This is a genomic window from Terrabacter lapilli, from assembly GCF_039531305.1.
Taxonomy (GTDB): domain Bacteria; phylum Actinomycetota; class Actinomycetes; order Actinomycetales; family Dermatophilaceae; genus Terrabacter; species Terrabacter lapilli.
Window position 1 is genome coordinate 221,451 of the sequence record NZ_BAAAPU010000011.1, and the last position, 113,803, is coordinate 335,253.

General features: G+C 70.5%; 104 protein-coding genes (1 of these 104 running past the window's edge). 53 read left to right on the forward strand and 51 right to left on the reverse strand.

Annotated features, from left to right (window positions below; genetic code table 11):
• Positions 1–4 precede the first annotated feature (4 nt).
• On the reverse strand, positions 5–2,440 hold the full coding sequence (locus ABD241_RS18600; RefSeq protein ID WP_344066265.1) for a transglycosylase domain-containing protein: 2,436 nt from the start codon (positions 2,438–2,440) through the stop codon (positions 5–7).
• Positions 2,441–2,727: 287 nt separating this feature from the next.
• Between ABD241_RS18600 and ABD241_RS18605 the strand changes: the two genes are divergently transcribed.
• Positions 2,728–3,027, forward strand: a complete 300-nt coding sequence (locus tag ABD241_RS18605) for a WhiB family transcriptional regulator (protein WP_425580828.1) — start codon at positions 2,728–2,730, stop codon at positions 3,025–3,027.
• Positions 3,028–3,147: 120 nt separating this feature from the next.
• Here ABD241_RS18605 and bagB read toward each other — a convergent pair whose 3' ends face one another.
• The 5 genes from bagB to ABD241_RS18630 form a co-directional block, all read right to left on the reverse strand.
• Positions 3,148–4,323: an ArsA family ATPase gene (gene bagB, locus ABD241_RS18610; protein ID WP_344066268.1), complete on the reverse strand. Its 1,176-nt coding sequence runs from the start codon at positions 4,321–4,323 to the stop codon at positions 3,148–3,150.
• Positions 4,320–5,360 (reverse strand): ATPase BagA, encoded by a 1,041-nt coding sequence (bagA, locus tag ABD241_RS18615; RefSeq protein ID WP_344066271.1) that lies wholly within the window; start codon positions 5,358–5,360, stop codon positions 4,320–4,322. The genes bagB and bagA overlap by 4 nt, the downstream gene beginning before the upstream one ends.
• Positions 5,361–5,497: 137 nt before the next feature.
• Positions 5,498–5,938, reverse strand: a complete 441-nt coding sequence (locus tag ABD241_RS18620; protein WP_344066273.1) for a hypothetical protein — start codon at positions 5,936–5,938, stop codon at positions 5,498–5,500.
• 18 nt (positions 5,939–5,956) lie between these two features.
• Positions 5,957–6,334 carry a hypothetical protein gene (locus ABD241_RS18625; protein WP_344066276.1) on the reverse strand — a complete coding sequence of 126 codons (378 nt, stop codon included), beginning with the start codon at positions 6,332–6,334 and terminating at the stop codon, positions 5,957–5,959.
• 311 nt (positions 6,335–6,645) lie between these two features.
• Positions 6,646–7,395 carry an alpha/beta hydrolase family protein gene (locus ABD241_RS18630; protein ID WP_344066280.1) on the reverse strand — a complete coding sequence of 250 codons (750 nt, stop codon included), beginning with the start codon at positions 7,393–7,395 and terminating at the stop codon, positions 6,646–6,648.
• 82 nt (positions 7,396–7,477) lie between these two features.
• Between ABD241_RS18630 and sp36 the strand changes: the two genes are divergently transcribed.
• From sp36 to ABD241_RS18655, 5 genes are read left to right on the forward strand one after another with little or no spacing between them, the layout of a single operon-like run.
• Positions 7,478–7,633: a Sp36 family protein gene (sp36, locus tag ABD241_RS18635; protein ID WP_142179199.1), complete on the forward strand. Its 156-nt coding sequence runs from the start codon at positions 7,478–7,480 to the stop codon at positions 7,631–7,633.
• Between the two features lie 14 nt (positions 7,634–7,647).
• Positions 7,648–8,112 carry an Atu1372/SO_1960 family protein gene (locus ABD241_RS18640; RefSeq protein WP_142182177.1) on the forward strand — a complete coding sequence of 155 codons (465 nt, stop codon included), beginning with the start codon at positions 7,648–7,650 and terminating at the stop codon, positions 8,110–8,112.
• A 5-nt stretch (positions 8,113–8,117) separates the two neighbouring features.
• Positions 8,118–8,993 (forward strand): NUDIX hydrolase, encoded by an 876-nt coding sequence (locus ABD241_RS18645; protein WP_344066286.1) that lies wholly within the window; start codon positions 8,118–8,120, stop codon positions 8,991–8,993.
• 38 nt (positions 8,994–9,031) lie between these two features.
• A complete protein-coding gene (locus tag ABD241_RS18650) occupies positions 9,032–9,787 on the forward strand; it encodes an MBL fold metallo-hydrolase (protein ID WP_344066986.1) in 756 nt (251 codons plus the stop codon).
• A 3-nt stretch (positions 9,788–9,790) separates the two neighbouring features.
• Complete coding sequence (locus ABD241_RS18655; RefSeq protein WP_344066289.1) at positions 9,791–10,450, forward strand: nucleoside/nucleotide kinase family protein; 660 nt, start codon at positions 9,791–9,793, stop codon at positions 10,448–10,450.
• Between the two features lie 12 nt (positions 10,451–10,462).
• Here ABD241_RS18655 and ABD241_RS18660 read toward each other — a convergent pair whose 3' ends face one another.
• From ABD241_RS18660 to gntA, 3 genes are all read right to left on the reverse strand, one after another.
• Positions 10,463–11,140 carry a cyclic nucleotide-binding domain-containing protein gene (locus tag ABD241_RS18660; RefSeq protein WP_142182183.1) on the reverse strand — a complete coding sequence of 226 codons (678 nt, stop codon included), beginning with the start codon at positions 11,138–11,140 and terminating at the stop codon, positions 10,463–10,465.
• Positions 11,141–11,266: 126 nt separating this feature from the next.
• Positions 11,267–11,953 (reverse strand): DUF1989 domain-containing protein, encoded by a 687-nt coding sequence (locus ABD241_RS18665; protein WP_344066295.1) that lies wholly within the window; start codon positions 11,951–11,953, stop codon positions 11,267–11,269.
• The gene (gene gntA / locus ABD241_RS18670; RefSeq protein ID WP_344066298.1) at positions 11,950–12,930 is read right to left on the reverse strand and encodes a guanitoxin biosynthesis heme-dependent pre-guanitoxin N-hydroxylase GntA; all 981 of its coding nucleotides are present in this window, start codon (positions 12,928–12,930) and stop codon (positions 11,950–11,952) included. Before gntA ends, ABD241_RS18665 begins: the two co-directional genes overlap by 4 nt.
• 226 nt (positions 12,931–13,156) lie before the next feature.
• On the opposite strand from gntA, the gene nth reads away from it, so the two are divergent.
• The 4 genes from nth to ABD241_RS18690 are packed head-to-tail and all read left to right on the forward strand — an operon-like array spanning position 13,157 to position 16,562.
• Positions 13,157–13,816: an endonuclease III gene (gene nth / locus ABD241_RS18675; protein ID WP_344066989.1), complete on the forward strand. Its 660-nt coding sequence runs from the start codon at positions 13,157–13,159 to the stop codon at positions 13,814–13,816.
• Positions 13,813–14,559, forward strand: a complete 747-nt coding sequence (locus ABD241_RS18680) for an NUDIX hydrolase (RefSeq protein ID WP_344066301.1) — start codon at positions 13,813–13,815, stop codon at positions 14,557–14,559. Before nth ends, ABD241_RS18680 begins: the two co-directional genes overlap by 4 nt.
• Positions 14,556–15,758, forward strand: coding sequence for a MarP family serine protease (locus tag ABD241_RS18685; protein ID WP_344066304.1), 1,203 nt, complete (start codon positions 14,556–14,558; stop codon positions 15,756–15,758). Before ABD241_RS18680 ends, ABD241_RS18685 begins: the two co-directional genes overlap by 4 nt.
• Before the next feature lie 3 nt (positions 15,759–15,761).
• Positions 15,762–16,562 (forward strand): GNAT family N-acetyltransferase, encoded by an 801-nt coding sequence (locus ABD241_RS18690; RefSeq protein WP_344066307.1) that lies wholly within the window; start codon positions 15,762–15,764, stop codon positions 16,560–16,562.
• A gap of 80 nt (positions 16,563–16,642) precedes the next feature.
• Here ABD241_RS18690 and ABD241_RS18695 read toward each other — a convergent pair whose 3' ends face one another.
• From ABD241_RS18695 to ABD241_RS18710, 4 genes are read right to left on the reverse strand one after another with little or no spacing between them, the layout of a single operon-like run.
• Positions 16,643–17,035 carry a universal stress protein gene (locus ABD241_RS18695; RefSeq protein WP_344066310.1) on the reverse strand — a complete coding sequence of 131 codons (393 nt, stop codon included), beginning with the start codon at positions 17,033–17,035 and terminating at the stop codon, positions 16,643–16,645.
• Positions 17,032–18,603: a tripartite tricarboxylate transporter permease gene (locus tag ABD241_RS18700; RefSeq protein WP_344066313.1), complete on the reverse strand. Its 1,572-nt coding sequence runs from the start codon at positions 18,601–18,603 to the stop codon at positions 17,032–17,034. The genes ABD241_RS18695 and ABD241_RS18700 overlap by 4 nt, the downstream gene beginning before the upstream one ends.
• Positions 18,603–19,151, reverse strand: coding sequence for a tripartite tricarboxylate transporter TctB family protein (locus tag ABD241_RS18705; protein WP_344066316.1), 549 nt, complete (start codon positions 19,149–19,151; stop codon positions 18,603–18,605). The genes ABD241_RS18700 and ABD241_RS18705 overlap by 1 nt, the downstream gene beginning before the upstream one ends.
• A 2-nt stretch (positions 19,152–19,153) precedes the next feature.
• Positions 19,154–20,185 (reverse strand): Bug family tripartite tricarboxylate transporter substrate binding protein, encoded by a 1,032-nt coding sequence (locus ABD241_RS18710; RefSeq protein WP_344066319.1) that lies wholly within the window; start codon positions 20,183–20,185, stop codon positions 19,154–19,156.
• Between the two features lie 101 nt (positions 20,186–20,286).
• Here ABD241_RS18710 and ABD241_RS18715 point away from each other — a divergent pair, with 101 nt between their 5' ends.
• Entirely contained in the window at positions 20,287–22,017 is a 1,731-nt protein-coding gene (locus ABD241_RS18715) for a sensor histidine kinase (RefSeq protein ID WP_344066323.1), read from the forward strand.
• Complete coding sequence (locus tag ABD241_RS18720; protein WP_344066326.1) at positions 22,014–22,685, forward strand: response regulator; 672 nt, start codon at positions 22,014–22,016, stop codon at positions 22,683–22,685. Before ABD241_RS18715 ends, ABD241_RS18720 begins: the two co-directional genes overlap by 4 nt.
• Positions 22,686–22,795: 110 nt before the next feature.
• Here ABD241_RS18720 and ABD241_RS18725 read toward each other — a convergent pair whose 3' ends face one another.
• The 3 genes from ABD241_RS18725 to ABD241_RS18735 form a co-directional block, all read right to left on the reverse strand.
• Positions 22,796–26,740, reverse strand: a complete 3,945-nt coding sequence (locus ABD241_RS18725; RefSeq protein WP_344066329.1) for a S8 family serine peptidase — start codon at positions 26,738–26,740, stop codon at positions 22,796–22,798.
• Between the two features lie 168 nt (positions 26,741–26,908).
• Positions 26,909–27,442 (reverse strand): FMN-binding protein, encoded by a 534-nt coding sequence (locus tag ABD241_RS18730; protein WP_344066332.1) that lies wholly within the window; start codon positions 27,440–27,442, stop codon positions 26,909–26,911.
• The gene (locus ABD241_RS18735) at positions 27,439–28,905 is read right to left on the reverse strand and encodes a ferredoxin reductase family protein (RefSeq protein ID WP_344066335.1); all 1,467 of its coding nucleotides are present in this window, start codon (positions 28,903–28,905) and stop codon (positions 27,439–27,441) included. Before ABD241_RS18735 ends, ABD241_RS18730 begins: the two co-directional genes overlap by 4 nt.
• 61 nt (positions 28,906–28,966) lie before the next feature.
• Here ABD241_RS18735 and ABD241_RS18740 point away from each other — a divergent pair, with 61 nt between their 5' ends.
• Together ABD241_RS18740 and ABD241_RS18745 are read left to right on the forward strand one after the other, a co-directional pair.
• The gene (locus tag ABD241_RS18740) at positions 28,967–29,638 is read left to right on the forward strand and encodes a response regulator transcription factor (protein ID WP_344066338.1); all 672 of its coding nucleotides are present in this window, start codon (positions 28,967–28,969) and stop codon (positions 29,636–29,638) included.
• A gap of 26 nt (positions 29,639–29,664) precedes the next feature.
• Positions 29,665–30,909 (forward strand): sensor histidine kinase, encoded by a 1,245-nt coding sequence (locus tag ABD241_RS18745; protein ID WP_344066341.1) that lies wholly within the window; start codon positions 29,665–29,667, stop codon positions 30,907–30,909.
• A 73-nt stretch (positions 30,910–30,982) separates the two neighbouring features.
• Here ABD241_RS18745 and ABD241_RS18750 read toward each other — a convergent pair whose 3' ends face one another.
• Positions 30,983–36,103 (reverse strand): PxKF domain-containing protein, encoded by a 5,121-nt coding sequence (locus ABD241_RS18750; RefSeq protein ID WP_344066344.1) that lies wholly within the window; start codon positions 36,101–36,103, stop codon positions 30,983–30,985.
• 25 nt (positions 36,104–36,128) lie between these two features.
• Between ABD241_RS18750 and ABD241_RS18755 the strand changes: the two genes are divergently transcribed.
• From ABD241_RS18755 to ABD241_RS18765, 3 genes are all read left to right on the forward strand, one after another.
• Positions 36,129–36,347: a hypothetical protein gene (locus tag ABD241_RS18755; RefSeq protein ID WP_344066347.1), complete on the forward strand. Its 219-nt coding sequence runs from the start codon at positions 36,129–36,131 to the stop codon at positions 36,345–36,347.
• A gap of 21 nt (positions 36,348–36,368) precedes the next feature.
• Positions 36,369–36,719, forward strand: a complete 351-nt coding sequence (locus ABD241_RS18760) for a hypothetical protein (protein ID WP_344066350.1) — start codon at positions 36,369–36,371, stop codon at positions 36,717–36,719.
• 78 nt (positions 36,720–36,797) lie between these two features.
• Positions 36,798–37,301: a hypothetical protein gene (locus tag ABD241_RS18765; RefSeq protein WP_344066353.1), complete on the forward strand. Its 504-nt coding sequence runs from the start codon at positions 36,798–36,800 to the stop codon at positions 37,299–37,301.
• A 615-nt stretch (positions 37,302–37,916) separates the two neighbouring features.
• Here the strand turns inward: ABD241_RS18765 and ABD241_RS18770 are convergent.
• From ABD241_RS18770 to nhaA, 7 genes are all read right to left on the reverse strand, one after another.
• Positions 37,917–39,920 (reverse strand): PxKF domain-containing protein, encoded by a 2,004-nt coding sequence (locus ABD241_RS18770; protein WP_344066355.1) that lies wholly within the window; start codon positions 39,918–39,920, stop codon positions 37,917–37,919.
• Between the two features lie 125 nt (positions 39,921–40,045).
• A complete protein-coding gene (locus ABD241_RS18775; protein WP_344066358.1) occupies positions 40,046–41,311 on the reverse strand; it encodes a glycosyltransferase 87 family protein in 1,266 nt (421 codons plus the stop codon).
• Positions 41,312–41,390: 79 nt separating this feature from the next.
• Positions 41,391–42,218, reverse strand: a complete 828-nt coding sequence (locus tag ABD241_RS18780; RefSeq protein ID WP_344066361.1) for a serine hydrolase — start codon at positions 42,216–42,218, stop codon at positions 41,391–41,393.
• Between the two features lies 1 nt (position 42,219).
• Positions 42,220–43,131: an alpha/beta fold hydrolase gene (locus ABD241_RS18785; protein WP_344066364.1), complete on the reverse strand. Its 912-nt coding sequence runs from the start codon at positions 43,129–43,131 to the stop codon at positions 42,220–42,222.
• A 22-nt stretch (positions 43,132–43,153) separates the two neighbouring features.
• Complete coding sequence (locus tag ABD241_RS18790) at positions 43,154–43,678, reverse strand: phage holin family protein (protein ID WP_344066367.1); 525 nt, start codon at positions 43,676–43,678, stop codon at positions 43,154–43,156.
• Positions 43,679–43,840: 162 nt separating this feature from the next.
• Positions 43,841–45,112, reverse strand: coding sequence for a hypothetical protein (locus tag ABD241_RS18795; RefSeq protein ID WP_344066370.1), 1,272 nt, complete (start codon positions 45,110–45,112; stop codon positions 43,841–43,843).
• Between the two features lie 109 nt (positions 45,113–45,221).
• Positions 45,222–46,580, reverse strand: coding sequence for a Na+/H+ antiporter NhaA (gene nhaA / locus ABD241_RS18800; protein ID WP_344066373.1), 1,359 nt, complete (start codon positions 46,578–46,580; stop codon positions 45,222–45,224).
• Between the two features lie 227 nt (positions 46,581–46,807).
• Between nhaA and ABD241_RS18805 the strand changes: the two genes are divergently transcribed.
• From ABD241_RS18805 to ABD241_RS18815, 4 genes are all read left to right on the forward strand, one after another.
• Positions 46,808–47,056 (forward strand): hypothetical protein, encoded by a 249-nt coding sequence (locus ABD241_RS18805; RefSeq protein WP_344066376.1) that lies wholly within the window; start codon positions 46,808–46,810, stop codon positions 47,054–47,056.
• A gap of 127 nt (positions 47,057–47,183) precedes the next feature.
• The gene (locus tag ABD241_RS20715; RefSeq protein ID WP_425580829.1) at positions 47,184–48,086 is read left to right on the forward strand and encodes a glycosyltransferase; all 903 of its coding nucleotides are present in this window, start codon (positions 47,184–47,186) and stop codon (positions 48,084–48,086) included.
• Complete coding sequence (locus tag ABD241_RS18810; RefSeq protein WP_344066379.1) at positions 48,086–49,339, forward strand: polysaccharide biosynthesis protein; 1,254 nt, start codon at positions 48,086–48,088, stop codon at positions 49,337–49,339. The genes ABD241_RS20715 and ABD241_RS18810 overlap by 1 nt, the downstream gene beginning before the upstream one ends.
• Positions 49,340–49,364: 25 nt before the next feature.
• Entirely contained in the window at positions 49,365–50,450 is a 1,086-nt protein-coding gene (locus ABD241_RS18815; protein ID WP_344066382.1) for an acyltransferase family protein, read from the forward strand.
• A 64-nt stretch (positions 50,451–50,514) separates the two neighbouring features.
• Here the strand turns inward: ABD241_RS18815 and ABD241_RS18820 are convergent, their stop codons facing one another.
• Genes ABD241_RS18820 through ABD241_RS18830 form a run of 3 tightly spaced genes read right to left on the reverse strand, consistent with a single transcriptional unit; the run spans position 50,515 to position 53,637 of the window.
• Positions 50,515–51,462: a glycosyltransferase gene (locus ABD241_RS18820; protein WP_344066385.1), complete on the reverse strand. Its 948-nt coding sequence runs from the start codon at positions 51,460–51,462 to the stop codon at positions 50,515–50,517.
• A complete protein-coding gene (locus ABD241_RS18825) occupies positions 51,455–52,558 on the reverse strand; it encodes a glycosyltransferase family 2 protein (RefSeq protein ID WP_344066388.1) in 1,104 nt (367 codons plus the stop codon). Before ABD241_RS18825 ends, ABD241_RS18820 begins: the two co-directional genes overlap by 8 nt.
• A 2-nt stretch (positions 52,559–52,560) precedes the next feature.
• A complete protein-coding gene (locus ABD241_RS18830) occupies positions 52,561–53,637 on the reverse strand; it encodes a glycosyltransferase (RefSeq protein ID WP_344066391.1) in 1,077 nt (358 codons plus the stop codon).
• A 214-nt stretch (positions 53,638–53,851) separates the two neighbouring features.
• Here ABD241_RS18830 and ABD241_RS18835 point away from each other — a divergent pair, with 214 nt between their 5' ends.
• Positions 53,852–54,283, forward strand: coding sequence for a GtrA family protein (locus ABD241_RS18835; RefSeq protein ID WP_344066394.1), 432 nt, complete (start codon positions 53,852–53,854; stop codon positions 54,281–54,283).
• 64 nt (positions 54,284–54,347) lie between these two features.
• The gene (locus ABD241_RS18840; RefSeq protein ID WP_344066397.1) at positions 54,348–55,532 is read left to right on the forward strand and encodes an acyltransferase family protein; all 1,185 of its coding nucleotides are present in this window, start codon (positions 54,348–54,350) and stop codon (positions 55,530–55,532) included.
• Here the strand turns inward: ABD241_RS18840 and ABD241_RS18845 are convergent.
• Entirely contained in the window at positions 55,481–56,860 is a 1,380-nt protein-coding gene (locus ABD241_RS18845; protein WP_344066400.1) for a hypothetical protein, read from the reverse strand. The genes ABD241_RS18840 and ABD241_RS18845 overlap by 52 nt on opposite strands.
• A 222-nt stretch (positions 56,861–57,082) precedes the next feature.
• Here ABD241_RS18845 and ABD241_RS18850 point away from each other — a divergent pair, with 222 nt between their 5' ends.
• From ABD241_RS18850 to ABD241_RS18905, 12 genes are all read left to right on the forward strand, one after another.
• Complete coding sequence (locus ABD241_RS18850) at positions 57,083–57,253, forward strand: Flp family type IVb pilin (protein ID WP_344066403.1); 171 nt, start codon at positions 57,083–57,085, stop codon at positions 57,251–57,253.
• 127 nt (positions 57,254–57,380) lie between these two features.
• Positions 57,381–57,551, forward strand: coding sequence for a Flp family type IVb pilin (locus tag ABD241_RS18855; protein ID WP_344066406.1), 171 nt, complete (start codon positions 57,381–57,383; stop codon positions 57,549–57,551).
• A 79-nt stretch (positions 57,552–57,630) separates the two neighbouring features.
• Complete coding sequence (locus ABD241_RS18860; RefSeq protein ID WP_344066409.1) at positions 57,631–58,041, forward strand: TadE/TadG family type IV pilus assembly protein; 411 nt, start codon at positions 57,631–57,633, stop codon at positions 58,039–58,041.
• The gene (locus ABD241_RS18865) at positions 58,029–59,246 is read left to right on the forward strand and encodes a hypothetical protein (protein ID WP_344066413.1); all 1,218 of its coding nucleotides are present in this window, start codon (positions 58,029–58,031) and stop codon (positions 59,244–59,246) included. Before ABD241_RS18860 ends, ABD241_RS18865 begins: the two co-directional genes overlap by 13 nt.
• A gap of 43 nt (positions 59,247–59,289) precedes the next feature.
• Positions 59,290–60,087 carry a Flp pilus assembly protein CpaB gene (gene cpaB / locus ABD241_RS18870; protein WP_344066416.1) on the forward strand — a complete coding sequence of 266 codons (798 nt, stop codon included), beginning with the start codon at positions 59,290–59,292 and terminating at the stop codon, positions 60,085–60,087.
• Positions 60,084–61,256, forward strand: coding sequence for a CpaE/TadZ family protein (locus tag ABD241_RS18875; protein WP_344066419.1), 1,173 nt, complete (start codon positions 60,084–60,086; stop codon positions 61,254–61,256). The genes cpaB and ABD241_RS18875 overlap by 4 nt, the downstream gene beginning before the upstream one ends.
• A complete protein-coding gene (locus ABD241_RS18880; RefSeq protein ID WP_344066423.1) occupies positions 61,253–62,650 on the forward strand; it encodes a TadA family conjugal transfer-associated ATPase in 1,398 nt (465 codons plus the stop codon). The genes ABD241_RS18875 and ABD241_RS18880 overlap by 4 nt, the downstream gene beginning before the upstream one ends.
• Positions 62,647–64,623: a type II secretion system F family protein gene (locus ABD241_RS18885; protein ID WP_344066426.1), complete on the forward strand. Its 1,977-nt coding sequence runs from the start codon at positions 62,647–62,649 to the stop codon at positions 64,621–64,623. The genes ABD241_RS18880 and ABD241_RS18885 overlap by 4 nt, the downstream gene beginning before the upstream one ends.
• A gap of 1 nt (position 64,624) precedes the next feature.
• Positions 64,625–65,542, forward strand: a complete 918-nt coding sequence (locus ABD241_RS18890; protein WP_344066429.1) for a type II secretion system F family protein — start codon at positions 64,625–64,627, stop codon at positions 65,540–65,542.
• A gap of 101 nt (positions 65,543–65,643) precedes the next feature.
• Positions 65,644–66,981 (forward strand): hypothetical protein, encoded by a 1,338-nt coding sequence (locus ABD241_RS18895; protein ID WP_344066431.1) that lies wholly within the window; start codon positions 65,644–65,646, stop codon positions 66,979–66,981.
• 107 nt (positions 66,982–67,088) lie between these two features.
• Entirely contained in the window at positions 67,089–67,868 is a 780-nt protein-coding gene (locus ABD241_RS18900) for a glycosyltransferase 87 family protein (protein ID WP_344066434.1), read from the forward strand.
• Positions 67,869–68,037: 169 nt separating this feature from the next.
• Positions 68,038–69,516 carry a hypothetical protein gene (locus ABD241_RS18905; RefSeq protein ID WP_344066437.1) on the forward strand — a complete coding sequence of 493 codons (1,479 nt, stop codon included), beginning with the start codon at positions 68,038–68,040 and terminating at the stop codon, positions 69,514–69,516.
• Between the two features lie 173 nt (positions 69,517–69,689).
• On the opposite strand, the gene ABD241_RS18910 is transcribed toward ABD241_RS18905, so the two are convergent.
• The 6 genes from ABD241_RS18910 to ABD241_RS18935 all read right to left on the reverse strand — a co-directional run bounded on the left by ABD241_RS18910 (position 69,690) and on the right by ABD241_RS18935 (position 76,660).
• Positions 69,690–70,667, reverse strand: coding sequence for a glycosyltransferase family 87 protein (locus tag ABD241_RS18910; protein WP_344066439.1), 978 nt, complete (start codon positions 70,665–70,667; stop codon positions 69,690–69,692).
• A 327-nt stretch (positions 70,668–70,994) separates the two neighbouring features.
• On the reverse strand, positions 70,995–72,170 hold the full coding sequence (locus ABD241_RS18915) for an acyltransferase family protein (RefSeq protein WP_344066442.1): 1,176 nt from the start codon (positions 72,168–72,170) through the stop codon (positions 70,995–70,997).
• Between the two features lie 464 nt (positions 72,171–72,634).
• Positions 72,635–74,458, reverse strand: a complete 1,824-nt coding sequence (locus ABD241_RS18920; protein ID WP_344066445.1) for a DEAD/DEAH box helicase — start codon at positions 74,456–74,458, stop codon at positions 72,635–72,637.
• Between the two features lie 119 nt (positions 74,459–74,577).
• On the reverse strand, positions 74,578–75,177 hold the full coding sequence (locus ABD241_RS18925; RefSeq protein ID WP_344066448.1) for a hypothetical protein: 600 nt from the start codon (positions 75,175–75,177) through the stop codon (positions 74,578–74,580).
• Positions 75,178–75,263: 86 nt separating this feature from the next.
• A complete protein-coding gene (locus ABD241_RS18930) occupies positions 75,264–75,809 on the reverse strand; it encodes an NADPH-dependent FMN reductase (protein WP_344066451.1) in 546 nt (181 codons plus the stop codon).
• A 143-nt stretch (positions 75,810–75,952) separates the two neighbouring features.
• The gene (locus tag ABD241_RS18935) at positions 75,953–76,660 is read right to left on the reverse strand and encodes a hypothetical protein (protein WP_344066454.1); all 708 of its coding nucleotides are present in this window, start codon (positions 76,658–76,660) and stop codon (positions 75,953–75,955) included.
• A gap of 217 nt (positions 76,661–76,877) precedes the next feature.
• On the opposite strand from ABD241_RS18935, the gene ABD241_RS18940 reads away from it, so the two are divergent.
• From ABD241_RS18940 to ABD241_RS18950, 3 genes are read left to right on the forward strand one after another with little or no spacing between them, the layout of a single operon-like run.
• Entirely contained in the window at positions 76,878–78,308 is a 1,431-nt protein-coding gene (locus tag ABD241_RS18940; RefSeq protein ID WP_344066457.1) for a hypothetical protein, read from the forward strand.
• The gene (locus tag ABD241_RS18945; protein WP_344066460.1) at positions 78,266–79,045 is read left to right on the forward strand and encodes a sensor histidine kinase; all 780 of its coding nucleotides are present in this window, start codon (positions 78,266–78,268) and stop codon (positions 79,043–79,045) included. The genes ABD241_RS18940 and ABD241_RS18945 overlap by 43 nt, the downstream gene beginning before the upstream one ends.
• Positions 79,035–79,715, forward strand: a complete 681-nt coding sequence (locus ABD241_RS18950) for a response regulator (protein ID WP_344066463.1) — start codon at positions 79,035–79,037, stop codon at positions 79,713–79,715. Before ABD241_RS18945 ends, ABD241_RS18950 begins: the two co-directional genes overlap by 11 nt.
• Before the next feature lie 43 nt (positions 79,716–79,758).
• Here the strand turns inward: ABD241_RS18950 and ABD241_RS18955 are convergent, their stop codons facing one another.
• Positions 79,759–80,094, reverse strand: coding sequence for a hypothetical protein (locus ABD241_RS18955; RefSeq protein ID WP_344066467.1), 336 nt, complete (start codon positions 80,092–80,094; stop codon positions 79,759–79,761).
• Positions 80,095–80,421: 327 nt separating this feature from the next.
• On the opposite strand from ABD241_RS18955, the gene ABD241_RS18960 reads away from it, so the two are divergent.
• Entirely contained in the window at positions 80,422–81,843 is a 1,422-nt protein-coding gene (locus ABD241_RS18960) for an HNH endonuclease signature motif containing protein (RefSeq protein ID WP_344066470.1), read from the forward strand.
• Between the two features lie 209 nt (positions 81,844–82,052).
• On the opposite strand, the gene ABD241_RS18965 is transcribed toward ABD241_RS18960, so the two are convergent.
• Both ABD241_RS18965 and acs read right to left on the reverse strand, forming a co-directional pair.
• On the reverse strand, positions 82,053–82,409 hold the full coding sequence (locus ABD241_RS18965) for an META domain-containing protein (protein ID WP_344066473.1): 357 nt from the start codon (positions 82,407–82,409) through the stop codon (positions 82,053–82,055).
• A 273-nt stretch (positions 82,410–82,682) separates the two neighbouring features.
• Positions 82,683–84,671 (reverse strand): acetate--CoA ligase, encoded by a 1,989-nt coding sequence (gene acs / locus ABD241_RS18970; protein WP_344066476.1) that lies wholly within the window; start codon positions 84,669–84,671, stop codon positions 82,683–82,685.
• A 219-nt stretch (positions 84,672–84,890) separates the two neighbouring features.
• Here acs and ABD241_RS18975 point away from each other — a divergent pair, with 219 nt between their 5' ends.
• A complete protein-coding gene (locus ABD241_RS18975; protein WP_344066479.1) occupies positions 84,891–85,721 on the forward strand; it encodes a lysophospholipid acyltransferase family protein in 831 nt (276 codons plus the stop codon).
• Here ABD241_RS18975 and trpS read toward each other — a convergent pair.
• On the reverse strand, positions 85,715–86,848 hold the full coding sequence (trpS, locus tag ABD241_RS18980) for a tryptophan--tRNA ligase (RefSeq protein WP_344066482.1): 1,134 nt from the start codon (positions 86,846–86,848) through the stop codon (positions 85,715–85,717). The genes ABD241_RS18975 and trpS overlap by 7 nt on opposite strands.
• A gap of 164 nt (positions 86,849–87,012) precedes the next feature.
• A complete protein-coding gene (locus tag ABD241_RS18985; RefSeq protein WP_344066485.1) occupies positions 87,013–87,942 on the reverse strand; it encodes a hypothetical protein in 930 nt (309 codons plus the stop codon).
• A 54-nt stretch (positions 87,943–87,996) separates the two neighbouring features.
• Between ABD241_RS18985 and ABD241_RS18990 the strand changes: the two genes are divergently transcribed.
• The 8 genes from ABD241_RS18990 (at position 87,997) to ABD241_RS19025 (ending at position 94,504) form a co-directional block, all read left to right on the forward strand.
• A complete protein-coding gene (locus ABD241_RS18990; protein WP_344066488.1) occupies positions 87,997–88,917 on the forward strand; it encodes a Fic family protein in 921 nt (306 codons plus the stop codon).
• A 561-nt stretch (positions 88,918–89,478) separates the two neighbouring features.
• The gene (locus ABD241_RS18995) at positions 89,479–90,360 is read left to right on the forward strand and encodes a CpaE-like family protein (protein ID WP_344066491.1); all 882 of its coding nucleotides are present in this window, start codon (positions 89,479–89,481) and stop codon (positions 90,358–90,360) included.
• Positions 90,361–90,394: 34 nt separating this feature from the next.
• Positions 90,395–91,687, forward strand: coding sequence for a TadA family conjugal transfer-associated ATPase (locus ABD241_RS19000; protein ID WP_344066494.1), 1,293 nt, complete (start codon positions 90,395–90,397; stop codon positions 91,685–91,687).
• Positions 91,684–92,631: a type II secretion system F family protein gene (locus tag ABD241_RS19005; protein ID WP_344066497.1), complete on the forward strand. Its 948-nt coding sequence runs from the start codon at positions 91,684–91,686 to the stop codon at positions 92,629–92,631. The genes ABD241_RS19000 and ABD241_RS19005 overlap by 4 nt, the downstream gene beginning before the upstream one ends.
• On the forward strand, positions 92,628–93,341 hold the full coding sequence (locus ABD241_RS19010; RefSeq protein ID WP_344066499.1) for a type II secretion system F family protein: 714 nt from the start codon (positions 92,628–92,630) through the stop codon (positions 93,339–93,341). The genes ABD241_RS19005 and ABD241_RS19010 overlap by 4 nt, the downstream gene beginning before the upstream one ends.
• Before the next feature lie 244 nt (positions 93,342–93,585).
• Positions 93,586–93,786, forward strand: coding sequence for a DUF4244 domain-containing protein (locus ABD241_RS19015; protein WP_344066502.1), 201 nt, complete (start codon positions 93,586–93,588; stop codon positions 93,784–93,786).
• Positions 93,787–93,827: 41 nt separating this feature from the next.
• Positions 93,828–94,151, forward strand: a complete 324-nt coding sequence (locus tag ABD241_RS19020; RefSeq protein ID WP_344066505.1) for a TadE family type IV pilus minor pilin — start codon at positions 93,828–93,830, stop codon at positions 94,149–94,151.
• Positions 94,148–94,504 (forward strand): Rv3654c family TadE-like protein, encoded by a 357-nt coding sequence (locus ABD241_RS19025; protein ID WP_344066508.1) that lies wholly within the window; start codon positions 94,148–94,150, stop codon positions 94,502–94,504. The genes ABD241_RS19020 and ABD241_RS19025 overlap by 4 nt, the downstream gene beginning before the upstream one ends.
• Positions 94,505–94,547: 43 nt before the next feature.
• Here ABD241_RS19025 and ABD241_RS19030 read toward each other — a convergent pair whose 3' ends face one another.
• The 6 genes from ABD241_RS19030 to ABD241_RS19055 form a co-directional block, all read right to left on the reverse strand.
• Positions 94,548–95,012 (reverse strand): Rrf2 family transcriptional regulator, encoded by a 465-nt coding sequence (locus tag ABD241_RS19030; RefSeq protein ID WP_142182320.1) that lies wholly within the window; start codon positions 95,010–95,012, stop codon positions 94,548–94,550.
• 153 nt (positions 95,013–95,165) lie between these two features.
• Positions 95,166–96,173, reverse strand: a complete 1,008-nt coding sequence (locus ABD241_RS19035; protein WP_344066512.1) for a sulfate/molybdate ABC transporter ATP-binding protein — start codon at positions 96,171–96,173, stop codon at positions 95,166–95,168.
• Positions 96,170–96,976 carry a sulfate ABC transporter permease subunit CysW gene (cysW, locus tag ABD241_RS19040; RefSeq protein ID WP_344066515.1) on the reverse strand — a complete coding sequence of 269 codons (807 nt, stop codon included), beginning with the start codon at positions 96,974–96,976 and terminating at the stop codon, positions 96,170–96,172. Before cysW ends, ABD241_RS19035 begins: the two co-directional genes overlap by 4 nt.
• Positions 96,973–97,941 (reverse strand): sulfate ABC transporter permease subunit CysT, encoded by a 969-nt coding sequence (gene cysT, locus ABD241_RS19045; RefSeq protein ID WP_344066520.1) that lies wholly within the window; start codon positions 97,939–97,941, stop codon positions 96,973–96,975. The genes cysW and cysT overlap by 4 nt, the downstream gene beginning before the upstream one ends.
• 65 nt (positions 97,942–98,006) lie before the next feature.
• Positions 98,007–99,038, reverse strand: coding sequence for a sulfate ABC transporter substrate-binding protein (locus ABD241_RS19050; RefSeq protein WP_344066523.1), 1,032 nt, complete (start codon positions 99,036–99,038; stop codon positions 98,007–98,009).
• Positions 99,039–99,264: 226 nt separating this feature from the next.
• A complete protein-coding gene (locus tag ABD241_RS19055; RefSeq protein ID WP_344066526.1) occupies positions 99,265–101,580 on the reverse strand; it encodes a DEAD/DEAH box helicase in 2,316 nt (771 codons plus the stop codon).
• A gap of 179 nt (positions 101,581–101,759) precedes the next feature.
• On the opposite strand from ABD241_RS19055, the gene ABD241_RS19060 reads away from it, so the two are divergent.
• The 5 genes from ABD241_RS19060 (at position 101,760) to ABD241_RS19080 (ending at position 108,449) form a co-directional block, all read left to right on the forward strand.
• The gene (locus ABD241_RS19060) at positions 101,760–102,137 is read left to right on the forward strand and encodes an anti-sigma factor antagonist (RefSeq protein ID WP_344066992.1); all 378 of its coding nucleotides are present in this window, start codon (positions 101,760–101,762) and stop codon (positions 102,135–102,137) included.
• Positions 102,134–103,747, forward strand: coding sequence for a DUF7059 domain-containing protein (locus ABD241_RS19065; protein WP_344066995.1), 1,614 nt, complete (start codon positions 102,134–102,136; stop codon positions 103,745–103,747). The genes ABD241_RS19060 and ABD241_RS19065 overlap by 4 nt, the downstream gene beginning before the upstream one ends.
• 76 nt (positions 103,748–103,823) lie before the next feature.
• Positions 103,824–104,513, forward strand: a complete 690-nt coding sequence (locus ABD241_RS19070; protein WP_344066529.1) for a TetR/AcrR family transcriptional regulator — start codon at positions 103,824–103,826, stop codon at positions 104,511–104,513.
• An 85-nt stretch (positions 104,514–104,598) separates the two neighbouring features.
• On the forward strand, positions 104,599–106,329 hold the full coding sequence (locus tag ABD241_RS19075; RefSeq protein WP_344066532.1) for an ABC transporter ATP-binding protein: 1,731 nt from the start codon (positions 104,599–104,601) through the stop codon (positions 106,327–106,329).
• Positions 106,329–108,449: an ABC transporter ATP-binding protein gene (locus tag ABD241_RS19080; protein WP_344066535.1), complete on the forward strand. Its 2,121-nt coding sequence runs from the start codon at positions 106,329–106,331 to the stop codon at positions 108,447–108,449. The genes ABD241_RS19075 and ABD241_RS19080 overlap by 1 nt, the downstream gene beginning before the upstream one ends.
• A gap of 48 nt (positions 108,450–108,497) precedes the next feature.
• On the opposite strand, the gene soxR is transcribed toward ABD241_RS19080, so the two are convergent.
• The 6 genes from soxR to ABD241_RS19110 all read right to left on the reverse strand — a co-directional run.
• A complete protein-coding gene (soxR, locus tag ABD241_RS19085) occupies positions 108,498–108,929 on the reverse strand; it encodes a redox-sensitive transcriptional activator SoxR (protein WP_344066538.1) in 432 nt (143 codons plus the stop codon).
• A complete protein-coding gene (locus ABD241_RS19090; RefSeq protein WP_344066541.1) occupies positions 108,930–109,076 on the reverse strand; it encodes a hypothetical protein in 147 nt (48 codons plus the stop codon). It lies immediately after the preceding gene.
• Positions 109,077–109,248: 172 nt separating this feature from the next.
• Positions 109,249–110,208: an FHA domain-containing protein gene (locus ABD241_RS19095; protein ID WP_344066544.1), complete on the reverse strand. Its 960-nt coding sequence runs from the start codon at positions 110,206–110,208 to the stop codon at positions 109,249–109,251.
• Positions 110,205–111,494, reverse strand: coding sequence for a VWA domain-containing protein (locus ABD241_RS19100; RefSeq protein ID WP_344066547.1), 1,290 nt, complete (start codon positions 111,492–111,494; stop codon positions 110,205–110,207). Before ABD241_RS19100 ends, ABD241_RS19095 begins: the two co-directional genes overlap by 4 nt.
• Positions 111,487–112,803, reverse strand: coding sequence for a protein phosphatase 2C domain-containing protein (locus ABD241_RS19105; RefSeq protein ID WP_344066550.1), 1,317 nt, complete (start codon positions 112,801–112,803; stop codon positions 111,487–111,489). Before ABD241_RS19105 ends, ABD241_RS19100 begins: the two co-directional genes overlap by 8 nt.
• Positions 112,800–113,803: the 3' portion of a serine/threonine-protein kinase gene (locus ABD241_RS19110; RefSeq protein WP_344066553.1), read on the reverse strand. Its footprint extends 1,381 nt past the window's final position; the window shows 1,004 of its 2,385 coding nt (coding positions 1,382–2,385); its start codon lies beyond the right edge, outside the window; its stop codon occupies positions 112,800–112,802. Before ABD241_RS19110 ends, ABD241_RS19105 begins: the two co-directional genes overlap by 4 nt.

Genomic DNA, 113,803 nt, shown 5'->3' on the forward strand with positions numbered 1-113,803 from the left:
CGGGCTATGGCTTGCCGGGCTTCCCGGGCTTGCCGGGTTTGCCCTTGCCGGTCCCCGTGGTGGTCCCGGTGGTGGTGCCGCCTCCGCTCGGAGGAGGCACCGTCGTCTGCGGCTGGGGCAACGCCTGCCGTGAGCCGCCGCGGGAGGTGTAGATCGTGATGAACGTGCCGCTCGGCGCCTGGCCCCAGGGGGAGGTTCCGGCGACGAGCCCGCTCGGCACGGAGGAGCTCATCGTTCCGCCGACCGCGGCGGGGTAGCCGGCGGCCTGCAGGGTCGAGATCGCCTGCCCGACGCTCATGCCCGTGACGCCGGGAACGGTGCCCGGAGGGGTCTGGCCTCCACCGGTGGTGAACTTCGCGGACGGCTCGGGGAAGGTCACCTGGGGCAACCCCTCCGAGGCGCGGTTCATGATGGCCTTCCAGATCGGCGCCGCGATCGCCGCACCGTGCATCACGGGGTAGAACTGGCCACCGACGGTGACGTTCTTCATGACGCGCGTGATGGGGTCGTAGGGCGTGCCCACCCACACGGCGGTCACGAGCTGCGGCGTGTAGCCGACGAACCAGGACTCGTTGTTGTTGTTGGCCGTACCGGTCTTGCCGGCGGACTGGCGCTTGCCGTCGTCGAGCTGGTTCCGGACGCCGGAACCGTTGGTCATGTTGTACTCGAGGAACTTGTCCGTGGCGTGCACGACGTCGGGGTCGACGACCTGCGTGCAGGGGCTGGCCGGGAGGGCGATGTTGCGGTTGCCCTGGGTGATCTTCGTGATCGCGACCATGGGGCACTTCTTGCCGCTCGCGGCGAGGACGCCGTACGCGTGGGCGACGCCCTGCGGGGAGACGTCCGAGGCGCCGAGGATGTACTGCGGGGCGTACTTGCCGACCGGCTGGCCGTCGGACTGGTGCAGCCCGAGGCGCAGCATGGTGTCGCGCACCTTGCACCCGCCGAGCTGCTGGGCCAGTGCGACGAACGCCGTGTTGGTCGACAGGGCGGTCGCCTTCATCAGGCTGATGTTGCCGCCGGGCCAGTAGGTGTCGTTGTCGACGTCCCAGACGCCGCCCGGGCCGCATCCGCCGGGGAAGTCACCCGGCCGGTAGGCCGCCATCTGGCCGTTCCCGGCGCGCTTGGCGTTGACGCTCGCGTCGAGCTTCATGCCCGACTCCATGGCCGTCACGAGCGCGAAGGCCTTGGCCGTCGAGCCGAACTGGAAGCCGCCGGAGCCGCCGTACTTCTTGTCGAGGGCCCAGTTGATCCCGGTCTTGCCCTGGGTCTCCTTGTCGACGGTGTATGCCGTGTTCTGGGCGAACGCGAGCACCTTCCCGGTGTTGGGGTCGGCGACGTAGGCGGCGGCCCCGATCCGGGCGTCGTTGCCGATCGGCACCTTCTGGGTGATCTCGGTCTGCGCGTACTGCTGCAGCTTGGGGTCGAGGGTGGTCGTGATCGTCACGCCGCCGCGGTAGAGCAGGCGCTTGCGCTCCTCGAGCGTCTTGCCGAGCTGCGGCATCGCGAGGGCGTAGTTGACGATGAAGTCGCACCAGTAGGGGTAGGGCGAGGCGAGGCAGGTGCTCTTGGGCTGCTGGACGCGCATGTCCTGCTTCAGCGTGCGCTTCTTGGCGGCGAGCCACTGCTTGTCGGTGATGCGGCCGAGCTCGTGCATGCGGTCGAGGACGACGTTGCGCCGGGCGACCGCGCGCTGCGGGAAGTTGACCGGGTCGGTGGTGCCCGGGTTCTGGGTGAGGCCGGCCAGGAGCGCGGCCTGCGACAGGCTCAGCTGCGAGGCGTGGACACTGAAGTAGTGCATGGACGCGGCCTCGACGCCGTAGGCGCGGTCGCCGTAGTAGACGAGGTTGAGGTAGCCCTCCAGGATCTGGTCCTTGGTGAGCTTCTTCTCCAGGGTGATCGCGTACTTCAGCTCCTTGAGCTTGCGCATGTAGTCCTTCTTGACGGCCTCGGCCGCCGCCTCCTTGTTGCCGGAGTTGAGCGCGGAGTACTGGAGCGAGATCTTGACGTACTGCTGCGTGAGCGAGGAGGCGCCGGAGGTCGTGGCGCCGCTGCGGAGGTTGCCGATCGCGGCGCGCATCACACCCTGCAGGTCGACGCCGCCGTGCTCGTAGAAGCGGTGGTCCTCGATCGCGACCTGGGCCTCGCGCATGATCGGCGCGATCTTGCTCAGCGGCACGATGGTGCGGTTCTGCTCCTGCGGCGTCGCGATGACGGTGCCGTCGGCGGCCAGGATGCGGGAGGTCTGGGCCAGCGGGTCGGTCGTGAACTCGCTCGGGAGCTCGTTGAACACGTCGACGCCGCTGCGGGCGAGGGCCCCCGTGGCGCCCACTGCGGGCATCGCCAGGCCGGCGGCGAGCAGACCGAGCACCAGCGCGGACGCGAGGAACGCGCCGAGCAGGCTGATGACGCCACCGATCGAGGTCGTGCGTGAAGACATGGGCCAAGGGTAACCGCACACCATATGCCCGCTGGTTCCCCGCGCGGGGCGGATCGCCCCGGTTGCGGCCCTGTGTCCCAGTTGCGGCGCTGGGTGATCACCTCCATCCCCCCGGGGTGACTAGTCATCGCGCCATCGAAATGGTCCATAGAGGCTATGTCCGACGGAGGGTCCACGCTCCTAATGTCTCCTTTGGGTCTTGGGGGACCCGATGGCCAGGACCGGTGGGACGGTCCAGCGGCCGGCTCGGATGTCATGGGAGGCGCCGGGCGGGGAGGGGTAGTGCAATGAGTGCAGTCGTGATGGTGGACCCGTGGGTCGACGAGTGGGCCAGCCAGGCCAAGTGCTCCGGCCAGGATCCTGATGCGCTGTTCGTCAGGGGCAAGGCGCAGCACGATGCGAAGGCCGTCTGCAAGACGTGTCCGGTCCTCGCTCAGTGCCTGGCGGAGGCTCTCGACAACAGGACCGAGTTCGGTGTCTGGGGAGGGATGACCGAGCGCGAGCGCCGGGCCCTGCTGCGCAAGCGCCCCGACATCACGTCCTGGAAGTCCGCCCTCAAGGCGGGTATGGCAGCACAGGCCAAGTAGCAGCTCCAGCAGGCCGAGCAAGTCGTGTAGGTACGGAGCGGGAAGACCGGTCGAACAGACTGCCGGTCGCCGCGCCGCACCACATCACACGAGCGCGGGGTCGTGACCACCGAGGGTGTGTCACGACCCCGCGAGCGCGTTCCCGATCTCTCGCAGGCCCTCGAGGTCGTGGACGTCCCGCCCGAGGGCGGGCACCTGCACCACGGGTATGCCGGGGTGTGACCGTGAGAAGCGGTCGGCGAGCTCGCGCTGTCGCTCGCTCGTCGTCACCAGGGCGGCGTGCAGGCGCAGGAGCCCGGCCGCGTTGTCGGCCGACTTGGGGCCGTCGCCCTCCTCGAGGTGCTCGGCGGCGGCGAGGGCCCGCGACGGGGTGACCCCGCTCGCCGAGACGCGACCCATCCGGTTGACGACGAGGCCGGCGAGCGGCATGCCGTCTGCCTCGAGCCGGTCGACGAAGTAGGACGCCTCGCGCAGCGCGTCGCGCTCCGGGGCCGCCACGACGAGGAAGGCCGTGCCGCGCTCGGAGAGCAGGCGGTAGGTCTCGTCGGCGCGCTCGCGGAAGCCGCCGAACATCGTGTCGAGGGCGTTGACGAACGTCTGCACGTCGGACAGCATCTGGCCGCCGAGGATCTTCGTCATCGTGGACGTGACCAGCTGTATGCCGCCGGCGAAGACCTTGAGGCCCGCCCGGCCGCCCGCCTTGGCCGGGGCCGTGAGCAGGCGGATGAAGCGACCGTCGAGGAAGCTGCCGAGCCGGTTGGGGGCGTCGAGGAAGTCGAGCGCCGAGCGGGACGGCGGCGTGTCGACGACGATGAGGTCCCATGGCGCCTCGGGAGTGCCGGCGCTCGCCTTGAGCTGGCCGAGCTTCTCCATCGCCATGTACTCCTGCGTGCCGGCGAAGGAGCTGCTCACCGCCTGGTAGAAGGGGTTGGCGAGGATCTGCTGGGCCTTGTCCGGGTCGGAGTGGGCGATCACGACCTCGTCGAAGGTCCGCTTCATGTCGAGCATCATCGCGTGCAGGCTGCCGCCGGCGCTGGTGTCGATGCCGGCGACGGGACGCGGGGTGTTGTCGAGCTCGGTCAGGCCGAGGGACTGCGCGAGGCGCCGCGCCGGGTCGATCGTGAGGACGACGACCTTGCGCCCGGACTCGGCGGCCCGCAGCCCGAGGGCGGCGGCCGTGGTGGTCTTGCCGACGCCGCCGGAGCCGCAGCAGACGACGATCTGGGTGGCGGGGTCGTCGACGAGGGAGTCGACGTCGAGTGCAGGCGGCGTTGCCGAGGCCGCGGTCGGGCTCATGCCTGGACCGCCTCGTGGACCGCCGCCCCGCTGAAGAGGGGCGCGAGGTGGATGGCGAGCTCTCGGATGGAGCCTGCGTCGACGCCTCCGGGCAGTGCGGGCAGCTGCACGATGGGCAGGCCGGTGGCCTCGAGGAGGGCGAGCTGCTCCCGCTCGAGGTCGATGCGCTGGGCGTGGTCGCGCGCCTCGTCGAGGAGTCCGTCGACGAGCTCGGGCGTCACGCGGATGCCGGCCTCGGTCAGCTGGGTGCGGATGGAGGCCTTGTGCAGCCGCCCCGCCCGGGCCTGCTCGAGGGCGAGGTCGTCGAGCAGGGGCTCGCGGACCATGTTGACGATGATGGCGCCCGGACGCAGCGACTTGGAGCGCAGCTCGTCGATGGCGTCGAGGGTCTCCTGCACCGGCATCTCCTCGAGGAGCGTCACCAGGTGGACGACCGTCTGCTCCGACTCGAGCAGCCGGGTGATGGAGCCGGCCTGGGAGGCGATGGGGCCGACCCGGGCGAGGTCTGCCACCTCGGAGTTGACCGAGAGGAAGCGGCCGATGCGGCCGGTCGGCGGGGCGTCGAGGACGATGCCGTCGTAGACGGGGGCCGCCTCGCCCTTGTGCCGCCCGTCGCGTCGTCGCCGGTTCGCCTCGTAGATCTTGCCGATGAGCAGGACGTCGCGCACACCGGGCGCGATGGTGGTGGCGAAGTCGATGGCGCCGAACTTCTCGAGCAACTTCCCGGCGCGGCCGAGCTTGTAGAACATCTGGAGGTACTCCAGCAGCGCGGCCTTGGCGTCGATCGAGAGGCCGACGATCTCGCCGCCACCGGCCAGGCGCAGGATCCGGGTCTCCTCGGTGCCGAGCGGCGCGACGTCGAAGGTCTGGCTGATGCCCTGCCGGCTCTCGACCTCGGTGAGCAGGATCCGACCCGGCCGCGAGGCGAGCGCGAGGGCGATGGCCGAGGCGACGGTCGTCTTGCCCGTGCCGCCCTTGCCCGTGACGACGTGCAGTCGCGCTCGCGCCCAGGGTGCGGCGCTCGGGTCCGTCGTCACGTGTCCCACCTTAGGCGGGCCGCCGTCGGAGGTCGCCGCGGCCCACTGCCTGCCCACGGTCTACCTCCGCTGGTTCGAGGTGATCCCGGCGGGAGGGACCGCCCGTGATCACCTCGAACCGTGCACCGGCGGATGGGTCAGGCGGCTGACGAGCCGAGCATGGCGTGTCCCTGCACGACCTGCGCCATGAACTCCTCGGTGTGGACCCGGAGCCCCACCAGGTCGATGCGCAGGGCACGGTCGCCGCGCAGGACGAGGGCGTTCGAGCGCAGGTTGTCGGCGGAGACGGCAAGGGCGCGCCGGTGCTGGACACCGTCGATCTCCACCGTGAGGCCGTTGCGCCACCGGACGTCGAGGTAGCAGCGGCCGGAGTCGGTCTGCACGAGGACCTGCCGATCGGGCTCCGGCAGTCCTCGCTCACGGCAGAGGCGGGCGAAGTCGAGCTCGCCGAGCGACTGCACCCCGAGTGCGATGTCGCGGACGACGCCCTTGACGAACGCGCGGCGCCGACGACCGTGCAGGACCCCGGTCGCGTGCAGCAGCTGCCCCGGCGTCGCGAGGCGCTGCTGCACGGTCATCACGAGGACGAGCGCCGCCTACCGGTCGCTCACCGCCCAGTGCGCCGCGCGCAGGGCGGCCACCGCGGGCCGAGTCCGCGGGATACCCACCGGCACCGTCTCACCCGGCACGCGTCGGATGACCTTGTGTGCCGAGACCCCGGAGGGCCACACGACGCGCGCCGTGTGGACGACAGAGCAGTGGATGGCCGGCTCGTCGAAGTGTTGGAGCCCGGCGACCTGGAGCGCAGTGACCCCGTCGAGCACCGCCACGTCGGGCCCGATCTCCCATACGGCCCGCCACAGCTGCTCCTCGCGCGTCAGAGGCCGGGTGTGCACCGCCACCGTGGCGTCCCCGTGCAGGGCCCACCGCTCGGCGTGGACCTCCGAGGCGACATGGTTGCGCTGGATCCCCACGCGCCGAAGCATCGCCCGCGAGACCACGCCGCCGTGCTGTTCCGCAAGCTCACGTGCGATGCGCCGCCGTTCCGGACCTCTCATGCCGTCGACCGTCGCGCTCACGCTGGTGGGAGGCGAGCGGCATACGCACGCTGGGGACGAGTGGGCGCCCGACTGCGGGGGTGTGGACAACCGGTTCGAGGTGATGACGGCGAGGAAACGGTCCCAAGATCACCTCGAATCGCTGGGGCCTCAGCCGGTTCGAGGTGATGACGGCGAGCAGGAGGGCCCCGAGATCACCTCGAACCGCTGGGGTAGGGCCCCGGCGGTCAGGGGCTCGTGGGCAGCAGCGAGCGGACCGCCGAGAGAACGAGCTCGAAGGCCGGGGACGTCGGGTCGATGACGGCCATGTGGTCGGTGCCGGGCACGACCTGCACCGCCACGTCTCCACCGGCCGCGGTCGCCTCGGAGACGTAGGCGTCGGCCACCTCAGGGGGCACCGTGTCGTCGTCCGCGCCGTTGACCAGGCGCACCGGCACCTTCGGGGGCAGCGTCGACATGGGGTCGGCCGACGTCCACGCCGCCGAGCCGGGCCCGGTGCCCACGAACTCCCGTGCCGCGTCGGACCCCAGGTGCAGCCGGTCCGAGGCGCCGAGGTCGACCACCCCGGCCAGCGACACGGCGCCGACGACACCGCGCTCGGCGGCCCACGGCTGCCCCGCCACCCACGTCACGAGGTGGCCACCCGCGGAGTGGCCCACCAGGACGAGCGGTTTCGGCAGGTCCGGCTGCTCGGCCACCGCCGCGAGGAGGGCGCGCACGTCGTCGAGGGTCCCGGGGACGCCGCCACCCGGCATACCTGCTCGGCGGTACTCCGCCAGAGCCACGTGGAAGCCCGCGGCCGCGAAGGCGCGCGCCTCCGGGAGGGCGTGCTCCCGGTCGTATGCCTTGCGCCAGAAGCCGCCGTGCACGACGACCACGGTGACGCCCACCTGTGGAGCCCCGGCGGCGGGCAGCAGGACGTCGTAGACCTGCGCCGGGTCGCTGCCGTAGGTGCGGGTCTGCGGGCTGCTCGTCATGGGCGACATGGTGCCAGCCGGGTGTCACCGCGGCGGGACGCGCTCGTCGGGAGGCGCCTCGCGCGCTGAGTAGGGTGAGGCCATGACCCAGTGGGAATACCTCACCGCACCGCTCCTGATCCACAACACCAAGCAGATCCTCGACAACTTCGGGGCCGACGGCTGGGAGCTCGTCCAGATCGTCAACGGGCCCGACGGCACGAGCCTCGTCGCCTACTTCAAGCGCCCGAAGTCCTGAGGAGCCGCCGCACCATGTCTGCTGTCGAAGACCGCCTGTCCGAGCTCGGCCTCACCGTTCCCGACGTCGTGCCGCCCGTCGCCGCGTACGTCCCCGTCGTCCGCGAGGGCGACCTCGTCTTCACCTCGGGCCAGCTCCCGATGGTCGACGGTTCGCTCCCGGCGACCGGCAAGGTCGGCGCCGAGGTCGACGCCGACGCCGCCAAGGCGCTCGCCGAGACGTGCGCCCTCAACGCGATCGCCGCGATCAAGTCCGAGATCGGCGACCTCGACTCGGTGACCCGCGTCGTCAAGGTCGTCGGCTTCGTGGCGTCCGACCCGTCCTTCACCGGCCAGCCGGCCGTCGTCAACGGCGCGAGTGAGCTGCTCGTGAAGGCGTTCGGCGACAAGGGGATCCACGCCCGGTCGGCCGTGGGCGTCGCTGCACTGCCGCTGGACGCGCCGGTCGAGGTCGAGGTCATCGTCTCCGTCGCGAGGTGACGACGATGGGCCGCCGGTTCCCGCTGACCACGACGCCCGGCATCGCCGACGCGGCCACCCGCTGGCTGGCCGGCGAGCGCTGGGCCGAGGCGAGGCCCCGTCGCGCGAGCACCGTGATGCTCGTGCGCGACGGCGCCTCGGGGCCGGAGGTCTTCATGCTCCGGCGCGTGTCCGCCATGGAGTTCGCGCCGAGCATGATGGTCTTCCCCGGCGGCGGTGTCGACGAGCGTGACGGCGAGCCGAACCTGCCCTGGGCGGGACCGTCGCCGTCGGACTGGGCTGTGCGGCTTGGCTGCTCGCCCTCCGACGCGCAGATGTTCGTCGCCGCAGCGGTGCGCGAGGTCTTCGAGGAGTGCGGCGTCCTGCTCGCCGGCCCGTCGGCCGACGGGCCGCTGGCAGATGTCACCGGGCCCGAGTGGACCGACGTCCGCGAAGCGCTCGTCGACCGGCGGGCCTCGCTCGACGAGGTCCTGCACGAGAGAGCTCTCGTGCTGCGTTCCGACCTCGTCGTGGCCAAGGCGCACTGGCTCACGCCGGTCTTCGAGCCGCGCCGCTACGACACGTGGTTCTTCGCGGCACTCATGCCCCCCGCCCAGGTCGCGGACGGTGCCACCACGGAGGCCGACCACGCCGACTGGTTCGTCCCGTCGAAGCTGCTGGAGGCGTATGCCGTCGGGTCGGCCCTCATGCTGCCCCCGACCGTCGTGTGCGTGGAGCAGATCGCCGAGGCGCGTTGTGCCGCAGACGTGGTCGTGCACAGCGATGCGCTGCCGCTCGTGATGCCGCGGGTCGTGTCGGACCCCGACGGCGCGGCCATCGAGATCGTCGAGGTGGTCGACGGGATGGTCGACGGAGTGGTCGACGAGGTGCCGCCGCGGTGAAGGGGGCTGCGGCGGACCCGAGCTGGCACGGCGGCGTCATGACCGAGCGCGCCGAGTGCGTGCTGTGCCCCAACCCGTCCCCGATGACCTTGGACGGGACCAACACCTGGCTGCTCGCCGAGCCCGGGTCCGAGGACGTCGTCGTCGTCGACCCGGGCCCGCTGGACGAGAGCCACCTGCAGGACGTCCTCCGCCGCGTCACCGACTCGGGACGACGGGTGGCCCTCACCCTGCTCACCCACGGGCACGACGACCACGCCGAGAGCGCTCGACGCTTCGCCGAGCTGACGGGCGCGCCGGTGCGCGGCTTCGGCCGCGGCCACGACGACCTGAGGGCGGGGGAGACCATCACCGTCGGCGGCCTCGAGGTCCTCGCCGTCGAGACGCCGGGGCACACGAGCGACTCGTTCTCGTTCGTGCTGCCCGCGGACAACACCCTCCTGACCGGCGACACCGTGCTCGGCCGCGGCACCACCGTCGTGGCGTGGCCGGACGGCAGCCTCGAGGCCTACCTCACCTCGCTCGAGCGCATCGAGGCCCTGACCCGGGCCGGTGAGGTGACGAGCCTGCTCCCGGGACACGGACCGTTCGTCGCCGACGCCGCGGCCACCGTCACCTTCTACCTGCAGCACCGCGCCGAACGGCTGGAGCAGGTGCGCGAGGCGGTCTCCCGAGGTGCGCAGACGGCATACGCGGTCGTCGAGCAGGCCTATGCCGACGTGCCGCGCAGCGTGTGGCCGGCCGCGGAGCTGTCGGTGCAGGCCCAGCTCGAGTACCTCCGCACCCACCCCTGAACCATGGATGCCGGCATCGAGGCCCTGGCCGCAGCCGCCGTCGCGCTGGTCGCTGACCGTCGCCGGGTCGTCCTGGGCATCGCCGGTGCTCCCGGGGCGGGCAAGTCGACCCTTGCCGAGGGGCTCGTGCGTGCCGTCGCTGCCGCCACGGGCGACGACTGGGTGGCGCACGTGCCGATGGACGGCTTCCACCTCGCCGACGTGCAGCTCGACCGGCTGGGAGCCTTGTCCCGCAAGGGCGCTCCCGACACCTTCGACGCCGACGGCTACGCCCACCTGCTCCACCGAGTCGTCGCCGAGCCGGACTCGTGGGTGTATGCGCCGGGCTTCGACCGCACGCTGGAGCAGCCGCTCGCCGCGGCCGTGGTCGTGCCCCCGTCGGCGCGGCTCGTGGTCACGGAGGGCAACTACCTGCTGCTGCCCGAGGAGGGGTGGGAGCGTGCCCGGGCGCAGCTGGCCGAGGTGTGGTTCGTGGCGCGCGACGACGAGCTACGTCGGGCCAGGCTGGTCGAGCGGCACGTGACGTTCGGCAAGAGCCCCGCAGCGGCACTCGCCTGGGTGGAGCAGGGCGACGAGGCGAATGCGGTCGCGGTGGCGGCCACGGCCGATCGCGCCGACCGCGTGGTCGTCAACGGCCCGGACGGGTGGATCCTCGCAGGCTGAGGAGAGCCCGGCTCAGCGGGCGCGGCGCTTGAGCCGCTCGACGTCCTGGAGCAGCACGGCCCGAGCCTCGAGGCGCAGCCAGCCGCGCGTCGCGAAGTCGGCCAGCGCCTTGTTGACCGTCTCGCGCGAGGCGCCGACGAGCTGGGCCAGCTCCTCCTGGGTCAGGTCGTGGGAGACCATGATGCCGCCCTCGACGGGGCGTCCGAAGCGCTCGGACAGGTCGAGCAGCGCCTTGGCGACGCGGCCGGGAACGTCGGTGAAGACGAGGTCGGCGAGGTGCGCGTTGGTGCGGCGCAGGCGCTGGGCCAGGGCGGCCAGCAGGGCCTTGGAGACCTCGGGGCGGCCGGTGAGGATCGCGGTGAGCGAGTCGTTGCCGAGGCCGAGCAGCTGGGTCTCGGCGACGGCGGTGGCCGTCATCGTGCGGGGGCCGGGGTCGAAGAGGCTGAGCTCGCCGAACATCTCGCCGGGGCCGAGGATCGCCACGAGGTTCTCGCGGCCGTCGGGGCTGCGGCGACCGAGCTTGATCTTGCCCTCGGCGATGACGTAGAGCGTGTCGCCGCGGTCGCCCTCGTGGAAGAGCACGTCTCCGCGCTCCATGTGCGACCGGCTCATCTCGGACTGCAGGGCGGAGGCCGCCTCGTCGTCCAGAGCCTTGAACAGGGGCGCACGCCTCACCACGTCGAGATCCACGGGGTCAGTGTGCCACGTGGTGCGCGCGGATGCCCCGGCACCACGGGCAGTCCGGGACACGCGTCGAGATGCCCGCTTCGAGAAGGGCGTCCGCGTCTGCTCGCGTCCGGGTCAGTCGTCCTCGCCTCAGTCGTCGATGCGGTAGTCGATGGGCTTGCACACGCCGTTGTTGGACTTCTCGGCCGAGCACGCGGTGAGCCCGACGACGAGGTCGGCCTCGGCCTGCAGGACGAAGCGGTCGCCGCCCCGCGAGGTGGGCGGGTCGATGTGGAGCTCGCCGTTCCGCTCGTTCCAGACGTTCATGAAGATGTTGAGCGTCGTCGAGATGCGGTCGGGGTCGACACCGAAGGCCGCCATGTTGGTGGCGAGGTTCTCGAAGCAGCTCGGGTGGTAGGCGCCCTCGAACTCGGGGTAGAGCAGGTCGAACGTCTGCTGCGAGCAGGGCGTGAGCAGGATGTCGTGGTGGCCGCAGGTGTCCTCGACGACGGTGGCCATGCGGCGGCTGCGGTTGCTGTAGAGCACCGAGCCGGTCGTGACGGCGGTCGAGTTGGCGTAGTCGATGGTGCGGCCGGAGCTGAACCACTCGTCGCGGTCGTCGTCCATGACGGCGAAGAAGTCGCTGACCTGCTCACCGGTGGGGTCGACCACCGTGAGGCGCTGCCCGGCCCTCAGGAGGAAGGCGGTGCCGGTCTGCGGGGCCAGGCGGGTGAGCTCCATGCCGTCACGGTAGCCGCCGAGCGGTTGGAACACCGGACCGCCGGGGCCGAAGAGGCGGCCGAGGCGGGTGTGCGAGATGTCCTGCGAGATCGTCATCCTTGCTCCCCTGGTTGGTGGTTCGCCTGGTCGGTCGCGTGGTGGCCGAAGGGGCACCTGCTGCCGCTCCCGGCACTGGTGGTGGTGCTGCGGTCCGTGCTGCGGTCCGTGCTGTGGCCCGTGCCGGCGTGGCCGGTCCTGCCGCCGATCCGGGTCGTGGTGCCCGTCGTGTCGGCCTCCGGGTCGACGTGCACCTCGAGCGGGGGCTGCCACCCCGCCGGGTGCTGGCGTCCGGAGTACTGCAGGGCCTCCGTGCTGTCGCCGTGGTCGGCGACCATCGGGTTGACGAACCCCTGCAGGTCGACGTCGCGGCGGCGGATCGTGCTGCGCATGTGGTCGAACCGGCCCTCGGCGCGCAGCTCCTCGAACTGGTCGTGCGGGTTGAACACGAGGGTGGGCAGCGGCGCACGACGCGCCACGCGGGAGGCGGCCGGGTGCAGGCCGACGATGAAGTACGCGGTCCCGCCGGCACTGAAGGCGAAGTGCGGGTCGTTGGGGTCGGTGCCCACCCCGTCGGCCCAGGACTCGTCGTCCGCGTCGTGCAGGCGCTGGAGCAGCTGGAAGAGGGCCGCCTCGAAGGTCGCCTCGTCGGTGGGCACGGGGCCGCGGAAGGTCGCGATGAAGGAGTGGAAGCCCTTCTCGCCCTCGATGTCACCGGCGAAGGCGCGCAGTTGCTCCAGGAGTCGGGCCGGCACGTCCGGGTCGGTCATGTCGTCGAGGACCACGTGGGCGAGGCCGCCGCGCCGGAAGACGGACTTGGCGCCGAGACAGGGGAACTCGGCGTGGGTGACCATGAGCTCGAGGGCCCGGGCGACGTCCTGCTCGGGGGAGCGGGCGAGGTCCATGCCGGCCAGCAGGTCGAGCGTCGACTCCAGCCCGTGCTGGTCGCTCCCCTCGGGGAGGGCCGTGGCAAGGGGAGCAGGCTGCAGCGTCGCCCGGTCCGGCGCCGGGGCATCCATACGGGTTTCCGTGGACATGTCGTACTCCCTCCTGTGCACGCAGCACGTACCCACCTCGGGCCCTCTTTGCTCGAAGGTTGGACACTGTGGGCCCTGTCACGCCCGGCACGAACCGGCCTGACGCAGAGCGGCGGACGGCGTTCGGCGCGACCCAGCGCGGCGGCATACAGTGTCGTGCGTGTCTCCCCGAGCCCTCGTGATCGCCGACGAGTCCCCCGTGGCGCGGACCCGGCGTGCCCGGAAGATGTACCGGCTGCTGCACGAGCGCTACCCGTACGCGCACTGCGAGCTCGACTTCACCAACCCGCTCGAGCTGCTCGTGGCGACGATCCTCTCGGCGCAGACGACGGACGTCGGGGTCAACAAGGTGACGCCGGTCGTCTTCGCGAAGTACCAGTCGGCTGCGGACTACGCCGCCGCGGACCGCACGGAGCTCGAGACGATCATCCAGCCGACCGGCTTCTACCGGAACAAGGCCGACGCGCTGATCAAGCTCGGCATCGCCCTCGTCGAGCGGTTCGACGGCGAGGTCCCCGGCCGGCTCAAGGACCTGGTGACCCTGCCGGGCGTGGGCCGCAAGACGGCGAACGTCGTGCTCGGCAACGCCTTCGACGTGCCGGGCATCACCGTCGACACGCACTTCGGTCGCCTCGTGCGCCGCTTCGGCTGGACCGAGGAGGAGGACCCGGTCAAGGTCGAGCACGAGATCGGGCGCCTCTTCCTGCGTCGCGACTGGACCATGCTCAGCCACGTCGTGATCTTCCACGGCCGCCGCACCTGCCACGCCAAGAGGCCCGCGTGCGGCGCCTGCCCCGTCGCGCGGCTGTGCCCGAGCTACGGCGTCGGTGAGACCGACCCGGACAAGGCGGCGAAGCTCCTGAAGTACGAGCTGGCACCCAAGTGACGAAGGTCGTCAGCGGCATCGCGTATGCCGGCCCGTCGGGCGCCATCGAGCCGTCCCCCGTGCTCGACGGGGCGAGGGCGCCGCGACCGGCGTGGATCGACGACGTGGCGGTGCGGCTCGAGAGCGTGGCGCCGCAGTACTTCTCGCGGTTCCTGCCGCCCGAGGAGGGTGGCCGGGAGTCGGCCGTCCTCATCCTCTTCGGCCCGCCGCCTGCCGGGGCCGAGGACGACGGGGAGCACGTCGTGCTCATCGAACGTTCACACACCATGCGGACGCAGCCGGCCCAGATCGCCTTCCCCGGTGGGTCCCGCGACCCCGAGGACGACGACCTCGTGGCCACCGCCCTGCGCGAGGCGCAGGAGGAGACCGGGGTCGACCCTGCCGGTGTCGACGTCGTCGCCCAGCTGCCCTCGCTCTTCCTCGCACCGGCCCAGTTCGTCGTCGCCCCCGTGCTCGGCTGGTGGGCCGACCCCTCGCCGATCGGGGTCCGCGACCCGCGTGAGGTGCACGACGTGCTCTCCGTGCCGGTCTCGCACCTCGTCGCCCCGTCGACGCGGTTCTCCGTGACCCACCCCTCCGGCTACGTCGGCCCCGGCTTCGACCTCGACCACCTGTTCCTCTGGGGCTTCACCGCCGGACTGCTCAGCAGCGTCCTCGAGCTCGCCGGCCTGTCGCAGCCGTGGGATGCGAACGTCACGCGGCCGCTGCCCGAGCGGTTCCTGCGACAGGGGAGGCGGGCATGACCGGCAGCAACCTGCTCGACTTCGTCCTCGTGCTCCTCCTGCTCGCGTATGCCGTCTCCGGCTTCCGCCAGGGGCTGATCCAGAGCGTGTGCTCGCTCGTCGGGTTCTTCGCCTTCGCGATGTTCGCCGTGTGGCAGCTGCCCGGGATCCTGGCCCGGTGGCCGGCGGTGGCGAGCGACGACCGGACTCGCGTGCTCGTGCTGGTGGCGGGTGTCGTGGGCTTCGGCTGGCTGGGCCAGTTCCTCGGCAGCCTGCTCGGTGCACGCATACGGCGGCACGTCGGGCAGACGTCGCTGCGCCGCCTCGACTCGGCGCTCGGCGCGGTCGTCGTGGCCCTCGCGGCGAGCCTCATCGTCTGGTTCATCGGCGGGGCGCTGCGCACGGCCGGCAACCCGACCCTCTCCAAGGCGATGGCCGACTCCAAGGTGCTGCAGGTCGTCAACTCGGTCGTGCCCGAGGAGACGGGTCAGGTCTTCGCGGGCTTCCGCGGATTCCTGTCGAGCCAGGGCTTCCCGCAGGTCTTCGGCGGCCTGGCTCCCGAGCCGATCACGCCGGTCCAGCGTCCGGACCCCGCGGTCGCCGACTCGCAGGCGATCCGCGGCGCCGCGCGCTCGGTCGTCAAGGTGACGACGCAGTCGAGCTCGTGCCAGCGCGGGCAGGAGGGCACCGGCTGGGTGCTCCAGCCCGGGCGCATCGTGACCAACGCGCACGTGGTCGCCGGCGCCGACGAGGTCGAGGTCCAGAGCGGGGAGCAGACCCTGCGCGGGCGCGTCGTCGTCTTCGACCCGCGCCGCGACCTGGCCGTCATCAGCGTTCCGGGGCTGCTCGCCCCGCCGCTCCAGCTCGGCGGCGAGCTGCAGCGCGGTGACTCGGCCGCGGTCCCGGGATACCCGCTCGACGGCCCCTACCGCTCCGTCTCGGCCCGCGTCCGGGCGCAGCTCGACGCCCGCGGGTTCGACATCTACAGCCGCGAGCGCGTCGTCCGGCAGATCTACTCGCTCGCCGCCACGGTGCAGCCGGGCAACTCCGGTGGGCCGCTCCTGGACACCAACGGCCGGGTCGTCGGCGTCATCTTCGCCAAGTCGCTGGAGGACGCGACGACCGGCTACGCGCTGACGCTCGCGGAGGCCAGGCCGGTGCTCGACCAGGCTTCGTCGGCAGGCATGGAGGTCAGCACCGGCGCCTGCGTCGCGGGCTGACGCATGCGCATCGACAGCCCGGGGCTGACCACCGACCTCGACCTGCTCCGCCTGCAGGGCTCGACCGTGACCGACCACGGCGACCACCTCGTCGTGCGGACCGACGCCAACCCGACCTTCTGGTGGGGCAACTTCGTCCTCGTGCCCACCGAGGCCCGCGCCACCGAGGTGGACCGGTGGGTGGCCCGCTTCGAGCAGGAGTTCCCCGAGGCGAGGCACCGCGCCATCGCGTTCGCCCTCGCCGGTGGCGACACCGACGCCTGGGCGGGGCACCGCTGGGAGGTGGACGTCGACGTCGACCTCGCGACGACGGACCTGCCCCTGCCCGCGGAGGTGCCACCCGGCATTCCGGCGCTGAGGGCCGGCTCCAGCCCTCGGGCGCTGAGCAGCGACGACGACTGGGAGCAGTCGGCACAGGTCGGCGCACGCGACACGCCGGAGCCCCAGCTCGAGGAGCGTCTCGTCTTCGAGCGCCGGCGAGTGGCCGCGCAGCGCGAGCTCGCCGACTCCGGGCGGGCGCGGTGGTTCGGGGCCTTCGACGGTGACCGGCTCGTGGCGCGGCTCGGCATCGTCCGCCTGGGTGGCCTCGCCCGCTACCAGGACGTCGTGACCCTCGCGAGCCACCGGCGCCGTGGCCTGGCCGGTGCGCTCGTGCGGGCCGCGGGGCAGTGGGCGTTCGAGGACCCGGCCGTCCGGCAGCTCGTCATCGTCGCCGAGGACGGTGGTCCGGCGATCGGGCTCTACCGGCGGGCCGGCTTCGTCGAGGTCGCCCGTCACGTCGGCGTCTCCCGACCTCCTGTCTGACCCCTCGGACGTCGAGTGCCCACGTCCCGGTGGCGGGACGTGGGCACTCGACGTGACGAGGTGGCCGTATGCCGTGTGCCTCAGTCCGCCTTGACGGCCAGCACCGGGCAGGCGGCGCCGAGCAGCAGGCGCTGGGCCGTCGAGCCCATCAGCAGCTTGCCGACCGGGCTGCGATGGCGGATCCCGATGACGAGCATGCGGGGGTACTCGCGCTCGATGACCTCGAGGATCTGGTCGGCCGGGTCGGTGCCGTGCTCGATGCGCCGCACCTCGTGCGCCACGCCCGACTCGGCGAGGTCGCGGTCGAGCCGGTCGAGGTCCGAGCTCTCGGCGCGGTGAGCGTCGACGAGCTTGTCGTCGCGCGACATGTTGATCACGAGGACCGACTCCTCGTGCGCCCTGGCCTCGCCGATCGCCGCGGCGAGGGCGGCCTCGCCCTGCGGGGTGGGGATGTAGCCGACGAGGATCGTCATGCCGGGACCTCCGTGCTCGTGGGGACGTGGGACCCGGCGCCAGTGCCACCGCTGCCAGTGCCACCGGCGCCGGCGTCGCCGCCGGCACGGCCACGGCCACGGAGCTTGGCGACCAGCGGCCACAGCAGCACCAGCGCGATGACGGCGTAGCAGACCCAGGCGACGGGGCCGCCGACGAGCCCGTCGAGGTCGCCGCCCGAGAGCTGGAGCGACCGGCGGCCCTGCAGCTCGGCCAGGGGTCCGAGGATGACGCCGATGATGAGCGGCAGCACCGGCAGGCCGAAGCGGCGCAGCACGAAGCCGAGCAGACCCAGCCCGAGCAGCAGGAACAGGTCGAACGGCTGGGCGTTGACGGCATACGCCCCCATGGAGGCGAAGAAGAGGATGCCGGCATAGAGGTAGGGACGCGGGATCTGCAGCAGCTTGGCCCAGGCCGGGGCGAGCGGCAGGTTGAGCAGCAGCAGCATCGTGTTGCCGATGAAGAGGCTGGCCACGAGCGTCCAGACGAGCACCGGCTGCTTCTCCATGAGCAGCGGGCCGGGCTCGAAGCCCCAGCCCTGCAGCGCCGCGAGCATGATGGCGGCGGTCGCATTGGTGGGCAGGCCGAGGGCGAGCATCGGCACGAGCGTGCCTGCGGCAGAGGCGTTGTTGGCGGCCTCGGGACCGGCGACGCCCTCGATGGCGCCCTTGCCGAACTCCTCCTTGCGCTTGGAGAGCTTGCGCTCGGTCATGTACGACAGGAACGTCGGGATCTCGGCGCCACCGGCCGGCAGGGCCCCGAAGGGGAAGCCGAACGCGGTGCCGCGCAGCCACGGCTTCCACGAGCGGCGCCAGTCGTCGCGGCCCATCCACGGGCGCCCGACGGGGATGACCGAGGCGGCCTTGCGGCGCAGGTGCGCGGCGACCCAGAGGGCCTCGCCGACCGCGAAGATCCCGACGGCGACCACGACGACGTCGATGCCGTCGGCGAGCTGGGGTACGCCGAAGGTGAGGCGCTGCTGCCCGGTGACCTTGTCGATGCCGATGATCCCGATCGCCAGGCCCACGAGCAGGGCTGCGAAGCCGCGGATGCGCGAGCTGCCGAGGACCGCGCTGGCGCCGACGAAGGCGACGAGCATGATCGCGAAGTACTCGGGGGCACCGAGGCTGACAGCGAACTTCACCACCTGCGGCATGACGAGCGCGAGCAGCAGGGTGCCGATGGTGCCGGCGATGAACGAGCCGATGGCCGCGGTGGCGAGTGCCTGCGCGGCGCGGCCGGCCTTGGCCATCTTGTTGCCCTCGATGGCGGTGACGACCGACGAGGACTCGCCGGGGGTGTTGAGCAGGATCGAGGTGGTGGACCCGCCGTACATGCCGCCGTAGAAGATGCCGGCGAACATGATCAGGGCCTGGGTGGGCTCGAGGCCGTACGTCACTGGGAGCAGCAGGGCGACCGTCATGGCCGGGCCGATGCCGGGCAGGACGCCGACCGCGGTGCCGATGGTGACGCCGATCAGGGCGAAGAGCAGGTTCATCGGGGTCAGGACGTGCCCGAACCCCTCGAGGAGGTTGCCGAAGTTGTCCATCAGAGGATCCCTTGGAGGACGCCGGCGGGCAGGTTGATGTCGAGCCCGATGGCGAAGGCGTAGAAGGTCGCCAGGGCCAGCCCCAGGCCGAAGAGCAGGCCGCGCACGTGGTGGCGGTTGCCCAGCGCGAAGGCGGACCCGGCGAAGAGGATGGTGCCGCTGATGACCCAGCCGAGCGGCTGGATGAGCACGGCGTTGAGCAGGAAGAAGCCGGCGAGCAGGCCGAGCGTCTTCCAGTCGGACCCGGAGGACAGGTCGACGTCCTCGCCCTCCTCCGGACTGCCGACGCCGCCGCGGAAGACGTCGACGGCATACAGCACGGCGGTCACGAGCAGGAGGACGCCGAGGATGATCGGGACGGGCCGGGGACCGACGGGGTCGTTGCTGCTCGTCGCGTGCCCGATGCGGGCGGCGTCGGTGAGCAGCAGGACCCCGAGGACCGCGAGGCCCGCGCACAGGGCGTACTGTGCGCGGTCCCCGCGGGCGCTCTGGTCCCCGCCGGTCTCGCGGGCGGTGCCGCGGGTGACGTCGGGGGAGTGGTCCGGCATGGTCAGCTCGCCAGCCCCAGGGTCTTGAGGATCTCGGCGACGGAGGCGTCCTGCTCCTTGAGGAAGCTGGTGAACTGGTCGCCGGTGACGAAGGCGTCGGTCCAGCCGCGCTTGGTCATCTCGTCCTTCCAGCCCTGCGAGGCGTGCATCTTCGTCAGGGCGTCGATCCACGTGGCCTTGTCGGCGTCGGAGATGCCAGGGGGCGCCACGATGCCGCGCCAGTTGGTGAAGACGAGGTCGATGCCGGACTCCTTGAGGGTCGGCACGTCGGGCAGGGCCTCGATGCGCTTCTCGCTCGTGACGGCCAGGACCTTGACCTGGCCGGCCTTGACCTGGTCGAGGAACTCGCCGAAACCGCTGGCCCCGAAGGCGATCTTGTTGCCGATGAGCGCCGGGAGCAGCTCGCCGCCGCCGTCGAAGCCGATGTAGCTGACCGCCTTGGGGTCGATGCCGACGGCCTTGGCCAGCTGCATCGGGAGCAGGTGGTCGGGGCCGCCGGGCGAGGAGCCGCCGCCGACGTTGACCTTCTTCGGGTCCTTCTTCCACGCCGCGACGAGGGCGGTGATGTCGGGGTAGGGCGAGTCCTTGGGCACGACGAGCGCGCCCGCCTCCTCGATGAGCTTGGCGATCGGGGTGGTGTCGGAGAGGGTGGCCTGGCTCTTCTGCGTGTAGGCGGCGCCGACGACGCCGAGGCCCATCTGCATGGCGAGCTTGCCGTTGCCCTTCTCGTTGACGGTGCGCTGCAGGCCGACGGTGCCACCGGCGCCCGGCAGGTTGAACACCTGGATCGCGCTCGTGATCTTGGCCGTCTCCATGACCTTCGCCGCGGTGCGGGCGGTCGTGTCGTAGCCGCCACCGGGGGAGTTGGGCACCATGATCTGCAGGTTGCTGGCCTGGGAGCCGCCGGCGGCGCCCGTCCCGGCGGACGCCTCCTGCTTCTTGGCGGTGGCGCCGCAGGCCGAGAGGGCCAGGGCCGTGACACCGGCGGTGACGCCGAGCAGGACGGACCTGCGGGCGGGGGTGCGAGTGCTCATCGTTGAGGTCTCTTTCGCGTTCTGTGGCTGGAACGGCATGATCGTGGCTTGCGTCACGACGCCGTGTCGCCCTTGTGTCAGCAATGAAGGTTGAGTTCGTTTTGGTCACGCAGAGACCGGGCCGCTTCGGTCGCCTCTCCCTCGCCGGGCAGCTGCTCGTCGTGCAGATGGTCATCCTCCTCGGCGTGCTCGTGACCGTCGCGCTCGTCTCACTCGCGCAGTCGGACGCGACGTTCACGCGTACCGAGGGCCGCCGCGTGTCGGCCATCGCCGAGCAGCTCGCGAGCACCCCGATCGTGCGCACCGAGATGAGCCCGGGCGGCGTCGTCAACGTGCTCCCCGCGGTCGTGCAGTCGGTCGTCACGCAGTACGCCGTCACCTCCGTCACCATCGCCGACGCCGACGAGATCGCGCGCGTCTCGTCGGACCCGACGATCGACAAGACGCGGATCCCGCTGGGCAAACCGGCCGTCGGCGACGGGGCGAGCTGGACGGGCGTCATGGACGTGCGCGGCGAGCGGATGCTCGTCGCGCAGAGTCCCCTGCTCTACACGCCGGCCTCGTCCTCGGAGGCGGCGCCGCTGCCCGTGGGTGCCCAGCTCGGCACGGTCATGGTGGCCGTCCGTATGCCGTCCGCCTGGGACCGCCTGCTCGGCAACTCCTCGTACCTGCCGACCTACCTCGGGATCGCGCTCGTGCTCGGTGGGGTGGGTTCGTGGCTGCTCGCGCGTCGCATCAAGCGGCAGACGCTGGGGCTCGAGCCGGCCGAGATCACGGGGCTCGCGGAGAGCCGTGAGGCGATGCTCTTCGGGCTGGCCGAGGGCGTGGTCGCGCTCGACACGAACGAGCGGATCACCTTGGTGAACAACGTCGCCCAGCGGTTGCTCGACCTGCCGGAGCGCGCCGTCGGGATGCGGCTGGACGACCTGCCGATCGGTGACCGGCTGCGGGACGTGCTGCGCGGGGTGACCGACGAGGGTGAGCCGGCGCCGTCGTCACCGGCGTCGTCGGCGTCGGAGGCGGGCGAGGCCCGCGCTGCAGCGCCGCGTGACCAGGTGGTGCTGCGTCGCGGGCGGGTGCTCGTCATGAACCGCATGGAGGTCAGCAAGGACGGCCGGTCGCTCGGCTCGGTGACGACCCTGCGCGACCGCACCGAGCTGGCCGACCTCGAGCGCGAGATCGGCTCGTTCCGGAGCACCACCGAGCTGCTGCGGGCGCAGGCGCACGAGTTCGCGAACCAGCTGCACACCATCTCCGGCCTCATCCAGCTCGGCGAGTACGACGAGGTGGTGGGCTACGTCGACTCGGTCAGCGAGCACCGCGCGCAGCTGGACCTGACCGTCTCGCGGCGCATCCGCGACACGGCGGTGACGGCCCTGGTCATGGCCAAGGCGGCCCAGGCGACGGAGCGCCGCGTCGAGCTGCGGGTCTCCGACGACACGTCGCTCGGTCGCATCGGTCCGCGGGACTCCGCGGACGTCGCGGCCGTCGTCGGCAACCTCGTGGACAACGCGATCGACGCGGCCGCCTCGACGGAGGGCGCCGACAAGTGGGTCGAGCTGTCGATCCGACAGGACGCCAGCTCCCTCGAGATCAGCGTCGTCGACTCCGGGCCCGGGATCGCCCCGGAGGTCGTCACCGAGGTCTTCACCCACGGCTACACGACCAAGGCGGCCCGGGCGGGGGAGCGGGGCATCGGGCTGGCCCTGACGCGCCTGATCTGCCAGCGCCGCGGCGGCGAGGTGGACGTCGAGAACACGCCGACGGGTGCGAAGTTCGTCGCCCGGCTCACCGTCGAGGCCGCGCCGCTGCTGGTGGAGGAGAAGCGATGACCAGGGTCCTCGTCGTCGACGACGACTTCATGGTCGCGCGCATCCACCGCGGGTTCGTCGACCGGGTCGACGGTTTCGAGGTCGTCGGCACGGCGCAGACCGGCGAGGAGGCGCTCGCGCTGGTCGCGTCGCTGCGGCCGGACCTGGTGCTGCTCGACCTCTACCTGCCCGACGCGTTCGGCCTCGACGTCGTGACGCGGCTGCGCGCAGCCGGCGAGACGTGCGACGTCCTCGTCATCACCGCGGCCAAGGAGGCCGACGCCGTGCGCGGGGCCGTGCGCCAGGGGGTCGTCGGCTACCTGCTCAAGCCGTTCACCTTCACCGACCTCGAGCAGCGCCTGAGGACGTATGCCGCCGAGCGGGCTCGCGACCTCGGCGACGAGCTCACGCAGGAGCAGATCGACGCGGCGTTCGGGTCACAGCCGGTGCGTCGCGCCGCGGTCGCGCTCCTGCCGAAGGGGCTCAGCACCGAGACGGCGGAGGCGGTGGAGGCGGCGCTGCGCGAGGCGGCTGACACGCTCTCGGCGACGGAGTGCGCTGAGGCCGTGGGCATCTCGCGGGTCAGCGCCCGCCGGTACCTCGAGCACTTCGTCACCTCCGGTCGAGCCGACGTGACGTTGCGCTACGGCTCGACGGGCCGTCCGGAACGCCGCTACCGCCGGCGCTGAGTCGACGAAGGGCCCACCCGACGTCTCGGTCGAGTGGGCCCTTCGGTGGGTCGCGTGGGCACCTGCCCGGGCGCTGCCCGGACGCCGCAGGTCTGTTGACCGCGCGCCTGTCAGTAGACCTTGACGACGCGGTTGGGGCTGTAGGAGGCCAGGTGGTCAACGTCGGCCGGCTTGTACATCCGGAAGGTGAACGTGCCGCGCCACCCCGGCCTGAACGCGACGGCATACGTGCTCGTCGAGCTCAGCGTCCGGCTGGCCACGGTCGTCCAGGCGCCGTTGCCGGCATACCGCTGCAGGTAGACGACCTGCCCGGCGTGCGTCGGCGCCACCGACCCGGACACGGTGAACGAGCCGCCCAGGGCCAGCGAGGTCCGGCTGACGGCGCCGGTGACGGTGGTCCGGACCCCGACGCGCGCAGCGGGGCTGCTCGAGCCGATGAAGCTGCCCGAGCCGCGGTAGACCCACTGGTAGTCGAGCGAGGCCCCGGGCCTGCTGACGAACGAGACGGTCCCGGTGGAGCCCGTCGTGGGCGTCGTGAGGAGGTACCACGTCGTGGTGCCGACCTTGCGCCAGTAGAGCTGGACGGGGACGCCGGTGATGGCGGCGCCGGTGTCCCGACGCGTCAGCCTGCTGCTCAGGGACACCGCGCCGCCGTTGGTCAGCGAGGTGACACTGGCCGACATCGTCGGCGCGGTCCCCGCGAGCGTGCGTGATGACGCCGGGCCGAGCGTGCCGGAGCGATCCTGGGCCCAGATCCGGAAGCTGAAGGTGGATCCTTGGGCGAGGTACGGGAGGGTGACGCTCGTGCCCGAGCCGGAGTAGACGTCGGTGCCGCTCGTGATGCCGGCGGGAGGCGTCGTGCCGGCGGCCATCCGGACGATGTAGCGGTTCACCTCGGGTGAGCCCGTGGCCTTCCACGTCAGCGTCGCGGCCCGCACTGCGCCTGTGGCCGTGAAGGAGCCCACCGCCGATGGGGCCGGGTCCACCGTCTCGAAGGTGGAGGAGTATGCCGTGTCCATCGTCGCGCCGGACGTGTCCGTCACGCCGGAGACCGTGAGGCGGTACGGCGCGTCCTGGCCGAGCAGCGCCGCGGGCGTCACCGTCGCGGTGCGCGTCGTTGCGTCGTAGGCGATCGAGGCCGGCACGTCCGATCCCGTCCGGCCGTCGACGAGGTGGACGGTCGAGCCGGTCACGGACGTGGCGGTGATGTCTCGGGCGAAGGTGACGGTCGGTGCGGCCGCCTGTGCCAAGCCCGTGGCCACGTCACTGGGAGTGGAGCTCTGCACCCACAGCTGATCCGGCCCGGCTGGCGTGGTGGTGGTCGTGTTGCGGAGCACCGCGACGCCGGTCCGTGTCATCAGGGCCACGTCGGGGTGCCCGTCACGGTGGAGGTCCACGGTGGCGAGCTCGCCCTGCCGCGCCGTCCAGACGGAGTCGCCCAGGGCGGTGGACGCGGGCGCGCCGAAGCCGCCGCCGCCGAGCCCCGGGAGCACCGAGACGGTCGCGTCCTGGCCCGACGTCGACGTGACGACGTCGGGGATTCCGTCGCCGGTGAAGTCGGCGACCTCGAGAGTCACGCTGTGGCTCGGCAGCGGGCTCGTGGTAGACGCCTGCAGGGTGCCGTCGGCGGCCTGCAGGTACGTCGCGACCACCAGTGATCCGTCGCTGGTGCCCTCGAGCGCCACCACGTCGGAGCGTCCGTCCCCGTTGACGTCGACGCTCCGGGCCGCGCCTACCCCCGACCCGGAGGGCAGGCTCGGGCTCACCGGGACCGTGGTCATGCGCCAGCCGGCCGGGACGGCCGGGTCGTTGTGCAGGACGATTACGCCTCCACCGCCGGCTCCCACGACGTCCGGCCGGCCGTCGCCGTCGACGTCGGCGATCGACAGGTCCTGCATCGAGATCTGGAAGTGCGCGGCCGTGTAGTACGAGCCGTCCGCCTGGCGGATGCGGATGTAGGGCGAGCCGTTGAGGCTGACGACGAGGTCCGGGCGGCCGTCGCCGTCCAGGTCACCTGTCGTCACGTCGTGCACCTGGGACCCGGAGATCCCCGGGGAGTACTGCGGGGCCGCGAGCGTGCCGTCCGGCAGCCGGTGGAAGACCTGCAGGCCGTCGAAGGTGCCGGCGAGCACCTCCGCGGCACCGTCGCCGTCGACGTCGCCCACGGCGAGCCGCATCACCGGCGAGTCGTTCGCCGTCGGGTAGAAGGTGCCCTCGTCGAGGTCGCCGGCGGCCGTCTGCGCGTACACGATGATGCCCCGCGGCGTGACGGCGTCGCCGTACTCGCCGAGGACCGTGACGACGTCGTCGCGCCCGTCGCCGGTGACGTCCCCGACGGCCGTGGAGCCCGCCTGCGGCGTCGCCTGCTCGAGCCACGACGGCGAGTCGAGGAGCGCACCCTCGTGCCGGGCGAGCGCCACCGTGTAGGGGCGCGGGTCGCGCGCGCCGTTGAAGCTCTGCGCCTTGACGTAGGAGACGCCCGCAGGGGCGGTCCAGCCGACGAGCTCGGGCTCGCCGGATCCGTGGTGGTCGCTCACGGCGAGGGGCCGCAGGGCCGAGTCGTAGACCGACACGACCGGGTCCGCGTTCTGCGGGAGGTTCGGGTCCCAGGCCGCCGGCGTCACGGTCACCGACAGCGGCTGGGTCGCCGTCGTGTCGACGCGGTACCAGTCCGTGTCGCCCTCGACGCCGAGGGTTGCCGTCGTCGAGCCGGTGAGGGGCGTCGCCCGGGCCGGTAGGTCGTTGGGCTCGTCGGCGCCCATGGCGGGCCGGCCGAAGCCCGGCGCCCAGCCGCCGCCGACGGCGTCGGTGGCGTCGACGATCCCGGCGCCGTAGTAGGGGTCGGAGCCGCGAGGCCCGGCGTCACGGGCGGTGGACCTGAGGCGCTGAAGGACCTGTGCCGGCGTGAGCGACGGGGTCTGGCTGCGCATCAGCGCCACCACGCCCGAGACGATCGGCGCCGCGAAGGACGTGCCGTCGCCGTAGGCGTAGTTCTCGTTGCCGCTGGCATCGGCGATCGTCGTCGAGAGGATGCCGAAGCCCGGGGCGGCGACGTCGACCCAGGGGCCGAAGGTGCTGAAGTCGGTGAGCGCGCCGCTCGTGTCCGTCGCCGCGACGGCCACCGCCTCCGGGTATGCCGCGGGGTACTCGGGCACGTCGTCGCCCGAGTTGCCCGCGGCGACCACGACCACGGCGCCGTTCGCGACGGCGTTGCTCACGGCGTCGTGCAGCACGGGGCTGTCGGCGTCGCCGCCGAGGGAGAGGTTGATGATCTTCGCGCCGTGGGAAACGGCCCAGCTGATGCCCTCGACGACGTCGGAGTCGTCGCCGTAGCCGTTGGAGTCGAGGACCTTGACCGGCATGACCTTGGCGTTCCAGGCCACCCCGGCGATGCCCGTGCCGTTGCCGGTGCCGGCGGCGATGATGCCGGAGACCATCGAGCCGTGACCGTTGTCGTCGCTCGCGACGCCGGCGGCGATGCCGGCCTTGGTGATGGCGTTGTAGCCGGCGACGGTGTGTCCCTGGAGATCCGGGTGCGTGCCGTCCACGCCGGTGTCGATGACTGCCACGACCTGGGTGAGGGAGCCCTTCGACCGGTCCCAGGCGGTCGGCGCGCGGACCGTGTCGAGGTAGTGCTGGTAGATGTAGTTCGGGTCGTTCGGGGTGGCGGAGGCCTGACGGACGTAGTCCAGAGCCACCTGCGCCACGGCGGGGTCGGTCTTCAAACGCCGCGCGAGGTCCTCGGCACGACCGCTCGTCGTGACCTCGACGAAGCCGGTCCCCGGGAGCGCCTGTCCGACCCGGCCGCCGTGGGAGGTGACGGCGCTGTCGCGCCTGGCCTTGGGTGCGGAGCTCCGGAACTTCACGAGCACCCGGTGCGGGTCGTGAGCCTGCTTGGCCGCGTGCCGCGTCGGCCGCGGTAGGTGCTTCGCGGCTGGGACCTTGCCCTTCGACGCGCGCGACGGGGAGGCCGCCGACGCGGAGGCGGACATGGCCGAGACGGGCGCGATGAGCGCCAGCGCCAGGGCCGCCGAGGAGAGGCGGCGAGATGGCATGGAGGGTCCCCTGTGGTGAGAAGGTGCTCGAGCGCCGCGTCCAGCCGGACGCGCGCGAGCGAATCATCGCAGGTGGATGTGCGTCTTATGCCGGATTTGGGGCAATCTCAGGCAACTCCCAGCCAGCGTGCCCGGCGGGCGTGGTCAGCCCTCCCGGGTTCACGGCCGTCACCCCAGGTGGGCTGCGTCGATCGCAGACTGGAGGCTCTGCTGGTAGGCGTCGCTGGTGTAGGTCGCGCCGCTGACAGTGTCGATCTGCGCGGACTGCCTGTCGAGCGCCTCCTGGCGCAGGATCGGCGCGGCCCCGGCGCTGATCGACACCGACGTGCCGGAGCTGTCGGTCAGCTTCAGGGCGTGGACGTTGGTGATCTTCTTGCCGGTGTAGATCACCTGCACCTGGACCGAGCCGTACTGCGTGTCGACGACGGCGCCGTCCACCGTGCCCGACGCGGGTGCCGCCGGCGCCTGGGCCGAGCCGCCCGAGGACTTGCCCGAGGACTTGCCCGACGAGCCAGAGCCGTTCGAGGACCCGCCCGACGGCTGCGGCGGCGCGCCGGCGACCGGCTTGCCGGCCTTGGCCGGGGCGAGCACGTGGGCGCCGGCGACGGGAGCCGGCGACTTGGCGGTCAGGCCGGAGGCCCAGGACGCGCCGAGGGTGACCAGGCCGGCCAGGCCGACGACGACGGTCGTTGCCTTCCTCACCAGGAGAACCTCTCGTCGTGGATGTGGTCCTTGCGGATGCCGGCCTGCAGGAGGCTGCGGTGGACGAGGTCCATCCAGCGGCCGGGCCCGCAGACGTACACCTCGTGGCGGCGCAGGTCGGGGACGAGGCCCGCGAGACGCCGGGCGTCGGTGGCGTGGGCATCGGCCCGGCGGGGGGAGCCGGCCGGGAGCCAGGAGCCGTCGACGGGCGGCCCGACGAGCAGGAGCAGCCGGTGGCCGCCGACGGCGGCGAGGTGCTCGAGCTCCTCGCGCAGGGGCAGCTCGGCCTCGGTGTTGGCGCGGTAGACGACGGTGACGTCGCCGGGTCCGGCGTGCCCGTGGCGCACCATCTCCTCGAGGATCGAGCGGACGGGCGTGACGCCGATGCCGGCGGCGAGCAGCAGGACCCGGCGACGGACCCGGTTGCGGGCGGTGAAGGCGCCGTAGGGGCCTTCGAAGAGCACGCGTGTGCCGGGGCGCAGGTGGGCCAGACGGCTTGAGTGGTCGCCGAGGTCGCGGACGGTGATGCGCAGGTGCCGGCCGTCGGGGGCGCTGGAGATGGACCACGGGTGGGCGCTCGCGAGGAGGTGCGGGCTGAGGAAGCGCCAGTTGAGGTACTGCCCGGCGCGCACCGGCAGCCGGTCGAGGCCCCGCCCGGTCATCCGGACCGACCACACGCCCGGGCTCTCCTCGACGACGTCGCTGACGCGCAGGTCGTGGCGCAGGCTGCGGGCGACGGGGACGAGCAGGCGCCACCACACGACGCTGGCCGCGACGACGACGAAGAGGGTCCACCAGTAGCTGCGCACCCAGGCGGAGGCGGTGAAGTCCGAGCCCATCGAGAGCTCGTGCGGCACGGCGAGGACGACGGCGGCATACGACGTCAGGTGCACGAGGTGCCACCACTCGTAGGACACCTTCCGTCGCGCGATGCTCACGGACGTCACGGCGACGACGACGAGCAGGGCGGTGGCGCCGAAGGCGAAGAGCAGGTCGTCGCCGCCGGTCAGCAGGCGGAAGGTCTCCACGACGGGACCGAACGGCCCGTGGAGGGCGTCGCGGACGGCATACCCGAGGAAGATCGCGCCGACGTGGACGAGGACGAGCGGGACCGTGACGCGGCCGAGGATGCGGTGCGCCTTGAGCGCGCGGTCCATCCCGTAGACGCGGTCGATCCACGGCACCCGGGCGGCGAGGAGCAGCTGGATGAGCAGGAGGTCCATGGCCACGAGGCCGGTGAGGCGCCCGACGGCGACGAGCATGGTGCTGCTCGTGCCGGCGACGAGGTCGTGGCTGCCGCCGCCGAGGAGGAACTGGGCCACGACGGCGAGCAGGCTCGCGATGGCCAGCGTCTCGAGGAGGTCGCCCGTGCGGGCCTGCCAGCGGCGGAAGTCCGCACCGGCACGCAGCGCGCGACGGACCCGGCTCGGGGTCCCGCGGTGTGGTGCGATGGTGGTGCTCACGTAGACGATCGTCGTGAGGCGATCTCAGAAAGTTATGAGACGGGTCGAGGAGTTTGACCGGATGAGTGTGCCGACGTTCCGCCCGCGCCTGCTCCTCGTCGAGGACGACCCGGACCTGTCGCAGATGCTCGCGGAGCTGCTCGACGAGGAGGGGTATGCCGTCACGGCCGTCCGCGACGGACAGGCCGGCCTCCACCGTGGGCTGGTCGACGACTGGGACGTGCTCGTCGTCGACCGGGGGCTGCCCGGCATCGAGGGGGTCGACCTGGTGACGCGGCTGCGCTCGCGGGGGCTGGCGGCGCCGGTGCTCTTCCTGACCGCGCGGGGGACGGTCGCGGACCGGGTGGAGGGGCTGGACGCGGGGGCCCAGGACTACGTCGTCAAGCCGTTCGACGTCGAGGAGGTGCTCGCCCGCCTGCGGGCGCTGCTGCGGCCGGTCGGCGGCGCGGCGAACGAGCTGGCGGTCGGCTCGCGCCGGCTGCTCGTGCGGGAGCAGCGGCTCGTCGGGGACGGCGACGAGGTGATGCTGTCGGGCCGCGAGGCGCGGCTGCTCGAGACCCTGGCCCGGCGCCCGACGCGCGTCTTCACCCGGGACGAGCTGCTCGCGACGGCCTTCGACCACGCTGACACGCTCGGCGCGGTGGACACGTACGTCTACTACCTGCGGCGCAAGCTCGGGAAGTCCGTCATCGAGACGGTCCACGGGGTCGGCTACCGGCTCGGGGCGTCGTGATGGCGCGGTCGCGCTCGAGATCGTCTGTGCCAGAGGACGATCCGCTGCGGCAGGCGTCCCGGTCGGTGGCCCTGCGGGTCGGCGCGACGACGGCGCTCGTCGTGCTCGTGGCGATCATCGGGGCGGCGATCCTCTTCGACCGGCAGCAGCTGGCAGAGGTTCGAGGGCGCACCGAGACGACCGCACGGACGGCCGACGACGTCGTGGACGCGCCACCTGGACTGTGGCTGGCGAAGCTGTCCGGGCCGACGCACGAGGTGACGCGGACGATGCCCGCGGACCTGGCGGCGGCGGTCGTCTCGACCGGCCCGGGCGTTTCGGGGCCGACGAGCTACGAGGCGGACGGGCGCACCTGGCCGGCGTGGGTGGACCGGCGCGCCGACGGCACCTACGTGGCCGTCTACGACATCCGGCTGCACTCCGGCGAGGAGCAGCGGCTGCTCGTCTCGACGGCGGTTGCCGGCGGGCTCGGCGTGCTGCTGGCGGCGCTGACCGGGCTCCTGGCCGGGCGCCGGGCGGTGCGACCGCTCGGCGAGGCGATGGAGCTGCAGCGGCAGTTCGTCGCCGACGCCTCGCACGAGCTGCGCACCCCGCTCGCGGTGATCAGCACCCGGGCGCAGCTGCTGCGGCGCCACGTGGCCGCGGACGCGTCGGCGCGGGGTGGGGACCCGGCGGCCGCGCGCCGGCTCGCCGAGGCCGACCAGCTCGTGCACGACACGCAGGCGATGGCCGACGTCGTCTCCGACCTGTTGCTGTCCGCTCAGCTCGAGCACGTCGACGAGGTCGCCGAGCGGGTGGACCTGGCGGCTCTCGCGTCCGAGGTGGTGACGTCGCTGGGGCCGTATGCCGCCGAGCACGGCGTCGCGCTCGTCGACGAGGTGGTTGGGGCCGAGGACCCGGGGGCGGATGGGGCCTGCGTGGTCCTGGGCGTGGCGCCGAGTCTCCGGCGCTCGGTGCTCGCGCTCGTCGACAACGCGATCGCGCACTCGGACGAGGGTTCCCGGGTGGAGGTGCGGTCGTCCGCTGTGGACGGGGAGGTGCGGGTCGACGTCGTCGACCACGGTCAGGGCGTTGATGTGGACGACGTCGAGCGGCTGTCCCGGCGGTTCTCGCGGGGCGACGGCGCGACTGGTGGGCGGCGCGTCGGTCTCGGGCTGGCCCTGGTGACACAGATCGTCCGGTCGCACGGCGGACGGCTGGACGTGATGGAGACGCCCGGGGGAGGCGCGACCTTCAGCCTCGTCATCCCTGCAGCGGCCTCTGAGGGCTGAGCCGGATAGAGGACAGCGAGGGGGCGCACCACGTGGTGTGGTGCGCCCCCTTCTCGGTCCCCGTCAGGGCCCCCTACTTGAGCTTGAAGTAGGCGCTCAGCGTGCTGTTGTCCTGCGCGGTCATCGTGACCTGGAGGCAGGCGCCCGGTGTCTTCGGGGTCTGCCAGTTCTGAATGAACTGGCTTCCGGTGGAGTCGTAACGAAGACTCGTTCCCCCCGTGCTGGTGATGTCGATCGGAGCATCGGTCGCATCCAGTGAGCAACCGACGTTCCGGGTGGTGAACGACTTCACCGCCGAGACGTTGGTGAGCTCGGTCGAGCCGCTGTAGATCTGGAACTTGAGCGGAACGGTCGAGCCGGCCTTGACCGAGTTCAGGACTGTCGTGCCGCCCGCCGGCGTCATGTCCACCGGCTGGTAGAAGCCCTTGAGGGACCACGCCGCGATCGCGAAGGAGGTCCTTCCTGCCGCACTCTCGTGGTTGGCGTCCCCGGCATACGTCGCGGAGGCGGTGGCGGTGCCGACGCTGACGTTGTTGGTGTAGGTCACCGTGACGGGAATGTCCAGCCCACCGGCACCCGTGGCGCGAGCTGCACAGGGAGTGAATGCGCTGCCGGTGTAGACGAACGGGCCCGCGGTGCACGTGACGGTCACGGTGCTGGCGGCCTTCGCGATCTGGAAGGTTGCCGTCCCGGTGGAGCTCTCGTGGTTGGCGTCCCCGGCGTATGCCGCGGAGGCCGTGACGGCGCCGGCGTTCGTGTTGCTCGAGTAGGTCACGGGTGTGACGGGCAGGTCCAGCCCGCCGGCCCCAGCAGCGCGGGCCGAGCAGGGCGTGATCGGACTGCCGTTGTACGTGAACGATCCGGAGCCGCAGGTCACGGTGGTGGTGCTGGGGGCCTTGCTGATCGTGAACGTCGTGCTGGCGGAGGAGCTGGTGTGGTTGTCGTCGCCGGCCCAGGCCGCCGAGGCCGTGCTGGTGCCCGCGTTGACGTTGCTGCCGTAGGCGACGGTCAGGCTGGTTGCCTGCAGGCCCGCGCCGGTCAGAAGAGCCGAGCAGGGCGTGATGGCCGAACCGGAATAGACGATCGACGATGTCGGGCAGGTCACCTTGACGGTGCTGTCGGCCTTCGTGATCGGGAAGGTCGCGCTGGCCGTGGAACCGGTGTGGTTGGCGTCGCCGGCGTACGTCGTCGCTGCGGCGGCGGTGCCGACGTTGAGGTTGTTGGTGTAGGTCACGGCGACGGAAGCCTTGAGGCCGCCAGGTCCGGTGGCGGTAGCCGAGCAGGGCTCGATCGCGCCACCGGTGTACACCGTCGACTCCGGGCAGGTCAGGGCGACCTGGCTCTGTGCAGGGGTGATGGTGAACGTGACGTTCTTGGAAGCCGGGTTGTGGTTTCCGTCACCGGCGTAGCTGGCCGATGCGGTCGCGGTACCGGCGTTCGTGTTGGCCGCGTAGGAGACGTCGAGGGGCAGGTCCAAGCCCCCTGCGCCGGTGACCCGTGCCGTGCACGGCGTGATCGCCGACCCGGTGTAGACCGAGGACTGCGGGCAGGTGAACACGATCGTGCTGTCGGCCTTCGTGATCTGGAACGTGGCCGTCCCGGTGGACCCCAGATGGTCGTCACCGCCGACGTAGGTGGCCGACGCCGAAGCCGGGCCGGCGTTGACGTTCGCGCCGTACAGGACGGGCGTCAGGGCGACAGCGAGGCCGCCCGCGCCAGAGGCCGCGGCCAAGCAGGGCTCGAGCGGGGATCCGGTGTAGGTGACCGTCGTCGGGTTGCACGTCACGGTCACCAGGCTGGTTGCCTTGTCGATCGTGAAGTGCTCGACACCATCGGCACCCGTGTGGTTGTCGTCGCCGGCCCAGACCGCGGAGGCGGTGGCAGTGCCGGCGTGCGTGTTGTTCTCGTAACCGACGGACAGCTTGGTGGCGTCCAGACCTGCGCCGTTGAGGAGCGCCGAGCAGGGCTCGATCGCCTGACCGGTGAAGGTCATCGACGGCGGGCAGGTCACGGTGACGGTGCTGGGGGCCTTGTCGATCTCGAAGCCACTGTGGTCCTCGGACCCGTTGTGGTTGTGGTCGCCACGGTAGGTGGCAGCGGCGGTAGCCAGGCCGGTGTTCGTGTTGGCCTCGTAGGTCAGGGGAGTCACCTCCGCCTCGAGCCCGCCGACGCCGGTCACGGTCGCCGAGCAGGGCTCGATCGGCTGGCCGGTGTAGACCTGCGAGGCCGGGCAGCTGACGCGGACGGTGCTGTCGGCTGGGGTGATGTCGAAGCTGCGCTCGCCGGTGGAGGCGTTGTGGTTGTCGTCCCCCGCGTAGGTCGCGGTGGCGGTGGCCGTGCCGGCGTCGGTGTTGGATACGTAGCCAAGCTGGGTGAGCGACACGTCGAGTCCACCCGCACCGGTGGCGATCGCCGAGCAGGGCTTGATCGGCGACCCCGTGTAGACGTTCGGGCCGGTGCAGGTCACGGTCACCTCGCTGGAGGCCTTGGTGATCTCGAAGTGACCGGTGCCCGAGGACGCCTCGTGGTTGGGGTCGCCGGCGTAGCTCGCGACAGCCGTGGCGGTACCGGCGTCGACGTTGTCGCTGTAGGTGACCGGCGTGACCGCGACGTCGAGCTCGCCCGCTCCGGTGGCCCGGGCCGTACAGGGTGCCAGCTCGCCTCCGGTGTAGACGACGCTGTCCGTGCACGTCACGGCGACGCTGCTGCCGGCCTTCGTGATCTCGAAGGTCGCGCTGTCCTTCGAGCCGAGGTGGTTGGAGTCACCGGCCCAGGCTGCGGAGGCCGTCGCCGTCCCGGCGACGACGTTGCCTGAGTAGCCGACGGTCAGACCGGTCGCCTGCAGGCCGGCGCCGGTCAGCAGGGCCGAGCACGGCGTGATGGCTGAGCCGGTGTAGACCTCCGAGGTGGCGCAGGACACCGTAACTGTGCTGGGGGCCTTCGTGATGACGAAGGTGTTCTCGCCAGTGGAGCCGTCATGGTTGGCGTCGCCGCCGTATGCCGCCGAAGCGGATGCCGTGCCGACGTTGACGTTGTCCGTGTGGGACACGGTGTCGAGCGGTACGTCAAGTCCGCCGACGCCCGTGGCCCTGGCGGTGCACGGTGCGATGGGCAGGCCGGTGTAGACCTCCGAGCTCGGGCAGGACACGGTGACGGTGCTGGGCGCCTTGGTGATGGCGAACGTTGCGCCGCCCTTGGAGCCGGTGTGGTTTGCGTCCCCGTCGTACGAGGCGGATGCCGAAGCCGTGCCGACGAGCGTGTTGTTCGCGTAGCCCACCGGCGAGACGGGGAGGTCCAGTCCGCCGACTCCGGTGACCTTGGCGGTGCACGGTGCGATCGGCTCGCCGGTGAAGACGTGCGAGCCCACGCAGCTCACCGTCACGGTGGTGGCGGCCTTGGTGATCGTGAAGGTGCTGTTGCTCGATGCACCGGAGTGGTTGTCATCGCCGTCGTACGTGGCCCACGCCGTCGCCTCACCGGCGTCGGTGTTGCCGGTGTACGTGACGGGCGTGACCTCGGCGTCGAGGCCCCCCACCCCGGTGGCCCTGGCGGAGCACGGCGTGATCGCCGAGCCCGTGTAGGTGGCGGACGTCGGGTCGCACGTGACGGTCACGGTGGGAGTCGCCTTGGCGATCGTGAAGGCGTCGGAACCGGTGGCGGGGGCATAGTTGGCGTCACCGGCGAACGACCCGACCGCGGTGACGTCCCCGGCGGCCACGTTGCCGTGCGTGCCGTAGTCGATCGCCACGGTGGCAGCGTCGAGCTCGTCGCCGACGCCCTTGACGCTGGCCGAGCAGGGATGCGGGGCGGCGGTGTACGTCGCGGTGGTGGGGCAGCTGACCGTGACGGTCGGCGTGAACCGGGCGATGGTGAAGGTGTCGGTTGCGGTGCCGTCGCTGTAGTTGCCGCTCCCTGCGAAGGTCGCGGTCGCGGTGACTGCGCCGGCGTTCACGTTCCCGCGGGCTCCGTAGTCGATCGTCGCCTGGGCGGCGGCGAGCTCGTGCCCGATGCCCGAGACGGTGGCCGTGCAGGGGTGGGGCAGCGCGTTGTAGGTGTCTGTGGTCGGGCAGCTCAGGTTGACCGTCGGGGTGTACGGGGCGATGGCGAACTGTGCGCGGCCCGTGGCATCCGAGTAGTTGCTGCCGGAAGGTGCGGTGAACGTGGCAATCACGGACACGTCACCCGCGTCGACGTTGCCGCCGACGCCGTAGTCGATCGTTGTCGTGGCGCCTGCCAACTCGTCCCCGACGCCCTGGACGGTGGCGGTGCACGAGTGCGCCGTACCGCTGTAGGTGGCGTCCTTCGGGCAGCTGACGGTGACAACGGGGGTGTAGCGACCGATCGCGAAGGTCGCGCTCGCGGAGCTCGACGTGTGGTTCGCGTCGCCGTCGTAGGTCGCCCAGGCGGTCGCGGTCCCTGCGTTGGTGTTGTCCGTGTAGACCACGTGGTCGACTGCGACATCGAGTCCTGCGATCCCGTTGGCCCTAGCGGTGCAGGGCTGCTGGGGGGAACCGGTGAAGGTCTGGGGGACCTCGGGGCACGTCACCGTGACGGTCGACGTGGACTTGTCGATGGCGAAGGTCGACGCTGCACTGCTCGGGGAGTGGTTGGCATCGCCGGCCCATGAGGCGGTGACGTCAGCCGTGCCTGCGTTCGTGTTGGCGGTGTAGTCAGGCGTCAGGGCGATAGGCGTGCCGATCCCGGCGCCGTCCGCCCGCGCAGTGCAGGGGGTCAGGGGTGCGCCGGAGTAGGTGTAGGGCGCTCCCGTGCAGCTGATCGTGACTGTCGATGGCGCCTGGGTGATTGCGAACGTCGCCGAGTCGGTGCCGGCGGTGTGGTTGGCGTCGCCGGCCCAAGCGGCATCGACGTGAGCGGTGCCGACGTTGATGTTGGCGGAGTAGCTCGGGTCAAGGATGACGGGTGTGGTGATCCCGGCGCCCGTGGCCGTGGCCGAGCACGGCGTCAGCGCGGAGCCGCTGTAGACCGACGAGCTCGGGCACGCGACCTTTACGGTCGACACGGCCTTGCTGATCGTGAAGGTCGATGCGGCCTTGTTCGGGCCGTGGTTGGCGTCGCCGATCCAGGACGCGGTGACGTCGGCCGTCCCTGCGTTCGTGTTGGCGGCATACACCGGGGTCAGGACGATCGGCGTGGCGATCCCGGCGCCGGTTGCCTGTGCGCTGCAGGGCGTCAAGGGGGAACCCGTGTAGGTGGTCGTCGTGGGGTCGCAGGCGATCGTGACGGTGGACGGTGCCTTCGCGATGGCAAAGCTGGTGGAAGTGCTCGCCGGTGCGTGCGCCGAGTCACCGGCGAAGGATGCCGAGGCAGTCGCTGAGCCGGCGGCCACGTTGTCGGTGTACGAGACCGTGAGCGGCTGCTCGAAGCCACCTGCCGAGGTGACCTTCGCCGTGCACGGGGTCAATGCGGCACCGGTGTAGACCTGCCCCCCGGCGCAGGTGATGGCGACGACGCTCTGGGCCGGCACGATCTGGAAGGTCTTCGTGTCATTGCTGCTGGTGTGGTTGGCATCGCCGGGGAAGGCGGCCGACGCCGAGGCCGTGCCCACCGCGGTGTTGGCCGTGTACGAGGGGGTCAGCGTGACGTTCAGGCCCCCGGCGCCAGAGGCAGTAGCAGAGCAGGGCGTGACCGCTGCGCCCGTCCACGGAGCGCTGCTCGGGCACGTCACGGCCGTGGTCGACGTCGCCTTCGTGATGCTGAAGGTGGCGCTGCCGGTGCTGGGGTTGTGGGTGATGGAGCCGGCGAAAGCCGCCGAGGCCGTTGCCGTGCCCACATTGGTGTTAGCGACGTAGGTGACGGGAACCGTGGCGCTGAGGCCGCCGGTTCCGGTGACGGTCGCTGAACAGGGCGTGAGGGGCGCGCCGGTGTAGGTGAGTGAGGACGGCGAGCACGTGACCGTGGTGGTGGAGGCTGCCTTGACGATGGAGTACGTGGCAGATGAGGAGGCAGTCAGGCCGCCCTTGTCTGTGTACGTACAGGTGGCCGTCTGGGTGCCGATGCCTGCTGCAGCGTCCGGCCCGGAGATCGGCGAGAGCACCGGGTTCACGACGGGTTTGCCGTCCTCAACGTCCGAGACCGAGCAGGCTGCGGTGTTGACTGCGCCGAAGGGGTACGACGCGCCCATCGCCACCCCGGTGACGGCAACGATCGGAGCGGAGTTTGCAGGCGGAGCCACGGTGACTGTGAACGTAGCGGGGAGCAGGTCGATGGTCTGGCCCGTGGTGTTCCCTGTTTGGGACAGGGTGATGGAGGTCGTCCCGGCTGCGAGTGGTTTGACCGTCAGTGTCTTCACGTCGCCGCAAGAGCTGAAGGTGACTGAACTTGGGCTGACAGTCGCGACGCTGGTGTTGGAGGAATTGACGTTTGCGCTGTAGGTCGACTGCCCCGTGAGGTCACATCCGTTCTTCCCCGTGTCGTTGACGACCCAGGTCAGGGTGGTGGATCCGTCCGGCCCTCCGACATTGAGCGGCATCGACTCAGCCGCGGCGTCCACCGACGCGTCGAGCGTGTTGGTGATGCCATCCGCCAAGGCGGCCTGTTGCCCTACGGCCAAGAATGTTGCGGCGGCCACGAGTGCAGCAAGAAGACGGCGTGCGGACATGGTGATTCCTCCCCTTAGGACGTCGACATCCTTCGCCCCCGCGAGTCGACGTCCACAAGTTATGTTCAGTCCGCAGACGCTGTCTCGGAAATCCGGAATAACGGCAAACGGCTTTCTTGTCGGATAGATGAATTTGTCCGAAATGGGTCTTTTGGCCGTAATTGACCACGGAAGCGCGAGTGTTGCCGGCTTGGTCGGCAGAAGCGGGCTCCGTTCTGCCCTGGGGTGAGGCTTGAGGCGTTGGCGGCCCAAGTGCAGACGCGTCGAGGCCTGTGGTCTCCGCCTCCGATGCCTCGTTCCTCGCTTCAGGCATGCACCTCCGGCCAACAAGGGGCGGGCGCACCACCCTTGGGTGATGCGCCCGCCAGCCTCTCTGCGGCCCGTGGGCCTACTTCAGCTTGAACAATGCGCTGATGGTCGAACCGTCCAGCGCAGTCATCGTGGCCTTGTAGCACCCCGTCGTCTTCGGCGTCTGCCAGTTCTGGATGAACTGGTCGCCCGTCGTGTCGAATCGCAGGACCGTCCCGCCCGTCGACGTGATCTCGACGTCATCGGTGGGTGCCGTGACGCCACAGGGCATCGATGCCACCCGGAAGGACTTCACTGCGGCCGTGTCGGTGATCTCGGTGGGCCCGCTGTACATCCGGAACTTCAGCGGCACCGTCGAACCAGCCTTGACGGTGTTGACGACCGTGCCCATGTCGACCGGCTGGAAGAAGCCGGACATCGTCCAGGCCAGCACGGTGTAGTCCATGCTCGTCGTGCTCGTGTTGCCGGCGACGTCAGTGGCGGTGGCCGTGACGGTGTGGAAGCCGACGGCAGACGAGTAGCCGGTGATCTGGCAGCTGGCCACGCCCGAGACCGAGTCGCTCGCAACACAGTTCGGCTGGGCCGGGACCTTGCCGAAGTAGTAGGAACCGCCCAGGGACGAGTCGAACGCAACGGTCGGGGGAGTCAGGTCGATCTTGAACGACCGCGAGTCCACGCCGGCCGGCGTGACGTTGCCGGCGACGTCAGAGGCCGCCGGGCTCGGGATGACGACGCCGGAGCCCTCTGCGGCGCCGGACGACGCGGTGACCGTCGGCTGGGCAGGACCCGAGACGCTGTCGTTCACCGTGTAGGCGGTGGTGACGGCAGATGTGAACCAGCCGTTGTTCCCGGCCGTCCCCGTGGCGCCCGCGTAGGTGAGCGTCGGCGCGTTCAGGTCGATCTTGAACGACTGCGAGGCCGCGCCGGGCGGCGTCGTGTTGCCCGCCACGTCGGAGGCCTCCGGGCTGGCGATCGAGACGTTCGTGCCCTCCACGCCCGCGGGCGAACTGGCGCTCACGAGGGGCTCCGCAGGGCCAGACGTTGCGTCGGTCACGGCGAACGTCGCCGTGACTGGGGAGACGTACCAGCCAGCGAGTCCTGCTGTGCCAGAGGCAGACTCGAAGGCGACGGTCGGGGCGGTGGCATCCCGCTTGATGCTGACGCTCACCGGACCGGCGGAGCCGCCCGCACTCGTCGCCGAGCAGGAGTATGCCGTCTCGGCCTGGTCGCTCGTGATGGTCTGGTCCACGCAGCCGTCCTTCAGGACCGAACCCGGCGACTCGGTGTCGGCGACGTTCCACGTGAGCTTCACGTCGCTGCGGTACCAACCGTTGAGGCCGTCCGGGTGGACGGGCGTGAGGTCGGAGGTGATGACCGGTGCCGAGTTGTCCACGATCGAGTAGGTCACCGAGCCGGAAGCCGTCAGGCCAGGCGTTCCGTGGTCGGTGTAGGAGCAGCTGGCCGTCTGGGTCCCGATCCCGTCGGACGCATACGGCCCGGTGATGGCAGAAAGTGCGGCCGGGAAGCTCGACGCCCCGTCCTCGGCGTCAGCGACGACGCACGTCGCGGCCGGGACGGCGCCCTTGGCGTAGGAGGCGCCGTCAGATGGGCCGGTGATGCCCACGCTCGGCGGCGTGTTCGCGCCCCCGGGGGCGACGACGTTGACGTCGAACGTCGCGGGCGCGTACTCGAAGGTGCGGCCGGTGTCGTTGGTGTACTCCTTGAGCGTGATGGCGCTCGAGCCCACCTTGAGCGCCTTGACCGTGAGCGTCGGCGTGTCCCCACAGCTGTCGAAGGTCACCCGCGATGGCGTCACCGTGGCGATGCTCGTGTCGGCCGACGCGACGTCGACCACGAGAGTGGTCTTGCCGGTGAGGTTGCAGCCGTTCTTGTTGTCGCCCTTGGTGGGCACGACGGCGAGCACGGTGGAGCCGGTGCCGCCCACCAGGATCGGCATCGTCTCTGCGACGGCATCGACGGTGGTGTCGATTCTGTTGGTGATGGTGTCGGCCAGGGCGCTGGTGGCCGAGGCAAAGACAGTTACCGCGGCTGCTGTGGCAGCCAAAGCTGAACGAGCTCTCATGCTCGAAGGTCCCCTCCTGCAGAAATGCCGAATCGTCCCCCGAGCCGGCAAAGCACACGTTAGGGCGCTTCCTATGGGTCAGTGCGGAAATGCCGCAGTGAGCGAAGAAAGAGCAAAAAGTCTTTTTAGAGCAATTCGCCCTGTTTGTCGGGACAGGCCTCGACGTAGGGGGGCGGGCCAGACTGGGGCGCCTGCGTCTTCCGCTGGTCTGGTGACGTGGGGCGGCAGCGTTCAGAACTACTGGCGGCGACGACAAGCAGCGCAGCGCCCGTCAGGACGTAGGTGGCTGAGAGGAGCCCTTTCCACCAAGGAAAGGTCAGTGACTGGTAGTTGAGCCCGGTGTAGAGCATCCACACGATGGGGAGCCAGAAGAGGGCCATCACCACGGCAGCCATGAACGGCTCCCGACGACTTGCGAGCACTGCGAGCACGACGATGACCCACACCCAGTGATGGGTCCACGAGACGGGGGAGCCGAGCAGGCCGCCGAGGGCGATCCAGGCGACGGCTTCCACCTGAGCGCTCGACCCGCCCCTCCGTAGGCTGCGTCGAGCCGCGAGCGTGCCGAGACCCACCCCGCAGATGGCCAAGACGGCCTGCGCCGCGAGGGGCACCTCAGGGCGGCCGAGCACACGCAGCACTGCGGCTAGCAGCGACTGGTTGTCAGTCCCGACGACCGCTCCAGCACCGAACTTGCCCAGCCCGAGGAAGCCGCCCAGCCAGAACGAGACGCTGCTGGACCAGGAGAGCGCGGAACCGATGAGCACGGTGAGCGCGAAGCTGCCCGTTGTCCTGGCGACCGAGGGCCAGTCCCTCTTCAGGAGGAAGTAGATGACGAACACTGCAGGAGTGAGCTTGATGCCCGCGGCCACACCCACGAGAAGCCCCCGGTAGCGGCGAGGCACGACCAGAAGGTCGACGATGACCAGCGCCATGAGGATGAGATTGATCTGCCCGAGCAGGAGGTTGCGGAGCACAGGCTCGAGGGCAGCGGCCGCGACCCCGAGCCAGATCATCACCCACGGCTGCAGGCGGAGCTGTCGCCCCACCACCACGATGCTGGTCACGAGCGCGACGAGGGACAGGGCAGTCAAGGTCCAGCGAGCCACCGCGGCTGGGAGCAGGGCAAGCGGCACGAAGACGGCCGCGGCGAAGGGTGAGTAGGTGAAACGCAGGTCGACGGCGGTCGAGTCGGCGTAGAGGTCACCGCCGTACATGAGCGTCTTCGCTCCCATGACATACACGTCGCTGTCCACCCAGATGCCCCGCGTCACGCCCTTCCACTGGAGCCATGCCAGCGCAGCTGTGGCGATGATGGCTAGAGGAGCCAGAAGCGTGGCCGGCCTGCGTGCCGTGGAGCTGAGCATGCTTTCCCTGAGGTCGAGCGACAAGATGACGGAGCCCGTGACAAGCGGCTCCGTCATTGTCCGTGACAGCACGCGACAAAACAGGGAATCGCCACCTTTCCCCTCAAAGCTGGGCGAGTACCTGCTCGCCGACGTGGTGCATGCCCCGGAGAACGGCCCACACAGTCAGATGGTCGAGGGTCGTCCCGGGCGTTGGGTCCCAGTTGGCGATCGCCGCCCAGGTGACGGTCCGGCCATCGGAGCTCAGGGCGCCGACGTCGGCGCGGACGCCGTCGTCCGTTCCCGTCTTGTTCCAGAACGTGATGGGCAGATCGAGCGACGCATGGTGGGCGATCGGGTCGAGGCCGCCCTGCTCCACCAGGGCCGAGCCGACCATCGACTGGTCGACGTTGGCCGAGAGCCACTGGCGGACCATCCGGTCGGCGTCGCCCCCGACTGCCGTACCTGCGGCAAGGCGGCTCATCAGCGCGCTCAGCTCCGAGGCGCTGCCCGTCGACAGGGTGACGGGGTGCTCGGCGCCGCGGACGTCGCGGACCTGGTCATGCAGGGCGGTTGCACGCAGACCGAGGGACGTGGCCCGGGCGGCGACCTCGGCGAGCCCGACCCGCCGGAGCAGGACGTTGGTCGCCAGGTTGTCGGACACCGCCCCGACGAGGGCCGCGACGTCTACGAGAGGCAGCGACTCCACAGACAGGGTATGCCAGAGGCCCGAGTCGCCGACCCACAGGTCGAGGGATCGGGTCAGGGGCTCGTCGGGGGAGAGCTCGCCGGACGCGATGAGCCGGGCCGTCTCTACGAGCAGCAGCACCTTGCCGACCGAGGCGGTGCGCAAGGGCACGTCCTCGCCGACCCCGCCCAGCGGCATACCGGAGCTGTCACGGACGGATACCGACCACGTGACCCCACCGGCGTCGGGAAGCTCGAACTCCATGTCAGGCAAGGGATTTTAGCCATGTGATCAGTGCGGCGTTGACCTGCTCGGGTGCCTCCTCGGTCAGGAAGTGGCCGGCGCCGGGGATCTTGACCTGGCGGAAGTCGTCGGGGACGAAGGCGCCGGACCCGTGGGTCGCGGCGGCGAGCACGCACCCGTCGTCGCTGCCCTGCAGCTGGAGGACCGGGACGTGGATGGCGTGGCGGATGCGGCGCATGAAGAGCGGGCCGTCGGGGCGGACGGACGACCGGCCGAGCCAGCGGTAGTGCTCGGCGGCGGAGTGCGCGACGAAGGGGATCATCATGGCGTCGCCGTAACGGCATACGTCCTCGGCGGTCGGGAACGACCCGGACGGGGAGGCCCACGCCCGGAGAAGCTCCTCGACGTAGTCGTGCGAGCGGGACATCTCGCGCTCGGGGACGAACGGCTTTTGCATGGCAGCGACCCACGACGACGCGCGCCGCTGCGCCGAGTTGGTCCACGTGGCGTGGCGCATGATGCGCGGGTGGGGCATCGACAGGGAGGCGACGGCTCGGGTCACCTCCGGGCGCAGCGTCGGCATGCACCAGGCGATCCAACCGCCGAGGCCCTGCCCGATGACGACGGCGTCCTTCTCCCCGAGTGCCCGGATGATGCTGTCGGTGTCGAGGGTCGCCATGTAGGTGTCGTAGCCGCGGGGCGGCTTGTCGGAGCCGCCGTAACCGCGCAGGTCCATCGCGGCCACGCGGTAGCCGGCCCTGGCGAGGGCGACCATCTGGTGGCGCCACGTGAACCAGAACTGCGGGAAGCCGTGCAGCATGACGACGAGCGGGCCCTCGCCCAGCTCGGCGATGTGGAACCGGGCGCCGTTGGCGGAGACGTAGCGGTGCTCCCAGGGGCCGTCGATGTTGACGAAGGCAGCGTCGACGGACATGGGTGTGACGATAGGCCCCAGGTCAGGCGTCGCGGGACGAAGTGACCGCGGTCGCGCCCGTGGTGTCGGCGGGCACGACGGAGGTAGCGGGCGTGTGCCCGTTCGGGCGGTCCCACTCAGGGCGCGGCGCCGGAACCGTGGTGCCGGGGTGCTCGGCTGCGGACTTGAGGGCCGCCACCGTCTGCTGCGCCTCAGAGATCGTCTTGTCCGGCGACGGCTTGACCGTCTTCATCTTCCGGATACCGAGCGCGGCCAGCACGCCCGCCACCAGCAGCATGAAGACGGTGACGATGAGGAAGCTGAGCCAACGCGGCAGGCCGAGCGCCTCGATGCCCTCGGCGATGGTGATGAAGATGAAGTAGACGGAGTAGAACGCCACGACGCCGGCTGCCGCGAGGAGTGCTCCGCCGACGCCGGCCTTCTTGAACTGCACCGAGAGCTCGGCCTTCGCCAGGGCGATCTCGCTGCGGACGAGCGTCGAGAGATCCTGCGTCGCGGAGGCGACCAGCTGGCCGAGGGTCCGCTCCTGCCGGGGATCCGTGGTCATCGGCTCACTTCCTCCGTGCTCGTTGGGGACTGCGCGGTCGCGCCTGCCACTCATGCAGGTGCAACCCTACTGCCGAGCCCGTACCCGAACGCGCGGGGCAGGAGTCACAAGCGTCCAGGGCCGCTCGAGCACTTCGGCCGCGCTAACGGGGCAGGTCCGGCCCTACGGTGACCACGGCACCAGTGCGGGCGCGGGGTCGAGGATGTAGATGTAGCGAATCCAGAACCACTGGCTCGACAGCCCCACCGCGCAGATCATGGAGAAGGCGGCGATGCCCACCCCCTTGCGTGCCCACGTGAGCGTCCACATCGGCACGGCTGCTAGCAGTGGGGCGACGAGCAGGAGGTACCGGAAGAAGCCGGGCGTCACCGGAGTCACGAGGAGCACGAACAGCGTGTAGCCCACGCCCCAGACCTGGAGCTCCGTCGGCAGTCGCAGACGCCGTGCCGCGGCAACGGGAAGTCCAAGTCCGATCGCGACCGCCACTATCAGCAGGCCGGTGCCCAGCCACCCCGCCTCGTCGTGCGCCCGATGGAACCAGCCGAAGTCGAACGAGCTGGCCATGGAGGCGGCTCGAGCGGAGCCGGAGATCGGGCCGTTGTTGCGCGTGATTGCCTGTGTATCGCGAAGCCAGAGGGCGGCGGTGACGCTCCACAGAAAGGGCGACACCAGCGAGACAACAGTGCAAAACGTCAGCGTGAGGTGCGTGATCCACCCCGGTCGCATCGCGTTACGGGATCTCAAACGGGACCACCAGTGCACGACGAAGACCAAGGCGAGCGGGGCAGCGACAGGGCGCGTGAAGGCGAGGGCCAGTACGGCCAGCAGAGCCATGGCGTAGCGCCTCGCCAAGATCTCGCGTATCGCCAACAGCAGGAAGACCAGTGCGGCAGGTTCGCTATAGGCCACGTTGAAGAGCGGGGCGGTCATGAACACGTTCACCGAGAGCGCGCCGGCCAGGGCCAGGGGCGCCGAGACCGCGGATCGGAAGATGCCGTAGAGGAGGCCGGTCGCGATGCCGCCGAGCACGAGGTTGAGCAGCACCGAAGCCACCGGGAAACCAAGACCCGTGACGAGCATCAGGAACCGGGCGGCCAATGGAAAGAGCGGCGGGAACTGCCACACCCACGCATCGTTGGCCGAGCGCGCGTCTGCCCCGCTGGGATAGCCATCCGTTGCGATGCGCTCGTACCACTGGCCGTCCCAGTTGGCGAGCACCCCGCCCAACCCGGGCGACGCGGGACTTGCCGTGTGGACGTAGTACGTCGTGGGCGCGCCTAGGTCGTTGGGCGGCCCTGTCGGGGTCTGCCAGCCGGAGGCCACCCACAACGCGGCGAAGTTTATGAGGCGGGTGGCGAGGTAGCCGGCGGCGAGAATCAGGACAACGCGCTGGCGGCTCCATGCATCTCTCGCGCTTGCGAGCTCGCCACTCATTTCCGCTCTCCGATCCCCCGTGTCGCATAAAGGTAGTGGTGGATCGGGCGGTATGTGGTCGCAACGGACGAACTCATCGCCCAAGAGTCACCATCTCAGCGCAACCGCGTCAGCGCTCGCTCTGGTAGACGTCCGGCACGCCGTCACGGTCCAGGTCGGCGGTCTCCCGCGCCTCAACGAGGCGGTAATGACGGTTGCGCAGGCGTAGCACGACAGTGGCGAGGAGGGCGGCGATGACGCTCCCGCAGAGCACCGCGAGCTTGACGTGGTCGTCACGTTCGGAGTTGTTGCCGAAGGCGAGCTCGCCGACGAGGAGGCTCACGGTGAAGCCCACCCCGGCCAGCAGGGACAGGCCGAACACATCGGTCCACGCCAGGTCCTCGTCCAGCTCTGCGCGGGTGAACCGTGCCACCGCCCACGTGCCACCCAGGACGCCGACGGCCTTGCCGACGACGAGGCCGACGACGATGCCGACGGCGGCGGCGTCGCGCAGGGCCGAGCCGAAACCGCCACCGACGACCGTGACGCCGGCCGCGAAGAACGCGAAGACCGGCACGGCGAAGCCGGCCGAGAAGGGGCGGAGCTTGTGCTCGAGCCGCTCTGCGAACGAGTGGCGCTCCGGGTCGTCCTCGACCTCCCGGCTGACAGGCACGAGCAGTCCGAGGAGCACGCCGGCCACCGTCGCGTGGATCCCGCTCGCGTGCACGAAGCCCCAGGCGAGCAGGGCGGGAACCGCGAGGAGAAACGGGTTGGTGATCTTGCGCTTCAGCAGCAGCCGCCAAGCGGCCAGGGGCACGACGGCGGCGAGCAGCCAGAGCAGGTTGACGCTGTCCGTGTAGAAGAGGGCGATTATCGTGATGGCGATGAGGTCGTCGACCACGGCCAGCGTCAGCAGGAAGGAGCGCAGCGCGCTCGGCAGGTGCGTCGCGATGACGGCCAGCACAGCGAGCGCGAAGGCGATGTCGGTGGCCGTCGGGATCGCCCAGCCGCGGAGTATGCCGCCGAGCTCGCTGCCGCTGTCTCCCCGGCTCATCAGGGTGGCCGTGACGACGAAGAGGATGGCCGGCAACGCGACCCCACTCACGGCAGCAGCGATCGGCAGCGCCGCCTTGCGGCGGTCGGAAAGGTCACCGGCGACGAACTCGCGCTTGAGCTCGATGCCGGCCACCAGGAAGAAGACAGCGAGCAGACCGTCGGCAGCCCACGTGCCGAGGGACAGGTCCAGATGGAGGGCATGCGGGCCGACGACCGTGTCGCGCAGGGTCGCGTAGCCATCGCGCCACGGGGAGTTCGCCCATAATAGGGCGGCGACCGCGGCGCCGAGCAGGATGGCGCCACCGACCGTCTCTGTGCGCAGCAGGTCAGTGACGTAGCGGGCCTCACGCCAGCTGCCTCGCCCGAGCAGGCGGTTCCTCGAGTGCTTGCCATATGGAGGGCTGGGATTGGCGGGGGCGGGGCTGTGGCTCACAGGGGCCTCTCGGGGTCGGGTCGGAGGACGCCGACCAGACTTCCCGGCACACCAAGGCCCTCACGAGTCGCGTCGAGCCGTCACCGAGTCTATCGAACGTCCCGAATGACCTTGAGGCACCGCTAATCGGACTAATCCGACAACGCAGGTAGGGAGCCCCTTGATGCTTCAACATGGTGTCTGCGGGAGGGGGAATCCCGCACACGAGTGCATTCAGTGGGGGGACGATGAACGACCACAAGCCTGCAGGTTGGTACTACGTCGGCGACGGCAAACTGCGCTACAGCGACGACTACGGCTGGACTGACTTCTACATGGAGACGACTGATCCGCGGACAAGAGATTGGCCGCCACCGCCGCCCCAGACGCTGCTCGGCCAACTGCGCGAAGACAAGGCGGCTCTGGTCACAGCCTCCGGGGCTCAACGACACCGTCGCAGGGGAGCCCTCTTCCACAGGTATCGGCAGGCCAAGTAGTCAACTCATCGGGTCGGCAATTTGCTCGATGATGAACTTTGCGGCCTAGGATCGGTTGGGGGCGCCGCCGCGTCCGTGAATCAGTAACGATCGGAGCTGCCTGGTGCATGCTGGCGTGGTCGTCGCAGTGGTCCCGCTGTTCAATCCTTCGGCTCGACTGGCGGACGTTGTAGCGCGATTGGCACTCCAGTGTGATCGTGTAATTCTCGTTGACGATGGCTCAGACGATGAGTCATGGGACTCTGCAGCGCGGCTCGCATGTGACCGAGTTTCGGTTATTGGGCCTCGCAGCAATTCCGGGATTGCGTCCGCGCTCAATGTCGGCGTACGCCTTGCGATGGCGGGAAGCGGCGTCGACTTCATATTAACCTGCGACCAAGACAGTTTGATCAGCGAACTCTACGTGGCTGCGGCAATGCATCGCTTGTCTAGCGCCGAGGACCCCGAAAGCTATGCGCTTATATGTGCAAGCGCTTACAATGGCGTGCCCGTCCCGTCACGCTTGTGGCACAGGCGTGAGCCATTAGAGCCCATGCAGAGCGGCATGTTAATCCGAGCTTCTACGTTCATGAGGATCGGCTATTTCAGCGACCATCTTTTCATCGACTGCGTTGACACGGACTTTTACCTAAGATGCCGGTCCGCGGGGCTCAAGGCGCTGTTGGCTCCGCCCTGTCCCTTGGCGCACCACTTGGGAGCCTCTCGGTGGAACGCCGAGATGGCTGATCGGCACTCACGACACCCTTCTTGGCGTACTTACTACGTCGCACGCAATCGCCTGAAGATGATGCAGATTTACGGCGTCGCGGACCCGGAATGGTCCTTGAGAATTTCTGTAATTCAGTTGGTAGGCATGGCGGCGCTTCTCGTGAGCAGTCCTGATCGCTACGCACAGTGGGCCGCAATGCGTTTGGGTTATCGGGCCTTTCGTGCTGGCGTCAATGGTCCACTCTCGGCACGCGGGCGGCGGATGCTTTTGAGCTTAGAGGCGGCGCATGCCTCCCCTGCAAAGGGAAGCGGTCGCGGCTGATGACCATCTGGCTGCGGCGGTTTACCGCTTTCACCTCATTGCCGGTTCTGGGGGCGGCCAGCTCTTTGTTGGCTCTGCCACTGGTCGCGCGTAACGTGACCCCAAACGAATGGGCGGCCTTGACAGTTGGGCAGTCTCTGGGGCTGGTAACTGGCATCCTTATTGGTCTTGGCTGGCCCGTGGTTGGAGCGGCCCTTGTGGCTCAGGCGAGCCCTGCAGGTCAGCAACGAATCTACGCGGACGCATTGACGAGTCGTGGCATCGCGGCCGCCGCCCTTGCTCCTCTTGCGGCTGTTACAGCTGCGTGGCTCGCGCCCGGCCAAAGCAGCTCCTTCACCTGCGGCTTAATGGCTGTGGCAACCGCACTGACAGGATTCTCCTTCGCGTGGTTCTGCGTGGGTAGGTCAGCGCCCCGAGAGATTGCGATCTATGAGGTCGGCCCGCGCATACTGGGCCTGCTCGTCGGGGCGCTCGGTGTCACGGTGACTGGCCACGCAAGCGTATATCCAGCAGCCCTAGCAGCATCGACACTCTGCGGACTAACCGCATACACTTTTCATGTTCTTGGACGTTCTCCGATAAAGCGCCTATCTGCCGCCTCGCCGTTGAGCGCACTTCGAAGCCACGTCAAACTGGCGTTCATCGAGACGTCAGCGGCCTCGTTCACGTTGGGGCTTGGTTTTCTGGCTGGTTTCGCGCTGACCGTGCCGGAACTGGCGGGCCTAGGTTCTGGTGACCGAATGTCGCAGCTGCTACTGCAGGTAACCGCAGCTTTAAGCAGCACCGTCCACCCGTGGGTTGCCGTTGCGACGGGCGAGGAGTTCAGCCGCCGCGTCGTCCGCGCTGGAGCGGCCCACATCGCCCTCGGGCTCATATCCTTGCTAGCGATGGGTCTGATTGGGCCCTTAGTTTCAGCGCTGCTGTTCGGGCCCAAATTGGCCGCGCCGGTGGCCGTTTGTTGGGCCTTGGGCGCGTACATGCTGTTCGTTAACCTGCAAACGGTCGCTTGCAGGCACATACTCGTAACTCGTCGCGAGACAGGCTTCGTGGTTCGCGCGAACGTGGCGGCGGCCCTGCTCGGCGTGCCCCTGGTACTCACTGGTGCCCGCACGGGCGGGGCCCCGGGTGCTGCCGGCGGTATGGCTGCAGGGGAGCTGCTCATCTTTCTATTTGCCCTTCCCGAGTCTGTGAGGACTCTCCAGCGGACGAAAGTGTGGGCTCCGGCCAAATCCGGTCGTTTGGCTGACGATTGATGTCAGTTGAGGCACGCTAGGGGTCATGCGTTCGACGTGGTTGCAGTGCGGCTCAGCCGCAGGGTGGTCACGTCTGGATGGTCGCGACAATGCGCTAAATGCGGTCCGGCTGGGCCTCGCCGTGGTCGTGCTTGTGTCGCACGCGCTTATCCTTGAAGGTCCGGGCTTGACCTTATGGACCGCGCAGATGGGCGCAGGAGCAGTTGCCGGCTTCTTCGCCCTGTCCGGGTATCTCATTGCTGGGAGTCGGGAGCGTCACTCCCTCCTGTCTTTTCTCTGGAGTCGGGCATTACGAATCCTGCCCGGCTATTGGGGGGCGCTTCTAGTGACGGGATGCTTATTTGCTCCCCTTGTCGCCATGCTAGGTCACCGAGAGATCGATTTTACGTCGTCTCTCGGCTACATATGGCACAATGCAGCATTGATACAACGCCAGATCGGAATAGGTGGAACCCTCGCCGGGTCGCCGACGCCCTATGTGAGTGTGTGGAACTCGTCGCTCTGGACTTTGCCATACGAATTCGGTTCCTATGTCGCACTTGGGGTTTTGTTCGCATGGCCGAGAATGCGCCGTGTGAGCGCAGCTTTGGCGGTTGTCGCCGCTTGCGCCCTATTGCTTTTCTTGATACGGCTGGGCGTCGTGATGATAGATTCAAATATTCCATCGCTGGCGGGTCATTTTGCCGCTGGTGCGGCAATGCATGCGGCGCGTCGCGACCTACCGAATGATGGGCGCCTTGCCACGTTCGCGGCTATGGTAGTCGCATGGGCGCTCTGGCACGGGCCGCTGGCGCTTGGGGCACTAGCGCCCCTACATTTGTCATATTTGGTGCTTTGGCTTGGAGCCCGTCTTCCTGGCGGCCTCGCCACGAAGCACGATTTGTCGTACGGCATCTATATATACGCGTTTCCGCTGCAGCAGGTAATGGTGACACTCGGAGTGAGTGGTGCTGTTTCACCGCTCTGGTTTGCTGCTCTGTCGTTGATCGTGACTGCTCCCGCGGCGCTCGCGTCGTGGATGCTCGTCGAGCGCCCAGCATTGCGATTACGTCCAGCTGTCTTCGGTCAGCTCGAGGGCCATATGAACGCACGGAGCGCCACGGCACCGTGATCGACGGCTTAGGTGACTCGTCATTCCCCTCCTAGCCTAAGTTGTGACCTCTGTTCACGTCCGATCAGTTCCGTCCGCGATAGCGGGAAGTGGCGATGCGACGGAGTAAAGCGGCGTAGGCGAGTGCGACTGTGACGCGGGGAGGTATCCACCCGCGAAGGCTCTGCCGGAACAACAGCCGTACCAGCGCGGGGGATAGCGTTCCCTGCGCGACGATGCGGAGTGCCTTTGCGTGTGATGACGAAGTGCGTGCATTTAGCGCTTCGGCCATGGTTATGCGCCACTCCCACGGCGCGCTCGTGATCTGCCCCAGTGATTCGCGGCCGAGCATAACGCTTGCCATCGCTTTAGGAACGCTCCGCAGCTTTACCTCGCCAATCGCGTTGGCGCGATGTTGAACGTAGTCATGCATGACAGCGTCCACGAAATGGAATCCCTGCAACGCCTCGGAGCATACGCCGAGCCAGTGATCATGTATCGATAGTTCTGTTTCTGCAGGGAAGGGAAGAGCGAGCGTTAGCACCTCTCGCCGGAAGATGCTGAAGCATCCAGTTACTTCGTTCAACAATAGAAGGGGCACTAATGCTTTGGCTCTCCTAGTGGTAAGCCCCAGCTCGACACCAGAATCCGTGACGACGCGCGCCTGGCATGCTACGCCGGTATGACTGGAAGTCTCCAAGGCGCCGACTAATGTCTCGAGCTTATGCTGGTGCCAGTAATCATCTTGATCCGAGAGTGCGATCCATGCGGCTTCGGATTCCACCATTGTGAGTAGCCGTTCGAAGTGCCGGTAGACGCCGACGTTGTGGGGAAACTCGACCAATCGAAACCGTGAATCCGGCCCGACAATTGTGCGTACCAGGGCGACGGCGGCAGGATCCGGGCCATCGAAGCCAATAATGCACGACCAGTGCTTGAATGACTGATTCATGATGGACAGCAACTGCCGTTTCAGGAGGGTCGGGGCAGGGCGATAGGCCGCAAGAACGATGACCCCAAAGCAATCAGCCATTATCCGTAGGCTCTCGGGGCGGATGGGCAGCAGACACCGCGAAGGCCGCAAGGCGTACCGACACGTTGACCGAGGGTCGGTGCCCCGGAGCGGCGAATCCAGGCCTGAGTGAACGTGGGCCTAAAATCCGCCAGTACGCCCTGATTGCGAGATTGAGGAGTGGGACGCCTGACGGTGTCGGCAACTGTGTCTGGCTAATGCCAGGGGTCAGCAGTGCATCCAACGCGTGCCGCTCTCGAACGTGTGCCTGAACTCTACGGCGCCGCGCGCGAACCCGGGCCGGGCGCCGAAGGACCCACCACGATGCGCGCATCTTCTCATGAGCCCAACCGTCGCGGATCGCTACCACTAAGTAGAGGGGTTCCAGAGCAAGCATGACCGGAAGTACGCGGCGCAGCAGGTGGGCTGGATAGTCGCCGAGCACGGTCAAGAACCGGTTGCGCTCCAGATAGAACATCTTGTCAGAGTTGCGCGAGAACTCGTAAGCGTGGACCGCAACGGCGGTCGGGCACAGGACGACGTCGAGGCCAGCCAGATGGCAGCGCAGGCTGAGGTCGGTGTCCTCGTGGTACATGAAGTACGAGGCGTCCATGCCGCCGAGCAGCTGCCACGTGTCACGGCGACACGCGAATAACGCCCCCGCCACGGACGCCAGCCGGCGGGACTGCAAGTAAGGCCCCGCAGCTGGTTCCCCGTACCCGTCGCACCAGCTCAGACCTGTGAGGTGGACGGGAAGCCCTGCCGAGTTGACGACCTCGGGCTCTCCAGGCAACAGCACCAGTCCTCCGGCCAGACCGACAGCGGGGTCCGCAACAGCCGCGGTCAGGGCCGCTATCGCTCCCGGCCGGAGCGTGGCGTCTGAGTTGACGAAAACGAGCACGTCTCCGCGAGACGCATCGACTCCCGCCACGCAGCCGCCACCGAAGCCAGTGTTCGCCGAAGGAGTGATGACAAAGACGCCGGCGACGCTTGGAACATCGGTGATTCCATGGTCGATGAGTACGACCTCGTCACCCACTTCGACCTGGTCGACGATGGAGACGAGGCACGCCTCCAGAAGAGGCTCGTCGCCGAAGCCGACGACAATCACGCTCACACTCACATGCGCCCCGATGCCTGGGCCGCCGACCGTGTTGCCGTGGGCTCGGGGCTTTCGACTGGGCGCATCTCCCTTGCGGTCCGCGTGATCGGCGCGTCGACGCCTGCGGCCACGCCGAGCGCAGGTCCGCAAGTGCTACGAGGAATGGCTGCGATAGTCATGTACGCGATCCGCGTTGTCTCCTGCCGGACCTTGCGGAGTCCGTCGAGAAGGATCCCGACCACCAGGACGATCATGGCAATGATCACCAGCGAGGCGGCACCGAAGGCCGTGGGAAAGCGCCCGACGAGGCCGGTCTGCAAGTACTCCTGGACCACTGGAGCCGCGAGTCCGAGCGCCGTCAAAACCATGACTGCTGCCACCGTCGAGTAGAGGGCCAGAGGGCGTTCGTGGTGCAACAGACGAGTGATCATCCGAGCGATGCGGAAACCGTCGTGGTAGGTGCGGAGCTTGCTCTCCGAACCCTCGGAGCGATCCCTGAAGCCGACGGCCACCTCTCCCTGGGGCACCCGGTTGTTGATGGCGTGCACCGTCAGCTCGGTCTCGATCTCGAAGGCGCGCGAGACAGCCGGGAACGACTTGACGAAACGTCTCGACAGCACCCGGTACCCGCTCAGCATGTCTGTGACGGGCCGACCGAAGATACGTGACACCACCTTGTTGAACAGCTGGTTCCCGAGCTCGTGGCCCGACCGGTACGCGGACTTCGTGTGCGCAACGCGTACGCCCGTCACGTGGTCGAGTGGTCCAGCGACGAGTGCCCGCAGCATGTCGGGCAGGGCCGCGGCGTCATAGGTGCCGTCGCCGTCGATCATGACGTAGACGTCGGCGTCAATGTCTGCCAGCGCGCGGCGGATGACGTTGCCCTTGCCGGGCTGGTCTTCGACGCGTACCTCAGCGCCGGCCGCTTCCGCGACTGCTCGCGTACGGTCCACGCTGCAGTTGTCGTAGACGAAGACGTCCATGGCGGGAACAGCCTTCTTGAGGTCGCGAACGACGCGGCCCACCGCCGCCTCCTCGTTGTGGCACGGCACGATGGCCGCGATCCGCAACGCCTCGAAGCCCCTGTCGTTCACGTCCAAGTCTCCCCTTAACCGACCAAACGTCGCCAGCATAAAGCGGACATCACGGCCCCGTGGGGAGTTCGGCGTAGGCCGCTTGCATCCGTGAGGGCGAGCAGGCGGCGTCTGCAGCATCTCCACGAGCTCGGTGGCACAGGGATCTCGTAAACGCCGGACGCGGCGGCGCACCGGGCTTATCGTCCAACAGGACACAACGGACGGGGGAGTCATGATCTCTGTGCAGACCATCGGCCGGTTCATCCTGGCTGGTGGCGCAAACACACTTCTCACCGCGGTGGTGACGAGCGGACTCTCCCTCGCCGCCCCCACCCCCGTCGCCTACACCATCGGGTATGCCGCCGGCCTCGCGTTATCGGCGGTGATGTCCAGCCGTTTTGTCTTCCGTCAGCGGCTTACGCCCCGGCGGGCCGTCGCGGTCTGCGTGGTCAACTTCGTGGCCTACCTCTGTGGGCTCGTCGCCCTGGCATTAGGTAGTCAACTCGGTCTTCCGACCGGCCTGTCGGGGCTGTCGGTGCTGGTGTCTGCCCCGGTCAGCTTCTTTGGCGCCGCAGTGGTCTTCAAGGAGCGCGGAGACGGAGGTCTTTACCGAAACATGACTGTTTCAGCCGAAACGCCTGAAGTCAGCCAGATCGCCACCTAACCTCGGCCTTGGGGGACGGGCACGACCTCGGGTGTGACCGTCAAAGGTCAAGTGCGGGGGAGTCATGCGCAACCCAAGTCTTAGGCATCTGCAGTCCTTGACGAGCCTGCGCTTCCTTGCGGCGCTGATGGTCCTCGTCTTCCACCTCTCACTGTTCGCCCCCGGACTCGACCCGCTCGGTCGACTGACGTCCGTCGGTTACGTCGGAGTGACCTTCTTCTTCGTGCTCAGCGGTTTTGTGCTGACGTACTCGTGGGGGAGCGGTACGAGCGCCGGCCGCTTCTACCGGCGGCGCTTCGCGCGGGTTTACCCCGTGCATGTGCTCTTCGTTGTCGTGGCCATGCTTCCGATCGGTACCTCACCGAACTGGGGAGCGCTTCCACTGAATCTCCTCTTGGTGCAGGCATGGTCCCCGGACGACACCGTGGCGCGATCGTTCTCCGGAGTCGCGTGGTCCCTGTCCTGCGAGTTCTTCTTCTACGCTGTCTTCCCACTTCTTGCGCGGTGGCTGCTGCGGGCGCGCCGGCCGCTGACAGTCGGGTCAGCACTCCTGGCCCTGGCCTTCGTCACCGGGGTCGGAGCGGAGACGCACAGCCGTGACTGGGCTCTCTGGCTCTTCCACCTCCCGGCCTTCCGCATCGTCGAGTTCGCATGCGGCTCTCTGGCCGCGATCGCCCTGACGCGTGGATGGGTGCCACCTCTTCGCGTTCGGTGGGCCGCAGTGCTGGTCCTCACGTGCTACCTGGCCGGGCTCTGCCTGCCGGTTCTCATCGGCTATCGCGTAGAGGACCGGTGGGCCTTCACTCTCGCGATGGTTCCCGGCTTCGTCGCTCTCATCTCAGCCTGCGCCCACCTCGACCTGACCGACACCCCGACTGTGCTCCATCGGCGCACCATGGTGAGCTTGGGCGAGTGGTCGTACTGCATCTACATGGCCCATCCATTCGTCATCTTGCTGACGCGGCCGCTGCTGAGATCCGCGTCTCTGACTGGAGCAGTGATCGGCTGCCTCGTCGTGACGATCGTCGTGATCGGCGTATCCTTCCTGCTCTACACGACGTTCGAGAGCCCCCTGGAACGGCTGCTCAGAGGTCGCGGTGACACTCGGGTCTCGAGGGAGCCGATGCAGCCGCAGCTGCAGCTGCATGGCGCGCCCGTGCCGTCCGTGGTCCCGCGCTCGGTCCGAGCCCTGACCGGTCACTTCCTCCGCAGCACGATGAATCGTCCTGTTGACCCGACCTCCCTGTAGCCGCTCTTCAGGGCGAGGTGAAACTGGGCGCTTCCCTGCTCGGCAACTACCAGCTCGGACCCCTCGAGCGCCCGTCGTGCGCCGGCCGCGTCACCTCGCAAGAAGGCGAGGTACGAGCGCTGGTCAGACGGCTCGAACGCGTCCAAGGGATTGCTCGCCCACACGGTTGCTCCCTCCGCCGCGAGCGACTCGGCCAGTGGCTCTGGTGCGAGAACTACCTGCTGATGCGCCGTCCGAGCGATGAGCGCAGACGCCGCATCCGACGCGTGGAAGTAGGGCGCCCGCAAGGACAACACGGCGGCAGACACCAAGATCATGGCCACGCCAACACCTCCAGGAATCGCCTGCGCGGTGTTGCTCATGCCCAGCGGGTCCTTCTGCCTGAGGCTAGCTCCAAGGGCTGCCGGGACCGCGAGGAAGAGTAGAAGCCACACGCCATGGCGAGCCGCAGAGAGGGTGGCGACGAGGAGTCCCACGCCGGCCGCCCACTCCCACAATGCAGCTCGTCGACGCAGCGCCGCAACCGCAAGCACCACGGCCACCACGATGAGCAGGACGTCGAAGGGATTCGAGAGACTGAGACGGCTCCACATCCCGGATTCGTCGTCTGTCGCCGCGCCACTCACGACGCCCAGGTAGTACCGAGGGGCACTGAGGAGTCCAGGGTTGAGACACGTGGCCGCCAACGATGCCGCACCCACTGCCACGGCGGTCGTCGGTGTGCGACGGAGTCGCGAGAAGAGGAGGTAGCAGCCCAGGACGGCCTCGCCGACGAGAACCGCCCCGTGGAGGTTGCCCCACAAGGCGATCAGCAGCGCAGCCCACCAGATGCCGGCGGTGGGCCTCTCGTGCTGTCGCCGCAGCAGGACGAGCAGCAGTCCGAAAGGAAGGAGGGAGAGCATCTGTGCCCGCGTGATGAAGAGCGAAGCTGCCGCGCCGACCGAGACCGCAATGATCACCAGGCTCGTCATCGTCGGTCGTGCTCCGCGGCGGAGCGCATCGCGGGCCAGAGCCAGGAGAGTGCAGAGCACGGCGAGCGCTTGAGCGACCACAACGCCGATGCTGCCTGCTGAGTAGGCGCCGGAGAAGACCAGCTGACCCAGGACGGTCGTATTGACCCAGTCGCCGGATGACGCTGCGGCAAAAGGGATTCCGCTGGGGATTGTCCAGTTGTCACGGATGCGGCTGCCGAGCGCGGGTAGCCACAACGTGTCCGACCCGACGATCGTCACGGCGCTCGCAATGACGGCGACAAGGCCGAGGGAGATGACCACGACGGTCGGCGGGATGCGTTGCGCGCCGGATGGCAGTTCTCGTGCGAAACGCAACGGTCCTCCGTGCCCCTTCGTATGCTGACGGCGTTTGCGGCCGGGCTCGATGCGGCCCCGCGCCCACGAAGATGCTCCCACCTGCAGCCGGCTGAATGGTCTGTTTTCAGACGTTGGTGGGAACTTCAAGCATTTTCAGGACACGGCGTGTTGTCGCACCTAATCTTCCATTTGCGGGGGGCACATCGGGTGGCCCTGCACGACTGGGAGGAACCCTTCATCATGACCAAGATTGCTGCCAAGGTCCAGACCCTGCTCAACAAGGAGCGCGGTGCGACCGCCGTCGAGTACGGCCTCATGGTTGCCCTGATCGCCGTTGTCATCATCGCGGCAGTCACCCTGCTCGGCAACAACCTGTCGACCACGTTCAACAACGTCGCGACGAAGGTCTGAGCCACGACGTGGGTGCGAGGTTGGGGGAACATCCTCGCACCCACGTTCCGGCTCGTGGTGGGGGTCGCACGAGCTCAGTCACACAGCAAGTCCAAGCCGTAGGCCTCATCACCAGGGAGCGAAAACGATGACCAAGCTTGTAGCAAAGATCCAGACGCGCCTCGCCTCCGAGCGCGGCGCAACCGCCGTCGAGTACGGCCTGATGGTCGCCCTGATCGCTGTCGTGATCATCGCCGCCGTCACGCTGCTCGGCAACAACCTGTCGACGACGTTCAACAACGTCGCTACGCAGGTCTGACGCCCACGCTCGCCGTCCAGGAGGGGGTCCCTGGACGGCAAGCTCACATCATGACTTTGGTTCGGGGAGGGGGTTTCGCATGGCCAGGACTGAACGTGGCGCCGCCGCGGTCGAGCTTGCAATCGTCCTTCCCGTTCTCTTTCTCGTCATCGCGGGGATCGTCGACTTCGGTCGAGCGTTCTTCGCCCAGATCGAGCTCGCGAACGCCGCACGTGAAGGCGCTCGTGCAGCAGTGGTCCTACCACTGGGATCCACGCCCGCCCCGAGTACGGAAGTCGCCGCACGAGTCTCCGCGGCCCTTCCTGGCATCTCGGACGCCACCGTGACGTCGACGTACTGTCCGTCAGGCAACGCCTCGGTCAAGGCCACGGTCGCGGTTTCCCGGCCGTTCCAGTGGATCGTGCTCGGCCCTGCGATGCGGCTCTTCGGCCCGACCTGGGCCGGCCCGACCAACCTGAGTGCGACGGGAGTCATGCAATGCGGTGGCTGACCCGACTCCAGTACAGCTCGCGCCGTGACCGCGGCGCCGTGGCGACCATCGTGACCGTGCTCGTCTCGTTCGGTGTCGTGATCGGCATGCTCGCGATCAGCGCCGACGTCGGGTCCGTCACCTACCAACGGCGATCCGTCCAGAACGCCGCCGACGCGAGCGCCAACGCCCTTGCGCAGGCGTGCGTCGAGCAGAACACGGCCGTCTGCACAACCTCGGCCGCAGCTGCCACGGCGCTCACCTCGCTGGCCACGGCCAATGCCGCAGGCTCGACCGTGACCTCCGTTTGCATGAACGCGATCGGCCGGGCCTCCATGCCGTCACTGGCTTCGGCGCCGGACCTGTGTACGGCTACCAGCACCAGCAGCGACCTGGGTTCCTGTCTGCCGGTGACCACGACGATGGCGGCCTATCCCTACGTGGAGGTCCGCACCCGCACCTCAGCCAGCACGCCCTTCGGGGCGGCGCTCGGGTCATCGAACACCCGGCCAGTCCCAGCGTGTGCGCGCTCCGCCTGGGGGCCGGGAAATCCCTCGCAGGTGAACGTGCTCCCCCTCGCCATGTCGGAGTGCGACTGGGCCCACCAGACCGGATGGCCGTCCTCGACCAACTACCCGCCGGCTCCCGACGGGGCAGCGCCGGGCTACTCCAACACCGACAGCCGGCCGGACTGGCCCTCGTTCGAGGACGCCATCTACGCCAAGGGCAACCCCACGACCTGTGACACCTCGAGCCCCGGCGGCACGGCCCCCGGTGGGTTCGCCTGGCTGGACGGCCTGACCGGTCCCTGCTCGGGCGTCGTCACCGACAACTCGTGGATCCACGGCGACACCGGCGCCAACGGCTGCAGCTCCAGCTCGTTCGACTCGCTGCAGGGCACCGTCGTCTACGTCCCCGTCTTCGACTGCATGATGAGCAGCGACCCCGGACGAGACCCCATCTCCACCGACGACTGCAAGTCGGGCAATGGAAACAACACCTATTACCACATCGGCGGTTTCGCGGCCTTCTACCTCAGCGGCTGGCGCCTGACCAACGGCAGCAAGAACAGCGTCCGGCCGCCATACGGGCTTTGCGGCAGCGGCAACGACGACCGTTGCGTATCTGGGTGGTTCATCCAGGACCTCATCCCGGCCGGCTCGTTCGTGCCGCCTACACCGACCAACCCGAACTACGGCATCAAGATCATCGGGCCGGCGGGCTGACCATCTCAAGCTCTCACGCAAGCACTTCTGGGGGGATCTCCTAATGAACCGTCGAATTCTCGCCATCGCGCTGGCGCTTGCGCTTGCCGTGACCGGGGGCGCGCTCGTCATCATGTATGCGCGTAACGCCGACGCCCGTGCCATCGCGGCCGAGTCGCCAGCGGCTGTGTGGGTCGCACAGCAGCCGATCCCGGCCGGCACGACCCTGAAGGACGCCCAGCGCACCGGCCTCATCGCGCAGACAGCCGTGAGCTCCAAGGCCGTCCCAGTTGGCGCCCTCCAGGAGATCAACGCAGACAACAACGCTCTTCTCGCCACGACCGACGTCGCGGCAGGCGAGTACCTCCTGGCCGCGCGTTTCGGGAACCAGCCGGCCGGGACCAAGGCCATTGAGGTGCCGAGCGGCATGCTGGCCGTGTCGCTGCAGCTGTCAGACCCGGCGCGCGTCGGGAAGTTCGTGACGCCGGGCTCGCACATCGCCCTCTACCAGTCGTACAAGATCAAAGATCTTCGCAACACTCCCGAGGCGAAGATCCTCAACGAGAACGATGTTCACGGCACCAGCCTCTTGCTGCCGGACGTCCTCGTCATCGCCATGGGCGACGCGCCGCTCGCCGGCCAGGCCGCAGCGCCGCCGGCGGAAGGCCAGCCGGCCACCGCTGCAGGTGCAAGCGGCGGCTACCTCGTGACCGTGGCCATCAAGCCCGCTGACGCCCCCGTGCTCATTCACGGCATCAACAACCGTCAGCTCTACGGCGCCCTTCGTGGGTCGGACGTCAAGGTCGACACATCCCTCGAGGTCACGGACCTCCAGCTCCGAGACGCGGTGACCGGACAATGACGATCCTCTGGGACTTCGATCCTGCAGCAGTCGACACCTACCGCTTCGCCCTCGGCGGAGACGCCCTCCTGCTCAACTCGGCGCCGCGAGTGAGCCGCGCCCTCGAGGAGGACCACGACCAGCTGCTCGTCGTCATCGGGCCTGACATCGACCTCGACGCCGCATGCGAACTGGCCGAGCGGGAGCGCATCGACCGGCCCGAGCTCGGCGTCATCCTGTTGCGCCAGCGCCTCGACGTCACCGCTCTGGCGCAGGCCCTGCGCTGCGGGGTTCGCGAGGTCGTGCAGGCCGATGACCAGACGGCCCTCGCCGACGCAGTGCGTCGGTCCTTGGCTCTCACTCAGCAGCTGAGTGGCCACGGCACCAACGTGGGCAGCCAAGACGGCAAGATCATCACCGTCTTCAGCGCCAAGGGCGGCGTCGGCAAGACGACGATGTCGACGAATCTTGCTGTCTACCTTGCCTCCACGGGTGCCAAGACGCTGCTGGTCGACCTCGACCTGATGTTCGGCGACGTCGCCATTAGCTTGCAGCTGCTCCCACACGGCTCTGTGCGTGACGTCGTGGCGATGAGCGGCCACCTCGACGACCAGGGTCTGCAGTCGGTGGTGACCCGCCACGAGGCGAGCGGCCTCGACGTCATCGCCGCGCCTGCCGACCCGGCTGACGCCGACCGCGTGCCGTCTCACGTGATCATCGAACTTCTGCGCGTCGCTCGCGGGAAGTACGACTACGTCCTCGTCGACACGCCGCCGTCGTTCACCGAGCACGTGCTCGCCGCGTTTGACGTCAGCGACCTGACGGTCCTGATCGCGACGCTCGACATCCCGGCGGTGAAGAACCTCCGCATCGCGATCAACACCCTGGACACGCTGGGGGCCTCGAAGGAGGCGCGCACCATCGTGCTCAACCGTGCCGACGCCAAGGTCGGGCTCAAGCCGGACGACGTGGAGGCGGCCCTCAAGGCACCCATCTCGGCCAATGTCCCCAACAGCCTCACCGTTCCAGCGTCAGTGAACCGTGGTGTCGCGCTCGTGCTCGACGACCCGCGCAACCCGGTGTCGCTGGCCATCCGCGAGCTCGCGGACCATGAGATCCGCCGCCGCTTCGGCGAGGAGCTACAGAACGGTGCCAAGCGACCCTTCAGCCTCTTCGGGAGCAAGCGATGAGCAACCTTGCAGAGCGCCTCGACCGAGCGCGTCAGGCGAACCAGTTCGCGGAGCCGGCACCCACCAACGGCGCCCAGGTCCGCATCGTCAACGGCGCCGAGCCCAAGCGTCGCAGGGGGGTCGACCCCTTCGCCGGTGTGAAGGAGCGCGTCCACCAAGCGCTGGTCGCCTCGCTCGGACCGCGGCTCTACGACCCGAACCTCAGTGAGAGCGAGCTCGCCTCCCAGGTGCGCACGACGCTGCAGGAGGTCATCGACTCGGAGCAGACGCCGCTGTCGCACGCCGACCGCACCCGCATCGCCCAGGACGTCTCCGACGACATCCTGGGCCACGGACCGCTCGAGCCCTACCTCCGCGACGCAGAGGTCTCTGAGATCATGGTCAACGGCCCGGACGACATCTACATCGAGCGCGGCGGCAAGATCTTTCCCGTCGACGCGCGCTTCTCCGACGAGACGCACCTGCGGCGCACCATCGACAAGATTTGCGGTCGCGTCGGCCGTCGCGTCGACGAGTCGAGCCCGATGGTGGACGCCCGACTCCCCGACGGCTCTCGCGTCAACGCTGTCGTGCCGCCCATCGCGCTCGACGGGTCGATGCTGACGATCCGTAAGTTCTCGGCCGACCCGTTCACCGACAAGGACCTCATCTCCTTCGGGACGATGACGGAGAACGTCCGCGACTTCCTCGACGCCTGCGTCAAGGGCCGCCGCAACATCATCATCAGCGGCGGCACCGGCTCGGGAAAGACCACGACGCTCAACGTCATCAGCTCTTTCCTGCCGCACGACGAGCGCATCGTCACCATCGAGGACGCGGCCGAGCTCCAGCTGCAGCAGCAGCACGTGCTCCGGCTCGAGGCCCGCCCGGCCAACATCGAGGGCCGTGGCCTGATCTCCATCCGTGAGCTGGTCAAGAACTGCCTGCGTATGCGCCCCGACCGCATCATCGTCGGTGAGATCCGTGACGGCGCAGCGCTCGACATGCTCCAGGCCATGAACACCGGTCACGACGGCTCGATCACCACCGTGCACGCCAACTCTCCGCGCGACAGCCTCGCCCGTCTCGAGACCATGGTGCTCATGGCCGGTGTGGACCTTCCGGTCCGCGCCATCCGCGAGCAGGTAGCCGGCGCCGTCGACCTCATCGTCCAGCAGTCGCGCCTCAAGGACGGCTCGCGCCGCATCGTCGCCATCTCCGAGGTCGTCGGGATGGAGTCCGACGTCATCACGCTGCAGGACATCTTCACCTTCGACTACAGCGCCGGCCGCGACGAGAACGGCCGCTTCCTCGGCGGCCTGGTCCCGACCGGCATCCGGCCGAAGTTCACGTCCGACCTTGCCGACGTCGGAGTCGAACTCCCGGTGCAGCTCTTCTCCCGGATGCCTCGATGAGACTCCTTCGCCGCATCGCCGTCGGCCTGTCCGCCCTCGCGGTCGGGCTCGTCGGCGTGCCAGGCACCGCCGTGGCCGCTCTCGACGTCACGGTGGGCCTGAGCAACGTCAAGGCGACGACGAGCGGGTCGGCCTCGAGCCTCTCCGGCGTCATCACCCTGCGCAGCAAGATCGACGTCCAGGTCGACCCCGCGTCGCTCAAGGTCAAGGTCGACGGCCAGGAGTACCCGGCCACCGTGAAGCAGGCCGCGAAGCTCGACCGTCGGGCGATGCTCGTCATCGACACCAGCGGTTCGATGGGCGCACAGGGCATGGCGACCGTGCGCAAGGCTTCCGCCACCTACCTCAGCACGGTGCCGGCCGACGTCAAGGTGGGCGTGGCGTCCTTCGCCGACACGGCCGGCGTCGACCTGCCCCCGACTCTCGACCGGGCAGCCGCGCAGCGCGTGATCAACGGACTCGACTCCCGCGGTGACACGAGTCTCTATGCCGGCATGCAGAGTGCCGCCGCCGTGCTGAGCGGCACGGGCGACCGCAGCATCGTGCTGCTGAGCGACGGCGCCGACACCATGGCCGGCGACAAGGTCAAGGCGCTACAGGACGCGCTGGCCAAGCTTCGGGCCGGCGGCATACGCGTGGATGTAGTCCGGTTCAAGAGCAACGACCCAGAGGCAACTGCGGCACTACAGTCCTTCGCCGCAGTCAACGGCGGCAGCGTCGTGTCGGCTGAGGACACTGCCGGCGCGGCAGCGGCCTTCCAGGCCTCAGCCCAGGCGCTGAGTCGGCAGGTCCAGTTCTCCACGACCATCCCGAAGGCGCTTGCCGGCCAGCACACCTACGAGATCACCGGCATGGCAGGCACCACCGGTTTCGGATTCAGCCGGCAGATCGACTTCGGTGCCGCCGCGCCGGCGCCGGCGACACCCGCGGTGCCTGCGACGCCCGCTCCCGCTCAGGCGGCAGGCGTCGGTCCGGCACCGGTGCTCGTCGCAAGCCGCACGCCGTTCATCGCAGCCGCCCTGCTGGGTCTGGCGCTCTTCGTCGTGATCGGCACCGCACTGGCGCCGACGCTTCAGACCAAGCGCGAGCGTCGGGTCGCTGCGATCGGCGCCTACGTCGTCGGCGACACCGTCGCCCTGTCGCGGCAGGAGATGAAGGCCGCGCAGAGCACCATCACCGCCCAGTTGCTCGACATGGGCGACCGGGTCATGAAGGACCGCAAGTCGACGAGCAAGACGATGTCTCTGATCGAGCGGGCCGACCTGCCCTTCCGAGCCGGTGAGTGGCTCGTGCTGCGTGTCATCGCCGTCATCGTGGGCGCTGCCCTCGGCATGGTGTTCGCCGGCGAGGCCAAGTTCGTCGGCCTCTTCATCGGCGGCGTCCTCGGGCTGCTTCTCATGCCGCTCGGCCTGCGCTTCGCGGCAAGCCGCCGAGCCCGGAAGTTCGAGGCCCAGCTGCCGCAGATCCTGCTCCTCATCTCCACCAGCCTCCGCAGCGGCTTCGGCCTGCCCCAGTCGCTCGACGCGGTGGCTCGGGACGCAGCCGAGCCGGCGGGCAAGGAGTTCAGCCGAGCCCTGGCCGAGACCCGTATCGGCACCGACATCTCCGACGCCCTCGAGCGGGTGGCCGATCGCATGGAGAGCAAGTCGATGCACTGGACCGTCATGGCGATCCGCATCCAGCGCGAGGTCGGCGGCAACCTTGCCGACACGTTGAGGACCACGGCCGGCACCCTGCGCGAGAGGGAGTCGCTGCACCGCCAGGTCGCCACCCTCTCTGCCGAGGGCCGGCTCTCCGCCTACATCCTCATCGCGCTGCCGATCTTCATCTTCCTCTACATGACGCGGGTCAACTACGGCTACGTCAGCCTCCTATGGACCACGATGCCGGGGCTCTTCATGACTGGCTTCGGGCTCGTTTCGCTCGGAATCGGCATCGTGTGGATGCGCAAAGTCGTTCAGATCGAGGTGTGACGTGACCATCAATCTCATCTACGTCGCGGCCGGCATGTTTGCCGTCGCCTTGTTGATCGCTGCCCTCAGTGTGAGCGTCACTGGAGGGGAGCCACGCGGCGTCGCCCGGTCGCTCATGCTCATCGACCAGCAGATCGAGCGGCGTGAGGTCGTCACAAGCGAGCTCGCGGCGAAAGACCGGCTCCTGGTCCCGATCCTCGAGCAGACCAAGGGCCTCGCTCGGGCGCTGTCCCCGGGGGGCGTCGACGACCGCTACACAAAGATGCTCGACCAGGCCGGCAATCCGGGTGGGTGGACCGTGGAGCGCATCCTCGGCGCCAAGGGCGCCGCACTCCTCCTCGGCTTGGTGCTCGGGGCCTTCTACGGCAAGTTCCAGCTGCCGAATGCCCTGCTCTACGCGCTGATCGGCGGCGCCGCCCTGTTCTTCCTGCCCGACCTGCTCATCAAGAACCTCGCGCAGCGGCGTCAGGAGCAGACGAGCAAGAGTCTTGCTGACGCGCTCGACATGCTGAGCGTCTGCGTCGAGGCGGGGCAGGGCTTCGACGCAGCCCTCCTGCAGGTCGCCCGTAACGTCGACGGCCCCATCTCTGGCGAGTTCGCACGCGTGCTCTCGGAGATCCAGATCGGCAAGTCGCGCGGGGAGGCCTTCAGTGCCATGGGTGACCGCGTCACCCTGCCCGAGGTCAAGAACTTCATCACCGCCCTCGTGCAGGCCGACCGACTCGGCCTGCCCATCGCCGGCGTGCTGCGCGAGCAGACCGTCAACATGCGGCTCGTCCGCCGTCAGAAGGCGGAGGAGAAGGCCCAGAAGGTCACCATCAAGATCCTGTTCCCGCTGATGTTCTGCATCCTGCCGGCGCTCTTCATCGTCATCATCGGCCCGGGTGGTATCCGCATGATGTCGGCCTTCGGCGGCTGAGCACAGCTGTGCCCGTCGCCACCGACCCGGCCGTCCGGGCGACGGGACGGGCGCCTGCCATCTCACCAGCGTCGCGGGTCGGCTGGCTGCTACCTCCGTTCGTGCTCGCGATGTACGCGCTCAAGCCGCTCGGTCCTGTCAAGGATCCCGATGCGTACTGGCACGTCGTCGCGGGTGAACACCTTTCGCAGACAGGGCAGTTCGTCCTCGACGACCCCTTCGGGGCTGCCACGGAGAGGGTCTGGATCCTCAACCAGTGGCTCCCCGAGCTCGTCATGCACTGGGTCCACGCGGCATACGGCCTGTCGGGTGTCGCCTTCCTGCTGTGTCTCGGCTCGCTCCTCGTCGGGTTCAGTGTGTATGCGTCCTGCCGGCGCCGCGCCGCGGCGCTCCCGACGGCGTTCCTCCTGGCGCTCGTCTTCATCGCCCTGAGCGGCAGCCTCTCCCCGCGCCCCCAGCTCGTGACCTTCGCCCTGACGGCAGTGACGACAAGCGCCTGGCTGCTCACTCGCCAGGACGGCCGCGCCCGCTGGTGGCTGGTCCCGGTCACGTGGCTCTGGGCCTGCAGCCACGGGATGTGGTTCGTCGGGCCGGTGGTCGGCGGCGTCGTGATCGTCGGCATGTGGCTCGAACGACGCGCGTCGTGGAGGGCCGCCGCTCACTTGATGCTCGTGCCTGCGCTTTCGGCGGCAGCAGCCGCTGTGACCCCTGTCGGGCCGAGGCTCTTCACCTCGCCGTTCCAGGTCGGGGGAGTGACGGCCTACATCAGCGAGTGGCAGCGGCCCGGCCTCACCGACCCGGCCGTGCTGGCCGCGCTCGGGCTGGTCGTCCTCGCGGTCGTAGACCTCTTGCGCCGTCGAGAGGCGGACTGGACGACGATCCTCCTGGCTGTGGCTGCACTGGCCCTGGCACTGACGTGGGCCCGCACGGTGGGGCTGGGCGCGGTCATCGCCGCACCGCTGGCTGCGACAGCACTGCAGAATCTCATGCGGCGGCCGGTGGCACCGGCCCCCCCGCGCGAACGCGTCGCCGTCGGTGTGACGGCCCTGCTGAGTCTTGTCGTCGTCGGCATCGCTGCCCCGGCGGTGGCGGGCACGCCGGCCCTCGGACCCAACGGCCTCGACCGCACTCTTGATGCGCTTCCCAAGGGCACGGTCCTCTGCAACGACCAGGTCGACGGTGGCTGGCTCCTGTTGCAGCATCCTGGGCTGCGGCCGACGATGGACACGCGGGTCGAACTCTACAGCGTCGAGCACATCCATGCCTACCTCGGCTTCGTCGCGGCCGACGCTGGGTGGGAGAGCTACCCACAGCGAACGGGCTGCACGCATGCCGTCCTGCCGACGAGCGCCCCGGTCGTCCCGCGGATGCGCGCCTCGGGGGAGTGGCAGGTCGTGGCGGAGTCCGGAGGCTATGTGCTGCTGAAGGCGGCGCGGTGACGGACGGAAGAAGGGCGGCCGCGAGCCGCCCCGATGGTCGCGTCGATACCAGTCAGGCTGCAGGGCAGTCGCGCTCGGATGCACCCGGCGAGCGCACGATCGCCGACGTGGGCCGCGCGGCGCTCTGGGTCGCCCTGCCGCCGACCCTCTGGATCCTCTTCGGGAGCAGGCTGGCGAGCTTCGGCACCGACTCGGCGCACGCGTACTGGAACGTCTGGAGGAGCGGGCCGTATGCGTTGCCGCCGGGGTCGCCCGACGCGTTCAACTACTCCCCGGCCTTCGCGCAGGCCATCTACCCGCTGACGCTGCTGCCGTGGCCGGTCTTCCTGACCGTCTGGTCGGCCCTGCTCGCGGGGGCCCTCGCCTGGCTCCTCTGGCCGCTGCCGTCCCGGTGGCGGTGGCTCGTGCTCGCCTACGCTGCGCCGCCCGCTCTTCTCATCGGCAACATCGAGGCGTTCCTCGCGGTGGCTGCGGTGATCGGCATGCGGCGACCGTCAGCCTGGGCGTTCCCGCTGCTGACGAAGATCACGCCGGGGCTCGGTCCCATCTGGTTTGCCGTCCGTCGCGAGTGGCGAAGCGCGGCCGTCGCGGTGCTGGGAACGGTGCTCGTGGTGCTGGTCTCGATCGCCATCTCACCAGCGCTGTGGATTCAGTGGTGGGACTTCGTTCTCGGTTCGCCGACACCGCCCACACAGGCCCACTACCCGCCGCTCGCTCTGCGGCTGGTGCTGGCTGTCGGCGTGGTGGTCTGGGGAGCGCTCCGCGGCTGGCGGGGCGCGGTTGCCGTCGCCATGGTCCTGGCGATGCCGCTCTGGTCCAGTGGCGTGCTCGTGCTGTTGGCGGCTCTGCCGAGGCTGCGATCAGGCGGACGACCAGCGCAGGCCTGAGGCCGCTTTGGGACCAATTCAGACGTTTTGTCCAAATGCGAATTGCCTTTGATGGCAGTCTTTTTCACGTTTTCTACAGCGTGACATCGCCGTCCGGCACGCTGTCTGTATGTTGGTCAGGGGGGTGCCTGGGTCGGCAGCTCTGCGTGCCCACCGGGTCACGGGGCCGATGGCTCCGAACGCGATGGGCCGTCGGATCGTGGTCGTCGACATCGCAGCCCTGGCTGTCGCTGCGACCCTGCTCGCATGGCCCTCCTTCGGGTGGCCGCTCACGTCGCTCGACGAGTCGGTGCTCCTCGTCTATGCCGAGCAGGTCAAGGCCGGGTTCGTTCCCCACCGTGACTTCTTCACCGTCTACGGGCCTGCGCCGTTCTACATGTTGGCCGGCCTCTTCAGCATGTTCGGGAGCTCGCTCGAGGTGGAGCGCGCTCTCGGCCTTGCCCTCCACGTCGCCATCGCGATCGGCTGCTACGGCATCGGCCGCTCGCGTGACCGGGCGACCGCCCTGATGGCTGGAGGCACAAGCCTGATCCTGCTTGCCCCGTTGGGCACGGTGCCCTACGCCTGGCTGGGAGCCATGGCATGCATGGTCAACTCGTTGGCGCTCGCGCAGCGCGGCAGCGTTCGGGCGAGCGTGTGGGCCGGCGTGGTGGCGGGCCTGGGTCCCGCCTTCCGTCCGGAGCTGCTCGTCGTTGTCCTGCTCGTGCTGGCGGCTTACCTGTGGAGGTCGTCCACCTGGCGCTGGATGGCGACCGGGCTGGGCATCGGCCTCGTGCCCCTGCTCGGCTTCTGCCTGCAGGCAGGACCGCGAATGTGGTGGAACATCGGTCCCGGACGGGCGGGAGTGAACGGCGCCCTGAGTCTGCTGGACAACCCGGGCCGCTCTCTTGCCATCCTCACCTCCGTGCTGGGGGTCACCGCGACGCTCGTCTGGTTCGCTTGGCAGAGGCGAACGCGTGCCGCCGTGGGTCATGCCCTGCTCGCTGTCGGCATCCTGCCCCAGACACTGCAGCGCCTGGACCCTGAGCATGCCATCTACACGCTCTGTGTCAGTGTGCCGCTGCTCGTGGTCGGTCTCGCGTCCGCGCCCATGTCTGCGGAGTACCTGCGCAGGCGCCGGATGATGCTGATGGCAATGACGGTCGCCTTCATCGGCGCCCTCGCTGCGATGGTGCTGAGGCCGTCGGCGCAGACGGCGCACGTCCAGTTCGGCGACAGGTCAGCGATCGTCGCGAAGTCGGAGGTGCCGGACCTCATGGCGACGAGGTCGCAGCTGCTGGCGAGCGCGCCACCCGAGGGCACGCTCTTCGTGGGCTCCACCGACATGAGCACTGTGTCGTTGTCGCGAATCTTCGTCTACTACCTGACGCCGGAGCTCGCGCCCCGCGCCTACTACCTCGAGCTCGCCGTGGGTGTCTCCGAGCGCGCCGGCTCCGGACTCGCGCAGGACATCGAGAAGGCCGACGTGCTGCTCCTGACCCGGATGCCTGACGGCCTCATGCAGCAGCTCTACCCCCATCTGAACCGCGGCTCCGACGAGGCGAATCGCGCCGTCGCCGCCGACTTCTGCCGCGTCGCCGAGACGCATTGGGGGGTGGTCTACGAGCGAAAGCCCTGCAGCGGTCGGGCCATTACAGAGGCCCGTTGAGGTAAGGAGACGGTGTGTGCCTCATGCGACGAACCCGCTCGACGATGAGAGCACCCGGTTCAGGTGAGTATGGCACTTCTCTGAAGCAGGGCCCGGATGCGTATGTGGTTGCCTCCGTCATCCTCGCCGTGCCCGGCACCTGCGGCATTCCTCGTCGAACGCCCGTCCTGCGCTTACGAGCACTCATCCCCGATCCGGTGCGATCGTCCGCGGGAGCCTCCGAAGGCCTCGGTTCGAGCGCCGCCGGCTGAAGCGCTGCCTGGTGAAGACGCGTCACCTGCTTCCAGCACCCCACCGGTCGAAGCGTCGTCGCCGGCCCGATCACGGAGCGTGACGAGGCGAGGCACGGCGGCCAGTATGGTCAGCGACGGGGCGCCGGCAAAGACCGGCGTGGCTACCAGGAGGGCGAACGGCACCATCCACCTCCGACCAGCCAAAGCGGCGCAGATGACGATTGCCAGTGCCGTGGCTGCGCGAACCAAAAGACTTCCCTGGCTGTCGGTGGCATGTGTCGTTAGGAACTGGAGCCAGCGACTCCAGCCGGCCGGGTCCAGGGCCACGGAGGCGCCCGTCACGAGGACAGCCAGCCCAATCGAGACGGCGAATGATTGCCATTCACGCTTAACGAGAAACCATACTGCGCCCACTGCGAGAACCGGTTTGGTCAAGACCATTGCGGACCAACTCCACGGTCGGGTGAAGCTGGCGACAACGGCGATGCCGAGGAAGCCGAGGACGTTACCGATGACGATCTCAGGAGCGCACCAGAGCACGAGGGGCAACGCAAGCCGCCAGCCCAGTGGCCGCAGTAGCCACAGGAAGGCGCCGGTTTCAGCGCTCATCCACAGCGCCAAGAACACCGGCCACGGCAACCACGTCGCGGGGCGGATGAGCTGCGCGAAGGCGGGCGAGTAGAGGTAGGCGTCATTGTGGTTAGGTGCGATCGTGTACGGCGTGTACCACGGCTGGCCTGTCAACCAGTAGGCATGAGCATCGCCGCCCAAACGATCCCGTGCCAAGTAGTACTCCACTGTCACGTAAAGGAGGTACAAGCCGGCAAGCCACAGCATGACCAGCACCGGCTTACGCAGTGCTAGTTCGCGGAGCGTGCCAGTGGCAGCTCTCGCCCGTTGGCCACCCCTGATGCTCATGCGTTTCATTGTGATCGAAGGGCCGTGTCAGCGAGGGATAACGGGTAGTTAGTAGGAAATCATCGAGCGGTATCCCTTGATTGGTTCGCGTGTGCCTTGGGGGTTTCCAATGGGCGCACTTCCCTGGCTGAAGGGGTTTTTGCGCCCGGCACGCGCACGAGGTCGTAGAGTCACAGCGATGGGCTGGCTGGGCAGTATGGCCACCCGCCTGTACGGGCCTCGTCGACGGGCCTGCCGTCCGTCGTCCCTGCCCGCTCGTCGAGCTGGAGATGTTCTGGCGTCGTCGTGGAGACGGCTACCTCCCCACAGCGCGTCGCCCTGTTCTTCTCAGTACAACCACGGCAGCGCCTGACTCGAGTGCACTGCCGGTGGCGGAGGTACTTTTCGTTGCTCGGCAGGGACCTCTTGTTTTCCGCCGACGTTAAGGTCCGGGTTCAGGCAGAACCGCCGCGTGCCTGCCTTTCGTCCGGCCAGCCTCATCGCTGGTCGCTCTACGAACACCCAGGATGCCCAGGCCGCCGGAACCACGGATGCCAGTGAGATACCGGCAAATGCGATCGGCCCGAGGGCCTTGGCCCAGCCGAGGGTCACCGCGGCCATCTGCAGAGGGGCGGCATAGATGTAGATGCCATAGGAGATGTCGTTACGTGCCCCAAGTCGCAAGGGGACGCGGACTGCGATCCACAGGAGCAGGTAGCCAACGCTCACAGGCCCGACGATGGCATAGGCGACGGCACTGCCCAAGGTAAAGGTGCAAGCAAGGGTCGCCGCGGAGGCTGCGGCAATGTCTTTTCGGAGGGGGAGTCGGTGGCTCTCGAACCGCAGCGCCATGCCGCCCGCGAAGAAGGCGAGGAGCGTCAGCGGCCTCCCCTGCCCCCCGCCTAACTCAGCGCTAAACCACGTGATGAGAACGAATGTCAGGCCACCAAGCAGCATCCATGAGCCGCTGCGTCGCCACTCTTCACGCCAGAGCAGCACGCCAGCCATCAGGTACGCCGCGCCCTCCCAGATCAGCGTCCACAGCGAACTGTTCCAAATGGGCACGGGAGCCGATGCCGCCAGCCCGGAAATGTCCGGCTGGTGAATGGCGAGCGCCGCGTTACGGGTTACGTAGCCCGCGGCGGACCACCAATCGAAGCCAGCGCCTTGTACAGCCGCGACCAGCGGGGCGACGCAGAACGCCGTCACAAGGAGCACTGCCCAGAAGCCTGGCAGAATGCGCAGTGCCCGGCGCAGGAGGAAGGTGGCCAGCGTGACCTTCATGCGGCTGCCCGCGATAAGGAAGCCGGAAAGGACGAAGAACCCGTCGACGGCGACCCCGGATGCGTAGGACAACGGCGGCCAGTTGTAGCCATGAACGAACTGCCACGAGTGAGCCAGCACGACGGTGGCAGCAAGCGCGAGACGGATTGTGTTCAGCGCGTTGTCACGGCTATCGAGCTGCGACCATCCCATGTCCCCCGTCACGATGACCAGCGTGCCGGAAAGGCTGCTGTCCGTCACCCAAATGATCGAACCGCGCACGAGTTGACTGACCTGGCCGACGGTGAACGAGTGGGCGGCTCGCTCCCACAGCCTACGGACATGCGGCCTGCCCTGACTTAGCGATCCGGTCATGAGGCCACGTAGCCCTGGTTCGTCTCGAGCAAATGGGTGGGCGGCTCGCGCCTGCGCACTCCCGGCGGGTGTAGTGGGAGCGGTCATGCCGGCGCACTTGCCTCAGTGCACTGGCCGGAAAAACCGCTGGCTGGAGCGACGTGCATTTTCGTGGGCCACCGGAGCTTACGGTGACGGGTGGTGAGGTCGGCTTGACGCCCTGTCGTTCCTACAGCCTCCACTCCCATTGGCCGCCGGCAGAATCTGCACCCATAAACGAGTCCTGCGTCCGCGCGATCATCAACATGTCGGTGGGTTTGCGGCACTGAGCCGGGCGGCATGTGCCGTATGCCTTATGCCCCGCTCGCGGGTCAGTCGCGGCGCTGCTTGGGTCGGCTGTGCCCACCGCCAGATCGCGGGCCGTCGTCCTTGGTGAGCTCGATCAGCTGACCCGAGATGCGGGTTGAGCGCAGCTTCTCGAAGGTTCCAGGAGGCAACGTCGCCGGCAGCTCGACGATCGAGTGGTCGGCGCGGATGTCGATGTGGCCGAAGTCCTGGCGACCGAGGCCCCCCTCGTTGGCGAGGGCGCCAACGATCTGCCGCGGCTCGACCCTGTGCCGCCGTCCGACCGCGATGCGGTAGCCGACCAGCGGTCCGGACGAAGAGCCGCGCCGGCCACGCCCGTCGCGGTCGCCCCGGGGGCCTCCGTCGCGCCGGTCGCCGCGTCCACGGGAGTCGCGGTCGTCGCGGCGCTCCCGCGGACCGCGGTCGTCGAACGTCCGTGCGGGACGCTCGGCTTCGGGATCGAGCAGCATCGGCTGGTCGCCCTGGAGCACCACCGCCAGCGCCGCCGCGACGTCGGCCTCGGGCACGTTGTGCTCGTTGACGTAGTGGGCGATGACGTCGCGGAAGACGTCGATCTTGTCGCCCGACAGCGCCGCGGTGATGGCGTCGTCGAAGCGGGAGAGCCGGGTGGCGTTGATGTCCTCGACGCTCGGCATCGTCATCGGCACCAGCGACTGGCGGGTGGCCCTCTCGATCGCCTTGAGCAGGTGGCGCTCGCGCGGCGTCACGAAGGAGATCGCGTCACCGCTGCGCCCGGCCCGACCGGTGCGCCCGATGCGGTGGACGTAGGACTCGGTGTCGGTCGGGATGTCGTAGTTGACGACGTGGCTGATCCGCTCGACGTCGAGCCCACGAGCGGCGACGTCGGTCGCGACGAGGATGTCGAGCTTGCCGGACTTCAGCTGGTCGACGGTGCGCTCGCGCTGGTTCTGGGCGATGTCGCCGTTGATCGCCATCGCCGAGAAGCCCCGCGCCCGAAGCTTCTCCGCCAGCGTCTCGGTCTCGTTCTTGGTCCGGACGAAGACGATCATGCCCTCGAAGTTCTCGACCTCGAGGATGCGAGTCAGGGCGTCGACCTTCTGCGGATAGCTCACCGTGAGGTAGCGCTGCGTGATGTTCGGCGCCGTCGACGTCTTGGACTTGACGGTGATCTCGACGGGGTCGTGGAGGTACTTCTTCGAGATGCGCCGGATCTGCGAGGGCATCGTCGCCGAGAAGAGAGCCACGTGCTTGTCGTCCGGGGTGTCGGCCAGGATCGTCTCGACGTCCTCGGCGAAGCCCATCTTGAGCATCTCGTCGGCCTCGTCGAGCACGAGGAAGCGCAGCTCGCTCAGGTCGAGCGTGCCCTTCTCGAGGTGGTCCATGATGCGCCCGGGGGTGCCGACGACGATGTGGACGCCGCGGCGCAGGGCGCTCAGCTGCACGCCGTAGGCCTGCCCGCCGTAGACGGGCAGCACGTGCACGCCGCGGAGGTGGGCGGCATACCGCTCGAACGCCTCGCACACCTGCAGGGCCAGCTCACGCGTCGGGGCGAGGACGAGCGCCTGCGGCTTCTTCTGCTTGAGGTCCAGCCGGCTGAGGATCGGCAGCGCGAAGGCCGCGGTCTTGCCCGTGCCGGTCTGGGCGAGCCCCACGACGTGCCGGCCCTCGAGGAGCGCCGGGATGGTCGCGGCCTGGATCGGCGACGGGTGCTCGTAGCCGACGTCGCGCAGCGCCTTGAGCACCTTCTCGTCGAGCCCGAGGTCCGCGAAGCTCGTCTCCGCCTCGCCAGCCCCGGACTCGCTCGTCGTGGGGGGGTCGGCGGTCTCGGGCGTCTCGGCGGTCTGCAGGTCGGTGCTGGGCTCACTCACCCCTTGACGGTAGTGCGTCGGCAGGGGTCGGCGACACTCGTCGGCTGACGCCGAGCAGTGCGGACGCAGCCCCGGGGCAGTGCCGGGGCCAGCGGGCGCAGGTGCGAAGGCAGCAGCCGTCAGTGAGAGATCGAGTCGGCGATCTCCTCCATCTCGAAGGCAACGTCGTCGACCGGCATCCGTCGGGGGTCGCAGGAGGAGACGGCGTCACTCCTGCCGGCGAGGGTCCACGCGTACGCCATCGACGTGCCGTCGTGGTCGGCCGCGCAGTCGGCCTTGCCGGTGGCCGGATGCTGCGCCTTGCGGGCGTGGTCGACGCGTCCCTGGGTGACCATGACGTTGTACATGAGGTCCACGACCTGCTTGCGAGTCAGGGTGCCGGTCGTCCGCTTGCCCTGGACGACTTGGACCCAGGTGCCGTCGGCGACGACCGTCAACATGCTCCCGCACGCGCCTCCTGCGCACATGCCGCCCCAGGTCCGCCGCTCGACCTTGAAGTCGGCCGGCACCCGGGCCGTCGGCGGGTTGGCTGGGCCGGTGCCAGGGTCGATCGCGACGACACCGAATCCCGTGGTGGCGTGCGACGAACCGGGCTCCAGCGCGGACACCCGCCCGCAGCCGGCGAGCAGGGCGACCGCCGCGCACACGGCATACGTCCTCGGTGACCTCAGCGTCTGCAGTGCCCGCGCCCGCGCGGATCGTCGCGAAGCGTTCGCCATCGTGCCCCCTGCTGCTCATCGGCGTCCTGCGCCGATGGTGGCAGCCAGGGGGCCCGAAGCGTGCGGTTTCGCGCAGAAAGCCCCGGTCAGGCGGTGGCGCTGACCGGCTCGTCGACCCTCGCGGCGAGCGCGTCGAGCAGGGCAGCGAGCTCGCTCCGCCGCTCCTCGGTGACCTCGAGCTCACCGGAGGGGGTGAGGTCCTGCGTGAAGACGAGGCCGGTCGATCCGACGAAGTCGGCCTTGACGTGGTTGAGCACCTTCGTCAGGTCGGCCGTCGCGTCGGTCCCCCCGCTCCAGCCGTAGCCGACGAGCGCGATGGGCTTGGCGTCCCACTCGGCGAAGAGGTAGTCGATCGCGTTCTTGATGGGGGCGGGGAAGCTCCGGTTGTACTGCGGCGTCACGACGACGATCGCGTCGGACTCGAAGACCTTCGAGGCCCAGTCCTTGGTGTGCGGCTTCGCGTAGTTGCCGTTGCGCGGCATGTCCTCCTCGTCGAAGAACGGCAGCGACGACAGGTCGAGCAGCTCGACCTCCCACTCGTCGGCGGGTGCCTGGGCGGCGACCCACTCGGCGACCTTCGGGCCGATGCGGCCGGGGCGGGTGCTGGAGACGACGATTCGAAGTTGCTTCACAATTCAACTAACTATCACGGTCTCAGAGGCATTCCCAAACCGAGCGTATGCCGTGTGCTCGGCGATGCGAAATGCGCGCGGACGGCGACCCCCGGGTCTCCGGGGGCCGCCGCCGCGTCATGGTTGTCGGCTCGGTTGCCTGTTCAGTGCTGCGCCCCGGTCAGCTCGGGCCGACGGGTGAGGAGGATGCCGAGCGTCATGTAGCCGAGGAGCAGGTGCGTCCCGCCGACCCAGTTCGCGACCGGGTCGCCGAAGAGGAGGAACGTCGGGACGGTGACGACCGCCCAGGTCTCCGCCAGGAGCGGCCAGACCCGCAGCCCGCCCCGCCAGCGGCCGGCGACGGCGACCTTGATGCCGATGACGAACATCCCGAGCATCGACAGCGGCCAGAAGGCGTCGAGGGCCATGACGAGCCCCGACTGGCGGAACTCCTCCGAGCCCAGGCCGTGCAGCAGCGACCACGTCGAGGCGAGCCCGAGCAGGACATACTCGACCCGGATCATGACCCGCGCGGCCCGGCTCGTGCCGGTGGCGCCGGTGCGGAGCATGACCGTCAGGAGGGCGAAGACGCCGAGCTGGAAGAGGAAGCCGGTCACGTCGCCGATGCGGCCGCCCAGCCCCGTGGCGTTCGACCCATAGACGAAGATCGAGGCCGACCAGAGCGCCGCACCGGTGGTGAGCACGAGCCCGAGTCGCCGGACGGTGGTGCGCGAGATGGTCGGGGCGACGGCCGCCGGGCTCGTCGAGCGGACGCCCGTGGCTGCGGTGGCGGGGGTGGCGGCGGTGGCGGCGGTGGCGGCGGTCGCGTCGGTGCGGACCCGAGCCGGCGTCGTAGTGGTGGGGTCGTTCATGTGGGTCTCCTTGGTGAGTGGGGCCGCCGGCGAAGCTGGAGCCGGTCGGGGTCCGGGTCGGCGGGCCAGGTGGCCTCGCCGTCGGCACCAATCTGCGGGCGCGGCGTCCCGGGTCGGCAGGGCCAGGCGTCCGGTTCCGGGTCCCGTTCGTCGTCCCGGATGAGTCGGGACCCGCGTCCTCGGGACAACGGGACTCCGTCCCTGCCAACATGCGAACGTGCCAGCGAAACCACCACCGAACGCGTCCGCGCGCGCCTCGACGAACGCCGTGCCGGTCGTCGTCGTGGTGCTGGCGCTCGTCCTCGGCGCCCTTGCCGCGGCGACGGTCTGGCTCGACGTCGCCAACTCCGCCACCGCCATCCCGCCCGGCACCGGCCTCGAGGCCGGTTGGGTCGGCGCGCTCGCGGGCCTCGCGCAGCTGGTGCCCGGCCTGCTGCTCCTGTGGCGCCTGCCGCGGCACCCGATCGCGTGGGTGCTCGTCGGCTCGGGCGCCGCGTGGGTGGTCGACTCGTTCTGCGCGAGCTGGACGGCCTATGCGGTCTACACCCGTCCCGGTCTGCCGGGCGCCTCGGCGACCTTCTACGTCTACCAGCGGCTCGGCGCGGCCCTGCTGCTCGGTCTCCCGGTCCTGCTGCTCCTCTTCCCCGACGGGCGGCTCCCGCGGGCCCGGGGCTGGCGGCGCGCGTCGGTGGCGTCCATCGCCCTGACGGCGCTGCTGCCCGTCGTGCTCGCGTTCGTGCCGTCGCACGTCGCGGAGGAGGTGACCGACAGCGCCCTGCCCGCGCCGCTGGCCGCGCTCGACATCGACCCGTTCTCCGTCCCGTTGCCGGATGCCGTGTGGCGCGTGCTGCTGTCGGTGGCCTTCGTCGGCGCCTGGGTGTCCATGCTCGTGCCGGTCGCCGTGGTAGTGCGGCGCTACCGCCGGTCGGTGGGGGAGCGCCGCGCCCAGCTGCGCTGGCTGGTCTGGGCGGCGGGGGTCGACCTCGTGCTCCTCGTCGCGGGGTGGCTCTCCGACGACCCGGTCTCGGGCATCCTGCTGGCCGCGAGCGTCGGCGTGACCTCGGCGGCGGTGGTCGTCGCCGTCACCCGCCACCGGCTCTACGACATCGACCGGTTGCTGCCGGCCACCTTCGTCTACGCCGTCCTCGCCCTGCTCGTCGTCGCGGTCGACGCCCTCGTCTTCGCCGCCGCGGGCGCCGTTCTCGGGCAACGGGACTCAGCACTCGTGGCCATCGGCATCGTGGCCGCCGTCTACGGCCCGCTGCGCGACCGCGTGTCGACGCTCGTGCGACGCCTCTTCCGCGGCAGCCGCGACGACCCGTATGCCGTCGTGTCGGCCCTCGCCGAACGGCTCGAGGTCTCGAGCGACCCCTCCGACCAGCTGCTCGCCGTGGCGCGGTCGGTTGCGGAGGCGTTCCGCTCGCCCTTCGTGCGCGTGGAGATCGAGCAGGCGTCGGGCGAGACGCTGCACGTCGAGCACGGCACACCGAGCCGGTCGCCGCTCGTGCTGCCCGTCGTCTACCGCGGCGAGGATATCGGGCGGCTGCTGCTCGAGCCGGCCGGCGCTCCAGCCTGTCCGACCGCGACCAGCGCCTGCTCGGCGACGTGGTGCGCCAGGCCGCGGCCGCCGCCCGGGCCAGCGAGCTGAGCCGCGACCTGCAGCGCTCCCGCGAGGCCATCGTCCTCGCCCGGGAGGAGGAGCGGCGCCGGCTGCGTCGCGACCTGCACGACAGCCTCGGGCCGAGCCTCGGCGCCATCACCCTGCGCATCGAGACCGCCCGCAACCTCATGGTCGCCCACCCGGACCGCGCCGACGAGCTGCTCGAGGCCACGACCGCCGACGTGGCGGCAGCGCTCGCCGACGTCCGTCGCCTGGCCCACGACCTGCGCCCGCCCGCACTCGACGAGCTCGGCCTCGTGGCCGCGGTGCAGGAGCAGGCGCGTCGTCTCTCGAACGCGGCGCTCTCGGTGGAGGTCGAGGCCGACGACCTCGGGGAGCTCCCGGCCGGCGTCGAGGTGGCGGCGTACCGCATCGTGTCCGAGGCCCTGGCCAACGTCGTCCGGCACGCCTCGGCCTCCCGCGCCGTCGTGACCCTGGCTTGTGAGACGGGCGCCGGGGGCAGCGGGGTGCTACGCGTCGAGGTGGAGGACGACGGGCGCGGCATCGCGCCCGACGCCACCGCGGGCGTCGGGATGCTGTCGCTGCGCGAGCGCGTCGGAGAGCTCGGCGGCACGTGCGAGGTCACGTGCCCGCCGGGCGCCGGCACCCGCATACGCGCACTGCTGCCGGTCGCACCTGGTGGGGGCGAGCAACACTCAGCGACAGAGGAATTCACTACGGAGCTCACCACGGAGCTCGTCGGGACGGAGGGGCATGGTGGCTGACCAGGCGCAGGCAAAGGTGTGCGAGGACGAGGAGATCCGCGTCGTCCTCGCCGACGACCACCCCATCTACCGCGACGGGCTCGCCGCCCTGCTCGGCTCGGTGGACGGCATCCGCGTCGTCGGCACCGCCTCGACGGGGGCCGAGGCCGTGGCCGCCGCAGCGGAGCACGAGCCCGACGTCGTCGTCATGGACGTGTCGATGCCCGTCATGAACGGCATCGACGCCACGCGCGCCGTCACGACCGCGCACCCGCACGTCGGGGTCGTCGTCGTGACCATGAGCGAGGACGACGCCACCGTCTTCGCCGCGATGCAGGCCGGGGCGCGCGGCTACCTGCTCAAGGGCGCCAACCAGGCCGAGATCGTCCGCGCCATCACGGCGGTGTCGCGGGGCGAGGCGATCTTCGGGCCCGCTCTCGCCCGTCGGATCGCCGACTTCTTCAGTGCCACCGCGCCGGTGGCCGAGACCGCCTTCCCACAGCTGACCTCACGCGAGCGGGAGATCCTCGACCTCGTCGCCGCCGGGCGCTCCAACGCCCAGATCGCCGCGGCGCTCTACCTCTCGCCCAAGACGGTCCGCAACAACGTCTCCAACGTCTTCGCCAAGCTGCACGTCGCCGACCGCGCTGAAGCCATCGTCCGCGCCCGCGACGCCGGCCTCGGTCGCTGACGGGAGCGGACGAGCCGCCCGACCCCCTTGGCGGAGCGAGCCTTCAGTGCTCGGCGACCCAGCGCTCCAGCGCTTCGATGCGGGCCAGCAGGTTGGCCGCCAGCTCCATCTCGAGAGCTGATCCGGGCGTCGTCGCGGGCGCGGTCCCCGACAGCCTGGCGGTCGCCCTGGTGTCGCGCACAGCAGTCGTGAAGGCGGGATCTCCGGTGATGCCCGCCCCAAGCCCTTGACGGATGAGCGTGCGGGCCAGGGTCGAGGGGCCGACGCCGAGGGCAGCCGCCGCGTCGGAGAGCACGTCGTACTCCTCCTTGGTCAGGCGCACCGAGATCATCTTCGCCCGGTCGGGTCTGGCGCCTGTCTGCGTTCCGTTGGGAGTCATGGCTTCCTCGCCGAGATGTCATCGTCATGCATTGTCAGTGGTCGAGTCTAGGGTGAAACCATGCTCCTCGACGCATCCACCGCTCCCTCCGAGGCACCCGCGTCTCGGTGGCATGTCGATGCGGGTGCGAGGCCAAGGGCCGACCGGGACCAGGAGCAGCCGCCGAAGACGGAGTGGCCGCAGGAGGGTGGGCGGTCGCCGGAGGGCGAACGCGGCGAGCGGACGCAGGGAAGGACCGGTGCTGGTGCCGGTGCTGCCGTCGAGGCCCTGTTGGCCGAGATGGTGCTCCGGGTCCGAGAGCTGGCTTGCGAGTTCCCTCTCTGGTCGTTGCGTGAGGACGCAGTGGCCGAGTCGTTCGCGCAGGCTCAGCTGCTGCGGGAGGCCGCGCAGGCGCTGAGTCTCATGCTCGCCCGCGAGGCCGACGAGCGTGGACTCGCCACCGCGGCAGCCCTCTCGGGTCCGGACCTGCTGCGCTCGTGGGTGGGCGCGGCCGCAGCGCCCGTCGACGATCAGGCCGATCCCGACGTCCATGGGGAGAGCGACCGTGGGGGCGAAGGTGCTGGGTCGACCCCTGGGTCGATCCCGGGCGCGACGCCGGTCGAGCCCGGTCCGTGGCCCACGACCGGGTCCGCGGCCGCCGCGGTGGCCGGCTTCGAAGGAGCCGCGGCCTCGACCCTGGCGCTGCTGGGCGCGGCGTTGCGCGAGCCCCGCTGGGAGACGCTGGCCGTGCGGGTGGCCTCGGGACGGATAGCCGTCGAGCAGGCAGCCATGATCGTGCGGTTCCATCGCGACCTGGTGCGGGTCGCCGACCGGGAGCACCTCGACGATGTCGTGGCCTCGCTCGTCGAGCACGCGCCGGCGCTGACGGTGCGCGAGCTGCGAGTGCTGGTGGCCCACGCGAGGGCGAGCATGCGTCCACCGGCCGACGCTGACGCCGAGGAGCGCAGCCTCCGCGCCGGGCGCTCGCTGCGTCGCGTGGGATCGTGTGCCGGCTTCGTCGACTTCCTGCTGAGGCTCGACCCCGAGGGAGCCGCCATCCTCGAGGCTGCCATCGACCCGTTGGCTCGTCCGCGCCCCGACCTCGACTGGAGCGAGCTGCACTCCGCTGCGGCTGCCTCCTCGGGAGGTAGGGCCTTCGGCTCGGGCGCCGACGGCTCGGGCCATGACTCGTGCCCTGGCGCCGGCGGCTCGGGCCATGAGTCGTGCCCTGGCGCCGCGACCTCCGGCCCTGATGGTGACCCTCGGACACCGGCCACCCGCAGGGCCGACGCGCTCCTCGAGCTCATCAACCGCGCCGTCGGCGCCCCGGAGGGCACGGTCCGGACGCCTCGCACGTCGCTGGTCGTCACCATGACGCTTGAAGCCCTCCTCGAGCAGCTGAGGGGCGCTGGTGTGGCGGCCAACGGCGCCGTGATGGGCGCAGCGACCGTGCGCCGTCTCGCCTGCGAGGCCAGCATCATCCCGGTGGTTCTCGGCGGACCGTCCGAGGTCCTCGACGTGGGACGCGAACAACGGTTCTTCACCCCGGCCCAGCGCAGGGCCCTCGCCCAGCGAGACGGCGGCTGCAGCTACCCCGGCTGCACGATTCCTCCGCAGTGGTGCGATGCCCACCACGTCGTGCACTGGCTCCACGGGGGAGCGACGGACCTGAGCAACGGAGCACTGCTGTGCGGTCGCCACCACATCGTGGTGCACGAGCGCGGGCTGACCGCGACCGTCACGTCCTTCGGGGTCACGTGGCACTCCTAGCTGCCTCGCCCCGCACCCCGCCAGGGCTGGCGGGGTGGTCGGGCTGGCCGGGCTGGCCGGGTTGGCCGGGTTGCCCGGGCTGGCGGGGTTGGCGGGGTCGCCCGGGTTGGCGGGTTGGCGGGGTTGGCGGGGTTGGCGGGGTTGGCGGGGTTGGCCGGTTGGCCGGTTGGCCGGGTTGGCCGGATGGGCCCGTGGACTCCGCGCGCTGGCTAGGTGATGCTCGTGCTGCCCGGCTGGGCGAGCCCGCAGACGAGTCCGGTGTCGGCGGGGCCGATCTGCAGGCGACCGTTCCCGAAGCGAAAGCTCTGCCAGCCCTCCAGGGCGCCGAGGAGGCGTCGCTCCTGGTCCATCGCGGCCGGCGGCCCCGCCATGCGAGTCAGGCCCATGCCCTCCACCTTGATCCGGTCGTCCTCGGCCACATAGGTGCCCACGAGGCGGTTGACGCCGGTCGTGCCGGTGATCAGGCCGTCCTCGCCCAACGCGATCGCGGGTCTGGGCTCGGTCGTCGGGACACCCCCGATCGCCTCGACGACCCAGGTGTGCGACTCCTGCGCGGGGCTGCTCATGGCCTCGAGTCAACCACGCGGCTCGAGGGTCGGGGATCTCGTCGCTGTTGCCTGGGAATGCAACAGGGCATGGCGAGCCAAGCGCGTGCGCGCGGGATTCCCCATGCGGCGCTCGGTGTCGTGGGACGCACCCTGTGGCAGCGAGACCCGACGCGTCCGCGTTCTCGAGCCCGCCACGAGCGCCGCCCGCCTCACCACGAGGGGGAGGCGGGCGGCATACGTGCTCGGCGGACGCGTCCTCGGCGACGGTCCGTGGGCCGCAGGGCGCGAGGGTCAGCCGGGCGTCGACTCCGAGCTCATGCCGGACTTGATGAGGTCCATGACCGAGCTGTCGGCCAGCGTCGTCACGTCGCCGACCTCGCGGCCCTCGGCGACGTCGCGCAGCAGGCGGCGCATGATCTTGCCGGAGCGGGTCTTCGGCAGCTCGCTGACGATCATGATCGAGCGCGGCTTGGCGATCGGGCCGATCTCGTTGCCGACGTGGTTGCGCAGCTCCGAGACGAGGTCCTTGCCCTCGCCCGGTTCGTCGGCCTCCTCGACGAACTCCTGCCGCAGGATGACGAAGGCGCAGATCGCCTGGCCGGTCGTCTCGTCGGTCGCGCCCACGACGGCGGCCTCGGCGACCTTCGGGTGCGACACGAGCGCCGACTCGATCTCGGCCGTCGACAGGCGGTGGCCCGAGATGTTCATGACGTCGTCGACGCGGCCGAGCAGCCAGATGTTGCCCTTGGCGTCGTACTTCGCGCCGTCGCCGGCGAAGTAGTACTTCTCGCCGAAGCGCGACCAGTAGGTCTGCTTGTAGCGCTCCGGGTCGCCCCAGATGCCGCGCAGCATCGAGGGCCACGGCTTCGTCAGCACGAGGTAACCGACCTTCTCGGCCTCGGTGAACGGCTGGCCCTCGTCGTCGAGGATCTCGGCGCTGATCCCGGGGATGGGCTTCTGCGCCGAGCCGGGCTCGAGCGTCGTGACACCCGGCAGCGGACTGATCATGATCGCGCCGGTCTCGGTCTGCCACCACGTGTCGACGATCGGGGCGCGGTCGCCGCCGATGTGCCGGTGGTACCAGAGCCACGCCTCGGGGTTGATCGGCTCGCCGACCGACCCGAGCAGGCGCAGCGAGCTCATGTCGAACTTCGCCGGGATGTCGGTGCCCCACTTCATGAAGGTGCGCACCGCGGTGGGCGCCGTGTAGAGGATCGTCACCTTGTAGTCCTGGACGATCTCCCACCAGCGGCCCTGGTGCGGGGTGTCGGGAGTGCCTTCGTACATCACCTGCGTCACGCCGTTGGTCATCGGCCCGTAGACGATGTAGGAGTGCCCGGTCACCCAGCCGATGTCGGCGGTGCACCAGTAGACGTCGGTGTCGCGGTGCACGTCGTGCACGACCGCGTTGGTGTAGGCGCACTGCGTCAGGTAGCCGCCGGTCGTGTGGAAGATGCCCTTCGGCTTCCCGGTCGTGCCGGAGGTGTAGAGGATGAAGAGCGGGTGCTCGGCCTCGAACGCCTGCGCCTCGTGCGTCGGGGCCGCCTTCTCGAGCGCCTCGTGCCACCAGATGTCACGGTCGTTCCAGACGGTGTCCTGGCCGGTCCGCTTCACGACGAGGACGTGCTCGACCGCGGTGTCGGCGTGGTCGAGCGCTGCGTCGACGGCGGGCTTGAGCGCCGAGGCGGCGCCGCGGCGGTAGCCGCCGTCGGCGGTGATGACCACCTTGGCCTCGGCGTCGTTGATGCGGGTGTGCAGCGCCTCGGCGGAGAACCCGCCGAAGACCACCGAGTGCGGGGCGCCGAGGCGGGCGCAGGCGAGCATCGCGACGGCCGCCTCGGGGATCATCGGCAGGTAGATCGCGACGGTGTCGCCCTTGCTGATGCCGAGGTCGGCCAGGGCGTTGGCGGCGCGCTGCACCTCCGCGTGCAGGTCGGCGTAGGTGATGTCGCGGGTGTCGCCCTCGGGCTCGCCGACGAAGTGGATCGCGACCTTGTCGCCGCGGCCCTCCTCGACGTGCCGGTCGACGGCGTTGACGCAGGCGTTGAGCTCGCCGTCGGCGAACCACTTCGCGAACGGCGGGTTGCTCCAGTCGAGCGACTGGGTGAAGGGCTTGCTCCACGTGAGGTAGGTGCGGGCCTGCTCGGCCCAGAAGCCCTCCGGATCCGCGGCGGCCTTGTCGTAGAGGTCCGCCGTCCCGTTCGCCTGCGCGGCGAACTCGGCGGGCGGTGGGAAGGTCTGTCCCTCGTGGACGAGGTTCTGGAGCGGCTCTTCGCTCACGGTGTGTCACCCTTTCGCATCGACTCTGGTGCGGTCCCGCCGCCAGCGGGCGACGCGCCTCCTGCGGCACAACTCAACTTCAGGTTAAGTCTCCGGGCGCGCTCTGAGTGAGGTGGGTCTCATCGCTACCGACGAGTAGTTCGGCGAGCGGCCGTGGAGGCAGGACGAGCGGTCGGCGCCCGCGCCATCCAGTCGGGGCGACTGCGTCGAAGATGTGGTGTGACCGACCGGACCTACCGCCTCGTCGTCCGGGCAGCGCTCGGCCTCTTCGCGCTGCTCGGCCTGCGGATCGACGTGCGAGGTGCCGAGCACCTGCCGCGACGCGGGGGAGCGGTAGTGGCGAGCAACCACACCGGCTTCCTCGACTTCCTCTTCGTCGGCCTCGTCGGGCGGCGCGGGGGGCGGTTCGTGCGCTTCCTCGCCAAGGAGGCGGTCTTCGACGCGCCCGTCGCCGGCACCGCGATGCGCGCCATGGCGCACATCCCCGTCGACCGGGCGCACGGTGAGGTCGCCCTGCGACAGGCGGTCGCCGCAGCCGGCGCCGGCGAGGTCGTCGGCGTCTTCCCCGAGGCAACGGTCTCCCGCTCCTGGGAGCTGCGGCCGTTCCGCCCGGGGGCGGCCGCCGTCGCCACGTGGTGCCAGGTGCCGCTGGTGCCCGTCGTGGTGTGGGGCGCCCACCGCATCGTCACCGTCGACGGGCGCCGCAGCCTCCGCCGCGGCACGGCCGTCACGGTCCTCGTCGGCGAGCCGCTGCGTCCCGCTCCGGACGCCGACCCGTATGCCGTCTCGGACCAGCTGCGCGAACGGATGGCCGCGCTGCTGGCCGAGGCGATGGACGCCTACCCCGACAGGCCGCGCGACGACGCCGACCGCTGGTGGCTCCCCGCGTCCAGGGGAGGGACGGCACCCGGGATCACCGAGGCCCTGCGGCTCGACGAGGAGGGCATGCGCCAGGCCGACCTGGCAGCGGCGGAGCGGGCCCGACGGACGAGCGGCTCGCGACGGGCGCGGCGCGCCGCGGGTCGACGCGCCCCGACGGTCGCTCAGTAGCTCATCCCCATCACCGCCCGCACGGTTGCCAGCGTCCGCTCGGCCACCTCGTTCGCCCGCGCGTTGCCCTCGTGCAGGACGGAGGTGAGGTATGCCGGGTCGCGGGCCAGGTCGGCGCGGCGGCCCCGGTGCCCTGCCAGGGACTCGTTGACCGCCTCGGTCACCACGTCCTTGAGCGCCCGGGCGCCGCCGTCACCGACGCGCTCCGCCACCGACTCGCACGACTCGTCGAGGAAGAGCCCGGCGATCGTGAGCAGGTTCGCGACGGCCGGGCGAGCACCGGGGTCGTAGGTGATCCGTCGCTCGGAGTCGGTGCGTGCTGCCCGGATGCGGGCCGCCGTCTCGTCGGCGGTGTCCCCGAGGTTGACGACGTTGCCCTTGCTCTTGCTCATCTTCGTGCCGTCCGTCCCGAGCAGCAGTGGGACGTCACTGAGCAGGGCCTCGGGCTCGGGGAACACGCTGTGCCCGGCGGCATACCGGCTGTTGAAGCGGCGCGCGATCGCTCGGGTCTGCTCGAGGTGCGGCAGCTGGTCGCGGCCGACCGGGACGATCCGGCTGTGGCAGAAGAGGATGTCGGCCGCCTGGTGCACCGGGTAGGTCGGCAGCAGGCCGGACAGGGGGCGCCCGGCGGACAGGGCCAGCTCGTCCTTGACGGTCGGGTTGCGCCGCAGCTCGGCGTCCGTGACGAGCGACAGGAACGGGAGCATGAGCTGGTTCAGCGCCGGCACGGCGCTGTGCGTGAAGATCGTGGTCCGCGCCGGGTCGAGGCCGGCCGCGAGGTAGTCGAGGACCAGGCCCTGCACGTTGGCGCCCATCTCCCCGACGGAGTCGCGGTCGGTGATGACCTGGTAGTCGGCGATGACGACGAACGTCTCGACTCCCTTGTCCTGCAGTCGGACCCGGTTGCGCAGGCTCGCCAGGTAGTGCCCGATGTGCAGCGGGCCGGTGGGTCGGTCGCCTGTCAGCATCCGGAAACGCGCCGGGTCCTCGGCGGCGTGCTCGTCGATGAGCGCGTCCAGCACGGAGCTGCGTTCGCGCGCGGCGGCATACGTCCTGGTGTCGTCGATCTCGACGGTCGCAGCGGTTGTGGCGGCCTCGGTGGTGGTGGTCGGGATGGTCGCTGTCATGGGTCTCTCCTTGTCGTCGTGGTGCCCACGGGAGAGGCCGCGCCGGGAGGGTCCCGGACATGCGAAGAGCCGCCCGTGGGCGGCTCCGGATCTCGGGTTGGTTCGATGGGCCGCCTCAGCTGGGCAGCCACCACGCGCGGGTCGGTGCGAGGGTCGAACTCATGTCAGTCAGGATACGCGAGGAGCACCCGCTCGGCGATCAGGGTCACCCACCGGCTCGGCTTGCCGGCCGGCTCGTGCCGGACGTGCGTCGCGCCCGGGTAGGCGCGGTTGACGACCCAGCGGCCGTCGTCGCGCCTTCGTCCGCGGAGGATCTCGAGCGCGTCGTCCATGCGCTCGTCGCGCGGAACCCGCGCTGCGGCAAGGGCGTCCAGCCCGCGGAGGATGTCGAAGTGCCAGCGGGCGGGGAAGTGCAGGCGGGTGAACTCGGGGTCGATCGGCTCGCCGCTGCGCTCGCTGCGGAAGAGGCGGTGGCGCAGCAGGAACTCGACGGACGAGGCCCGGGCCACCTCGAGCTCGTCGCGGCGGTACGCGTACTTCGAGAGCAGGTAGGTGGTGATGCCCTCGATGACGCACACCGTCGTGTGCACCGAGGAGTGCCGCACGTCCTCGCCGGGCCGGTTGTGGCGGCAGTTGAAGCCGCCGTCGACGACGCGCTCACCCAGCAGGAAGTCGACGACGGACTCGAGGGCCGCCGGGTCCGCCCAGAACCAGCTGGCGTAGTCCAGGGCCATGCCGTTGACGCAGGCGTCGCTCGGCCGGTGCCGCGACGACGGGTTCACGCCGCCGTCGTCGCCCTTCTCGGTCGCGAGGATGAGCTCGACCGTCTCGCGCGCGGCGGGGTGGGTGGCCGGCAGGCCGATCTCGCGCAGGTGCAGGAGCGTGTAGTGGCTCGAGGTCCACTTCGGCTGGTAGAACCCGCGACCCCAGTGCCCGTCGGGGCCGCGAGCCGCGAGCATCGCCGCCCCCACGCCCTCGGTGGCGATGCGCCGCTGCAGCGTCGGGTCCTCACGACCCAGCAGGTCGCGCGTGGTGAGGTAGGCCACCGCCACGTCACCGTCGAGCAGCCAGTCGAGCACCTCCGAAGTGGGCACGGTCTCATCGTCGCAGGGCAGGTGGCGCTTCGTGGCGGTCCTAGGCTGGACGCCGTGCCAGACCCGATCCCCTCCCGCGCCACGCCTTCCGGCGGCGAAACGCACGCCCCTCGAGCCTCGCAGCATGCCGCGCTGGTCGACCAGCTGCTCACCCTCGTGGAGCTGCCCGGAGTGCGGGAGCGGGCCGACGCCGCCCGTGAGGCGTGCACGCGGCTGCGCTTCCACGAGGCGCTGAGGCGACGGATCCCCGAGGCGTCGGCCGAGTCCCGGGTCCGCGGCGCCCAGGCGAGCGCCGCCCTCGACGGCGCCGAGTTCCCGGTGGACCTCGTGCGCGAGCTCATGAGCGGCGCCCGGGAGTGGCCCGCAGACCTCGACCCGGGCCTGCGCACGCTCAAGGGGGCCGTCGCGGCCACGGCCGAGAGCGAACGCATCGTGTCCCTCGTGCGCACCGCGCCCCTGCAGGCGCTGGCCCGTCTCCACGTCGCGGCCGCCGCTCCCTTCGTCGACGGGAACGCGCTCGGGCGACCGCGCGTCGGGACCGAGGACTGCACCGAGCTCGTCGACCTCGGGCCGGCCCCCGCCCCGACGGTCGTCGCCGCCCGGCTGGCATCGGTGTCCGACGTCGTCGTCGCCTCGGCCGGGAGCACCCGGGTCCCCGCCTCGGTGGTCGCCGCGCTGGTCCACGCCGAGATCGTCGCCATCCGGCCCTTCGTCCACGGCAACGGGCTCGTCGCTCGCGCGATGGAGCGGGCGCTCGTCCAGGCACTCGGGCTCGACCCGACCGGCGTCGCCGTCCCGGAAGCCGGCCACGTCGCCGGCGGAGGGCCGGCCTACCTCGGTGCGCTCACGGCATACGCGGAAGGCGGTGCCCGGGGCGTCGGCCTGTGGCTCACCCAGGCCGGTGACGCCCTCGTGCGGGGCGCTGCCGAGGGAGAGCGGATCAGCGACGCGGTGCGGGTGGGCCGGCTCCGCTAGGGCCGCAGTCGCGGCAGGCCGTGTCCACGGTGCTGGACACTTTCTCGCTCCGGCGGCCCGGCGGGGGTGTCGCAAATCGGTCGCGGGGAGTAGAACGGAGTCAGGAACCACATCGCCGAGAGGCGTAGGCAGGATCCCTTGCAGGACAGAAGTCTCGAGAAGAGGCCGAGTACCCACGCGAGAGCAGTTCACTTGGAACCGTCCACCCCCGGGCGCACAACCGGGGCGACACTACGAGAAATGCACGCCTGGTAGCACGGTACTTCTCTGAAGGCCCCCGACCCGCGGTCGGGGGCCTTCGCCTGCCCCGGCTCCGGGCCTGTCCCACGGCGTCGACGTTCACAAATCGGTAAATAGCACGTCTGGTATGGACAAGTCGGTTTGCATTCGAGCGACGCAACGGCCACTCTTGAAGAGGTGCTCCCCTTCGGGGTCGAGCATCGCGCGATCTGGCTCCTCCCCCCCGGCGCCAGTCTCGTGAGGTGGCCTCCGTCTTCCCCCGGACGGGGGCCACCACCACTTTGCGGCCGGGTTTGCGTGACCCCCTCTCGGGGTGGGCCGTTGTCCACACCCCCTGCGTCGGACGACCCCCTGTCCACCGCCGTACGTATGCCGCTGGGCCGGCGTGGCCGGCTGCGTGACCGTTGGCGCATGGGAACCGTCATCGCCTTCGTGCCCGCCTCCGGGGGAGTGGGCTCCTCCACCCTCGCCGCAGCCGTCTCCGTGCGTGCCGCGGCGGCCGCCCGGTCCGTCGTCGCTGTCGACCTCGACCCCTGGTCCGGGTGCCTCGACGTCGTGTTCGGCCTCGAGCAGCACGCCGGGTGGCGCTGGCCCGAGCTCGCCGAGGTGGCCGGAGTCGTCGACGGGCTGGGCCTCGCCGACGAGCTGCCCGTCTCGTGCGGCGTACCGGTGCTCTCCGGCGCGAGCGGGTCCGGGTGGGGCACAGGCCCGGAGGCCCTGCCGGTGGAGAAGTGGCTCGAGACCGTTCCCGACGTGGTCGCCGGACTGGCCGACGCCCATGCCGTCACCGTGCTCGACCTGCCGCGAGACCCCTCGGTCCTGACCGCCGTCTCCCTGCTCGTCGATGCGGTGGTCGTGGTGATGGGCTCGCAGACGCCGCAGCTGGCGTCGGCCTCGGCGGTGGTGTCGGGGATCCGGAGCCTGCTGGGCCGGGCGCGTGACGGCGATCGGGCCTGGGATGCCGAGCCGCTGCTGCCGATCGAGCCGTGGGTCGTGATGCGAGGTGGCCGGGCGGAGCCCGATCTCGAGGACCTCGTCGTCAACCAGCTCGACGTGCCGCTCGTCGCGACCGTCGGCGAGGACCGCCGACTGGTCGGCGAGGTGTCCGAGGGGCTGCCGCCCGGCGCTCGAGGGCGGGGCGACGTCGTGCGAGCCGCCGACGAGCTTCTCCTGCGCCTGACCGACCAGGCGATCGCCGCATGACCGGCGACCTGGTCCCTGACGGCAGGCGCCTCCGATGAGCTTGACACCGGCGATGTGGCAGCGCGTGCGCGAGGGCGTGGGCCCCGACGGAGACGCCGTCGCAGAAGTCGCGACCCAGGAGCGAGGTGCGCTGGGTGCCCACCGGGTGGCCGAGACTCGCTCTGCGCTCGCGGCCCGCGTCCTCGGCGCCGGACCGCTCGACGCCTGGCTCGCCGAGCGAGGCGTCACCGACGTGGCCGTCAACGGCGACGGGAGCATCTGGATCGACCGCGGCCGCGGTATGGAGTGTGTCGGCGAGCGACTGGAGGTCGAGGAGGCCCGTGCGCTGGCGGTCCGGCTCGCGGGCATCGCGGGGCGGCGCCTGGACGAGGCCAGCCCGTGGGTCGACGGGCAGCTGCCGTCCGGTGCGCGGCTGCACGCGATGCTCCCGCCCCTGGTCGCCGGCGGTCCGCACATCACCATCCGCGTCCCACCCAGCCGCCCGGTCTCGCTCACCGAGCTGTGCGAAGGAGGCATGTTCCCGCCGGAGTGGGAGCCGGTGCTGCGGGCGGTCGTCACCCAGCGGCTCGCGTTCGTCGTCTCCGGCGGCACGGGTGCGGGCAAGACGACGCTGCTCGCCGCGCTGCTCGGCGCCGTCGAGCCGCTCGACCGCCTGCTCGTCGTCGAGGACGTGCGCGAGCTCAGCGTCGACCATCCCCACCTCGTCCGCCTCGAGGCCCGTCCGGCCAACGTCGAGGGCGTCGGCGAGGTCACGCTGACGACGCTCGTGCGACAGGCGCTGCGCATGCGCCCTGACCGGATCGTGGTGGGGGAGGTTCGCGGTGCCGAGGTCCGCGAGCTCCTGGCCGCCCTCAACACCGGGCACGAGGGCGGGTGCGGCACGGTGCACGCCAACGCGCCCGGGGACGTGCTGGCGCGCTTCGAGGCGCTGGGCGCGCTCGCCGGGATGGCTCCCGAGGCCGTCCGCGCCCAGCTCGCCGCCGCGATCGACCTCGTCGTGCACGTGACCCGCCGTCGTGGCCGGCGTCGGATCGCCTCCGTCGCGGCCCTCTTCCGGCGAGACGGAGCACCGCAGGTCGTCTCTGCCCTGGACTGGGACGGCCCGGGCCACACCCCGCGGGTCGGGCCGGGCTGGCCGGCCTTGGCGGCGAGGCTCGGGATCCCGGTCGACCTCCTCGATCCGCAGCTCGTTGCCACCGGCCCCGTCGCCGCCACCGGCCCCGCCGCCGGCCCCGTCGCCACAGGTCCCATCGTCACAGGCCCCGTCGCACCAGGACCCGGGACCACGGGCCTCGTCGGCCGTCCGCGCGTCGCGGAGGCGTCATGAGCGCGCAGGGACCGGCCGTCGTCGGAGCGCTGCTTCTCGGTGCCGCGGTGCTGGTGTGGCCGCGGCCGGGCTCGGGGCGGGCGGCCCTCGCCGACGCTCTGTCGAGTACGAGGGCGACGGCTGCCACCCAGCCCGCAGATGGCTCTCTCCGCAACAGCCGCAGCCTCTGGCGGGAGGACCCCGTCGAGCTCTACCGGCGGTGGCGGCTCAGGCGCCGCCCCGGGGTGCTCGTCGAGGACGTGCTCGAGCTCCTCCGCGGAATCGGCCCGGCGCTCGAAGCAGGGCTCACGCCGGTCCGGGCGATCGAGCTCGCGGCCACCTCGACGCTGGGCACCGAGCGGGTTGTGCGCGCCCGCGCCGCGGTGCGCCTGCCGCGGGGCCGGCGTGGGTCACGCGGCTCCCGGCGCGGAGGTTCGGCGTTCCCTGACGGGCCGGGGGTCGACGACGCCCGCACGACGGACCGGCCCGGTACCGGGTCGTCAGGGGAAGCGGCCCACGGTGCCCCGGTTGCGGAGATCGACCGCCTCGTCGGGGCCCTGCTCCAGGCGAGCGAGCACGCCGAGCCGGCGTCACAGGTGTGGACCGAGTGGGCTCGGCACAGCGGCTCGGCCGAGCTCACGCTCGTCGCCGCAGCCTGGCGGCTCTCCGAGACCACCGGGGCTCCGCTCGCCTCCGCCGTCGAGCGAGCCGTGCGAGGGCTGCTCGATGCCCGGACCAGGCGCGGCAAGGTGGCGGTCGCCGTCGCCGGTCCGCGGGCCACGGTCACGGTGCTGACCCTGCTGCCGCTCACCGGACCGCTCTTCGGTCTGGCGTGCGGGGTCGACCCGGCCCGCCTCTACCTCGGGTCTCCGATCGCCACGGCCAGCGCTGCCGCGGGTCTCCTCCTGGTGTGGACCGGGCGGGTGTGGTGCTCCCGCATGGTCCGCCGGGCGGTGGGCCCATGAGCAGCACGGACCTCGCCGGCCTGCTGGCGCAGCGCGGTGCCCTCGTGAGCAGCGTGGACGTCGCGGCCATGGTGCGCCACGGCGACGCGCTCGCGATGCTCGGCGCCGCCCTGGCGGCCCTCGCCGTCCTCGTGCTGCTCGGCGCGCCCCAGGAAACCGGATGCACGCCTCCGGACGGTCCCGGAGCCGACGCCCGTGCCAGCAGAGCGTCACGAGACCCGCAGCGCTCGAGAGTGTTCCGGCGCCGCCGCGTCGCCGGAGCCGGCGGGCTCGAGGCCTCTGCCCCAGAAGTCTCCTCCGCGCTTGCCCTGCTCGCGCTGGCCTACCGGTCCGGGCTGCCGACCTGGGACGTCCTCGACGCGGTGGCCGACGGGCTCGGCGGGCCGGTGGCCGCGGACCTGCAGCAGGTCGCCAGTGCCCTGCGGTGGGGTGCCACCGAGAGCGAGGCCTGGGGGTCCGTCGGACCGGTGTGGGCCCCCGCCGCCAGGGCGGTCGCCATCGCGCACCAGGCAGGCGTGCCGCCCGGCTCGATGTTGCTCGCCGCCGCCGACGACCTGCGCAGCGCCGAGCTGGAGCGGCTCGAGGTGTCGGCCGCCCAGGTGGGGGTGCGTCTCGTCGCGCCACTCGGGCTCGTGCTGCTCCCCGCCTTCTGCCTCACCACCGTCGCGCCCCTCGTGATCGCCCTGGCCGGCGGCCTGCTGAGGCCGTGACAGCCGACCCTGCGCAGACCTTGACCGTGACGGCCCGCTGTGGTCCGGCCTCCCCAGCGAGGAGAGGCACGTGCAGCCCGCGCCGGAAGCCGGCCCCGATCCTCGCTCGCAGCGGGGCCCATCCGCCCTCACAGCGGCCATCGCTCGCCACCGACACCCACTCACCCGCCCGGCTCCCGCCCGTCGTCGAGCCCGGCGCCAAGACGTCCCGAGCACCTCGCCCGGGCCAACAGAAGGAGAAGTCATGACCAAGAAGCTGATTCGCCGCCTGGGCCGCAGCCGCCTGGGCCGCAACCGGGACGCCGGCATGACGACGGCGGAGTATGCCGTCGGGATCATGGCCGCCTGCACGTTCGCGCTCGTCCTGCTCGGTGTCGTCAAGTCCGATGCGGTCCGCAGCGCGCTCGCCGGCATCGTCCAGAGCGCGCTGGGGATCGCGGGGTGAACCCAAATCGGCGCCGTTCCCGCGGCAGCCGGGACGGCGGGATGGTGACGGCGGAGCTCGCCGTCGCCATCCCCTCGGTCGTCCTCGTCCTCGCACTCTGTCTCGTCGCCCTCCGGGCCGGTGTCGACCAGGTCCGTTGCGTCGACGCAGCCCGCGTCGCGAGCCGGTCCGCGGCACGCGGCGACGACGCGGCGAGGGTCCGGTCCGTCGCCGCCGAGGCAGCCCCCGACGGGGCCCGCGTCCAGGTCGCCGAGACCCAAGGGACCGTGCGGGTCACCGTCTCGGTGCACAGCGGCGGGTCGGGGCTGCTGCCGGGCTGGGAGCTCAGCGCCTCCGCGGTGACCCCGGTCGAGGCCTCGTCGTGAGGCGCGCTGGTGCACCGTTCGATCGGGGAGCGGCGACGGTGCTCGTGCTGACCCTGGTCGCCGTGGTCCTCGCCCTCTCCGTCGGAGGGCTGGTCATCGCGTCGTGCCTGGTCGCCAGCCAACGGGCGCGCGTCGCGGCCGACCTCGGCTCGCTCGCCGGTGCATCCGCGCTCCAGGACGGCCTTCCTGGAGAGCAGGCCTGTTCCGTCGCCAGCCGGGTGGCTCTCGCCAACGGCGCTGCGACACAGGCGTGCTCGGTGCAGGGGGAGACCCTCGACCTGCGGGTCCGCGTCGCCACTGCCCTGTGGCCGCAGCCGGCGACCGCACGAGGTCGCGCCGGCCCACAGCCCTGATGGCGCTGAGCGGACCGGGTCGGGCGACGGTGCGACCGTCGGGTCAGCGGTTGCGCCAGGCGTCCGGAGCAGCCAGCAGCTGGCGCACCCGCTTGGGGAGCCGACCGGTGCGGAGGTCTTCGAGCGACGTGTCGTCGAGCACCTCACGCAGACTCGCACGGACCGCCACCCACAGGCTCGGCAGGTGCGTCGCGACCCCTTGGTACTCCGTCTGGTGGGGGCGAAGGCCGCGGACCTCGGCGAGGGGGCCGTCGACCGCCCGGAAGATGTCCCCGATGCTGATCTCCCGGCTGGCCCGGCCCAGCACGTAGCCGCCCCGCGACCCGCGTCGGCTCACGACCAGGTCGGCACGGCGCAGGTCCGCGAAGATGGCCTCGAGGAACTTGCGGGGAAGCTCCTGCTGGGACGCGAGGGCGTCGATGCTGAGCGGCCCCGACTCGTCGGCGTCCGCCTCGGCGAGGATGAGCATGCCGCGCACTGCGTAATCGACCCGAGCCGAGATGTCCACCCCTGCAGTCTGCCCCACCGGTTGCGACCGCCTGCGCAGGCCCTTCCGGGCCGGGCTGGCGCCTTGCCCCCGACCGCCGCGCGCCGGAGCCTCCGCGCCGGGTTGTCGACGACCGGTGGCCGCTCGACCGTTCGCGTGCAGGCTGCCCCGCTGTCAGATGGCGACGGGCTCCGCGTCGATGACGCTGGAGCGGCCGACAGCCCGCGCCTGAACGGTCTCGCCGGCCCTCAGCTGCAGCGCGGCGGCATCCCGCCGCGAGACCTGGGCGGCGAAGCGCTCGCCCTCCGGGGTCCGCAGGTCGACGCGCACCTCGAAGCCGAGCGGCACGACGCGTTCGACCACGGCGGCAACGACTCCCGGAGAGTTCGGCACGTCGGCGTCCAGGGCGAGAGCTGCCGCCCGGTCACGCTCCAGCACGATGTCGTGCGGGCGCACGAGCTGGTCTCCGAGCCGCGCCACCGACCCGAGGAAGCCCATGACGAAGTCGTTGGCCGGCCGCTCGTAGAGCGTCACCGGGTCGCCGACCTGTTCGATGCGTCCGCCGTTGAGCACCGCGATGCGGTCCGCGACGTCGAGCGCCTCCTCCTGGTCGTGCGTGACGAGGACAGTGGTGACGTGGACCTCGTCGTGCAGGCGCCGCAGCCACTGCCGCAGGTCGGTGCGCACCTTCGCGTCGAGCGCGCCGAACGGCTCGTCGAGCAGGAGCACCTGGGGGTCGACGGCCAGGGCGCGCGCCAAGGCCATGCGCTGGCGCTGCCCACCCGAGAGCTGGGCCGGGTAGCGGTTGCGGAAGCCCTCGAGGCCGACGATCTCGAGCAGGTCGCCCACCTTCCTGTCGATCTCCGCCTTGGGCCGCTTGCGGATCGAGAGGCCGAAGGCCACGTTGTCGCGCACCGTCATGTGCTTGAACGCCGCGTAGTGCTGGAAGACGAAGCCGATGCCGCGTCGTTGCGGTGGCTCGGTCGTCACGTCCCGGCCCTGGATGGTCACGCTGCCGGAGTCGAGGCCCTCGAGGCCGGCGATGGAGCGCAGCAGGGTCGACTTGCCCGACCCGCTGGGGCCGAGCAGGGCCGTCAGCGAGCCCTTGGGGATCTCGAGGCTGACGTCGTCGAGGGCGGCGAACGAGCCGTAGCTCTTCCGGGCGTTGGTGACGGTGATCATCGGTCGCTCCTCTTGCGGTCGAGCACGGTCATGAGCAGCAGCACGACGAGCGCTATGCCCATGAGGAGGGTCGCGGCGGCATACGCGCCGTAGGTGTTGTGGTCGTCGATGTAGCGCGAGTGCACGAGCAGCGTCAGGGTCTGGGAGACCCCTGCGAAGCCGGAGGAGACCATGATGACCGCGCCGAACTCGCCGAGCGCCCGGGCGACGGTGAGCACGATGCCGTAGGTCAGCCCCCACCGGATCGCCGGCAGCGTGATCCGCCAGAAGGTCTGCCACCGGGTGGCCCCGAGCGTCGAGGCGGCCTGCTCCTGGTCGAGCCCGATCTCGTGGAGCACCGGCTCGACCTCGCGGACGACGAAGGGCAGCGTGACGAAGATCGTCGCGATGACCATGCCGGGCAGGCCGAAGATGACCTTGAAGCCGGCCCGGTCGAGCGCGCCGAACCAGCCGGCCGAGCCCCAGAGCATGATCAGCGCCACGCCGACGACGATCGGGGACACGGCGAACGGCAGGTCGACGACCGCCTGGAGGATCCCGCGGCCCCGGAACCGGCCGCGCACGAGCGCCAGCGCCGTGGCCACCCCGAAGACGACGTTGATCGGGACGGTGATGGCCACGATGAGCAGCGACAGGTCGAGCGCCGACTGCGCCGCCGGCGTCGACACGGAGGCGAGGAACGCCGGGATGCCGGGTTCGAAGGTGCGCCACAGGATGACCGCGATCGGCACCCCGACCAGGGCGACGAGGTAGCCGAGGGCGATGACGCGCAGCGAGAGTCGGGTGCTCCGAGAGACCTTCATGCGTCACGCTCCTCGCGTCGCTGGGTGCGGCTGGACACGGTCCGCAGCACGAGCAGGGTGAGGAAGGCGATGGCGAGCAGGGCCACCGAGACGGCAGCCGCCGCCTGCGGACGGTCGACCTCGATCTGCTGCTGGATGTACTGCGACGCCACCTGCGTCTCGCGCGGGATGTTTCCGCCGATGAGCACGACGGAGCCGTACTCCCCGATGGCTCGGGCGAACGCCAGGCCGGTGCCGCTGATGATCGCCGGAGCCAGCGAGGGCAGCACGATCCGGCGGAAGGTGGTCCACCCGTTGGCCCCCAGGGAGGCGGCGGCCTCCTCGACCTCGCGGTCGGTCTCGATGAGCACCGGCTGCACCGACCGGACGACGAACGGCAGGGTCACGAAGAGCAGGGCGACGACCAGTCCCCACCGGGTGGCGTTGAGCTGCACCCCGATCGGGCTGTTGGGTCCGTAGAGCGCCAGCAGCACGATGCTGGCCACGATCGTCGGGAGGGCGAAGGGCAGGTCGATGATCGCGTTGACGATCCGCTTGCCGCGGAACTCGTCGCGCACGAGCACCCAGGCCACGAGGGTGCCGAGGACGGCGTTGACGAGGGCCACGACCGCCGAGACGACGACGGTGACCGCCAGGGCCGCGAGCGCGGCCGGCGACGTGATCGCGTCCCAGAACCCGGAGAGGCCCTCGTCGAAGGCCGCCACCGTCAGCGCCGCGAGCGGCAGCAGGACGATGACGCTGAGCCACAGGGTGACGACCCCGACTCCGAGTGGCCGGGCCAGGCCGAAGCGCCTGGGTGGACGGGACGCCGGTGGGACGCCCGGCCCGGCCCCGGGTGGGGGGATCGTGTGGCTCTGCGAACGGGTCGGCTCGTCCGGAGAGGACGGGGCAAGCGACGGGAGGGACTCGTCCGGCCGGGGCAGCTGGGTGGCGCCACTCCTGCGTTCGCTGGTGTGTGCGGTCATGGCCTTCTCCGTATCGAGGTCCGTCGGGATCCGTCTGCGACTGCTTGTCGGCTACAGCCCGGACATCACTTGGTGGCCCGGTCGTAGATGACCGCGATGTCACCCACGTCCTTCTTGAAGAGCGTGCCGTCGACGCTCTTCCAGCCGCCGAGGTCGTCGATCGTCCAGAGCTTCTGGGGCGCCGGGAACTTCGACGCGAAGGAGGCGGCAACGGTGGGGTCCACGGGCCGGAACCCTGCCTCGGCGAGCAGCTTCTGGGCCTCGGGCGTGTAGAGGAAGTCGTTGAACGCCGTCGCCTTCGCGGCGTTCTTGCTTCCCTTGAGCGCGGCTGCCGGGTTCTCGATCTTGAAGGTGGAGGGCGGCGTGACGTGCTGGACGGGGTCGCCGTTCTTCTCGATGAAGAGCGCCTCGTTCTCGTAGCCGAGCAGCGCGTCACCGGTGCCCTGCAGGAACGCCTCGGTAGCCTCCCGACCCGACTTCGGCTGGATCTTGACGTGCTGGCTCACGAGCGAGTTGATGTACGCGAGGCCGGCGGCCTTGTTCTTGCCCCCGTCGCTCTTGGCGGCGTAGGGCGCCAGCAGGTTCCACTTGGCCGAACCCGACGAGAACGGGTTGGGGGTGACGACCTCGACGCCGGGCTTGAGCAGGTCGTCCCAGTCCTTGATGCCCTTGGGGTTGCCCTTGCGGACGACGATCGTGACGACCGATCCGAACGGAATCCCCTTGTGGGCGTTGTCGTTCCACTTCGAGTCGACGAGGCCGGCGTCGACGAGGCGAGTCACGTCGGGCTCGACGGAGAAGTTGACGAAGTCCGCCTCGGCGCCGGCGGCGACCTTGCGGCTCTGGTCGCCCGAGGCGCCGTAGCTCTGCTGGAACTGGACGCCCTTGCCGGCCGACGTCTTCTGGAAGGCGGGGATGAGAAGGTCGAAGGCGACCTTCGGCACGGAGTAGGCGTAGAGGTTGATGGTGCTCGTCGCGGCGCCGGCGGCGGTGGAGCCGGGCTGGTCCACGACGTCGCTGGCCCCGCCGGCGCAGGCGGTCAGGCTCAGCGTTCCGGCCACCGCGACCGCGGCGAGGAGAAGAGGTGAACGTCGCATGGAGGTGCTCCTGTCACGTGAGGTACGGGATGGGCGCGCAGGGAGCGACGGGCCCTGGAGAGCGGCTGCTTTCCTACCGGAAGGATAGGAGGGTTTCCTACTTTCCATGTGGGAGTTTGAGGAAATGGACCAGAGTCTGTCCAGCCGCCGCCCGATCCGTCTCAGACTCTGGCCTCGACCCAGGCCCGACAGGCCGCCTCCACCGACGGCTCAGCGGCTCAGCGGCTCAGCGGCTCTGACCGGCCGACCGCAGCGTGAGGTCGAGCAGCCGGACGGCGCCCTGCTTGTCGAGCGGCTCGTTGCCGTTGCCGCACTTCGGTGACTGGATGCACGAGGGGCAGCCGGTGGCGCACTCGCACGAGGCGATGGCATTGCGGGTGGCGCCCAGCCAGGCGCGGATCCGGCGGTAGCCGCGCTCGGCGAACCCCGCCCCGCCGGGGTGTCCGTCGTAGATGAGGATCGTCGGCAGGCCGGTGTCCGGGTGCAGGGCCGTGGACACCCCGCCGATGTCCCACCGGTCGGCGGTCGCGAAGAGCGGGAGCATCCCGATCGCCGCGTGCTCGGCCGCATGGGCCGCCCCGGGTATGCCGTCCTCCGCCACCCCGGCGGCCGCGAGCTCCTCGACGGGCATCGTCCACCAGACGGCCTTGGTGGCGAGCGACCGCGGTGGCAGGTCGAGCGGGTGCTCGCCGAGCACCTCGCCGCCGGGCAGCCGGCGCAGGAACGAGGTGACCTGGTTGCGCACGGTCACGTGGCCGAAGGAGCAGCGCAGCGGCCCCCAGTCCTCGTGCTCGACCTCGTGGACGATCTGGAAGTCGCTGACCGACTGCGCCTGCGTGGTCCACCCGGGGTCGCCGCGCACGGCGAAGGCTGCGTGGTCGTCCAGGTCGAGCTCGGTGACCACCCACGACTGGCCCTGGTGCAGGTGCACTGCACCGGTGTGGACCTGCGAGTGCGCAGCGGCGTCGTCGACGGTGCCGACGACCCGCCCGGTGCGGGTCTCGATGATGCGCACCGGCTCGCCGGCGCCGCGTAGCGACAGGTGGTCGGCGGGCCGGTCCTCGCGCCCCCAGAACCATCCGCGTGGCCGCTTCTTGAGGATGCCGCGGGCCACGAGCGCGTCGAGCAGGCCCCGCGTCTGAGCTCCGAAGATCGCGACGTCCGCCTCGGTGACCGGCAGCTCGGCGGCGGCCGCGGCGAGGTGCGGGGCCAGGACGTGCGGGTTGTCCGGGTCGACGACCGTCGCCTCGATGCCGCGGCCGAAGATCGCCTCGGGGTGGTGCACGACGAAGGTGTCGAGCGGGTCGTCGGCGGCGACGAGCACGGCCAGCGACCGGTCGCCCGACCGTCCGGCCCGACCCGCCTGCTGCCACAGTGACGACAGCGTGCCCGGCCACCCGGCAAGCAGCACGGCGTCCAGCCCGCTGACGTCGACCCCGAGCTCGAGCGCGTTCGTCGCCGCGAGGCCGAGCAGCTCCTTGGAGCGCAGGGACTGCTCGAGCTCACGCCGTTCCTCGGGCAGGTAGCCGCCCCGGTAGGCGGCCACCCGTGCCTCGTCGGTGACGGGCACGCGCTCCTTGGCGATGCGCGCGACCACCTCGACACCGGCGCGCGAGCGCGCGAACGCCACCGTCTGCACCTGCTCGCGCACGCACCCGGCGAGCAGCTCGCCGGTCTCGGTGATCGTGCTGACCCGCTGCGGCTGACCGTTCTGGTCGACGAGCAGCGGCGGCTCCCAGAGGGCGAAGGTCATCGGCGCGCGGGGCGAGCCGTCCCGCGTCACCGGGGCCACCGGCATACCGAGGAGCCGCGAGGCGTGCTCCTCCGGGTCGGCCACGGTCGCGGACGCGAAGACGAAGGTCGGCTCGGAGCGGTAGCGGGCGGCGACCCGCCGCAGCCGGCGCAGCACCGCGGCCATGTGCGCGCCGAAGACGCCCTTGTAGACGTGGCACTCGTCGACGACGACGTAGCGCAGCGCCCGCAGGAAGGAGCTCCACCGCTCGTGGCCCGGCAGGAGCGAGTGGTGCAGCAGGTCGGGGTTGGTCAGGACGAGGTTGGCGTGGTCGCGGATCCAGCGGCGCTCGTCGGCCGGGGTGTCGCCGTCGTAGGTCGCCGGGCGCACCGCCGGCAGGGCCAGGCGGTCGATGCGGCTCAGCTGGTCGGCGGCCAGCGCCTTGGTGGGGGAGAGGTAGAGTGCGGTGGCCCCGCGCCCGTTCGGGGCGCTCGCGCCGGCGGTCAGGTCGGTGAGGATCGGCAGGTGGTAGCCGAGGCTCTTGCCCGAGGCCGTGCCGGTGCTGACGACGACGTGCCGACCGGCGTGCGCGGCCTCCGCGACCTCCACCTGGTGCGACCAGGGCGCCTCGACTCCGGATGCCAGCAGCGCGCCGAGCAGCGTGGGGTCGACCCACCCGGGCCAGTCGGCGTGCACCGCCGGGCGCGCGGGCACCTCGTGGACGTGCACGAGGCGTCCGGGACGGTCGCCGACGAGCGTGCGGAGCAGGTCCTCCGGCACGGTTCGCGTGGGCGCTGGCTCCCCGTTCATGTGGAGCAACCGTATGTCCTCGGGGTACGGTAACCGTCGAGCGGGGGCATATTACTCCGCGGTCAGCATTGCAGGTGGAATCGTTGTCCATGCAGTTCGCGAGGCGGCTGCCGGACAGGCCCGCACCCACCTCGCACCCGTAACCATCAGTCAAGTGTGGGCACAGGAAGGGAGCACCGGTGGATCTCTCGATCACCCGAGCCGACCATGGCGACCAGACCGTGGTGCACCTCGGCGGCGAGATCGACGTCTACACCGCGCCGGTGGTGCGCGAGAAGCTGGACGAGCAGATCCAGGCCGGGCGCACCAACCTCGTCGTCGACCTCACCGACGTCACCTTCCTCGACTCCACCGGTCTCGGCGTCCTCGTGGGCCGGCTCAAGCTGACCCGCACCCGCGGCGGGTCCATGCGGCTCGTCGGCAAGGACGACCGCGTCCTCAAGGTCTTCGCCATCACGGGCCTCGACAAGGTCTTCGAGATCCACCCGGACCTCGACTCCGCGCTCGCCTCCGGCCACGCCGCGGCCGGCTCGAACGGCACGGGCGAGGGGTCCTGAGCGACACCCCCGTCGTCGACGAGCGGCTCCTCGCGCTGCTGCGCGCGGACCTCACGGCGGCCGCCTTCACCGTCGACGGCGTCGCCGCACGGCTGGGGCCGGTGGCCTCGGCGGCCCTGCACCGCGAGCAGCCGCTCCCCGCGCTCCTCGCGACCGAGCCGCCCACCCCGCCCACCCTGTCCGGCGGCCATGGTGACGCCTGCGGCGTCCTGATCCGGCTCTTCACCCTCGGCCGTCCCGTGGCGGCCGCCGCGCTCGCCGGTGTCCTGCCGACGCTCGGGGTCGAGGGCGCCGTCGCCCTGGGGCTCGTCCGCCTCGAGGGCGGTCGTGCCGGCTTCGGCGCAGCCCAGCCGGCCGGCGACCGGCAGGCCGTGGCCACGTGCGACCTGCGTCCCTACGGCGACGACGCCCACGACTGGTGGGTCGCCTCCGACCTCTCCGAGCTCGCCGTCGGCGGCCCGCTGCGCGCCGACCACGTCCTGGGCATCGGCGGCGCGTCGACCACGCTCGCGTCCTGGACCGTCCGCCGACCCGTCGAGCGCGCGCTCGACCTCGGCACCGGCTGCGGCGTGCAGGCGCTGCACCTGACCGGTCACGCCGGCTTCATCGTCGGCACCGACATCTCCCAGCGGGCGCTGGCGTATGCCGCCTTCAACCTCGCGCTCGCCGCCACCGAGCGACGTGAGGCCGACCGGCCCGACGCCGTGCCGCCGCTCGACCTGCTCGCCGGGGACCTGCTCGATCCCGTTGCGGGACAACAGTTCTCGCTCGTCGTGAGCAACCCGCCCTTCGTCATCACGCCCCGCGACGAGGACCTCACGCTCTACGAGTACCGCGACGGCGGCCGCGCCGGCGACACCCTCGTCCGGTCGCTCGTGCGCCAGGTCGGCGCGGTGCTCGAGCCCGGCGGCATCGCGCAGTTACTCGGCAACTGGGAGGTCCCGGCCGGCCGCACGTGGCGCGAGGTGTGGGGCGAGTGGCTCGACGAGCAGGCCCGTGAGGGCGTGGCCCTCGACGCGTGGGTCGTACAGCGCGAGTCCCAGGACCCCGCCGAGTACGCCGAGCTGTGGGCCCGTGACGGCGGCGCCCAGCCGGGCAGCGAGGCCCACTCGAGGATGTACGCGGCGTGGCTGCGCGACTTCGCCGCGCGCGACGTCGAGCGGGTCGGTTTCGGCGTCGTGACCCTCCAGCGTCCCGCGACCGACCGACCGCCGTGGCGCTCGCTCGACGAGGCGTACGGCCCCGTGGCAGCGCCGATGGGCCCTGCCGTCGACGCGGGGCTACGGGCGCGCACCTGGCTCGCCGAGCACCCGGACGACGAGGTGCTCGACGTCGCGTGGTCGTGCGCCGCCGACGTCACCGAGGAACGCCATGGCCGGCCCGGCGCGGAGGACCCGAGCGTCATCCTCGTGCGCCAGGGCGGCGGGCTGGGACGCGTCGTACGCGCCGGGACCCTGCTGGCGGCATACCTCGGGGTCGCCGACGGCGAGCTCACGGCGCGCGCCGCCCTCGAGGCGATCGCCACCGTCCTGGAGCTCGACCCGGCCGACGTGCGCGCGGAGGTGCTCCCGCAGCTGCGCGACCTCGTGGCCGACGGCCTGCTCGTCTAGACCCCGGCGCTCGCGTCGAGGCACCTCCCACCGAAAAGTGCTTGTGAGTGAGTGCTCACTCATTCATGATGGTCGGGTGCCCACCCACCTCGACGCACCCAAGGCGGCCCGAGCCGTCCAGCGGCGCGCAGCCCCCATGGACCCCGATGACCGGCGGGACGCGCTCATCGACGTCTTCGTCCGGCTCGCCCACCGCGAGGGTCGCAAGCCGACCACGAGCGAGATCGCGCAGGAGGCCGGGGTCGCGGAGGGCACGATCTTCCGCGTCTTCCCGACCAAGGAGATCCTCGAGAAGGAGGCCGTCCAGGCCGCCTTCTGCCCGGCTCCCGTGCGCCGGCGCATCGCCGCCATCGACCCGGACGGCTCGCTGCGCGACCGGCTCGTCGACTTCACCCGCATCATGCAGCAGCGCTTCACCGAGGTGTTCGGCCTCATGGGGGCCCTGGGTCTCACCGAGCCGCCCCGGCGCGGTCCGCACCAGGCCTGCTACGCGGCCGGGCGGCACCTGCGCGGGCACGCCGACGAGGAGGAGGACGGCGCGGCCCACCAGCCGCTGCTCGACGCCATCAACGAGCTGCTCGTCCGCGACGAGGACCACCTCGTCGTGCCGGGTCCCGACGTCGTGCACCGCATCCGCCTGCTGACCTTCTCGGGCAGCCACCCCGGCATCGCCGACGGTCGCACCCTCACCCCCGAGGAGATCGTCGACACGGTCCTCTTCGGGGTCGTATGCCGTCCGCACCCCCACGAGGGAGGCCGGCCGTGACAAACCGGTTGACCCTCACCCCACGTGAGTCCCTAGCGTTCCCTGGCGACGCACGCCCGCGCACCACGCACCGAGAGGCACCGTCATGCTGATCCGGCTGCTCCGCAGTCACCTGAGCCCCTACCGGGGCCAGATCGTGCTCATCGTGCTGGCGCAGCTGGTCAGCACGATGGCCTCGCTCTACCTGCCTAGCCTGAACGGCGAGATCATCGACCAGGGCGTGGCCAAGGGCGACACCGGCTTCATCCTCAGCCACGGCGCCGTCATGCTCGCCGTCAGCGTGGTGCAGATCGCCGCCTCCGTGAGCGCCACCTACCTCGCGGCCAAGGTCGCCATGGGGATGGGCCGCGACCTGCGTGGCAACGTCTTCGGCAAGGTCGTCGGCTTCTCCGCGCAGGAGGTGACCCGCTTCGGAGCGCCGACCCTCATCTCGCGCAACACCAACGACGTCACCCAGGTGCAGATGGTCGCCTTCATGGGCTTCGCCCTGATGGTGACCACGCCGATCATGATGGTCGGCGGCATCATCATGGCCCTGCGCGAGGACGTGGGGCTCGCGTGGCTCGTCGCAGTCGCCGTGCCGCTGCTCGGCCTCTGTGTCGGCCTCGTCATCTCGCGGATGCTGCCCTGGTTCGGCCGGATGCAGACCTCGCTCGACGGGGTCAACCGCGTGCTGCGCGAGCAGATCACCGGCATCCGCGTCGTGCGGGCGTTCGTGCGCGAGGAGCACGAGGAGGCCCGGTTCGCCGAGGCCAACGGGCGGCTCACCGACGCCGGCCTCCACGTGGGGCGGCTCATGGCCCTCGTCTTCCCGATCGTCATGTTGATCTTCAACGTCTCCACCGTCGCCGTCCTGTGGTTCGGCGCGCACCGCATCGCCTCCGGCGACATGCAGATCGGGGAGCTCACGGCGTTCCTGGCCTACCTCGTGCAGATCCTCATGGCTGTCATGATGGCGACCTTCATGGCCACGATGATCCCGCGGGCCTCGGTGTCGGCCACCCGCCTGGAGCAGGTGCTCGACACCGAGTCCTCGGTCGTCGAGTCCGTCCAGCCGCTGACGCTGCCCACCGTCTCGGCAGGGCTCGAGATGGTCGGGGTCGACTTCCACTACCCGGGCGCCGAGGCCGCCGTCCTCCACGACGTCAGCTTCCGCGCCGAGCCGGGCCGCACCACCGCGATCATCGGCTCGACCGGTGCCGGCAAGACGACCCTGCTCGGGCTCGTGCCACGCCTGTTCGACGCGTCCACGGGGAGGGTCCGGGTCGGCGGGGTCGACGTGCGCGACCTCGCCCTCGACGACCTCTGGAGCCGGATCGGCCTCGTGCCGCAGAAGCCCTACCTGTTCACCGGGACCGTCGCGAGCAACCTGCTCTACGGCAACCCGGAGGCCACGGACGAGGAGCTGTGGGACGCCCTGCGCATCGCGCAGGCGCGCGACTTCGTCGAGGCCATGGGCGGGCTCGAGGCGCCGATTGCCCAGGGAGGCACCAACGTCTCGGGCGGCCAGCGCCAGCGCCTCGCCATCGCCCGGGCCGTCGTCAAGCATCCCGACATCTACCTGTTCGACGACTCGTTCTCCGCGCTCGACCTGTCCACCGACGCGCGGCTGCGCCGGGCCCTGCGCCCGGTCACCGCCCGCAGCACGGTCGTCATCGTCGCGCAGCGGGTCTCGACCATCGTCGACGCCGACCACATCATCGTGCTCGAGGACGGCCGCATCGTCGGCCAGGGCACCCATGAGCAGCTCCTCGACTCCTGCGAGACCTACCGGGAGATCGTCGAGTCGCAGCGCAGCGCGGAGGAGGCGGCCTGATGGCCGAGGGAGTCAAGACAGCCGAGGAGAAGGCCGCAGAGGCCCGGCGTGGTCCTGCGCGCCGGGGCGGGCCGCCGCACATGCAGATGGGCCAGCCGGGCGAGAAGTCGCTCGACTTCGGCCCGTCGGCCAGGCGGCTGCTCGGCCGGCTGCGCCCGCACCAGGTCAAGGTCACCGTCGTGCTCGCGCTCGCCGTCGTCAGCGTGGTGCTGAGCTCGATCGGGCCCAAGATCCTCGGCCGTGCCACCGACATCATCTTCGCCGGCGTCGTCGGGCAGACCGTCAAGGCGCCACCGGGCACCACCAAGGAGCAGGTCGTCGACGCCCTTCGCGCGCGCGGCCAGACGACCTACGCCGACCTCTTGGGCAACGTCGACTTCGTGCCCGGGAAGGGGATCGACTTCGACGCCTTGGCGCACGTGCTGCTGCTCGTTGTCTCGCTCTTCGTCGCCGCGTCGCTGTTCATGTGGCTGCAGGGCTGGATCCTGCAGGGCGTCCTCCAGCGCACGATGTACGACCTGCGCCAGGAGGTCGAGGCCAAGCTCAACCGCCTCCCGCTGCCGTACTTCGACAACCAGCCGCGGGGCGAGGTCCTGAGCCGCGTCACCAACGACATCGACAACGTGGGCCAGTCGCTGCAGCAGACGCTCTCCCAGCTGCTCAACTCGCTGCTGACGGTCGTCGTCGTGATCGTCATCATGTTCTCCATCTCGTGGGGCCTGGCGCTCCTGGCCCTCGTCACGATCCCGATCTCGATCCTCGTCACTGGGCTCATCGCCAAGCGCTCGCAGAAGCTGTTCGTCCAGCAGTGGCGCAACACCGGCGAGCTCAACGGCATCGTGGAGGAGACCTTCACCGGCCACGGCCTCGTCAAGGTCTACGGCCACCAGAAGGAGACCGAGGCGAACTTCAAGGCCAAGAACGACGAGCTGTTCGAGGCCTCGTTCGGCGCCCAGTTCATCAGCGGCATCATCATGCCGGTCATGATGTTCGTCGGGAACCTCAACTACGTCACCATCGCGGTCGTCGGCGGCCTTCGGGTGGCCTCGGGGACGATGACCCTCGGTGACGTGCAGGCGTTCATCCAGTACTCCCGCCAGTTCACGCAGCCGCTGACCCAGGTCGCCTCGATGGCCAACGTCCTGCAGTCGGGGGTGGCCTCGGCCGAGCGCGTCTTCGAGGTGCTCGACGCCGAGGAGCAGCAGCCCGACGGCTCGTCGCCGGCCCGCATCGAGGATCCCCACGGTGGCGTGGCGTTCGAGGGCGTGTCGTTCTCCTACACCCCCGACAAGCCGCTCATCGAGGACCTCGACCTGTCGGTGCGGCCCGGGCAGACGGTCGCGATCGTCGGGCCCACCGGCGCCGGCAAGACCACGCTCGTCAACCTCATCATGCGGTTCTACGAGCTCGACGGCGGCCGCATCACGCTCGACGGTGTCGACATCAGGGACCTGACGCGCCACGACCTGCGCGCTCGCATCGGCATGGTGCTGCAGGACACCTGGCTCTTCGGTGGCACGATCCGCGACAACATCGCCTACGGCCGCCCGGGGGCCAGCGACGAGGAGGTCGTGGCGGCCGCGAAGGCGACGTTCGTCGACCGGTTCGTGCACTCGCTGCCCGACGGCTACGACACCGTGCTCGACGACGAGGCCTCCAACATCTCGGCGGGCGAGAAGCAGCTCGTCACCATCGCGCGCGCGTTCCTCTCCGACCCGGCGCTGCTCATCCTCGACGAGGCGACCAGCTCGGTCGACACGCGCACCGAGCTGCTCGTCCAGAAGGCCATGGCCGCGCTGCGGTCCGACCGGACGAGCTTCGTCATCGCGCACCGGCTGTCGACGATCCGCGACGCCGACCTCATCCTCGTCATGGAGGACGGCCGCATCGTCGAGAAGGGCTCGCACGCCGAGCTGCTCGCCGCCGGAGGCGCCTACGCCACGCTGTATGCCGCCCAGTTCGCAGGTGCCGCAGCCGACCTCGACGAGGGGGCCGGGGCACCCGGCGGCCCGGACGGCATACCCGAGCTGGCGGGGGTGGGGGCCGGTGCTCCCGGTCCCACGGGCGGTCCCGGTGTCCCGGTGCCCGACAACGCCGTGTCGTCGGACGCCACCGACTGACCCGGAGGCCCGGACCCGGCAAGGGCTGCTCGACCCCGTCCGCGGGGGTCAGGGGTCGAGCAGCACCGCGCCCGGGCCGCGCTCCGCGAGCCGGTCGTCCGGGTTGTTGAGGGCGCACGCACTCAGGCTGAGGCAGCCGCAGCCGATGCACGAGTCGAGCTGGTCGCGGAGCCGCTCGAGGCGGCCGATCTGCTCGTCGAGGCGCCCCCGCCAGGCCCGTGAGAGGCGCGCCCAGTCACGCGCGGTGGGCGTGCGCTCCTCGGGCAGCCCCGCCAGGGCGGCGCCGATCTCGTCGAGGGTCAGGCCCACCCGCTGGGCCGCCCGGATGAAGGCGACGCGGCGCAGCGTGGCGCGCTCGTAGCGTCGCTGGTTGCCCGCCGTGCGGATCGCGCGGATCAGGCCCAGCTCCTCCCAGTAGCGCAGGGCGGACGGCGCCGCGCCGGTCCGCTCGGCCACCTGCCCGATGGTCAGCGCCGACATCTACCCGGCCCTTGCCTCGAGACCTCGACCGGTCAGGGCGAGCCGCGAGCGCTCGTCGACCCGGAGGTCGACACCGAGGTCGACACCGAGGTCGACACCGAGGTCGACACCGCCGTCGACACCGGGGGGGAGGAGGCGCTCGCTCACGAGGCACACCCTAGGTCTCGGGTGCGGCAGCCGCCAGCGCTCCCGCGACCTCCCAGCGAGGACGCCCTCGGGTGGGTGCGCTCCCGCCGACGTATGCCGTCGCGTCTCGTGGGGTGCCCACCCGGCGCCGGTGGAGGGGGCCGGGTCGGGTGGGCACTGGTGCCCGCGAGGCTCAGGCGTAGGCCTCGACCTCGTCGGGAGTGGCTCGCCGCACGACGACGCGGGTCCAGGCTCCGACGTAGAGCCGGTCGTCGTCGCCGAGCTCGGTCCGGGGCCCGACCGCGATGGCGGTGTCGGGCAACGGGCCTGCGGCCGGTCCGACGTAGGTGCCGTTGGAGCTGCCGAGGTCCTCGACGAACCAGCGGGTGCCGTCGGTCGTCAGCTGCGCGTGCCGGCGGCTCACGCCGGGGTCGGACGAGAGGTCGATCTCGGGGTGGGTGTTCTTGCTCGTCGAGACCCGGCCGAGCAGGACGCTGCGGTGGCGCAGCGGCATGATGGTCGGCAGCCCGGGGGACGGGCACGGGTCCTCCGCCTCCTGGGTCTGGTACCAGTCGGGGTCGACCCACACCTCCGCGAGCCACTCGAACGGCTCGGTCGACTCGCCGCCCGCCGTGCCCCCGGGTGCCTGCACACCTGGGCCGCCGGAGGCGACCGAGGCCGCCGACGGCACCAGTCCCGGGGCAGCGCCCGGCGCGCCCGTGGCTGCCGGGAGCTCCCCGGACCCGGTCGGCTCGTGCGGCTCGGTGTCGGCCAGCTCGCCCGGGGTGGCGGACGGGTCGCGGGGCATCGCCCCGGTGGTGAAGTCGTAGCCGCAGGCCTCGCAGAAGAGGGCGCCGTCGGGGTTCTCGGTCCCGCAGTTGGGGCACTCGAGCGCCGCGGGAGCGGCCGGCTTCTCCTCCGTGCCGAGGCCCGAGCCCGCACCGGCGTCAGGCGAGGCGGCGGGGCCGAGGTCGAGCGACGAGCGGCTCGACGACGGGGCGGCGCCGACCGCCTGGCCGGCGCCCGCCGCTGCAGCCTGTCCGGCCGCGGCGGCACTGGTCGCCGGCTGGGCGGCCAGGTCGATGGGCGAACCGCAGGTGTCGCAGTAGTCCTCGGCCTCGGAGGTGTGCCCGTTGGGACAGACGGCGCTCATCGACGCACCCGACTGGTCTTGGTCGAGGCCGTGTCGAGCGACATCTCGTCGATCTTGGAGGCCCCCTTCTTGAGGCGCACCGTCCCGGTGTCGACGTCGTCGATGTCGACGACCTTCTTCAGGCGCGTCGTCATCTCGTCGTTGCCGGTCAGGCCGGCGAGCTGCACGGCCCGGCCCAGCTTGGCGGTGGCGATGTCGTCCTGCCCGGCGGCCTTGGCCGCGAGGCCCTCCTGGATGGTCGTCGCGAGCTCAGCCTGACCGGTGTAGGCCGCGACCGCCGGGTCGATGCGCGTGGTCAGCGAGTCGTCGTTGCTCCACTTGGCCTTGACGAGCCCCTGGGCCACGGGGTCGCCGCCGAGGGAGAGCTGCACGCGCGCGGCGAGCTGCTCCTGCCCCAGCGTGCGGGCCGGCAGGCGTACGGCGACGTGGTAGTCGCGGCTCTCGTCGGCCCAGGCGCCCGTGGGGTAGGCACCGGTGAGCGCGTTGATCGGCATACGGCGGGGGGTGAGGTCCTCGAGGGTGGGGGAGACCTGCTTGACGAAGAGCAGCTCGGCGCCCTGGGGCACCCAGACCCGCAGCTCGGAGCTGGCGACCCCGCGCGACATCGAGGCGCGCATCATCGCCTTGAACTCGGCGGCCATCTCCTCGGGCGCCGGAATGAGGTCGACGCTGCCGAGGAGCGAGGAGGCGATGCCGCGCACCTCGTCGACCCGCCACTGGTCGCCGACGCCGCGGCAGTCGCACTGGAAGACCCCGACGCAGCTGCGGACGGCCGCCTGCAGCGACTGCGGCGTCTCGCCCTCGTTGACGCCGTCGGTGAGCAGGATCGCGTGCCGCTTGGTCACGTGCGGCACCGTCTCGAAGATCTGGCGGGCGAGGGTGAGCCAGGTGCCCATCGCCGTGCCGCCGTTGGCGCGCAGGCCCTCGATGGCGCGGTTGGCCTCGCCCCGGGTGTGGGACGACATGGGCACGAGCGCGCCCTGGTGGCTGTAGGGGTAGACGATCTGGGCGGTGCCGTTGCCGGCCACGATCGAGAAGAGCGTGCCGTCGACGATCTCGGCCAGGGCGGCCTTGGCCGCCTCGCCGGCGGCTGCGACCCCGCGCCGGCCCATCGACCCGGACGTGTCGATGAGGATGACCTCGGCGGCCGAACCGGGGTCGGCGAGCGCACCGCCGCCGCTGCCCGCGGAGGCGCCGGTCGAGGTGACGCGCACGATGGCGTGCACGTCGGTGCCCCCGTCGGGGAGGAACTCGTTCTGGAACACCTCTGCGGTGAAGTCAGCCATGGCTCGGGTCCCCTTCCACCGGCGCCGTCGTCTCGGCCGGCTCGCTCGTCGTGGTCGATCCTCGTCCAGCCAGTCTGGCAAGGGCAACCGTGATGTTGTCGCGTCCTCCCTGCTCGTTGGCGAAGTCGACCAGGGCCTGCGCGATCGCGGCCGGCGTCGGGTCGTCCGTACCCGCGGCGAGGCCGTGCAGCAGCGTGCGCAGGTCCTCGGCCTCGGAGCAGTAGTTCCACAGCCCGTCGGAGCAGACCATGAGCCAGCCGGCGCTCGCCGTGACCGTGGTCAGGTGCGGCGTGAGGTCGTCGGGCGCGTCGCGGCCCAGCCAGCGGGTGATCGAGTGCGCGTGCGGACCGTGCTCGGCCTCGAGGCGCGGGACGCCCGCCGACATCTGCTCCTGGGCGAACGAGTCGTCCCGGCCGAGCTGCAGCGCCGGCTCGTGGGCGGCGTCGGGCAGCCAGTAGACGCGGCTGTCGCCGACGTTGCCCGCCACGATGACGTCGTCCTCGACGACGGCGGAGGCAAAGGTGCACGACGGCGGGTTGGGCACGTCCTCGACGACTGCGGCGACGACGGCCTCGTTGGCCCGGGTGACGGCGGTCGTGAGGGCCCGGCGCGCGGCGGCAGCCCAGGCGTCGGGCGTGCCGGCCCCGCGGGGGAAGGGCTGGTCGAGGACGGCCCGGGCCTCCTTGGCGGCGGCGAGGGAGGCGATGTGCGAGTCGGAGGCCATCGAGACGCCGTCGCACACGACGAGGACGGCTCGCGAGCCGGGCGCCTCGGTGGCACTGAGCGACATGGCGTCCTCGTTGCGCGAGTGGCGCCGCCCGATGTCGCAGACGCCGCCGACCCAGGCCGCGGGCGACTCGGTGAAGTGGTCGCGAGGGTCCGGCGGGGGTGTGCCGCAGTTGTCGCAGTAGCCGTCGACGATGCGACCCTGCCCGCAGGCGTGACAGACGAGCTCGTCGTCGATCGGCGCCTCCGGCGCCGACGGCACCGGACCGGTCCAGCCGACGTCGAGGGGCGACTCCTCCCCGGCCGGGGCGGTCTGAGGCGTGGCGGAGGAGGCCATCACGGGACCGTCGGAGGCGGCGGCCGCCCCGTCCGCAGGCGCTGTCGCGGCCCGGGCCGTGACCACGAGGTCGGCGCCGCAGGCCTCGCAGAAGCTCGAGTCGGCGGGGTTGTCCGTGCCGCAGACCGGGCACCTGCGGGACGGTCCGTCGGTGCTTCCGGCGCGGCTGCCGTCCATGCCGGCTTCGGGCTCGAAGGTGGAGACGGGAGCGGGCTGCGGCTCTCCGGCTGTCGGGAAGTCGGTCACCAGAGGCTCCAGGGTCGGATGGCGTTGGCCTCGTCGACGAGGGGAACGCGGGCTGACAGGTCGGGGGTGCGCCGGGCGAGCTCGCGCAGTGCCTGCTCCAGACCGACGCGCAGGCCGTTCGGAGTGCCCTTGTGCTCGCCGATGCGGATGTCGGCCTTGTTGCCGCTCTTCTGCACCGTCTCGAGCGCCTCACGGTAGATCAGCGTCGTGAGCTCGGCGCGTCGGCGCGCCGACAGGGAGGTGTCGTCGAGGGTGCGCAGCGCCTCGGCCAGGTCGGGCAGCCCGCGGTTGGCACGCGCGAGCAGCTCGGCGAGTCCCGCGCGGGCGGTGCGGTAGGCGCTCGACTGCACCGGCACGAGGCGGAAGGCCGCCACGGCGCCGTCGACGTCGGAGCGTGCCGCCCGGATGCGGGCCAGGCCGAAGGCGGCCATCGGGACGTACGTCGCGTCGGTGCGCGCGCACGCGACGTAGAGGTTCTCGGCGACGGCGTCGTCGCCGGCCTGCTCGGACGCGTGGGCCAGCGCCAGCTTCGGGGCCAGCTCGCCGGGGACCTGGCCGTAGACGGCGTTGAAGGCGGCCTGGGCGGCCCGGGCGTCACCGCGGTCGAGGGCGATGAGGCCCTGGACCCACACGGCACGCCACTCCCACGGGTCGGCGGTCAGCAGCTCGCCCGCGGTCGCGTCGGCGACATCGCGCCGGCCCGCGTCGAGGGACGTGCGGGCCAGCTCGAGCAGGACCTCGGTGGTGCGCACGGCCGACCGCTCGAGCGTCGCGAGCCGCTCGGTCGGGGTGCCGGACACCGTGGTGAGCCAGCCCGTCTGCGGGTCGTGCGGGTCCCGGCGCAGCGACGGGAGGTTGCGCCAGTCGTCGGGGGCGACCCCGGGTGTCGGCACGTCGAAGAGCAGCGAGCTGACCGTCGAGGTGGCCGCGCCCGTGCCGCGGTCCTGGGCCACGACCTCGCGCAGCACCCCGACCATCTGGGAGCGCAGCTCGTCGGCCG

What these genes read in the sequence shown, in the direction of transcription:
- ABD241_RS18965 (WP_344066473.1), bottom strand. Translation starts at nt 82,409, where the DNA reads ATGAGCAGCCCCGCGCAGGAGTCGCACACCTGGGTCGTCGAGGCGATC.
- ABD241_RS19005 (WP_344066497.1), top strand. Translation starts at nt 91,684, where the DNA reads ATGAGCGCGCAGGGACCGGCCGTCGTCGGAGCGCTGCTTCTCGGTGCC.
- ABD241_RS18805 (WP_344066376.1), top strand. Translation starts at nt 46,808, where the DNA reads ATGAACGACCACAAGCCTGCAGGTTGGTACTACGTCGGCGACGGCAAA.
- ABD241_RS18650 (WP_344066986.1), top strand. Translation starts at nt 9,032, where the DNA reads ATGACCGAGCGCGCCGAGTGCGTGCTGTGCCCCAACCCGTCCCCGATG.
- ABD241_RS18840 (WP_344066397.1), top strand. Translation starts at nt 54,348, where the DNA reads ATGCGCAACCCAAGTCTTAGGCATCTGCAGTCCTTGACGAGCCTGCGC.
- ABD241_RS18700 (WP_344066313.1), bottom strand. Translation starts at nt 18,603, where the DNA reads ATGGACAACTTCGGCAACCTCCTCGAGGGGTTCGGGCACGTCCTGACC.
- ABD241_RS18655 (WP_344066289.1), top strand. Translation starts at nt 9,791, where the DNA reads ATGGATGCCGGCATCGAGGCCCTGGCCGCAGCCGCCGTCGCGCTGGTC.
- ABD241_RS18875 (WP_344066419.1), top strand. Translation starts at nt 60,084, where the DNA reads ATGACGATCCTCTGGGACTTCGATCCTGCAGCAGTCGACACCTACCGC.
- ABD241_RS18640 (WP_142182177.1), top strand. Translation starts at nt 7,648, where the DNA reads ATGTCTGCTGTCGAAGACCGCCTGTCCGAGCTCGGCCTCACCGTTCCC.
- ABD241_RS18865 (WP_344066413.1), top strand. Translation starts at nt 58,029, where the DNA reads ATGCGGTGGCTGACCCGACTCCAGTACAGCTCGCGCCGTGACCGCGGC.
- ABD241_RS18795 (WP_344066370.1), bottom strand. Translation starts at nt 45,112, where the DNA reads ATGAGTGGCGAGCTCGCAAGCGCGAGAGATGCATGGAGCCGCCAGCGC.
- ABD241_RS19000 (WP_344066494.1), top strand. Translation starts at nt 90,395, where the DNA reads ATGAGCTTGACACCGGCGATGTGGCAGCGCGTGCGCGAGGGCGTGGGC.
- ABD241_RS18910 (WP_344066439.1), bottom strand. Translation starts at nt 70,667, where the DNA reads ATGAGCATCAGGGGTGGCCAACGGGCGAGAGCTGCCACTGGCACGCTC.
- ABD241_RS18705 (WP_344066316.1), bottom strand. Translation starts at nt 19,151, where the DNA reads ATGCCGGACCACTCCCCCGACGTCACCCGCGGCACCGCCCGCGAGACC.
- ABD241_RS18725 (WP_344066329.1), bottom strand. Translation starts at nt 26,740, where the DNA reads ATGCCATCTCGCCGCCTCTCCTCGGCGGCCCTGGCGCTGGCGCTCATC.
- ABD241_RS18935 (WP_344066454.1), bottom strand. Translation starts at nt 76,660, where the DNA reads ATGAACGACCCCACCACTACGACGCCGGCTCGGGTCCGCACCGACGCG.
- ABD241_RS19050 (WP_344066523.1), bottom strand. Translation starts at nt 99,038, where the DNA reads ATGCGACGTTCACCTCTTCTCCTCGCCGCGGTCGCGGTGGCCGGAACG.
- ABD241_RS18820 (WP_344066385.1), bottom strand. Translation starts at nt 51,462, where the DNA reads ATGGCTGATTGCTTTGGGGTCATCGTTCTTGCGGCCTATCGCCCTGCC.
- ABD241_RS18785 (WP_344066364.1), bottom strand. Translation starts at nt 43,131, where the DNA reads ATGTCCGTCGACGCTGCCTTCGTCAACATCGACGGCCCCTGGGAGCAC.
- trpS (WP_344066482.1), bottom strand. Translation starts at nt 86,848, where the DNA reads ATGACAGCGACCATCCCGACCACCACCACCGAGGCCGCCACAACCGCT.
- ABD241_RS18885 (WP_344066426.1), top strand. Translation starts at nt 62,647, where the DNA reads ATGAGACTCCTTCGCCGCATCGCCGTCGGCCTGTCCGCCCTCGCGGTC.
- cpaB (WP_344066416.1), top strand. Translation starts at nt 59,290, where the DNA reads ATGAACCGTCGAATTCTCGCCATCGCGCTGGCGCTTGCGCTTGCCGTG.
- ABD241_RS18690 (WP_344066307.1), top strand. Translation starts at nt 15,762, where the DNA reads ATGCGCATCGACAGCCCGGGGCTGACCACCGACCTCGACCTGCTCCGC.
- ABD241_RS18790 (WP_344066367.1), bottom strand. Translation starts at nt 43,678, where the DNA reads ATGACCACGGATCCCCGGCAGGAGCGGACCCTCGGCCAGCTGGTCGCC.
- ABD241_RS18685 (WP_344066304.1), top strand. Translation starts at nt 14,556, where the DNA reads ATGACCGGCAGCAACCTGCTCGACTTCGTCCTCGTGCTCCTCCTGCTC.
- ABD241_RS19020 (WP_344066505.1), top strand. Translation starts at nt 93,828, where the DNA reads ATGGTGACGGCGGAGCTCGCCGTCGCCATCCCCTCGGTCGTCCTCGTC.
- sp36 (WP_142179199.1), top strand. Translation starts at nt 7,478, where the DNA reads ATGACCCAGTGGGAATACCTCACCGCACCGCTCCTGATCCACAACACC.
- ABD241_RS18925 (WP_344066448.1), bottom strand. Translation starts at nt 75,177, where the DNA reads ATGGCGAACGCTTCGCGACGATCCGCGCGGGCGCGGGCACTGCAGACG.
- ABD241_RS18720 (WP_344066326.1), top strand. Translation starts at nt 22,014, where the DNA reads ATGACCAGGGTCCTCGTCGTCGACGACGACTTCATGGTCGCGCGCATC.
- ABD241_RS19015 (WP_344066502.1), top strand. Translation starts at nt 93,586, where the DNA reads ATGACCAAGAAGCTGATTCGCCGCCTGGGCCGCAGCCGCCTGGGCCGC.
- ABD241_RS18630 (WP_344066280.1), bottom strand. Translation starts at nt 7,395, where the DNA reads ATGACGAGCAGCCCGCAGACCCGCACCTACGGCAGCGACCCGGCGCAG.
- ABD241_RS18950 (WP_344066463.1), top strand. Translation starts at nt 79,035, where the DNA reads ATGGTGGCTGACCAGGCGCAGGCAAAGGTGTGCGAGGACGAGGAGATC.
- bagB (WP_344066268.1), bottom strand. Translation starts at nt 4,323, where the DNA reads ATGAGCCCGACCGCGGCCTCGGCAACGCCGCCTGCACTCGACGTCGAC.
- ABD241_RS18620 (WP_344066273.1), bottom strand. Translation starts at nt 5,938, where the DNA reads ATGACCGTGCAGCAGCGCCTCGCGACGCCGGGGCAGCTGCTGCACGCG.
- ABD241_RS18605 (WP_425580828.1), top strand. Translation starts at nt 2,728, where the DNA reads ATGAGTGCAGTCGTGATGGTGGACCCGTGGGTCGACGAGTGGGCCAGC.
- ABD241_RS18955 (WP_344066467.1), bottom strand. Translation starts at nt 80,094, where the DNA reads ATGACTCCCAACGGAACGCAGACAGGCGCCAGACCCGACCGGGCGAAG.
- ABD241_RS18850 (WP_344066403.1), top strand. Translation starts at nt 57,083, where the DNA reads ATGACCAAGATTGCTGCCAAGGTCCAGACCCTGCTCAACAAGGAGCGC.
- ABD241_RS18815 (WP_344066382.1), top strand. Translation starts at nt 49,365, where the DNA reads ATGCGTTCGACGTGGTTGCAGTGCGGCTCAGCCGCAGGGTGGTCACGT.
- ABD241_RS18665 (WP_344066295.1), bottom strand. Translation starts at nt 11,953, where the DNA reads ATGACGATCTCGCAGGACATCTCGCACACCCGCCTCGGCCGCCTCTTC.
- ABD241_RS19055 (WP_344066526.1), bottom strand. Translation starts at nt 101,580, where the DNA reads ATGAACGGGGAGCCAGCGCCCACGCGAACCGTGCCGGAGGACCTGCTC.
- ABD241_RS19095 (WP_344066544.1), bottom strand. Translation starts at nt 110,208, where the DNA reads ATGAGCGCCGTCTGTCCCAACGGGCACACCTCCGAGGCCGAGGACTAC.
- ABD241_RS19100 (WP_344066547.1), bottom strand. Translation starts at nt 111,494, where the DNA reads ATGGCTGACTTCACCGCAGAGGTGTTCCAGAACGAGTTCCTCCCCGAC.
- cysW (WP_344066515.1), bottom strand. Translation starts at nt 96,976, where the DNA reads ATGAAGGTCTCTCGGAGCACCCGACTCTCGCTGCGCGTCATCGCCCTC.
- gntA (WP_344066298.1), bottom strand. Translation starts at nt 12,930, where the DNA reads ATGTCCACGGAAACCCGTATGGATGCCCCGGCGCCGGACCGGGCGACG.
- ABD241_RS19080 (WP_344066535.1), top strand. Translation starts at nt 106,329, where the DNA reads ATGGCCGAGGGAGTCAAGACAGCCGAGGAGAAGGCCGCAGAGGCCCGG.
- soxR (WP_344066538.1), bottom strand. Translation starts at nt 108,929, where the DNA reads ATGTCGGCGCTGACCATCGGGCAGGTGGCCGAGCGGACCGGCGCGGCG.
- ABD241_RS18760 (WP_344066350.1), top strand. Translation starts at nt 36,369, where the DNA reads ATGGCGACGACGCTCTGGGCCGGCACGATCTGGAAGGTCTTCGTGTCA.
- ABD241_RS18600 (WP_344066265.1), bottom strand. Translation starts at nt 2,440, where the DNA reads ATGTCTTCACGCACGACCTCGATCGGTGGCGTCATCAGCCTGCTCGGC.
- ABD241_RS19075 (WP_344066532.1), top strand. Translation starts at nt 104,599, where the DNA reads ATGCTGATCCGGCTGCTCCGCAGTCACCTGAGCCCCTACCGGGGCCAG.
- ABD241_RS18835 (WP_344066394.1), top strand. Translation starts at nt 53,852, where the DNA reads ATGATCTCTGTGCAGACCATCGGCCGGTTCATCCTGGCTGGTGGCGCA.
- ABD241_RS18770 (WP_344066355.1), bottom strand. Translation starts at nt 39,920, where the DNA reads ATGAGAGCTCGTTCAGCTTTGGCTGCCACAGCAGCCGCGGTAACTGTC.
- ABD241_RS19035 (WP_344066512.1), bottom strand. Translation starts at nt 96,173, where the DNA reads ATGATCACCGTCACCAACGCCCGGAAGAGCTACGGCTCGTTCGCCGCC.
- ABD241_RS18695 (WP_344066310.1), bottom strand. Translation starts at nt 17,035, where the DNA reads ATGACGATCCTCGTCGGCTACATCCCCACCCCGCAGGGCGAGGCCGCC.
- ABD241_RS18710 (WP_344066319.1), bottom strand. Translation starts at nt 20,185, where the DNA reads ATGAGCACTCGCACCCCCGCCCGCAGGTCCGTCCTGCTCGGCGTCACC.
- cysT (WP_344066520.1), bottom strand. Translation starts at nt 97,941, where the DNA reads ATGACCGCACACACCAGCGAACGCAGGAGTGGCGCCACCCAGCTGCCC.
- ABD241_RS18740 (WP_344066338.1), top strand. Translation starts at nt 28,967, where the DNA reads ATGAGTGTGCCGACGTTCCGCCCGCGCCTGCTCCTCGTCGAGGACGAC.
- ABD241_RS18880 (WP_344066423.1), top strand. Translation starts at nt 61,253, where the DNA reads ATGAGCAACCTTGCAGAGCGCCTCGACCGAGCGCGTCAGGCGAACCAG.
- ABD241_RS18645 (WP_344066286.1), top strand. Translation starts at nt 8,118, where the DNA reads ATGGGCCGCCGGTTCCCGCTGACCACGACGCCCGGCATCGCCGACGCG.
- ABD241_RS19010 (WP_344066499.1), top strand. Translation starts at nt 92,628, where the DNA reads ATGAGCAGCACGGACCTCGCCGGCCTGCTGGCGCAGCGCGGTGCCCTC.
- ABD241_RS18810 (WP_344066379.1), top strand. Translation starts at nt 48,086, where the DNA reads ATGACCATCTGGCTGCGGCGGTTTACCGCTTTCACCTCATTGCCGGTT.
- ABD241_RS18860 (WP_344066409.1), top strand. Translation starts at nt 57,631, where the DNA reads ATGGCCAGGACTGAACGTGGCGCCGCCGCGGTCGAGCTTGCAATCGTC.
- ABD241_RS18905 (WP_344066437.1), top strand. Translation starts at nt 68,038, where the DNA reads ATGGCTCCGAACGCGATGGGCCGTCGGATCGTGGTCGTCGACATCGCA.
- ABD241_RS18855 (WP_344066406.1), top strand. Translation starts at nt 57,381, where the DNA reads ATGACCAAGCTTGTAGCAAAGATCCAGACGCGCCTCGCCTCCGAGCGC.
- nth (WP_344066989.1), top strand. Translation starts at nt 13,157, where the DNA reads ATGTACCGGCTGCTGCACGAGCGCTACCCGTACGCGCACTGCGAGCTC.
- ABD241_RS18780 (WP_344066361.1), bottom strand. Translation starts at nt 42,218, where the DNA reads ATGGAGTTCGAGCTTCCCGACGCCGGTGGGGTCACGTGGTCGGTATCC.